Genomic DNA, 115,343 nt, shown 5'->3' on the forward strand with positions numbered 1-115,343 from the left:
TAAGACCTCACAGGAGCAAGTCAAATACATCAACAAACCCATTCTTATTCGCCGCGAAGCGGATATCACAAAACACTTCGGCCCCGCACGCGATGGCTATACCTTGCCGCAAAAACTGCGGGCGATGTTTAAGCAGGCCAAAACACGCGGCCTTGGGACCATTTGCGTGGTCAATGTGTTTGATCCGGCAACGCACAAAGATGACGCTGACAAACCGGATCCAAGCAAAGTCACCGGGCTTGATATCATCGGAGCGTTTGACGCTATGGGCCGCCCAGTGGCTTGAAGCTGGCTTATTCCTGTTATCAGCGCTTTGGCTGGTTCCAAAGAACATTCTGGCTCCAGGCTATGATGGGTTGGCCGGGGTTCGCTCAGAAATGGAAGCCATTTGTGGCCGCATTCGCGCTCGCTGCTATTGGGATGCCCCGTTTGGTGTCACCCTGCAGCAGCTTCAGGAGGCACGCGGGCCGGAAGGATCGTTTGATTTCCAGACCAATGACACACGGGTTAATCTGTGCTGGCCTATGATGGAAACGGTTAATCTGGATGAGATGTCGGATACTGCTGGTGAGGTAGTTGCAGATCACTATTCAGCTTATCTGGTGGGTGTCGTGCTTATGAGCGTGATGGAATACGGCTATCATCACAGCCCCTCCAATCGGCCTATCAAGGGCATTGAGGGTGCAGCTCAAGATGTGCTTTATGTGCCGGGCGATGGGTCCAGTGATACGCAAGTGACCCGATCCAACGGGATTATCTCGTGCGAGGAACGCTTTGGGAAAGGCCCGCACACATCGGGCAACCGCAATGCCGGGTATCCACTAAGACCACCATGCTGACGTTCTTCCACGCCCAGTACACGCAAGATGTGCTGGATGAAGCAATCTTGCACTTTCTCGATGAGAAGAAGGACCGAAATGGATCTTTGGCTCGCATTGAGCAGGTGGAGGATGCCATCAATGCTTGGGGGATTGGCAAGACCAAGGGCAATGACCCGGAACTCTCCGGGTTCCGCTTTGCTTTTGACCGGGAGAAAATGAGCCCGGCCTTTGCTGCGGACGGCTGGTACCACTACGCGCTGGAGTTTGCTCCTGTTGGTATAATGGAGACCATTAGCGTGCGCCGGTCCCTTAACATCAACCTTCTGGCCGATGCTCTGGGTCTTTCCCAGTCCGAGGCGGCTTAAGTAAATAATGGAGGGATAATCTATGGCTGATTTCCGCCGCTTTGGTCAGATCACCAATTCAGATATCTATTTGGGCGACAACACCCTTGTGGGGCTCGCCAAGTCCTTCAAAATGCCCAAGATTGAATGGAAGACGGTTGATATTGAAACACTGGGTCAGGTCGCTGTTTACAAAGCGCCCACCCGGACACTGGAAGCTCTCACTGGCGAAATTACAATGAGCAGCGTGGATCCGGATATTCAGGAGGATTTCCTCAATCCGACCAAGACCCACACACTCCAGTTGCACAAGTACGTGGATGTGAATGGTCCTGAAGGTTTGGATCTGGAGCGTTCTTATACCCTGATCACAGTATTGCAGGCCCGTTTCTTTGGTCATGATTTTGGCGAAAGCAAAAATGGCGATCCCGAAGAGATGACCCACGAAATGACAATCTCCCGCCTGGTGCAACGGGTTCATGACAGCAACAAGCCACTGTTTGAGGTGGATGTGTTTGCAAGCTCGGTGCGGAACTCTTCCGGCGAGATGTGGCGCGGTTAAGCGCATAACGGTCCAATCAGACCGCGATCAGGCTCCCATGCTTTTCGGCGTGGGGGCCTTTTTTATTGCGCAGATCAAAATGATAAGTTTCCAACCCAAGTTGAAAGGGATGCCATGACCCGCCCGGATGAGAATAAGAGCGAGAGTGAACGTGATCAGAGCGCACCGGTTGAGTCCGGTGTGGTTGCCAAACTGAAGGCACACCGCGACGCAAATCAAGGCACTGCGAGATTTACCCTGCCAGAGACTGGCGTTGTGGTGGTCTACCCAAAATTCCGCCGCCATGGTGACTGGACGCGGTCCCTGCGTCTGGCCAAAAACAAGATCGGCAAAGCCCAGATCCTTTACCTTTGTAAGATCGCAACATTCGATGGTGAGAAGCTCACCGAGGCAGACTTTAACACTTATATCCCGATGAATGATGCCAATGAGCTGCTTGGTGAGGTCTTTGGCGGTGATGATGATCTTGATGAGGACGATGAGGGAAACGGGAAGAAGACGACGGCGTAACGCTGTCGTCGCTTGAGTGCCACACCTATCTGGTCAACCGGGGTTGGGGCCCCGGTTATCTGGATGATTTGTCTGAGCCTGAATTCCTGACCACGCTTGACCAGCAAATCGCCTTTGATGAAGCCAAGGCCGAGGCGGAACGCAAGGCTGCGACGCGTGGCAATGCACAGTCTTAACGGAGCTTTCCATGCGTCTTGGTATTACCGCAGAATTTAAGGACCGCGCCTCAAAGGGACTTAAGAAGCTTCTTAAGTTCAACGAGCGCATGGAAAAGCAGCTCAAAACACAAGAAAAGCTCTCCAAAGGCCAGAGCAAAGCCACGCTCAAACAGGTTAAAGCAACAGAGAAGACCGCCAAGGCCACGGGAAAGGTGGCAAAGGCTGCTGAGAGCGTGGCAAAGGCCAACAAGAACGCGGCGAGCGGTGCCGCAAGCCTTGCAGGCCACACCGGGGAAGTTGCCAGTCAGATCGATAGGGCTAGCGGTTCCATGGGGCGACTTGTTGGTAAAACCGATGCGGCAGTGCGCAAGGCCGGTCTATTAAAACGTGCCTTTAACAAAGTCAAAGGGGCGACAAAGAGCCTTCAAAAAGGTGGCGCACTGATCAAAAGCGGGGGTGGAAAGATTGCGCGTGGGGCAGCGGTTGGTGCCGGGCTGATAGCCGGAGCATCGGTTGTAGCTGGTGTCGCCGCCAATACGGTGATTGGTCCTGCCGCTCAAATGGAAAACTACAAGGTTCAGCTTGCGGGGCTTGAAGGCTCTGAAGAAAAAGCTGAACAAGCCATGAGCTGGATCAGAGGCTTTGCAGATAAAACGCCCCTTCTTCTTAACGAAGTTGTTGAATCCTACAAGCTGCTTAAAAGCATGGGCATTGATCCCACCAACGGCAGCCTGCAAGCACTTACGGACACGATGTCCTTGAATGGCGGGAAGGCCGACTACCTGCACGGTATCATTCTCGCAGTGGGTCAAGCCTGGAACAAAGGTAAGCTTCAGGCTGAAGAAGCCATGCAGCTACAAGAGCGCGGCATCCCTGTCTGGGATATGCTTTCCAAAGCAACGGGTAAGACGTCTGCCGCCCTCATGGAAATGGCGTCCAAGGGCGAGTTGGGCCGTGAGGTGATCTCCAAACTCGTTGAGTTAATGGGAAACCGAGCCGCTGGTTCTTCAGAAGAACTCTCCAAAACATGGGACGGGATGGTCTCCAATATCATGGGGCGCTGGCTGGATTTTCAGTTGATGATTGCTGATGCTGGAGTGTTTGATTGGGCCAAGGAAAAACTGCAAGGGTTTCTGGACAAGCTCAATACCATGAAAGCTGACGGCTCGTTGCAGCAGTGGGCCGAAGACATCAGCAAAAACATCATCACCGGTTTGGAAGATTTTTGGGTCTTCGCTAAAGAGGTGATTGTTGCGCTGCGAGCTACTGGTGGGGCGTTGTCCGAAATTGCCGATATGATGGGCGGCTGGACTAATCTCGTCCGCTTGATGATCAAGCTGCCGTTTATAGCGGCCCTGATCAGTATTGTCACCGGATTGGTGCAGATTGGCGTGGGCCTTGCCGCTCTTGGCCCGGTCCTTGCCTCGCTTGGCGCAGGTCTTGCCGCACTTACAGCACCCTTTTTGATCGCCATTGCAATAGTTGCAGCCCTCGCTGTCGCGGCATGGCTTATTTATGATAACTGGGATGTGGTCAGCGTCTGGCTTGCAGCTGCCTGGGCATGGATTGCGGATATGGCTGTCGTTGCCTGGGACATATTAAAAGCTCTGTTTGGCTGGACGCCGCTTGGCATGATTGTGAACAACTGGGGCGAGATCACCACCTGGTTGGCGACCTTCTGGGAAGATATTAAAACCACAGCAAGTACGGCATGGACGGGTCTTAAAACTCTGTTTGGCTGGACGCCACTTGGCATGATTGTTAACAACTGGGGTGAGATTACAACCTGGCTGGATACGTTCTGGACAAACCTGAAAAGCAAGGTCTCAGTGAAGTGGGCCGACCTTCAAGCCGTGTTCACTGACTGGAACTGGCCGGGACTGCCTGAGTTCAAGCTGCCTAGCTTTACGGCGGTCAAACAAGCTTTCACTAATTTCTTCAGTGGTTCGTGGTTGCCTAAGGTGGATACGTTCTCCACTTTCTGGGAAGGGCTAACCAGCATGGCTGATGGTGTCTGGCAGAAACTGTCGGGCATCTTTGAGGCTATCGGGACTGCCGGTAAAACCCTTACCACCACCATTGGCGAAACTCTTTTTGGCTGGACGCCGCTTGATAAAATTACTGCCAACTGGGGTGAGATTACAACCTGGCTGGATACGTTCTGGACAGACCTGAAAAGCAAGGCCTTAGTGAAGTGGGCCGACCTTCAAGCCGTGTTCACCGACTGGAACTGGCCGGGTCTGCCTGAGTTCAAGTTGCCAAGCTTTACGGCAGTCAAACAAGCTTTCACTGATTTCTTCAGTGGTTCGTGGTTGCCTAAGGTGGATACGTTCTCCACTTTCTGGGAAAGGCTAACGAGCCTGGCTGATGGTGCATGGCAGAAACTATCGGGTATCTTTGAGGCTATCGGGACTGCCGGTAAAACCCTTGCCACAACTGTTGGCGAAACTTTAAAATCCCTTGCTGATATGGCAGGCAAGGTCTGGTCCTCGGTGACCGGCCCGGAAGGTGCTGACCGATTTATTGACCAGCTTACTGAAGTTGCAGAAAACGGCTGGTCCTCTGATTTCATGGAAGGGCTGGCGCTTACAGAGGCTTTGCAAGCTGGTCAGGTGAACCTTGATACCTACCAGCAAAAGCTTGCCGCCATTGCTTTAGGTGGAGGCGAGTTCGCCTCGCACGCTCAAAAGATGATGGACCTGTCCCGCCAGCTTGAAGGCCATTCTGGTTTCAGCCAGCAAGAGCAAGCGCCAACCAGCCTTGCAGAGGTTGAAAAAGCGAGTGCTGCGCTGGAAGCCCTTCAGGTAACAAGCCGAGCAGCTATTGCAGAAGTAGACAACCTGCTGGGCGGTGTGGACTTTGCCTATCACGGCCAGCGCATGATGGAGACCATTGCCGTTGGTATGCGTACCCGTGCGCATTTGTTGGTGGAAGAAATGCGTCAGGTAACAAAGGTCCTACGTGATCACTTGCCATCCTCACCAGCAAAGCTTGGCCCGCTTTCCGATATCCACCGTCTTAAGTTTAGCGAGACTATCGCCCAGTCAATCAAACCCGCCCCAATGGTCAGGGCCATGCGCAAAGCAGCAGCAGCGACTATGGCGGCGGCAACCCTGAGTACAGCCACGGTTTCTCCATCACTGGCCGCCTCCGCGCCGCAGGCAATCACACCGCCCGCTCATGCAATTCAGGCGGCAGGTGGATCGGGTGGCACAGGTCAGGGCGGAACTATATCCGTCACCTTCAGCCCAAAAATCACAGTAGGCTCAGGGGCATCAATTACCAAAGATGAGCTTGCCGAACTGCTTGAGGATCAGGCGGAGGATTTGGTCGCTCTGCTGCTTCGAAAAATAGATGAGAAAAAGAGGTTGGAGTTTTAGATGATTTTTGCCAGCCTTGGAGACTTTCAACTGGGCACGTCAAACGTGATGACTGGTCCTACAGCAGCTGATGAAACTCTTGTCAACGACTTCCACGAGCACAAGGTGGTGCGCGGTAAACCCGTACCCCAGCGCGGTGGTGAAGCGTTAGACCGGCGTTCATTCTCATTTTTCTTTGAGGAAAGCTTCTGCAATCCAGAGGCTGAGTATGCCCGCCTTGTTGCCTCCAAAATCTCCGGGGCGGTAATGCCATTTATTCCCGGCAGCGGTGGGTTTCTTGGCAAACACTATTTTATCAAACAGCTCAAAAGCACCACCCAAAAGACCACAGAGAGTGGCCGCATTGTGCGTATTGAGGCCAGCATGGAGCTGGTGGAAGTGCCCGGAAGTGCTTTGAGCGTTGGCGGGCTTAGCATCGCCGGAGCTGCAGTTGCATTGCTCAACCCGCTCTTAAAGAGACTTAAATGATGGGCGTTAAAACCGGCGATTATCTGGAACATTTCACTGAACCGGGTGAGCGCTGGGATACCATTGCGTGGGCCTATTACCGTGATGCCCAGATGATGGACTTGCTGATTGTTGAAAACCGGCATTTATTCCCGCAAGAAATCGCCCGCATTCCCGCTATTCTTCCTCCGCGTCTGACCCTTCGTATCCCGGTTGTTGAGCAATATCCCCTGGATACAGATCTGTTGCCGCCATGGAAGCGCGGCACGGCGGAGGGTTAGGTGATGGATCTGCGCGAGCCTTTTCTCTCCCTCAAGATCAACGGCGTTGAAGTGGCAGATAACCTTGCCCCGCATCTGATTGATTTTTCCTGGACAGATAATCTGCATGGCAAGGCCGATGAGGTCTCCGTCACCCTGCGCGATGATGCCGGGTTGTGGCGCGGTCCGTGGCGACCGGAAAAAGCCGATAAGGTTATCGCGACCATTGGCTATCGCGGCTATCCGCCCATGCCATGCGGTGAGTTTGAGGTGGATATTCCTGAGGCGCAAGGTTCACGGCTGAACGACCGGCTCAGCTTCAAGGCGGTGTCAGCGGCTAATTCCACCGAGCAACGCACCAAGAAATCCAAATCCTTTGAAGAAACGAACCTGAAAAAGGTCATTGAGGAGGTCGCCAAGGCTCTGAATTATACCGTCTCTGGCAAGATTGAAGAGATCCCGTTTAAGTTCAAGCGTCAGCGCCGTGAACGCGACCTTCAGTTCCTCACGCGGCTGGCAGAAGACTACGGTTATTTCTTTGCCATCAAAGACAAACAACTGGTGTTTTACAAACGTGAGGATCTGGATAAACGCGATCCTGCTACCACCTTTGATCTGGTGGATGGCACGACCATTATCAGCTGGAAGGCAACCGATAAAACCCACCAGACCTATAGTAAAGCCAAGGTTGCTTATGCCCACGGCCAAAAAAAGAAGTTGATCACAGGCGAAGTGCAGGACCTTTCCATTAAGTCCGGCGATACACTCACCATTGATGAGCGGGTAGAAGATGAGGCGGAAGCTAAAACTGTCGCCAAGTCCCGCCTTGCCAAAGCCAATGAAGACGGACTGGTTGCCACGCTAACGCTGGTTGGTGATCCGCTCCTGATTGCCGGGCAGGTGGTGGCTCTGGGGGCGACCTTCGGCAAATACTCAGCAAGCTATCTGGTGCACAAAGCCCAGCACAAGATCGCACGCGGCACCTACACCACGCAACTGGAGCTGAAAGCTATCCGTAAGGATGGTAAAGTTCGAAAAGCATCTACCAAAGGCAGCAAAGCTGGTGGTTCATCCGGCCTGTTTGACGGGCCAGTGCAGGATCTATCTAAGCCCAAAGGGCAATCGTTTTAAAGGGGTGTAGCACTCTCGCCAAGCCTAATTTAGAGGAGTTCGTAGGTTCAAAGTTTCAGCTACGAAAGATGTCTAAGTGCAAACTATAGCCTGAGGACGTTCCTGAACATGAAGTATCTTAAAATAGTAAAAGGCTTTTTCGCCCGACCGCATAAATCTCGAGTTCTACGGTACAAAGAGCGAATAGCAAGTGCGTCTCTAGGGGGCGGATTCGGTGCGTGGATTGGTAGCAGTATCGGAATAGCAATGCTTGGAACCGCCTTCGTTGGCACGATATTATTTACCACAATTTGTGCAGTCATCGGCGTACTTTTAGTGCCGGACTTAAGGCGGTTATTTCGAAGAAAAGATAAAGGTGAGAATACTGATGCCACGGATAACTGATGGTGAAAGCTCCAGCCCGTTTAAACGCGGCACTATAACGAAGCACAGTAAAGGCGGACGGGCGCAGGTTGAATTCCTTGACGAAGACGGCAATGCCTCTGCGTGGCTGTCAGTCAGCCAGCGCAACACCAAGGGGCAGAAGAGCTACGACATGCCTGCGATTGGAACCCAAGTTTGGTGTTTGCTGGATGCTTATGGTGAGGATGGGGTGATCGGCGGGGCGGTCTGGTCTGACGAGGATGCGCCGCCCTCCAACGATCCGAACATCGTCCATGATGTTTTCGGGCCACTAGAGATTTTTTACAATAAAACCACGGGGGAGATGAAGGTCAAAGGCGCACCAAAGATTACCTTTGAAGCCGATCTGATTGAGCTAAAAGGCACGATAAAGATGGAGGGTGATAGCGTCACCCACAACCGTAAAGAAGTGGGTGAGACTCATAAGCATAAGGACGTTACACCGGGACCAGCTCAGACGGGTGTGGTGGTTTAGTATGAGTTTCCTAAACCGTGTCGAGTTTCTCAAGATTGAGCGCTTGCGCAAAATCAATCGTTAATGGATGCCACCCACGCCCACTGGAAATTTCTGTAGTTTTCAACTTCTCTCTGAGCGCATCACCAGATTTAACTTCAGTGATAATAGCCAGTTTTTTGAAATTTTTCCGTTGTGCCGCTCTGACAAAGAATTCGAAATTAGGGTAGAAATCAACGTAATATAGGGTTTGTGGATACCACCGGATATCTCGCAACTGCGAAACCAGTAGTACCAGCAGGTCTGCTTGCATAATGTCCTTAAATGGTAAATCCGTTCGATCTGAATGCCGTTTAATTAGTTTTGCCGCAGGTGAGTGGCAATTCGGCTCGCCATTACTCAGCGAGTTGTTGAGATCGTCTCCGGCAGAAGCGTGAAACTTCGCAAAAGAGCCGTAATCGGTACCCGTATGTCGCTCAGATGGTGGCAAAATATATTTCGTCTCGAAGATTACGTTTAGTGTGCTAAATGATTTTGTTTTAATCAAAACCGCCACAAAATATAAGAACACTTCATAAACAAAGAGCGAGTGAGCAGTCCACCATTTGTCGTTAAAGCGAGTTACTTCCTCAGTCCTAAACCTCAGCGCAAGTACCCTTTCAAGGAGATCAATCAACGTCTCTGAAAAGTCTTCCTCATTACCTCTCAGTGTACTTTCCAACAAAAGCCAATCGACAAGGAAATTTCTAATCGGCTTTAGCTTTTCGTAATCAGAAATTATCCTTTGTCCCCAATCATCTACGTTCGGTTCTTCACGAATTCTCAGTTCATCAACATAGGATACGCAAGCGTCAAAAAAATCTTCACGCAACAACGGTACTGTAGTCTTTCCTTGTTTTAATCCGTTCTCAAGAGATCTAATTTTTGCTGTGACACCGGACGTGGGGAGAGTAGTATTCTGAGTTAGATAAGCTGGTTTCTTACCTAGGGCGGGTTTGGTGAAACGTGGTTGCCCATTTAGGAACCGGACTAAATCTTCCCACGTTTCATTTACTTTTTCTGGAGACGTAAAATTGAACCCAATCCGAGAAGCAATAAAGGTTGGAAGATAAGGTTCTCCGTCGTCATTAAACTCACAGAAAATCGAAACGAATTTTGATTGAGCGGTTTTCTTATAGACCTCTTGAGAAACGATTAGTGCCTCTATGCCAACCCCCGCTTGTCGAGCGTCAGCCTTTTCTACATAAGACTGATCGCACACTAGTAAAACATGCGTAATGGTTGGATCTTGAACCATTTTTTCCATAAAAACAATTTTATCATCCCCCGGTCTAAGGTCATAGATATCAATGATCACATTGACACCATCACCAAATAGACGGTCTGCCCATTCTCTAACGCGTTCCTTATGCGCTACGTCTGTCCAGTTATATGAAATAAAAACCTTTGGTACCAACGGTTCTGCTTTTACATTCATTCCTAAATCGCCCTATCTGCGGAACACTTCCGTAACCTAGCTACCCTCTCGCGCGATACCTTGCCTACAACGAGAAGTTTTAGCAAGGATGTTTGCGGGCGATGGTTTTAGATCCCCTCCATTGGCAGATTAAGCTGGCACAGGACCCTGATGCGCTCTGGAATGAGGCGGTCATTGGACTGGATGATCTGGCCCAGTGCATCCGCATTATCTGCCTGACGGCCAAGCTGTCTGTTCCCACCCAGCCAGAGCAGTTCTGCAGTGCGCTTGATTATATCGACCGCGTTCCTACCGAGGCAATCCCCGGCATTTCCAAGGAGATCTGGGAGGGCATAGATCGCTGGGAGCCGCGCATTCTGCTGGATAGCGTAGATGTGGTGCAGGCAGGCTTTGCCTATTTCACCGCAGCTATTTACTGGCGGCCACGCTCTGACGTTCTTTCCGACATTAATCGCACCGATGTTGATTTTATGAGGGCTGAGTGATGGTAAACCTGATCAAAGCCCTGACTACAGATGAGCTGATCCGTCGCGGTCCGCCGCAACACTTCACCGTGTCCTCCAAGGTCTGGCGAGAAAAGCTGGTGACGTGGTGGCAAACCCACCCGGACGGCCCTCAGCGCAAGCTTTACCCGGCCCACTATGAAATGCTGTTCATCAACCTGCTGGCCTATGCCTTATCGCTACTTGGCAAAGAAGGACAAGACGCCGCCGACAAACGCTGGCTCCTGTTTGCCACTGGGGCATCGCTGGATGTGGCCGCCGCCAACAATGGCACTTTTCGCCTGAAGGCCAAGGCGGCCACAGTGCAGCTCACCTTCACACTGGATGAACCACGCAGTACCGATCTTGTTTTGCCACGCGGCCTTGAGGTCAGCGCCGGGGCGTTCTCATTTGCACTGGATGAACAGCAGATTTTGAAGGCTGGTGCGCTTTCTTTGAATGCTCGTGCCACAGCTACCCAACCGGGGTTAGAAGCCAACGGACTGCTGCCCGGCCAGATCACGCAAATGTCTGCGGGCTATCCTGATGTGAGTGTGACCAACTCAATCACTAGCGAAGGCGGCACGACTGCAGAAGACGATGGCTCTCTGCTTTACCGCGCCGCCAAAGCCCATGATCGCATCTCCAAGGCCGGACCAAAAGAAAGTTACCGCCAGCAGGCCCGTGCGTTTTCACCTGACATTGCAGATGTGGAAGTGATCCGGCCTGCACCGGGGCGCATTGCGCTTTATGTGTTGCTTAAGTCAGGAGTGCCGAGTGCTCAGTTCTGTGAGGATCTGAAAGCCTATCTGGATCCTGACAGCAAGCGACCGCAAGGAGATGATCTAAGCGTTCATCCCGGTGAATTGGTGAGCGTCACTATTACCGGACCGCTGAAGGTCAATGGAGATTTTGAAGTGGCACGCGCTGCCTCTGAACAGGCCATTCGCGAAGCCGGGATCATATGGTCGCAGCGTTTGGGTGAGTACCTGGCGCTCTCGGCCTTAACGCCTGCAGTACGCCATGTGGAAGGCGTAGTGGATGTCGATCTACATGTGACAAATCTTGCCTCGCGACAACTTGGTAAAATCCAATTTGCTGTGATTGGTGATGTGGTTCTGGAGGCGGAGAATGACTGACCGGCGCTTTCCCTACACGCTTATTCCGCCCAGCATCAGTGAGCCACGCACACGAGCCTTGCTGGATGCCTTTGAAGCTATGATCGGTGCCTTTGATTTTTCAGTGCTGTTGCAACGAAACGCAGATGAGACATCCACGGAAGCTCTGCCACTGGCAATGCATGACCGCTCGCTGGAGGAGTTCATCGGGGAAGATGGGCTACCGGAGGAAGCCGTCCGCCGTCTTATTGATGAAGCATGGCCGTTGCATGAGGACAAAGGCACTGATGATGGTGTTGCGTTGGGTCTGTCATTGATTGGCGTACGGCCTCATTTTGAGCACTGGTGGCAGCAAGAGCCAGAGGGGCCGCACGATACTCATAATCTCACCGTCTATGTAAATGAGCACCTGTTTGATGATGAGGCTGTTCTGCTCAATTCCAAAGTGCAGATCGCTGCCCTCACCATGGTGGACGCTACCAAACGCTGGTCACAGGATACCAACTTTGAACTCGGTGCTGAATTTGAAACAACACTCAGCCTTGGTCTGGGCGGGGCTTGTGTTGCTCTGGCTGAGCCTATGGGCGCGATGGCTATTCCAGAGTCTGGGGCAACACTCTGTGCAGGTGCTGTGGGCCGTGGTGTCGCTCATATGGCGCGGGTGTTTGAACCTGTCTTACCAGAGGCGGGCACACACCTTGCCAGCGCTGCCATCGCACGCGGTCATTCCTTTCTTTCACTTCACGGAGAGCTTTTGCCATGAGTTTAAAAGCGATCAATCCAACACTGACACGCGCTGGTATGCGGGCGATCTTTAACGCATCCGATGCGGGCCTTCACGCGAAGATTACCCATCTGGCCTTCGGCTCCAGCCGTTACACGCCAACTGGAACCGAGAACGGTCTCAAGTCTGAAAAGGCACGCATTGAGATTGTCGGCAGCCGCTATCTGGATGATTTCCAAATGGAGATTACCGCAAAGATAGATGGACCAACCGGCTTCACGCTGGCTGAGCTTGGCGTGATGCTTGAGGACGGAACACTGCTGGCCGTTTGGTCTGATCCTGACACGCCGCTGGCCCAATATACGCCTGGTGTTCCGATTGCCTTTTCCTTTGTGTTGGCACTTTCAAGCTTGCCGCAGGATGTCATCGAGGTGACGGGCGATGTGGATCTGCAACTCTTCTTTGGCGAGGAGTTTGCGCAGGTTGGAACAGCTTTGATTGGCATGCAGCTGCGTGCAAAACATTTGCAGGAACGCGTTGCTGAACTGGAGAAAGGTAAAGCCCAGTTTGCAGCTGTTTCAACATTTATCACACAGCAACAGCAGACGATTGCCACTCAGCAATTGCAGATAAACGAGCTACTTGGCCTCATCACTAATACTGGGGCACTCGCACTCATTAATTCCCGAAACATCTTTGAAACACAGGAGGCACTGCAATGAGCCTGACGCAAAATATCACAACCCTTATTGGCCGGGCTGATAGTCTGGTCAGCGCCTATGAGACCAAGGCAGATGAGATCAATCAGAAAATTCAGGAAGCAGTAGCTGCCTTTCCTGATACTCATAAAGTCTTTTATGTGGACCCGACACGTGGTCATAGCAGCAATTCCGGTTCACGCGACAACCCCCTGCTTACCATTCAAGATGCAATCAGCCGCACTCCAATCAATGGCAGTGCTAACATCAATTTATTAGCAGACACAATGTTGCCGCCAGCACGCTACAGCCTTCAGAACAAAAGCATTCAGATCTACGGTCATGAAGCACCAAACGGCAAAGCGAAACTAACGGCTTCTGTGTTTGAACATAATGGATATGCCTACCTATCTGGCTGGAACACATTTGGGCTGAACGCTGGCTTCATGTTCCGCTTCATCGATGTTGATTTTCCGCAGTATACCGGTGATCTGCACGGTTATATTCGCTATAGGTCCATTTTGGGGAACTTTGCCGGTTATGTGCAAACTCTTTCTCATTTTGCTTTCTCTGATGCCAGTTTGATCTTCCCGAACGAAAACGGCTTTGGTTGGCTAGCCTGTGCAACGCATACCGGTTTGGTTTTTCTTGGCAATGGAATTACCGACGTGAACGGGAATATGTCGGGGCAGTACGTAGATGGAGCTGACGCCGCAAACCCTTCCAATACCCCTCAGTTACTCACCAACATGAAAACTCTTTAAAGGAGGCGGCTCTATGACCTTGCTTGATTTTAGTTATAACGGCAGAACTTATCGGAATTTTTCAGAGGAGGCCGCTGTTGCTGCTGGCGTTCCCCAAGCCGCAATTGACGAGGCATTGGCCTCTGAGCGCTTGAGTACCGTTAAAGCGGAATGCCGCAGACGCATCTATGCGCAGGCAAGCTCTGAGACCCAGATAAACATGGCGACCGCGACTGCCGCTGTTGCAGGCAAGGCGGTTGAGGATCGCAGTGCAGAAGACTTGGCGCTTCTAAACAGCACCAAGGCTGCATTCGATTGGGTCAACGCTATGCGGGCCAAGGTGATTGATCTTGCCGCAGATCCAGACACGGGCTTTACGCTGGATGCAAGTTGGCCGGATTGCCCGGCTGATGTGGTTGCTATTGTGGAGCAGTTTTAACAAGCCGGAACACATCCGGCGCACGCCCAAACTGCCCGCACTAATATGAAGCGGAAGGCCCGGAGAAATCTCCGGGCACCGGGCATCAAGTGCAAACCAGAGCCCAGCCAGTGAAGACAATAATATCACTGCTCACGCCGCATCAACTCACCAAACAATGAGCTGCGGGACCATCATATGCGAGATAGGGAATGGAGTCTATCAAGTGCTGCAAATGCGCAGCTCTCCTCCTCAAAAAAGAAGAAAATGCCCTTCAGGGGCGCATCGAAATCAAATGCCGCCGCTGTTGCACATATAATGACCTGAGGCCAGATGAGCCCTTAGAAAATAACAATAAGAAATGACAGTAACTCCCGTCAGACCTACCAAACCTGTGGCCGCTTATATCGGAGGAAAAATGCAACTTGCAAAGCACGTTTCAGCCCGGATTAGCGCGGTCGCTCATCAAACCTATGTTGAACCATTTGTCGGTATGGGTGGGATCTTTTTCCGCCGGGCTGAACAGCCGAAATGTGAAGTCATCAATGACATCTCCGGCGATGTGGTAACTCTGTTCCGCATCCTACAACGCCACTATCCGCAGTTTTTGGAAGTGCTCAAGTTCCAGCTGACAAGCCGCTCTGAGTTTGAGCGTTTGGTGAAAATTGATCCTGACACGCTGACAGATCTGGAGCGGGCTGCCCGTTTCATTTACCTGCAACGCACGGCTTTTGGGGGTAAGGTAGAGGGACGTAATTTCGGTGTAGACTTACGAGGGGCAAGGTTTGATCTGAGCAAGGTGGTGCCGCTTCTGGAGGACGTTCATGAACGCTTATCCGGCGTCATCATTGAGCGCCTGCCTTACGCTGATTGCATCAAGCGATATGACCGGGCTGAAACACTATTCTATCTGGATCCGCCGTACTGGGCCTGCGAGGACTATTACGGCAAAGACGTGTTTACCGCTGAAGACTTCCAAAAGCTGGCCGATCAACTCAGAGCCATTAAAGGCCGGTTCCTTCTTTCCATCAACGACACACCGCAGATCAGAGAGATCTTCGCTGGCTTTGATCTGGAAGAGGTGAGCCTCAACTACACGATGAATGCTACCCGTCAGAAGGCAGCTAAAGAGCTGATTATCAGTAACTAAAACTGGGGAACAAAAGGGGCGTTAGAAAGCGTTGTAAAGCAGCTCTTCTAACGCTCAAAAACTGGAGGTAAAAGAGAGGATGCGCCGTGCATTCTAAAACGCCCACCTATGCAAAAACTCGCGCCGCGCCACATTGGAAAGAAGGGGTGTGGAGGAGTGGTCAATCTAGGGAAGATCGTAATGATCCATAATTTGAAGCAGCAGGGACTGTCTGTAAGTGCCATAGCGCGCAAAGCCGGGCTGGATAGAAAGACGGTCAGCAAATACTTACACCAAGGCCTTGAAGCTCCTGTCTACGGCCCCCGCCAGCGTGACGGGCGTGTACTGGAGGAATACAAAGGCTATTTACTTGAGCGACTGGAGCGGTTTCCCGGTCTATCTGCCCGGCGCTTGCTTCGTGAGCTGAAGACACTGGGGTTTAAGGGCGGTTACTCCACTGTAACGGAATATCTTCGCCTGATCCGTCCAGCTCCTCCGCATGCATTTGAACGGCGCTTTGAGACAGCACCAGGCCAGCAGGCACAGGTAGATTTTGCTGAGTTTCAGGTGGAGTTCACCAGTGAACCAGATGTGGTGCGAAAAGTCTTTTTGTTTTCAATGGTGCTGAGTAATTCACGGTTTTTGTGGGGGCGCTATTGTGCCAATCAAAAACTAGAGACAGTCCTGCGTTGTCATATCGCGGCCTTTGAGGTCTTCGGCGGAGCGACACTGGAAGTCCTGTATGATCGCATGAAGACAGCCGTTCTGGGAGAGGAGCCAGATGGCACTGTTCTTTTTAATCCTGCTCTTGTCGCTCTTCTGGACCATTATGGCGCTCAGCCGGATGCCTGCCAGCCCTACCGGGCCAAAACCAAGGGCAAGGTGGAGCGGCCATTTCGTTACATCCGGCAGGATTTCTTCCTTGGTCGTACGTTCCGCGATCTGGACGATCTTAATGCCCAGTTCACACGCTGGTGCAAGGAAATTGCCAATGCCCGTGTTCATGCCACCACCAACCGTGTGGTGGGCGAGGTCTTTGGAGAGGAACAGCCCGCTCTGATCCCTTTGCCAGCGCACCCTTATGATGCTGTTTTACTGGTGGAGCGGCGGGTCACGCGTGATGGCATGGTCTCCGTTGGAGGTAATCTTTATTCAGTGCCGGACACCGTTAAGAAACGGATGGTCGAAGTCCAGCATCACCCGCAAGAGGTGCGCATCTATGAAAACGGTCAGCTCATCGCCACCCATCCGGTCATGGAGGGAAAGAACCAGCGCCGGGTTGATCCATGCCATCGCAAGGCTCCTCCACGGGCAACACAGCGCCGTCGTCTGGCTGCGGAGCCAACCAAACACAGCGGTGTAAACCAACGCCCACTGGAGTTCTATGAAGCGGTAGGCCAACGACTTGCCAGTACTGGAGGTAAGCCATGAGTTCGCTCAGTAAACGCATTCAGTCTTCACTGGTAGGCTTAAAAATGCCGCGGGCTTTAGAGGTGCTCGACCACACGCTGAGCCAATTGGAACAAGGGGAACTCACGGCACTGGAGGCCCTGGATTCTCTGCTCAATGAAGAATATTCAACACGCGAGGGCCGCCGTATCGGCGTCGCCCTGACGACAGCGCGGCTTACTCCGATAAAAACACTGGAAAGCTTCGACTTTACCTTCCAGCCCTCGCTGGACAGGGATCGCATCATGGCTCTAGCCGAACTGGAGTTCATCACTCGCAATGAAGTGGTACACTTTCTCGGTCCACCTGGTACAGGAAAGAGCCATCTGGCAACTGCTCTTGGGGTTGCAGCCGTTAAAGCGGGTAAACGGGTGTATCGCATTGCTTTAGCTGACCTCATCGAAGCCTTGGCAAAAGCTGAAAAAGAAGGGCGGTTGACTGAGAAACTACGCTTCTTTGCACGAACTTCACTGCTAATCGTCGATGAAATCGGTTATCTGCCAATTACCAATGGGGGAGCAAACTTGTTCTTCCAGCTCGTCAATGCCAAATATGAAAAGGGATCCATGATCCTCACCTCAAACCGTGGCTTTGCGGAATGGGGTGAGATCTTTGGTGATCGCGTTATTGCCACAGCCCTTCTCGATCGGCTTTTGCATCATGCCGTCGTCATCCAGATCGAAGGTGCTAGTTATCGGTTGCGCAGCCATGCGGACCTCATGCCAGAGCACGTACGGGCTAACGCTTCAATAGCTCCACCTCCACCACCAAAACGACGCGGCAGGCCACCCAAAAAGGAGAGTTAGACCCACAGACAAGGCTGGTCACCAAATACTCAAACTGAGGACTTTCCGTCCAGCACATGTGGGGAAATTTGACTCAGCATTGACATGACTGGCATGGAGCTTCTCAGCTCGGAAAGAAACTGTTTGGCGGTTGCTTCATCAGTATTTGGCAAAGCAACGCAAAACTCATCTCCACCAATCCGGATGGCTACACCATCATGAGGCAGTAGATCAGAAATGCGGTGTGCAACGGAGATGATCAGGTTATCTCCGGTTTCATGGCCAAACTTGTCATTGATTTGCTTGAACCGATCAATGTCAATCATAGCGTACCGCATCTCTTTACCTGCTTTCATATGGTCTTGATGAAGCTGGTCAACAACGTTGTAAAGATGCCTTCGATTGAACAATCCCGTCATTGGATCACGATGGGCCATTTCGGTTAGTTCAAAGATCCGGTCAATCTGGTTTAAGTTCTGTGAGACGCGCAGCATCAACTCCTCAGGCGTACAGGACTTATTGAGAAAGTCATTGGCGCCGGATTTTAAAAACTTTGCGGTGAGCTGTGGGTCTACCGTCGCGGAGACGCCGATGACCGCAAGGGTATTGAAGCTGAAATTACGCCTGATTTGTGTAAGGGTCTGGAATCCGCTTATTCCCGGGAGTTGGTGATCGAGGATCATCAGTTTCACGTCCGGATGCGCATCCAGTAAGGCAAGTGCTTGCTCACCAGAGGTAGCCGGAATGACTTTCAAGCAATACAGCTGCAGTCGTTTCGTCAAAAGCGCGCGTGCACTGGGTGAATCATCAACGATCATCACCTTAGTGCTGAGATTTTTATTGACGCGGTTGACCAGTTCTCCCAAATATCCAAGACTCGCAGGGGAATCCTTGAGAACGTAGTCGACGATGCCCTTTTTCAAAATTGAACGGCGAGTGGCTTGATCAAATCGACCAGAAAATACAATCGTAGGTAGACCGGCCTCAATAGTGAGATCGACTACTTCTCCGTCGGGTGCATCAGGCAATGTTAGATCTACGAGTGCAAGGAAAGGTTTGACTTTCCCTTCCTCAATAATCGCCTTCGCCTGAGCATAATTTTTGGCTGTGGTGACGTTATAGTGTCCCGCACGCTCAATTTCGCTTTCAGTTACGCGAGCAAAAAAGTTAGCGTCTTCAACGAGAAGAATGCTCTTTTTCTTATCCGGCATGTGATGCCCCTAAAACCCAGCTGTTGCGCCCAAAATTGCGCCAATGACGTTCTTGCCGCCATCAATAGCCTCGAATATGCCTCAACATAAACAATATTTAGAATATAATTAAAATTAAACATAAAGTTGCGGTAAATTTAAATTAAATCAATTCTTATCCGTGTTACCAAGTCAAATGAGATTGATTTTCCAGTAATTTTTAAAATATGTAAGTTGTGCTTCATATCAGATCCAACATATGTGAAATCTTGATTAAATCATGGCTCTATATGCAAGTGTAATCAATAAAAAAGAGTCAATATAATCGATTAAAATATAAGTCTATTGATCGAATAATTCAGAAACAAGGATTCCCTTGGGGCAGTATGTTCTTATTATGCAACTATGTGGTGTGAAAGTTGCTACAAAACATGAATAGTCAAGGAGCCAAAAGGGGCTGATGCCACAACCCCTGATTTAAATTAGATGTGAGTCGTTGAAAACACTACACATTTAGCAGTAAGTATTCGCGTTCCCATGCACTGATGACGGACATAAACGTCTCGTACTCCTCCAGTTTGATAGCGCGATAGGTTGCCACAAACTGCTCGCCAAATATCCCAAGCAGATCTTCATCCTCTTCAAATTCGTCTACGGCATGCAACAGTGTCCGAGGTAGTTTGTTCATAACCTCACTGTTGTCTGTGTCCTTGGGTTTGTCGGGAGTGATCCCCTTTTTTATTCCCAAATAGCCCGCTGCAAGGCTGGCAGCGATGACGAGGTATGGATTTGCGTCAGATCCGGGAACCCTGTTTTCCAATCGGCGTGCATCTGGTGAGGAGCTTGGAACCCGAAGACCCACCGTGCGGTTATCGTATCCCCAAAACAAGTTGGTTGGAGATCCGCTATCACGGGAGAAACGGCGGTAGGAATTCACATAGGGCGCCATAATAGGCATGAGAGCAGGCAGATAGCGTTGGTGTCCACCGATGAAATGGAAGAAAGCAGGCGTTGCTTCATTCTGTGCATCGTTGAAGATGTTGCGCCCGGTCTCTTTATCAAGGACCGATTGGTGGATGTGCATGGATGATCCGGGCTGTGACGACATCGCCTTTGCCATAAACGTGGCATAGATATCATGCCTGAGTGCGGCTTCACGAATTGTGCGTTTAAACATAAACGCCTGATCTGCAAGAACCAGAGGATCGCCATGCCGGAGATTAATCTCCATCTGCGCAGCGCCTTCCTCGTGGATCAGAGTATCGATCTCCAAGCCCTGAGCTTCAGACAGATCGTAGATATCGTCAATAAGCTCATCAAATTCGTTCAATGCAGAAATTGAGTAGGATTGCCGTCCGACTTCCGGGCGTCCAGAACGACCCACAGGGGGTTCCAGAGGGTAATCTGGATCGGTGTTTGGTTTGACGAGATAAAACTCTACCTCTGGTGCAATAATTGGTTTCCAACCTTCGGCATCATACAGCTTCAGAACATTCTTCAAGACATTGCGGGGCGCAATCGGAAAAGGTTCCCCGTCCTTGGTGAAAGCATCATGGATAAGCTGTGCAGTGGGGTCGGTCTCCCAGGGCACGATTGTAAGTGTGGAATAATCTGGTTTGAAGTAAAGATCACCGTCTGTTGGATTATAAGTGAAGCGATCATCATTCTCGGGGTAGTCACCAGAAATAGTCTGCGCGAAAATAGAGGATGGCATTGTGAGCGTGCTGCTGCTGAAGAATTTGTTTGTTGGCATCATCTTGCCGCGTGGTACGCCGGCAATGTCTGGCACCACGCACTCAATGTCACCAATGTTGCGGGCTTGTAACCAAGTGCGCGCCTCTTCAAGGTTACTCACACCGCGCATATTTAGCGCTGCTTCATCATCCGAATTAATCTCAGAACTCATAATATTCCCAATTGGGTTTGGTTGTTTGCCAGTGCTGGTATGAGCACCGAAAACAGAAAATAAAGACAAAATTACAACCCGGCAAAAGTTGGAATAATACTAACCAGGTTTCACCAGTTCAAAATTAGTCTAGCAGAGTTATTGGTTCAGCGGAAAGGTTATGAAGAAACAAAAATTGGCCAGATTATCCAAGTTTTGTTTTTACTGCTTGAAGTCCGATAACATAGACCGGATTTTGAGAAGCAACATAAGGAGCGCGGCTCCGAATTTACACCAAACTCTGAAGATGAGCTGTCTATGAGTATTCGACTACCGTTAGGTGGCCTAGGTCTCTTTAGGGGAGGTTTCGACTAAGAGCTGACAAGTGGGGGCAAAAGCAGTCAGTTATGTCTTCCACTCAATCTGCAATAAAAGCGCACTTGTTTCTGAGATAGGGAATTGGTCTTAGCTCGAGCTCTTTGCTCACCTGCTTCACCCCTTAATATCTGTATACAACTAACGCATTTCTGCCAAAAGCGCAGCGTTTGCTCAACCTCCTCTAGATACAAACAAAGTCGTGTCAGTAAAGATGCTATCGGTCTGGAAATTGGTTCTCAGGCCGAACACCTTCGAAAAACGTTTCAGGCCACAACTGAATGCCATTCCAGTAAAATGTTCGAATGGAAGGTAGCCCGAAATTAATCCGTGACGAGAAGGATGTATCATGGCGGCAGTGTGCTGAGGTCGGTTATAGAAAACAAGAGTGTCTGCAACCTCGGCATTTTAGATTGGAGTACTTGAGAATGAAAACTAAAACTCTGCTGGCAGGGGCTGCTGTGTTAGCGCTGTCGATCTCGTCAGCCTTTGCGGTCGATCGGGTTGTGAACGTTTACAACTGGTCAGATTATGTCGATGCGGATGTTCTCAAGGATTTCGAGAAAGAAACTGGTATCAAGGTCAATTACGACACGTTTGATTCAAACGAAATCTTGGAAACAAAACTGCTCACCGGCAAAACCGGTTATGATGTGGTGGTTCCAAGCGCAACATTTTTGCAACGTCAGATTCAGGCGGGTGTTTACCAGAAACTCGACAAATCCAAACTGCCAAATCTCAAGCACATGGACCCACTTCTGCAAGAGCGCACCGAGGTGTTTGATCCGGGCAACTTATATTCCGTAAACTACATGTGGGGCACCTCTGGCTATGGCGTGAATGCGGAAAAGATCCGCAGCCTGAACCCGGATGCTCCAATTGGCAGCTGGGATCTTTTGTTTGATGCTCAGGAGCTTGCAAAAATCGCAGATTGCGGTGTTTACGTGATGGATGAGCCGGATGAAATGTTCCCAGCGGCAATGCATTATCTTGGTTTGAACCCAGACTCCAACACTCCAAAAGACATTCGTCAGGCAGGCGAGCTTTTAGAGACGATCCGTCCTTACATTCGCAAGTTCCACAATTCTGAACTCGTAAATGCACTCGCAAACGGAGATATTTGTCTGGCCTACGGTTGGTCTGGAGATGTTCTGCAGGCGGCAGACCGCGCAGCTGAAGCTGATAAAGGCGTTGAAGTCACTTACATTCTACCAAATGAAGGGGCGCAGATGTGGTTTGACCAAATTGCAATCCCAGCAGATGCGACCAATGTCGACGAAGCATATGAATTCATAAACTACCTGATGCGTCCGGAAGTCATCGCGAAAATGTCAGACTATGTCTACTACGCAAATGGCAATAAGGATGCGACCCCATTGATAGATGCGGAAGTGACAGGCAATCCAAACATCTATCCAACGGATGAAGTGAAGCAGCGCCTATACACCATCGGTGCGAAACCGCTCAAAGCGCAGCGCCTCATGAACCGGACTTTTACTCAGGTAAAAACTGGATATTAATCAACCAACTCGGTCCTTCAGTTTTTTAGATATTGAAGAGCCGCTGATAAGGATTGGAATTTTGGCGAAAAAACCGCTTGGTCCAGTGCGTCGCGCATTTTCTCCTTGGGAAGACCCAAGTGCGACGCCCTTTATTGAATTTCGGAATATAACCAAGCGTTTTGGTGATTTTGTTGCCGTCGAAAATCTGTCTCTGAAAATCTATGAACGGGAATTCCACGCGCTTCTCGGTGGTTCTGGCTGCGGTAAAACCACGTTGATGCGTATTCTGGCGGGCTTTGAAGCACCAACAGAGGGTCAAGTATTTTTGGAGGGGCGCGATCTTGCCGGGATCCCAGCCTACAAGCGTCCTGTCAATATGATGTTCCAGTCCTATGCTTTGTTTCCGCATATGAACGTAGAAAAGAACATAGCTTTCGGACTGGAAATGGACGGTTTGCCGTCCAGCGAGATCAAAACACGGGTCTCCGAGATGCTGGGATTGGTCAAGTTGGAAGGGTTTGCAAAACGAAAACCCCATCAGCTGTCAGGTGGTCAGCGTCAGCGTGTCGCCTTGGCCCGGTCACTTGCCAAGCGACCAAAGGTTTTATTGCTGGATGAACCTCTTGCCGCGCTTGATAAAAAGCTGCGCGAGGAAACCCAGCTTGAGCTTATAAACCTGCAAGAAGAGCTACGCATGACGTTCCTGATTGTGACCCACGATCAGGAAGAGGCGATGACGGTGGCAGATCGAATTTCGGTCATGGACAAAGGCCACATCCTGCAAAATGCCACACCGGGTGAGATCTATGAGCAACCCAACTCCCGTTTCGTGGCAGAATTCATTGGTGACGTAAATATTCTTGATGGTCAGATCTCCAGCAAACAGGGAGAGGATGTTCAGATGTTCTCCTCCGTTCTAGGCAACCATCTTCATATCAAATATCCAACAACTGCCAAGCAGGGGGATCATGCCGCGTTTGCGGTGCGACCAGAAAAGCTCCGCATCTCATTGGATAAACCAGAGCAACCCGATACCAATGCCATTCAGGGGGAGGTCTGGGATATCGCCTACATGGGGGATGTCTCCATCTATCACATCAAAGTGGCGGAGACCGAGACTATCCGTGCCATCGTAGCCAATACCACACGGCTCGTGGAACGTCCGATCACTTGGGAAGATCAGGTATGGCTGTCTTGGGACAGTGATGCCGGTGTGATCTTGACACGGTAAGGGATACTGATGTCCGATCCTAACTTTGCCCCTTCCAACCTGACCAGATCGGAAACCATATCGGCTCCGACACAGGAACCGGATGCACCAGAGAACGCACCGACGAACCCGACAAAACCGTGGGGCCGCCTTGCTTTGATCAGTGTGCCATATCTCTGGCTCCTGCTGTTTTTTCTGGCACCATTTGTCATTGTCGCCAAAATTTCCCTGTCCGAAGCCGCAGTTGCGATACCTCCTTATTTTCCCATTTTAGACTGGGGGCAGGGCATTGCTGGCCTATGGGAAACTGTAAAAGGCTGGTCGTTCGACAATTATGTTTGGCTGACAGAGGATGATCTTTATTGGAAAGCGTATGTCTCAAGTCTGCAAATCGCGTTCACTTCTACAGTCCTGACATTGCTGATTGGCTTTCCGCTGGCCTATGGCATGGCAAGGGCGTCGCGTACTTGGCAACCGACATTGGTGATGATGATCATTCTGCCATTCTGGACCAGTTTTCTGATCCGGGTTTATGCATGGATTGGCATTTTGAAAGCAGACGGTCTTCTCAATCAGGCTCTTTTGCTGATCGGGGTCATTGATGAGCCGCTTGTCATCTTGAACACCAACATCGCCGTTTACATTGGCATAGTGTATTCCTACCTGCCGTTTATGGTTTTGCCGCTCTATTCCTCACTGGAAAAACTGGACACAACACTGATTGAAGCCGCTGAGGATCTTGGGTGTCCACCATGGAAGACCTTTTGGCGTGTCACTGTTCCGCTTGCCATGCCGGGTATGATTGCAGGGTGTTTCCTCGTATTCATTCCTGCTGTTGGTGAGTTTGTCATTCCTGATCTGCTCGGCGGATCATCAACGCTGATGATTGGTAAGACCCTCTGGGTTGAGTTCTTCTCCAATCGAGACTGGCCCGTTGCCTCTGCAGTTGCTGTGGTCCTTCTGGGATTGCTCATTATACCCATACTGCTGTTCCAGCGACACGAAACCCGCCGAACAGAGGGGGATCAGTGATGCCAAATAAACCGAGTTGGTTCAATCTCACGTCATTGGTGCTGGGTTTCAGTTTTCTGTATCTGCCCATCGTCATCCTGATCATTTTCTCTTTCAATGAATCGCGATTGGTAACGGTCTGGGCAGGCTTTTCGACCAAATGGTATACATCTCTGCTGCAAAACGAGCAGTTGCTGGAAGCGGCATGGGTCACATTACGTGTGGGGCTCGCATCTGCAACATTGGCGACTGTTTTAGGAACGTTAGCTGCCCTTGTTTTAGCGCGGCAAGGCCGCTTCTTTGGCCGAACCTTATTCTCAGGCATGATTTACGCACCGCTGGTAATGCCGGAAATCATTCTTGGCCTGTCTTTGCTTCTGCTGTTTGTCGCCCTTGACCAGAACCGAGGTTTCTGGACGATTATGATCGCACACACTACGTTTTCCATGTGTTATGTGGCCGTTGTCGTGCAATCCCGGCTTTCAGGGTTTGATAGGTCACTGGAAGAGGCCGCCATGGATTTAGGTTGCCCTCCAGTCCGTACGTTCTTCCGCATTACATTGCCGCAAATTTTGCCGGGAGTCTTGGCAGGCTGGATGCTTGCCTTCACGCTGTCCCTTGATGATCTGGTAATCGCCAGCTTCAACTCTGGCCCGGGCTCTACAACGCTCCCGATGAAAATATATTCGCAAGTTCGTCTGGGCGTGACACCCGAGATTAATGCCATCTGCACCATATTAGTTGCCTTGGTCACGGTGTGTGTCATCGCAGCTTCTCTCCTCACCAAACGTCAGAGACTACGGCGAATGGAAGAAGAACGACTCGCCGCTGCACACCTGTAAAAACTTAGGGATTTATCTGTGTCTACCAACGGGAATGGGGGCGATTGTGCGCTGCAAACGCATATTGCCTCCGGCTTTGTGTAAATCACCTAAATAAATAGTCGTTCTCAGTACATTGGGCACTTGGCGAGGGCCATAAACCCGTCTATCAACAATGCTATCGCTATACCTATTTTCCCCAAGAGGGAAAGGCACGATGCTGGCCCGGAGACCGGATCAGATCGCATTGCCAGCATGAACAGGCGGGATTGCTTGCGTTTTGGGAACATGAGGAATGTTTGCCGGACCGCCTCATGTACTGGGAGTTTATAATGAATAAAGTTTATCCAAGTGCTGCTGCAGCGTTGGACGGCCTGACATTCGATGGCATGACAGTCATGGCGGGTGGTTTTGGTCTCTGCGGCATTCCTGAAAATCTAATTGTTGCACTGCGTGATTCAGGGGTCAAAGACGTGACTGCAATCTCAAACAACGCCGGTGTCGACGATTTCGGTCTGGGGCTGCTGTTGCAAACCCGCCAGATCAAAAAGATGGTCTCATCTTATGTCGGCGAGAACGCGACGTTTGAGCGTCAATACTTGAATGGTGAACTGGAGCTGGAGTTTAACCCGCAAGGTACACTGGCTGAACGCATCCGCGCTGGCGGGGCTGGCATTCCGGGCTTCTATACAAAAACCGGTGTAGGCACGCTCATCGCTGAAGGCAAAGAACACAAAGACTTCAACGGCGAAACCCACATCATGGAAACTGGCCTGCTTGCAGACATTGCTCTGGTGAAAGCATGGAAAGCTGACAAGGAAGGTAATCTGGTCTTCCGCAAAACAGCACGCAACTTCAACCCGATGATGGCAACGGCAGGCAAAACCACCATTGTAGAAGTTGAAGAGATTGTAGAAACTGGAGAACTTGACCCGGATAACATCCACACTCCAGGTATTTATGTTCAGCGTATCGTTTTGGGTTCATTTGAAAAGCGCATCGAAAAGCGCACAACGCGTGAAGCGTAAGGGAGGCTGGCATCATGGCATGGACACGTGACGAAATGGCCGCCTGTGCGGCAAAAGAATTGCAAGACGGTTTTTATGTAAACCTCGGCATTGGTATCCCAACGCTGGTCTCCAACTACATCCCAGAAGGTGTGGACGTTGCGCTTCAGTCTGAAAACGGCATGCTTGGCATGGGCCCGTTTCCAACTGCTGACGAAATTGATGCAGACCTGATCAATGCGGGTAAGCAGACCATCACTGAACTGGACCGCACCAGCTACTTCTCCTCTGCAGACAGCTTCGCGATGATCCGCGGCGGTCACATTGACCTGTCCATCCTTGGCGCGATGGAAGTCTCCGAAAGCGGTGACCTCGCCAACTGGATGATCCCTGGCAAAATGGTCAAGGGCATGGGCGGCGCGATGGATCTTGTTGCCGGTGTGAAGCGCGTAGTCGTGCTCATGGACCACACCAACAAAAAAGGCGACAAGAAGCTGCTGCACAACTGCTCCTTGCCGCTGACAGGCGTTGGTTGCGTGGACCGCATCATTACCAATTTGGGTGTGTTTGATGTTGTAGAGGGCGGCCTTAAAGCCATCGAACTGGCACCAGGCATCACGATGGATGAAGTCAAAGAAAAGACCGAAGCCAAACTGGTTGATTGAAACTAGCTATTATTGAATTGGAAAAAGGCTGGTCTCGTGCCAGCCTTTTTTACGGACATATCAGTTCGATCAGGATGCATTAACGTCCTCGAGGAAACGACTAATTACGTCCTGCAATTCCTTCGCTCTTTCGCTTACCTTTTGTGATGCGATCAACACAGTGGTTGCAGATTGGCTTGTCTCTGTTGCCGCAGATGAAACTCCGCTTATATTCCTTGATACATCCTGTGTGCCTATGGCAGCTTGTTGCACGTTCTCGCTGATTTCGGAGGTTGCAGCCCCTTGTTGCTCAACAGCTGCTGCAATTGTGGATGTATATTCATTCACCGCAGTCATACGCACAGAGATAGAAGCTATTGCAGTGACGGCTTCTTGAGAAGAGGCCTGAACACTAGAGATCTGTTGTGATATTTCTTCTGTTGCTTTTGAGGTTTGGTTTGCAAGTTCTTTTACTTCAGAGGCAACAACAGCAAATCCCTTACCCATTTCTCCCGCGCGAGCAGCTTCAATTGTGGCGTTGAGGGCAAGAAGGTTTGTTTGCTCCGCTATATCTCTAATAAGGTTCACAACGGTTCCGATTTTCTGAACGGCGATGTCCAGATTTTCAACCTTATCATTTGTGTTGGTAGCTTCTTCGGTGGCCTCAAAAACCACCTTTTGGGTTCTTTGAACTTGGCTGCTAATTTCGCCAATCGAAGTTGATAGTTCTTCTGCCGCAGAGGCCACCGTCTGAACGTTTGTCGAAGCTTCTTCAGAAGCAGCTGAGGCAGAAGTTGCTTGCTGGGTTGTGTTTTCGGAAATGCTCGTGAGCCGGTTAGCTGTATTTGCTAACTCTTCGGAGTTCTCGCTTACGGATTGGAGAACCCCTTCAACTGCTGCATCGAAGTTAGATATAAGTTGGTGGATCGTTTTTTGTCGTGCGAGGCGTTTTTCCTGCTCTAGTTCGCTTTGGCTTTGGAGCTCGTGTCGTTCAATCGCATTTTGTACGAAGACCTGGAGTGCCCGGGCCATACGTCCGAGCTCGTCTTTACGGCCAGCATACTCGACTTTGCTATTTACATCGCCAGTTGCAAGCCTTTGCATACGTCCTGTGATGAGGCGAATTGGCTTCGCAATAGAAGCGCCTATCAACCAGAGGACGCCACTCCCAGCTAGTATGCCAATCAGAGCAATCGCAATGGAGAAGTAGAGGATACTCATTGCTGGTTTCAACAATTCATCGGTATCAACCCCAACAACCAGATACCATTGTTGGTTGTCGTTCAAGAGATTAACTTTGTAGAATGTCCTCGTCAAACCCTCAGCAGTTTCAACGGCTATTCCATCCGCGGCGGTTTGAATAGTTTCGAGAGCTGAGCGGGTAATGTTGGAACCAAGTAAGGTGCGATTCGAATGTGACACCCAGATACCACCTTCACTTAACAATCCAATAAATCCCGTCTCGAAGGGTTTGGAACTGGATATTTTTTCCTGTAGCTTGTCCATATAAAGATCGAGCATCACGGAGCCGATTACTTTGCCATCAACATTTTTAACAGGAGACAGAGCTGTTGAGAGCAGAATTTTCTTGCCACCTACATCATAGATAGCTGGCTCAGTTAGAAGTGGTTTCCCCGATATCAGAAGATCTGCATATGCTTTTCCGGAATTAGATGCTGGTTCCAATTTCAGGAACTTAGATTGCAAACCATTTCCTCCTCTAAAAAAGAGGGAAGAAAACAGTCCTGTGTCACTCGTAAATTCGAGTGCGGTGTTGTCTTTATCCAAGGCAAGCTGATCTGGTTGAAAACGGATAATACCGGCGGCAAATTTGGTGTTGTTTTCCATTACTGTTTTCAAAACGTCAAAGTAGACACGCCTGTCACTTATTCCGGTCGCGATGAGGCCTTCATATGTGTCTGCAATGAGAGCTGCTCCGCGCTCAATATCCATAAGTGCTTGCTGTGCGACTTCGGATTGAGTTTTAGAGACTTCAATGAGATTGACTTCGCCAGTCAATTTAGCAGCCTGCATCATCATAAATGCAATTACAGTCAGTAAGCAGACAAAAGAGACGAGAAAAACAGCACTCGCTGATAGAAAAATTCGATCCTTAAGGGACATAATAAAGCAACCCTGCATACATATGAATAAAATTACCTTGAGTATAAAGATCTTTGAAATTAGGTGCGTGAGGGTTAATTATTATAAGCTTTTGTGTTTTCGGTGGTGGTGCGTATATGGAAAATAAATATTAACTAAGTATTTATAAGTGCCGGGTGTGACACCCAACGTTTGGGTTACGCCGAACGAAACATTCAGTATTTGTGAAAGCAATTATTTCCGGGGGAAATATGATGTTTGCACGAGATTGTTCCGTGAAGTCCTATAGTCGTCGCCACTTGAGAGTAAACTGTCATCATAGGACGTTCCCAGACGTGAGATGCACGTCTGGTAAAAGTTAGAACCCAATCTACTTGCCTACCTTTAAGCACTTAAGCATTTAGACGCTCGCTGTGTGGAACGCATCATTACTAACTTGGGTATGTTTGATGTCGTGGAAGGCGGCCTGAAAGTCGCCGAACTGGCACCAAGCATCACTATGGATGAAATCAAGGAAAAGGCTGGAGCCAAACTGGTTGATTGAAATAGTCAGATAATTTGTTGGCTCTGATGGAGAGGGATTAATTCCCTTTTTTCATTTGTATGTAGTATAAATAATTGGTAACTATTTCCTACTCAAAGGGAAATAATTGCTTGTGATTGTGCTCAAAGAAGAAAATCTGCTGGCTGCTGGTGGGGTACGAAAAGTTTATGTGCACTCCGAAACTCCAAATAAATGCATTAAAGTGGATAAACTCACTGACCATTTAGGGGAATGGGGGACTGCACACGAGTTGGAATACTACTCGTATCTGGAGGAAAAACGCGGGTACCTAGATTTTTACGCCGTAGCAAAATTCCACGGAACAGTCGAAACTAATCAGGGCAAAGGTGCCGTATTTGATCTTGTTAGAGACGAGGATACGCAGGAACCATCCCAAACTCTCTATCATGTAATGTGCAAGTTTCATTCTTCTAAAGAAAGGGATATGCATAAATCAGCACTTAGAGAATTTAGGCGCAAACTACTAAAAGATAGAATTTTATGCCGTGATTTGAATCCTTGGAATGTGGTTGTGCAAAAAAAGAAAGACGGAAATATTCAATACGTCCTAATTGACGGAGTTGGTCATGGAAAATACAAAAAATTTGGAAGGTTTCGTATTTTTGTCAAGATGTTCCGCCACTTAAGACGACGTAATCTCAAGTCTTATGAATTATTGAAAGCGTATTGTTTGGATACCAAATTTAGCGATACGAGATGGACTGCTGGTCCAATATTACGCAAATAATGAATTGTAGATGATTTGAGGTAAATTTTATGTATCAATTTGGAAGGTTGAGATCCAGGTGTCTTGTTGGTGTTTTACGCATGAAATTTATGCTGCGACTTGGGAGGCTTTATGCTTGACCATGGAGGAGGGAAAATAAGCCTTCTTTTTATTTATTGCTCAAAGAGAAGCAATTTCTTATGATTATACTTAATGAAAACAATCTGATTGCATGTGGCGGTGTTCGAAAAGTTTATCAGCACCCTGATAAACCTAATCTTTGTGTTAAAGTTGACATGAATGCCGTGGGCAGGGGAGCTGGGGTTACTCGCCAGGAGGCAAGTCTGTTTGAACAGCTACTCAGGAAACGAAACCAGAAAGAGTTCTCGGTTATTTCGAACTACCGTGGAAGTATTGAAACAAATCTAGGTTTTGGTGGAATTTTTGATCTAATTACTGATGAAAGTACGGGTAAGCCTTCGCAAATTTTGATGAAGATATTGCAAGAGGAACCTGAGTTTGTTGCGACCAGAAAGTTTATTGTTGCACTTCAGAAGTTTCGCCGCGATTTGGTAAGGGAAGCTGTGCTTTGTCGCGATATCCGTCCATGGAACATTTGCGTTCAGATTCTGGCTAATGATGAAATCAGATTAGTGCTTATTGATGGTGTCGGACATGTAAAGAAAAAATGGTTCGAACATGTTGATTTGTTTGTGCAAATAAAAATGACATATTATTTTTTCAGTAAGTATATTTTTCCGAATAATCGACTCCTTAGATTTTATACGAGTGACCGGAAACAGTATTCTTGGAAAGCTGGACCAATGTTTGAGGCTGGTCACGAGAAAACTCAATCTAAGTGATAAAACTCAAAAATGCTGCAAACTTGCCCTTAACAGGGAGTTGGGTTATGCCACCTTTTGATGTCTGCATAAATGGAGCGTTCCGTGATCCCTATTGAAGTACTTACTGGTTTCTTTACCGTGACCGTTCTTCTGGCGCTGGTTCCGGGACCGGACAACATCTTTGTACTCACTCAGTCAGCCGTCAGTGGTCGTATGGCAGGTCTGGCAGTTACACTGGGCCTCTGCACGGGTTTAATTTTCCATACGACGGCTGTTGCGCTAGGTGTTTCGGCAATTTTTCAAGCGTCGGAACTGGCGTTTACTTTGGTCAAAGCTCTGGGTGTTGGTTATCTGCTCTACCTCGCATGGGGAGCCTTTCGAGCGAAGCCATTACCGTTGAAGCAAGGCAATGCGGGTCAGTCGTCGCTGTTACCGCTGTATCGGCGCGGCGTTATTATGAACATCACCAATCCGAAAATCGCGATTTTCTTCCTGTCTTTCTTCCCGCAGTTTATTGACCCAGCACACGGTCCTTTGGTTCCGCAGTTCTTGCAACTGGGTGCAGTTTTTATCTGCTCAACGATTCTGGTATTCGGAAGTGTAGCATTCGCCGCCGGCTCTATAGGTGATCGTCTCAGCAAATCAATCACAGCTCAAAAGGTGATGAACCGCATCGCATCCGTCGTCTTTGTGGGAATGGCATTGAAGCTGGCAGCCGCGACGCGATAATGCGCCGCCACCATTAATCGATCTTATTCAGCTGGAACCATCACAGGCGTACCTTTGGTGCGGCTGCTTGATTTTTGGCGAAATGTATCAGCGCTGGTTTTCGCTAGTAATATCACCGGAATAATCCCAACCATCACGATGACCAAAGCAGGCAACGCTGCATCCTCAAAGGCCTCGCGAGAAGCTGCGTTATAGACTGTTGTCGCCAGCGTCTCGAAATTAAACGGGCGCAGCAGCAATGTTGCCGGCAGCTCTTTCATGCATTCAACAAACGCGAGCAGAGCGGCAGATAGGATCACCGGCTTCATCAACGGCACATGCACCTTGCCCAATGTCTGCCATGCATTGCGACCAAGCGTTCTGGATGCCATGTCGTAATGCGGAGTGATCTTTCCAAAACCACCGTCAATCTGGCCATAAGAGACTGCCAGAAAGCGCACCACATAGGCGTAAATCAGCGCGGTACCGGAGCCAAGTAAAAGCAGACCGGTTGAGAACCCAAACAGGGCTTTGCTGCTATCCGCGATGAAGTTATCGAGCGCAGCAACCGGGAAGAGGATTCCAACCGCGAGAATGGTTCCGGGAACCGCATACCCAATAGAGGCGACGCGGCCAAGGCTTGTGGTCAAGCGGGAAGGGTTGATCCGTCTGCTGTAGGCTAGGGCCAGTGAGATGCCGATAGAAATCGTAGCTGCGATGAGAGCTAGCCAAAGTGTGTTCTGTGCAGCCTTCCAAAGCGCTGGATTAAACGCATCTTCGAACCGGCGGCTTGCACGGTTTGCAAGCAACAGAGCAGGGAAGAGGAACCCCAGAAGGATTGGCAAAGAGCAGGCAATCACAGCAACCCATTTTCGTAGTCCACCAAGCTCATAGCTAGGCAACGCACGGTACGTACCAGTTGACTGATGAAAGCGCTGCTTGCGACGGCCATAATACTCAAGAGCCATCAGCACTAAGACAAACACCAGCATCGTACAGGCGATTTGCGCGGCACCGGTCAGGCTGGAGCGGTTAAGCCATGTGTCATAGACTGAGAAGGTGAGTGTTTGTACACCGAAGAAGGAAACAGCTCCGATATCATTCAAGCATTCCATCAAAGCCAGCGTAACGCCTACTACAATTGCAGGGCGGGCAAGCGGAAGGGCGACTTTGAAGAATAGACGCATTGGGCCTGCACCCAAAGTACGCGAAACATCCAACGCACAGGCTGATTGAATGAGAAAAGACGCGCGTGCACTCAGATAAACATAGGGGTAAAGCACAAAGCCCATCACGAATACGGCGCCGCCAAGAGAGCGCACCTCCGGGAACCAATAGTCACGTGAGGTCTTAAAGCCGAATATATCGCGGATGATGCTTTGGGCAATGCCGGTGTAATCAAGCAATTCCACATAGGAAAACGCGATGATGTAGGTTGGAACAGCAAGCGGTAAAAGCAATGCCAGATCAAAGAACCTGCGACCCGGAAAACGGCACATGGTTACGAGCCATGCAGTTCCAACACCTACCACAAGAACCAGTATTCCAACGCCAATAAGCAGCTGCAATGTCGTTGAAATTGCGCGCGGAAGCACCGTGGAAATAAGATGAGGCCACAAATCGCCAGAGGAGCCAAGTGCCATAATGACGATTGCAAGTATTGGCAGTAAAATCAGTCCGGTGAGAAACAGCGTGCCAAACGTGAGAAGCCGCTCCCCTCGAGAGGAGGGGGCGGCGCTCTTAAACTGCAGCAGATTGTTAGAACCGTGTCTAGAGTTCATATGCTTGCATTATTCTTTCATCAGCTGGAAGGGCCATTGTCAAATCCAACCAGATCAACCAGTTCACTTGCTTTTGCGCGTTGTGCAGCAATTTCATTCAAAGCAACTTTGTCAGGATTAAAGCTGCCCCAGGATGCGACAAGCTCAGAGGCTTTCACACCCGGCAGAACTGGGTATTCGAAGTTTACGCCAGCGTAAATTTCTTGAGCTGAAGCGGAAGATAAATATTCCATCAGCTTGATAGCGTTCTCCTGATGAGGAGCGTTCTTCGCCAGGATCATACCAGAGATGTTGACATGGGTGCCGCGGTCTTCGGTGTTTGGGAAGAGGATGCGAACAGAAGCAGCCCAGTCTTGTTGCTCTGGATCTTTCTCGTTGGTTTGCATCTTGCCCATGTAATAGGTATTGCCAAGAGCGATGTCGCACTCACCAGCGAAGATGGATTTTACCTGCGCACGGTCGTTGCCGGTTGGCTTGCGGGCAAGATTATCACGAACACCTTCAAGCCATTTTTGAGTGCCTTCTTCGCCGAGGTTTGCAACCATGGAAGCAATAAGGCCGATGGAGTAAACGTGCTGGCCTGAACGGGTGCAAAGACGACCCTTCCACTTTGGATCAGCCAGTTCTTCATAAGTGATAGCATCTTGATCAACGCGGTCTTTGGAAGCGTAGATCACACGAGCACGGGTTGTCAGACCAAACCATTCATTGTCTTTGTCACGTAGGTTTGCTGGGATGTTTGCATTGATAACATCGCTATTGAGCGGCTGAGAAACGCCCAACTCTTTAGCACCCTGAAGGCGCCCAACGTCAACGGAGAGCAAAACGTCGGCTGGGGAGTTGTTGCCCTCAGCTTTGATACGCTCGGCAAGACCCTTTTTAGCAAATACGATGTTTGTCTTGATGCCGGTCTTCTCTGTGAAGGCTTTAAGCAGTGGTTGGATCAGTTCTGGCTGGCGGTAAGAGTAAATGTTTACTTCTTCTTCTGCCTGTGCAGCAGAGCCCAAACCAAGAAGGCTTGTTGCGCTCAATGCAGCGCCAGCGACTGTCAGTCCAATCCCTTTTACCAAAGACTTCATAGGAATGCCCTCCAAGTGATCTGATGTTATACGTTGTCTAAACGCTGTTCGTTAGCCCGATGTATCGTAAAGTTGACTGTTCCTGTCAACTAATAAACGTTGTGAAAACAATGAGATAGAACTATTCTAAACTACTATATGTAGCATTTATTCGGCTATCCGTTTGCAATTGCGAATGATTTTCAATTGCGCTTTCGAAATTGGCGGTTTTAAACCTAACTAAAAAACTCAAGCTTGTTGAAAACATGTGTGCAGTTTCCCGTAAAATTGCAGTGATATCGGGGGCTTCAACACAACGAGACGAATCCAGAACACCTGAAAGGCTACGCAGTTGGCGTGTCGCCATGGAGAACGCGAGCCATCCAGGTCCGGTTTATATTCTGGCCACAGAGGATGAAGGAGGCCTTTTTGCCTTGTAACTCCCCCCGCTCTTTTGAGAGCCCTGCCAGTGCGGCTGCCCCGGCGCCCTCTGCTGCATTATGGGTGGTTCTGAATAACAGGCGGATGGCCTCTGCAATCTCATCTTCACTTACGCGGATGATACGTTCTGCCCCGGAGCGGATCAAAGCAAACGCTTCTCGTGCAGGGCCGCGAACGCCAATACCTTCGGCAAATGTATCGGCTGAGGAGGTGAGCATGTATTCGCCGGTCTCAATGGATCGGGCGCACCCATCGGCTTTTTCAGAGACAACACCGATAATACGGGTCTTAAGGCCAAAGAGGTTACGAACGGAAATCAGTCCACAAATCCCTGTTCCGAGTCCGACGGGAACATAAATGGCATCTAGGTCCTTAAGGGCACGGAAGATCTCAAGAGCGTAAGTGGCTGCCCCTAAGACGAGATCATAGTCAAAGCCGGGCGCGAGGACCTGATTTGAGTCCTCAGCCATCTGGCAAGCGAATGCATGAGCCTCTTCAAAATCCCTGCCATGCTCAATTAAAAACGCACCGTAACTCTGGATCGCTGCTGTCGTTTCTTTGGAAGTTCCTTGAGGCACCACAATAGCAGCCCGTTGGCCAATGCTACGGGCAGCCCAAGCCATACCAAGCCCAAAATTACCACGTGTGGCAGCAACAAAGCTGGCAGAGCTGACATGCCGTTCGGATTGTCGGAGAAGATAAGTCAGTGCACACCGAGCCTTAAAGGAGCCAGTCGGAGCATGGTTTTCATGTTTGATGAAGACTTCGCAGCCCAAAGCATCATTCAGCAAAGGCCAGCTGAACAGCGATGTTGGTGCCATATAGCGCCTCAACTGGTGGGATGCATCTTCAAGGGCTGCCAGTGTGAGCATGCGAATCTCCTGCGATGGTCTTTCCACCGCAGGAACGCGTTATTCCGCAAGAACTCGCTGAGGCGGGAAGATGACTTCGACCAGCGTACCCTCATCCTCTTCAGAATTTATTGAAAAGGATGCGCGATTGGCTTCCACCAAGGCTTTGGTTAATGGAAGACCAAGACCAGACCCTTCAGTCGTAGCAGAAGCATTCAGGCGGCGGAATGGTTGCAAGGCCGCTTCCAGATCATCCTTAGACATTCCATGCCCGGTATCGCGAATGCGCAAGTGCACTTCACCATTTGGCTCCAGCACCAGTGAGACAATAACTTGCCCACCGGAGCGGTTGAACTTGATCGCATTGGAAAGCAAGTTCAGCGTGATTTGTCGCAGTGTTGTGGGATCAGCAACAACCTTGGGTACGGAAAGAGGTGTACTAGCCCGAATAATCACCCGTTGGTCATTTGCTTGCGGTTGCAAAAGCGCGACGCATTCACTGATGATATCAGCGGCAGAAACAGCCTCAAACGTCAGGTCCATCTTACCAGCTTCAATCTTGGCAAGATCAAGCAAGTCGTTAATAAGCGTAAGCATGTGAGAACAAGAGCGATTAATGTCGCGGGCGTATTCTTTATAGCGAGGGTTGCCAAGCTCCCCGAAACGCTCTTCCTGCATAACTTCAGAGAAGCCGATCACTGCATTCAGCGGTGTTCGGATTTCATGGCTGATTTTTGTGAGATACTCAGACTTATGAGTATTGGCTTTTTCAGCCTTCAAACGTGAACTAACCAGTTCTTCTTCTGCCCGTTTGAACTGAGTAATGTCGCGCAAAACAGCGCAGAACAACCGCTCATCGGATGTATTGACGCGGCCCATACTGAGGAAAGTCGGGAAAATATCGCCATCAAGTGTCTGGCAAATGACCTCACGGCCATCATTCAACACGCTGGAAACACCGTTGGCAACCAAACCATCAAGGTAATCCAGAGCAGCAACGTGGCTTTCATCCGCCAAAAACCGCGTTAGTAGTGCGCCCAAAAGATCATCTTCTTCTGCATTAAAGAGAGCTTTTGCTGAATGATTTGCACTGCGGATGATGCCTTTCTGGTCAACAACAAGCACTCCATCGGTTGCCGTTGCTAATACAGATTCCAGCTCCATGATGCGTGATTGAGCATGCTGAAGCTGCAAGCTTGGTGCGCTTTCAACAACAGTTACAGGGGCAGTTGGAGCTGCAGCCTCGGGAGCGTTCTGCACTTTTTCGACGACAGAAATCATCAATGCCTGCGCACCATTCCACGGCACAGCATGCATGCGTGCATCAACGGAAAGGACGCCGCCAGCCGCCAGCCGCACGTGAACAATACGATCCACAGTCTGAGAGCTTGGAGCTGGGCATTCTTCCGGTTCAGCGAAGATCGCTTCAAGACCACCTGCCTCATTCAGCGCCTCAAAGCGTTCATAACCCATCAGTTCAAGCAGGGTATCGTTTGCATAAACCACATCACGGCCACTCACCACAGCAACGCCAATCGGCAAACGGTCCAGCAAGCGCGGATCTATAGGCGCAACGATAGGCTTATCTGGAATACGGCCTGTCTTTTCACGTGCACGTTCAGCAGCTTCTTCAATGTCCGGTGGAACACGAGGCAGCACAACATGGGTTACATTGTCCTGCTTTGGTCCCGCATCAGCCACATCAAGACGCGTTTCAAAGGTTTGGCCGCGAGACACGGGCTCTGCCGGAAGCGGGATAATGTTGTCGGCAATTGGTGCTAATGGAGTGTCATCAACCACATCAGTTTCAGCAACGGCAATTGCCGCAGTTTCATCCGCGGTGATAGGAGTAGGTTCTGCTGATGGTTCCGGATGAGGAGAAGATGTTGCAGCCTTCTCTTCTTTCTTATCGGCACTTAACGCCTGAGCAATTTTATCAAAGGCGTCTCGTTCAGGCTTGGAAAGACCAAAGTTCTCACGAGAGGCGGGATGTTTGTCTACCAAACGAACAATGCTGTTGGTCAGCTCAGCAAGACTGCGTGGTCCGGACCTGCGTTTCTTTCGTGGAGCATCGGGCAGGTTTGCGATTGCGCGCGCAAAATCATCCTTGCTGGTTGGTTCAGGCGCTTTACTTGGAGCGGCCTGTTTCTGAGGAACCTCGGGAACTTCAATCTCAGCAGCTTCTGTGAGGTCCTCTTCAAACCGTTGCAGATCCTCTTCTGCAGCCTCCGGTTCAGTTTCCATGTCTGTTGCAGGGAGGTCGTTAACCTGAACAACGTCAACAGGAACGGCAATCTCAAGCGGGTCAGCTGGGTCAGGCGTCACATCGTCATCAGTTAGCTGAAGGAAGGTTTCTTCCTGTTCTGGAGTTGCTTCGATCTCTAAGGCAGTGTCTTCTACAGGCTCTGAGTTCTCGGAGCTTTGCAGAGAAATACCGTCAGTTTCAGTGTTATCCTGTTCAACAGCTACAGGTTCAGATGCTTCTGGGTTTTCAACCTCAGCAGCAGGTTCGTCTTTATGCTGCGCTTCCGGTTCAACCTCCGGGGAGACCTCATCTTCATCTTCTTCCTCGTCGAAATCGATAAGGAGCTCAGGAATATCTGGTTCACTCTGTAAAAAGCCCGGCGCGGTGATGCGGGTCTCTTCAAAAACCTCGGTAAACTCGGCGGTCTCTTCTATAGCAAGAGCTTCTAAAGGAGCGAGTTCTTCCTGAATAAAGCGTTCTGGCTGCTCATGCTCCAATGTCAACACAGGAACGATTACAGTCTCAGCAGAGCTGGAAACAGGGAAATTGCCTTCTTCTGCTGGCTCAGACTCATCTTCCGCCTGCATTGCAGTGTGCAATTTGGCCAGAACAGCAATCGGGTCAACATCTTCCTCAGTCTTTTTCGCATCCACACTGCGAATGACACCAAACCCGCGCAAGCCATCAAACTCACCGTCATTGGTTTCAACCGGTTGGGCAGACAAATCCAGCGGAACCACTTTCGCAGTATTGCAGATGGGCCAAAGGACCGTCGCGCCAGTGAAGGCACGCTGTTTTTTGATTGCTTTTGTAATTATAGGCACTTTGCCCATTTTGAATTTCTTACGCACCACATCAAACGGCAAGCCGATCAGGCCAGCGTCCTGCGGTCCAAGAAGTTCGCCAAACTCCTTCGAGAAGCTGCGAAAGCACCCGTTACGATCCAGCTCCCATGTGAAGCGGATAGGCCTCTGACGGCGCTTAAAGACAAAGTCAGCCACGAGCTAGGTCCTTACTTTGAGGGTTTCCCAAAAAGGGTTTGGTTGAGAAACGCAATCTACTCTCTTTCACAAGCACCAAGGCGCAAAACTATCGGTGCAGCCAAATGATATACAGTTTGAAACGGCCATGTAAGCGACTTCAGCAGTTGTGCTGTAAGCTTACTAAATAAACCTGCCTCAATTTATCAGGGGTACATTATCTCAAGTATAGCCCCAACCTGCCTTCTCCGTAAGCATTGAAAAACCAGAGCCTGCTATATGAGGCAACTCACCCACCGCTATTTTCAAAACCTAAATCCCGATAAAGGCTTAGAGTTTATCAATGGCGGCTGATGCCCCCGCGTGTCAATTCCAATAGAAACATGCCACTCAATTATTCACCCCCCAATCCTTGTATACTTAAGGTATCGTAAACTGACGGGCTCATCTAAGCTCCTATTTTCTTTCCGCTTGGTTAAGTATAACATTGCCACGACAGAGTAAACGAGTTGCAAACAGCGAAGGGAATAGGCCCTTCTGACACTGCACAATGACCCTTAATCTCAAAAGGTGGAGGCAAAAGCATGGTAGATACAAAAGTTCCCTTTGAAGTCCCAGAGCAGATGCGTGAGTTTGCTGATCGCAGCATCGATCAAGCACGCAAAGCTTTCGATCACTTTATGGATGCAACTGAAACCGCTGTTTCCAGCATGGAAGGTGCCTCCAACCCGATGCAAGTCGATTCAGCAGGCATGCATCGTCAAGCATTGACCTTCGCTGAGCAGAATGTGAATTCCGCCTTTGAACTGGCACAACGTATGTTTCAGGCACAGAATATGGAAGAGTTAGTGGGTCTGCAAACCGAGTACCTCCACAAACAGATGGAACTTTCTGGGGCGCAGGTGCGCGAGATGGGAGAAAAAGCATCTCAAGCCGTCAACGAAGTGGCCAAAAAAGCCGGCGAATTCCAGTAACTCAAACTGACCGACGAACAAGACACACAAAATGAGTTTCACAGCTTGAATGAGGCGGGAAACTGCCTTGTTCTTAAAAGATCTCCTCAACCACTCGGTGCAAAAGCTGTGATTTGCATGAGGAGAATAAAAAAGTTTCCCCCTACGCTTCAGCTGTTTAATCGCAAAATGAATTATTGCACTGCAAAATAATGTTGCAATGCACAAAAATACTTCCTATGTTAAGTACAAGTTGACCTTGGGAGAGTTTTGAAGCTCCCTTTCGATCCTTTATGTTTCTCCCAAGACGATAAGGAGCAATCCCGATGACCACTACGAAAATTGATACCAAAAAAATTGAGAGCAAAGCTGAAGAGGCTGCGTCCAAACCTACAAAATCTATCGAGAATGAGGTGTTTGCAATGAACAAGATGGAAGTGCCTGCATTTATCCAGCAGATGACTGAAAAAAGCGCTGATCAGGCCCGTGAGGGTTACGCTAAAGTGAAATCCGCTTCTGAAGAAGCTTCCGTCATGATGGAAGACGCTATGGAAGTGACGCGCGATGGCTTCATGGAAATGAACCTCAAGGCCGTTGATGCTGCCAAAGACAACTCTGAAGCAGTTTTCTCACATATGCGCGAACTTTTCGGTGTGAAGAACATTTCTGAAGCAATTGAGCTTCAGTCCAGCTTCAGCCGTAAACAGTACGACACTGTGAGCCAGCAGGTGAAAGAGATACAAGAGTCAGCTTCCAAACTAGCGACCACTGTGTCCCAGCCAGCGAAAGAAGTTTTCACTAAATCAATGAAAGATATGAAGCTCGCATAACGCCAGCACTATTTTTTATAAAAAAATGCCATGTCCTCTCGATTGGTTGCAGCCGGTTTTGCAACTCAAACGAGAGGATTTTGCGTTTAACGCACTGAAAAACTGAGTTAAATTACATACTTATGATAGATAAATGGCGGTTTATGATCAGTGCTGTGGACTTTTTTCATTTAGATGTTTCTAGGCCTTGCCAACTTTCACATTTGTACTTATGTTCCGCGCCACTGGCAAGCAGACGTAGCTCAGTTGGTTAGAGCGTCGGATTGTGGCTCCGAAGGTCGGTGGTTCGAACCCACTCGTCTGTACCATCTCTTCTTAAGGCTCGTTCGTGAGATAAGAAGAGATCCTCTGCTTCGCCAGGTTTTATTTCTTCCCGAAAAACGGATCCGCTTTCAAAGCGGCCTCGTTTATCATTTCGGCATTTGATCCGGAATGAGAATGGCATTCACGTTCTTTTCAATAACTTCCCCAAGCCAAAATCCGCAATCTGATTGCTCGAAGAGATCCTCATAGGTTTTGTCTTGGTTCGCGCCTTGTAAAACATTGAAGTTGGATGGATTTCCGGTCTTCGGCCAACTCCACAGTTTCCAGTCTGTTGCAGGGCCTGCCTCTGGTGTTTTGGCAAATTGAGCCCAGAGCGCATTCATCTTTACAGCAAGATCTTTGTCTTCCTGCGTTGCGACTGGCGGCATGTTATTAAACACAAATGGCAGCTCGGATGCGTGGCAGGAATTATTCCACTCATTGTGTGGACCGCAAACATTTTTGACCGCTGGGTTACTAGGTGGCTTCATCAAATTTGCCACATCAGTCTGCGCAAAAAGATAGAACCACATGTTGGTTGTTGGCTTTTCTGCTTTTATGTTCGCCGCCATGTTTGGGCAGGTAAGCATATAATTTTCTATCAGATTAGAAAGTGCAGTTGCCGGGCTCTTGGGCCGCAGTCCATGTGCCGCTGGGGTTTGTGCGCCATATCCAAACTGATTGACAACTTGCATTGGGTTCTCAAAATCACGGGCAAGGATATTATTGTACGAGATTGCATTCAATCCCCCGCCTGCATCAACGTAATTTGCAAACAAAACACCTTCGTCTTTGGTGATGCCAAACATCAGCGGCTTATCACTGCCTGTTGCCATTTTTTTATCCGGCTGTTCAGTCAGGAATTGACCGTCAATGATTGGAGAGAAGAGGATGCTGCCGGGGAGGGCGCTGAGAAATACCCCTTTTTTGTAGTTAGATACGAGCATTAGATTCTGAGCGAGAAGCACTTGCCGGGTTGTTGCGTTGTCCAGATCATCAAGCTGTGCAGTTAACGCGCATTCATCTGCTTCGGGATTGCGGATCACAGAGCGTAAGCATTTTAGATAAAAGTAGAAAAGGTTTTTGCCTTCCTCTTTGTTTCTATAACGATAACCAGCCGCGCTGCTTTGCATAATAGCTGCTTTGAATAAATCCTTGGATTGGTCATTGCTAAACAGATGCAAGCCGATTGCCATTGCACCAGAGCTTACCCCGAAAAGAGTGACTTGCTCCGGATCTCCGCCAAATGTGGTGATGTGTTTCTTCACCCACTTAAGGGCAACTTGTTGGTCTTGAAAACCGTAATTGCCGCCATTGGCTGGTTCTTGTCCCGTTGTTCCTTCAGTCGACAATGTGCCCAGAATGCCAAGTCGAAAATTGACCGTTACCAGAATGACGTTTTGGTCCGCAGCGAAGGGTTTACCATCATATAAGTCGAGGATCTGGCCATCCGCAGTGCGATAGTTGGTGTTGGACCCACCAGCAAGAAACCCACCGCCATGGAAAAAAACCATGACAGGCAATTTGCTCAGGTTTTTGATAGCTCCGGCAGGCGCCCAGATGTTGAGGTAAAGGCAATCTTCAATCCCGCGAATTGGTTGATCAGGCTTGGCAATAGGTTGAGGGCAACGGGCTCCGTAATCCAGCGCCTCATACCCATTGGGCTCATACTCATCAAAAACCGTGGCAGTTTGCCATCGCTTTGCTTGACCGTATTGAACGCCTTTGAAAACGCTCAGCAACTGACTGCCACTGCCATCGGCTTTGCCACACAGCACTTTTTTGTTGCTCAAGGTGAGACAGGGTTGCGGTGGGGGAGCAGGTTGATTGGGGGCAAACAACAATTGTCCTGCTCGGGAGGCATCCTGCGCGAATGACCACGAACAGCTGAGCAAGCTGAAGGCAAGAACAAGCAGTATCTTCATGGAACCCCACCTTTATTATTGTTTTGGGCGTTCCTTTTAGTGTTAGCCAATTAGGAAAAGAGCGAGTTAAGCAACTTGCTTTAAATTGCATTGCCGGAATTATGGCAAATTTTGGAGAGTCAAAAAGCTTTGTTTAATTCCCTTAGAATTTGTGTGACTGCTGTCACAAACCAAGAGAAATGGCGGTTTCTTGGGGGGAATCCGGTGGAATTCATGGGCACAGTCGCATTGAGCACTTGTATTGAAGGCTCAGTGGTTTTTGATAGGGCTAACATTCAAAGCGGACCAAATGTGTTGTGTTCGCTCTGCCCTGCTTGAAATTACGATGTGAGAATTTTAAATGAAAAAACTGATGCGCGCTGCAATGGCAATTGCACTCGTCCTTTCTGTTGCTGCATGTACAACCACCAATCCGTACACTGGTCAGTCTGGCATATCTAATACTGCTGGTGGCGCTGGCCTTGGCGCAGCGACTGGTGCAATCATTGGTGCAATCGCTGGCGGCAAAAGCGCTCGCGTTGAAGGTGCTCTGGTTGGCGCAGCTGCTGGTGGCCTTCTCGGCGGTGGTATCGGTAATTACATGGACCGTCAGGAAAACCAGCTCCGTACTCAGCTTCGCTCCACCGGTGTTTCTGTTACTCGTAATGGCAACCAGATCGTTTTGAATATGCCAAACGACGTGACCTTTGGTGTTGCTCAGGCATCCCTCAGCACCCGTGCTATGCAGGTGCTCAACAGCGTGGCACTGGTTGCGAAGGAATTCAACCAGACCCGTCTGAACGTATACGGCCATACCGATAACACCGGCGCTGCTCAGTACAATCTGGAACTCTCCCAGCGTCGTGCAGATTCTGTGAGCAGCTACCTGTACAGCCAAGGCGTCAATGGCACTCGCATTGCTGCAGTTGGTTACGGCTTGACCAGCCCAATCTCATCTAACGCCACAGAAGCTGGCCGTGCGCAGAACCGCCGCGTAGAGATTGTTCTGTCTCCGTTGAACTAAGCTGACAAAATTCAAAGTTCTGGAACGCGGTCTCTTGTCGAGGCCGCGTTTTTTGTTAAACTTTTCTCAGTCAGAGGGAAGAAAAACGCATGAACCGAAACATTCTCGCCGCATCGCATTTCCAATCTGCAGGTGAGGCCTATGCAAAATTCCGCCCAACCTACCCACCCGAGCTCGCTGAATATCTCGCCGCTCAATGCTCGCAGAAAAACCTTGCTTTGGAAGTTGGCTGCGGAACAGGCCAGTTCACAGGTCTTCTGGCACATCGATTTGCAAAGATTATCGCGACGGACGTAAGTGCCTCTCAAATTGAGAGTGCCAAACCTATCGAAAATGTCAGGTTTCTGGTTGAGCCTGCCGAGCAGATCTCAGTGGAATCTGGTTCAGTAAACCTCATCGTCGCTGCACAAGCCGCACATTGGTTCAATCTGCCTGAGTTCTATCAGGAAGTCCGGCGCATCGCTCATCCAGATTGCGTTCTGGCATTGGTGAACTACGGTGTGTTGGCGATTGAGGATGATGTCTGCAACGCACGTTTCCGCCAATTCTATTATGATGAGATTGGTCCATATTGGCCGCCTGAACGTCAACATGTCGACAACGGCTATGCCAGCTTTGATTTTCCATTTGCTGAGCTGCAACAACCAGAACTCGCCATTGAACGGAATTGGAATCTGGAGCAGTTCCTTGGATATATCCGCACATGGTCATTGGTAAAAACAGCTACCAAAGCAGGTAAAAGCTCCCTCATGGAAAACTTTGCTGAGGAGCTGACAGCTCTATGGAATGAGCCAGATAAATGCCGAAAGATCACCTGGCCCATTACAATGCGTATTGGAAGAGTCCGACCTTAAAAGCCACTCGGCCATCTTGGATGAAGATCGTCAATCCGGAAAGCGTGTGCGTGACTCTTACCGACTTTCTCACCGCCGGTCTTCCAATGCGGGTCATCATCAGGAAGGCCCTCGTGGGAGTGTCGTAAAACCTCAGCATCACTGCTGGGCCACAGAACCAAAGAACTGGCAACGCTGATCCAGGCCAGAACGGCCATCACCACAAAGGCGGAGGAAATGCCGAAGCTTGACCCCACCCAGCCAGCGACAGGGTATCCAATCAACCAACACACATGGCTCAAGGCGAACTGCGACGCAAATACGGAAGGTAGGTCGCTGGAGTTTGAAGAGCGTCGTAGGACACGGCCAGAGGGCGTCTGTGCAGCGGAATAGCCAATCCCCATAAAGAACCAGAGCGGCAACAAGGTCTCAATGCTTTGCACAAAATATCCAAAGCTAAGGCAGATAGACATGACCACAGCCCCGAGGATCATTACACTCCGGTCTTTCATGCGTTCCAGCAACTTAGGCAGGGCAAGAGCAGTGATCATGGACCCGCCGCCGAAACAGGCCAGTGCAAGTGCAACATCTGCGGTCCCTAATCCAAACACACCCTGCACAATCACCACAGTGTTGACAATTACCATGGCACCGCCTGCTGCCACGGCGAGGTAAACAGCTAACATACCGCGTAGACGAGGGGTGCCTAGGTAGATGCGTGTTCCTTGGGTGATACGCTTGACTGTGCGTTGGTTCTGTACTGGTTTGAGCTTCGGAAAACTGGCAGAAACCACAAGGGCAGCAGAGGCAAGGAAACCAACCACAGTGCCGCCAAACAATCCATGGAAGTTCACAAACAATAGGAGGCCAGCTGCAATAGTTGGGCTTAAGAGATTCTCAAGATCATACGCCAGACGGGAAAGCGAGAGCGCGTTGGTGTAATCCTTTTCCTTGGGCAACACATCTGGAATGACGGCTTGAAAACTGGGTGTAAAAGCAGCGGATGCAGCTTGCAGGAGGAAAATCAGGACATAAATCTGCCAGATCTCGGTAACAAACGGCAGGAGGAGTGCGATACCGGCCCGCACAAGATCCAACCCAACCAGTACGGCTCGGCGAGGTAATTTCTCGATAAGCGCCGCAGCTATTGGGGCAAGTCCCACATAAGCGATCATCTTGATGGCAAAGGCAGTTCCTAAAACGGACCCTGCATTCTCGCCGGCAATATCAAAGGCAAGCAGGCTCAGGGCGACGGTTGCAAGGCCAGTCCCAAAAAGTGCAATGACCTGCGCCAAAAACAGATGTCTGTAGGTTCGGTTTGCAAGTACGTACAACAAAAGAAGATCTCCTTGGCAAATTTAAACCCGTGTCTCCGGGTTTTGTATCCCCCTAGAGGTATCGGGAGATCGCTTTAATTTCATCAACGGTCTGCGCTGAGTCCGTATCTGGATCATCCAATGCACTCTTCAGGCAATGATCAAGATGGTCATAAATCAGGGTCTTTTTCGCCTGCAAGACAGCTCGTTCAACTGCATGAAGTTGTTGTGCTATTTCCTGACAAGGGCGTTCTTCATCAATCATGGCGATGATCGATTTTAGATGCCCGTTCGCTCGCTTTAAGCGATTAACAATATCTGGATGCGAAGTGTGCTTATGGCTTTTTGTCATACATTGAATATATCCCCCTAGGGAGGATATAGCAATCACCTGCAAGTTGAGGCAAATTCAAGGAGCGCAGCTCGTATTCTCATGAGAATTGCCCCAGAGGGAATGACTAGACCCCAAGGATTTTACGAGGCTTGCCCTTGACACAAAGACGGGTCAAACTCCTCCAATGAATTTATAAAACTGTTGCGCAGCCAAGAAGTTGCGCTGGGAGAATGGCGTGCCTGGGAAATTTGTCTTTGTCGTCGATACAGACGGTGGCGTTGATGATGCGATAGCTCTGATGATGCTCATCGGTGCTGGAAAGCAAATAGACTTCATCACCACTTGTTTCGGTAACGTCAATCTGGATCAGGCAACGCAAAATATCCTCGATGTTCTTGCTGTTTGTAATGCAGATATCCCCGTCCACAAAGGCGCCGCAGGTCCGTTTGTGGGTGAGACACTTGATGCAACCTACGTACACGGTAAAGACGGTTTAGGCGACGTTGAGCGGCCAGAGCATGAGCTGCGTATTCGGAGCGAAAGTGCACACTACGTTATTCGGGACGTATTGCGCAAAGCTGCCTTGGGTGGCCCAAAACTACAGATCCTGACCATCGGACCTCTCACCAATTTGGCAGAGGTTCTTAGAGAAGAGCCCGACCTTGCTGAAGGCATTGACCGAGTTTGGGCTATGGGCGGTACATGTAACGGTCGTGGCAATGTGACAGCAGCAGCGGAATTCAACATTCTCTGTGATCCTGAGGGAGCCAAGATCGTTCTCTCACAAAGTATCAATGCAACATTGGTGCCTTGGGAGCCTTGTCTGAATCAAGCCCTCCCAGGGGATGTCGTTGATGGTATTTTCGAGAGACTCGGAGATACTGCACCTGCTAAATTTGCAGAGCATTTGTGCACCTTTATGCGTGAGCGTGGCAAAAGATGGTATGAACGAGATCTGCTGATCCTGCCTGATCCACTAGCTGCTGCCGCTATTTTGGACCCTGAAGTAGCCGCAAAAACAATCGTCTGTGGTGTTCTTGTCGAGACGGGTGGTGAGTACAGCCGCGGCGCAACGATCCTCGACTACGAAGGCAAAACCCCAGCGCCTATCATCAGTATCATAGAGCAAGCTGATCGATCCAAGCTGGAGCGGCTCTTTGAAGCAACGCAGGCAGCTCTGTCCTAAACTTACTCTCAAAAAGTGCTCTGGCTTTTCAGATAAGAATACGTGTGAAATAAATTGAAGCAGCTGCACTAAACTTAATTCAACGCAGCTGCTTAATCTGTCAGCACCATGGTTACAGAAGCAAAGACCATGCTGTCGCGGCTAGCATAGCAACTGCCATGCCAATGGTGATCCACCGCATCACAGCTCCCTCGCCAATGGCTTTGAGAATGGAAACACCCACCAGCGCCCAGAGGCTGTGGAAGATCATGCCGCCAATCAGGAAACCGGTGGTAAGGATTATGGCATTTTCATAGATCCCCATGCCGTTTGCAGCAAAAAAACTGGTAAAGGCAACGAGGCTCATCGCCCATGTTTTGGGGCTCAGCGGGTGGATCAATAATCCTTCCCGGAAGGTTGGCAAACTCACTTCGCCTTTCGGTTTCACATTCAGCTGCACAATCCGCCACGCCAGGTAGGTCATGTATCCCATGGAGGCAAACTTGAAGCCGACAACAAGAAGCCCACCACGTGCCATCAACTGCCCAAGACCAAAAGCAACGGCAAGGTTCAACGCCGTGCTGCCCAGTTGTGCGGCAATGATAACGGGAACGGCAGTGCGATAGCCCGCGCTGGCGCCGATTGCCATGAATGTGAGATTACCCGGCCCGGGGGTTCCGGTCATGATTGCCACGAAGATCGCAAAGGCACTTAGAGTTGCCCAGTCCATTTTCTTAATCCATACAATTGATACAATTATTGTTCTGTGCTAAGATATTGTACGTATTCTATGGGTCAATTGTTTTATTGTTATGGGTACAATGTGGAAGCCTGATCTTAAAAACCTCAAAGGGCCCAAGTACCTAGGTGTTGCCAAGGTTCTTGAGCAGGACATTCTTTCAGGTCGCCTTGTGGAAGGAGACAAGCTGCCGCCGCAACGCGAGCTGGCTTATCAACTTGGGGTAACGCTTGGAACGATCACACGCGCCTATGCGGAGGCAGAACGCAAAAAGCTCGTTCGCGGCGAAACCGGACGCGGGACCTTCGTTGCAAAAACGGCAAGTGCTCACTCGCCACTGATGCTTATGCCCAAAGCTTCCGGTATCCAAAGCCTTGATCTAGCGCGCAATCTGGGATTGGCTCATCTTAATCCAGACCTTAGCCAAATGCTGGTGGAATTGAGCGCAGACCCTCTGGTCAACACGTTAAATGAATACGGCCCCTCAGAGGGCACTGGGTATCATCGCGAGATTGGGGCACAGTTTCTGCAGGAGTTCTATGGGGCTCCGGCGCGGGCGGACCAGACGCTTGTCACGTGCGGCGCTCAGCACGGCATTCAGGTCGCGTTTCAGGCTCTGTTCAATCGCGGTGATGCAATCGCAGTTGATGCGATGATCTATCCGCCAATCCTGTCTCTATTACCAACGCTTGGTCTGCAAATTGTACCCATTGAACCAGAACGAGATGCCTTGGGAAATATGAGGGCTATGTCTGCGGAGGCTCTGGAAGGCGCTTGCTCCAAGCACACTATTCGCGGGGTCTTCTTCATCCCCAATGCCCAAAACCCAACCACACACACAATGACAAGCACAGAGCGGCGAAAATTGGCTCAGGTGGCGGAAAAATACAATCTCATGGTGATTGAGGATGATCCCTATACTCCGTTCCTCTCAAGCCATGCCGAGAGTTTTCTGGAGCTTGTGCCGGATAGAACTGTGCTCATTGGCTCCTCCTCCAAGGCCATGTCTCCTGGCTTGCGGGTAGGTTATGTCCACGTCCCGCATCCGGTCAAAACTGCCTTCGCTAATGCTATAGGCGAAAGCACATGGATGGCATCTCCGCTCAACGTGGAGATCGTCTCCAGATGGATTACGACAGGAGAGCTTCAAGCAACACTGATGAGAAAGCGGGAAGTCCTGAAGGAGCGCTTTCATTTGCTGAAAGCCATGTTCCCTGATGCAGCTATGCAGGGCGGAGAAGAAAAGCTGTTTGTATGGCTTCAGCTGCCCGAACATCAAAATGCGGAGTTGGTGGAGCAAAATGCACTTCTACGCGGGGTCGAAGTCTTGTCTCATCGCCATTTTCAAGCCGGAATGCGAACGGATGTAAATGCGCTGCGCGTCAGCCTGTCGACCATTGATCGACCTGAGAATTTCAAGGAGGCATTGATGCATTTGAAGGCTTCAATCAGTCAGACCGGAAATCAGCAGGCCCCTCGGCCCATGGTTGGTTAGGTTGCGATAGGGTTTCATGAAAAAGCCCCCGCTCATAAAAAGCAGGGGCTCTTAATATCTGGCAATTTGGCCAGCCGACTAAGCGAGGCTTAGTATGGGCAGGACATGTCGCTCATGTAGTCATAAACTTTGATTTTGCCGGAAATGATGTCCTGACGTGCAGCTTCTACAGCAGCAGCCATTTCAGCGCTTACGAGTGGAGCGTTGTTGTCGTCCATTGCGTAGCCAACACCGTCTTCAGCAAGGCCAAGAGCCTGAATACCAGAAGTGAAGGTACCTTCTTTGGCATCCATGAAGGCTTTTGCGACAGCAACGTCAACACGCTTAACCATGGAGGTCAGAACTTTGCCAGGAGCAAGGTGGTTCTGGTTGGAGTCAACGCCGATGAACATTTTATCTTCATCAACAGCTGCCTGAAGTACGCCAAGACCAGTGCCGCCAGCAGCAGCAAAGATCACATCCGCACCGCGTGCGAAGTGAGACTTAGCAAGTTCGCCGCCTTTAACTGGGTCATTCCATGCAGCTGGAGTGGTGCCAGTCATGTTAACGAATACTTCGCCGTCTTTGTTGGTTGTCAGCGCACCCTGCTTGTAACCACAGGAGAATTTGGAGATCAATGGAATGTCCATGCCGCCAACAAAACCGACTTTGCCGGATTGGGACGCGAGCATTGCCATCATACCAACAAGGTAAGAACCTTCCTGCTCTTTAAAGACAACAGAACGTACGTTTGGCAAGTCGACAACAGAATCAATGATCGTAAAGCTGACTTCTGGGAATTCCTTAGCAACTTTTTCAACCGGAGCAGCCTGAGCAAAGCCCATTGCTACGATTGGGTTCATGCCGCGACGGGCAAAGTTGCGAAGAGCCTGCTCACGCTGTGAGGCGTTAGAGATCTCAAATTCGCGGTATTCGATACCAGTTTCAGCTTTGAAAGCCTCAGCACCATTGTAGGCAGCTTCGTTGAATGACTTATCGAACTTACCGCCCATGTCATAGATAACTGCAGGCTTAAAGTCCGCTGCCATAGCAGTCGTGCTCATTGCCACTGCCAGTACTGCAGATGCAGCGATGGTTTTGATGGATTTCATACCCATTCCTCCGTTATATCCCAATGGAAAACTGTAAGTTGCCCGGCCCCAGGTTCGGCTTCACCACAAATCCGAAACCTGGAGAATCACTTCAGTTAAAGTAAAAGTCTAAGTGCATACGTTCCCTCACGTAAGTCCAGCCAAGTGTTAGCTAGTCTTTAATTATGCGCTTATAGGTTGTCCAAAACGATCAGGCATGTTGAAAACAGTTATGTGTACAGCCTTTAGTTGGACACATGCTGGTGCTAGTATCAAGGTTAAAATGCGAATAAATATATCAGCAATGCAAAATTTTTCAGTTATCCGCCAAAATGGCTAGTATTAATCATTAGAACCAACAAAATTGCTTAGAGAAACTGTAGGAGGTTGGGGTGTTCGAATCATATATCGGGAAGATTAAGTCCGGAACGAGAAAAGCAGGATTAATACTTGGCGCAGGTGCCATGTTGTTAAGCGCATCAGCTGCACAGGCCGCCACATGTGGCGATACTGGCGCTGGTTTTGACCGTTGGCTTTCTTCCTACAAAAAGACGCTAATGTCTCAGGGCATCAGCAAAGCGACTTTGAACAAGTCGCTCTCCGGTATCACCTATAATCGTAAGGTGATTGGGTATGACCGGAACCAGAAATCATTCAAACTGAGCTTTGATGAATTCTACAAACTTCGCGTCAACAATGCGCTCATCAACAAAGGCCGCAAGTTGATGAAGAAGCACGATGCATTGTTTAATCGCATTGAAGGGGATTTCGGCGTTCCGCGTGAGATCATTACCGCTATCTGGGGGCTGGAAACAGGGTTCGGGCGTGGCATCGGTGGCATGAACACCATTCGCGCACTGGCAACCCTGTCTTACGACTGTCGCCGCGCGGACTTCTTCCGCAATGAGCTGTACCACGCGTTGCTCATCGTGCAGAAGGGCGACCTGAAGCCGAGCGAGATGAAGGGCGCATGGGCAGGAGAGTTGGGCCAAACCCAGTTCCTGGCATCCTCCTACATCAAGTTCGCGATCGATTACAGCGGCGATGGCAAACGCGACCTGCTTTACAACATAGCCGATACATTGGCGTCCACAGCACACTTCCTGCAGTCCTATGGATGGGAGCAAGGTCAACCATGGGGACCGGGCACAGCAAACTACGAAGTGATGCGCTCATGGAACCGGGCCGGGGTCTACGTAAAGACCATCCAGATCATGGCTGAAAAACTGAGTAACTAAGGAATAACATGGAATTATCAGCAGAAATTCGAGGCCTGTATATCGGCGGTGCAAAGCATCGCTGGGAAGGAAAAAGCCCATCCGCAATTAGCAAAAGCTTGGTGGAAGGGCCGTTACAACTGACCCAAACAGGCTTCGAGGGCGATGAGCAAGCCGATCTGAGCGTACATGGTGGCCCGGAGAAGGCACTGCATCACTATTCTGCTGATCACATGTCAGTTTGGCAGGAGGAGTTTCCGGAAAAAGCGGAGTTCTTCAAGCCGGGCTGCTTTGGTGAAAATATCTCGACCTATGGTCTTGATGAAAGCAATCTGTGCCTCGGGGATATACTCTCCATCGGCACAGCCAAAGTGCAAATCTGTCAGGGAAGACAACCCTGCTGGAAGCTCGCCCTGCATACTGACCTTCCTCAAATGGCAGCGCGGTTTCAGAAAACGGGGCGCACTGGCTGGTATTATCGCGTCTTAGAAACCGGGCAAGTGCAGATAGGCGACACAATGTCGGTCATTGACCGCCCCCATGAAGAGTGGATGCTGGCCAAGCTGATAAAAGCAAGGTTCAACCCAAAGCTAGAGGGCGCTGTGGCTGAGCAACTCTCTGAGATCCCGGCTTTATCCCAAAACTGGCGGGCATCCTTCGCAAAGAAAATGAAAGCTGGTTTGAAGGAAGATACCTCAAAGCGCTTGCTGGGAGACACCGCTTAGAGCACTAAGCCCAGTCGCTTTGGTGTGCGTTTTGTTGCAAGGCAGTGTTGAAAAGAAAAGGCCTCCGATGAAATTCAGAGGCCTTTAGGTCATTCAATTTTTCCGAAAATATTACTTATTCAGACTATCAAATAAGGGTGGCTCTTCAGCAAGGTCCAGCAGGCGGCGGGCGGCTGTCACTGTGTTGTTCATCAGCATAGCAATGGTCATTGGTCCTACACCGCGTGGCACAGGCGTGATCGCGGCTGCATGACCGAGCGCTTCGTCAAACGCCACATCCCCCACCAGACGGGTTTTGCCTTCGCCTTTTTCGGGCGCAGGAATGCGGTTGATGCCTACATCAATCACAGTTGCACCCGGTTTGATCCAGTCACCACGGACCATCTGCGGACGGCCAACGGCTGCAATCACGATGTCTGCCCCACGAACCACATCAGGAAGATCCTTGGTGCGGGAGTGCGCAATCGTAACCGTGCAGTTTTCCTGAAGCAGCAGTTGGGCAATGGGCTTGCCAACAATGTTGGAGCGGCCAATAATCACAGCCGTTTTGCCGGAAAGGTCAGCCCCAAGCGCGCGCTTGGCAAGCAAGACGCTACCAGCAGGGGTGCAGGGCACCAATGCACGGTCGGTGTTGCCGCTGCCCAGAAGGCCAACATTGATCGGGTGGAACCCGTCAACATCCTTCGCAGGCTTGATGAGATTGAGGACTTTATTCTCGTTGATGTGCTTTGGCAGCGGAAGTTGAACAAGAATGCCATGAATGGCCTCGTCCTCATTCATCTCAGCCACAAGGGCGAGTAGCTCATCCTCGCTGACATCAACTGAAAGGGTGTGCGTGATGGAGTTAAAGCCACATGCGTTTGCGGTGCGCCCTTTGTTGCGCACATAAACCTGACTGGCAGGATCTTCACCCACAATCACAACAGCCAAACCCGGCTTTACGCCTGTTTCAGCTTTAAGGCGTGCAGTGCGCGCTGTGATTTCGTCTGTCACAGATGCCGCAATGGCTCTGCCGTCTAGAATAAGAGCCTCAGTCATGACAAATCCTACTTAAAAATCACGGTGCGATCGCCGTTCAGGAGAATACGGTGTTCCAGATGATAGCGGACAGCACGCGCAAGAACCTGACTTTCCGTATCACGGCCCTGGGCAATGAGTTCGTTCACCGAATGGGAGTGTTCAACCCTGCTCACGTCTTGCTCGATGATTGGGCCTTCGTCAAGGTCAGCCGTCACGTAGTGAGCTGTCGCACCAACCATCTTGACGCCGCGTGTATGGGCCCGGTGGTACGGTTTTGCACCTATAAAACTTGGTAGGAAAGAATGGTGGATATTGATCATCTTGCCAGTCAGCTTCTCACAAAGGTCGTTGGAGAGAATCTGCATGTACCGCGCAAGGATCACGAGATCGATGTTTTCGCGCTCAACCAGATCAATAATCTGCGCTTCTTGCTCTGCTTTCGTATCCTTAGTCACCGGCAGATAGTGGAACGGCACCTTCTCGTGTTCAACACGGGTTTGATACTTGGCATGGTTGGACGCCACAGCCACCAGATCCATCGGAAGTTGACCGGTGGAGTTGCGGTAAAGCAGATCGTTCAGGCAATGCCCCATTTGAGAAACCAGCACCAGAACGCGTGGCTTTTTGGAAAGGTCATGTACCTTCCACTCAAATCCATAACCAGTTGCGACAGGGCTAAAGCCTTCCTCAAACTGTTCCTTGCTCATCCCGTCTGGAGAACGGAATGAAATGCGCATAAAGAAACGCCCCATCTCCTGATCGCCATATTGGGCGCTCTCGCAGATGTTACAGTTTTGAGAGGCGATTGAATTTGCAACCGCTGCAACAATGCCCTTTCTGTCTCCGCAGGAAAGGGTCAGCACATAATTTGCCTGGGTGTTCATAGGAGGTTTAATCTTCAAGTTTGAATTGAATTTATTGCCGCGCACCATAGGGCGCAGTACTGGTTTTTTAAAGGGTAAATCATCACTGGATTGCAGAAAATAACGTTGCGCTGCGGCAACGCTAATCTTTTAGCAACCTAGAGATCGCTCGCAGTGTCTCTGAGTTTTAGCGGTGGATCTTTTGCTCTGCGAATAACAAGTGCAGGGCACGACCGTCCCCTAACATTTATCTCATGGAATAATTGGGTACTAAATCAACCAGATTGAGAACAACACCGTGGATTTCTAGAGTACCTGGGGTTTGGGAGTAAGCATCAAGGTGCTCCTCGTGGATTGCGGAACGTGCAGTACACGGAAAGGAGTACTTTTGATGGATCAGTGGGCCAAGGGCACGTCATGAAACTGTTTATTGTTCAGGAAAGCTTCTTGGATGAAGACATCACTGAGATCACAGATGTGATCGCAAATGGCCTTGCTGCGCGCCAGCATAACATCACCTTGATCACCCTGACGGGCAAGCCTGTTGACCTCACTCATTACTCTCCGCGCATAACACCTGTTTTTCTGGAAAAAACCAGAGCCTCAGCCGCTGCTGCGGGTGTTGCGCGTTTGGTGGATAAAGAAAAGCCGGACATTATTCTGTCTCACGGCACCGGCAGCAACATCGCCTGCCTGTCCGCCATCAAAACCCGCTCGCGATTGAAAACACCAATTGCGATCACCCAGCACACCTCAGTGACCATCTCTGACAAGCTGAACATAGAAACCCAAAAGAGCGCCGCAACAATCGCGGTGCCTTTAATCTATCGGGATGCCGATAAGGTGATCTGCACACTGCACTCCATTGAGCATGTCATTGACCTGTGCGAGCAAGTTCCAAAAAACAAAGTATCCGTCATCTACAACCCTCTTGTCGAAATGAACGTGTTTGAAACCGCGGCTGAACCCATTGAGGAGGAGTGGTTTGACGCACGGGGTGCGAGCAAGATTGTCAGTGTCGGGGCAGTTTCCAGCCGCAATGCACATCACCAGCTTCTAAGGGCTATGGCCGTCGGGCGTTATAAAGAGAACCTGCATGCCTATGTGTTGGGGGAGGGGGAAGATCAGGAGGAGCTGAAACTGCTGACCTCCAATCTCGCGCTGGATGATATCGTCACCATACCCGGCGCTATAGAAAAACCAGAACGGTTCCTGCGCGCCGCAAATGTCTACGTCTCAACGGCCCAGCAAGACAGCGTGCCCGGAGAAATGGTCCGCGCGATGGCTTTGGGAACACCGGTTATCGCGCTGGACAGCGGAGCAGGCGCGCGTGAAGTCCTGCGCGATGTCCGCAACGGCTGGCTTGTGCCAGCAGGGGACGCAGATAAGCTTTCAGAGGCAATTCTGGCAGCCGTCAAATGCGACCGGTCCGATGATACGCTGGCCACCCGCGCAAGGGACTTCTCTCAGGAACGCGCAATCGATGCCTACGAGCAAACGCTCCTTTCCATGATTGCAGAGCGTGTTGACTGATTTCTAATGAGCTTGTTCAACATATAACCATCTATAAATACTAGGTAAATTGTGAAGTTTGCCGCTTTACCGTGGGATAACGTGGCCGTGCAGGGAAGGAGGTTTGACCTGTGAATCCGGCATGCCGTACCTTTAGGGAAGCCGTGTTCTTTTGGCTGGTGTTTGTCGTGTGCGTACGTGTTCGTTCTCCACCAATAAAACAAGCAGGTCATTGGAGCACCACTGTTGAGTTTCAGGTCTGGGTTTCGCAGCAAGACGAGGAGTGGTCCTACGCCTAAGGTTTGGCGCAGCTCTATACTCATGCTGTTTGCTACTCTATCCGCTTGTATGGTCGGGCCTGACTTCAAGCGCCCTGAGCTTTCACCTGCTGCCAAGTTCACGAGAAATAATCCCGGAGCAACGGCCTCCGCCAGCACACAAGGCGGCGCGTCGCAAACCTTCTACACCAATCGAGACGTACCCGGCGAATGGTGGGAGTTGTTCCGGTCCAAACCGCTTAACAGGATTGTTAGTCTGGCTGTGGTCAACAGCCCAACACTGGCACAATCAGAAGCAGCCCTTATTCAAGCACAGGAAACGGCCTATGCAGCCGGGGCTGCTCTCTATCCCACGGTTACAGGGTCTGCTGGCTTCAATCGTCAAAAATTTGCCTCTGGCGGCGGTGCTCAAGGGCAGATCATTTCCGTCATCAGCCCAATTTTCAGCGTGCACAGTGCGTCATTGGCCCTGTCCTACACATTGGACATCTGGGGTGGGGTGCGCCGGAATATTGAATCTCAGGTCGCCAATGTCCAATACGCCCAGTTTCAGGTGGAAGCGGCGCATTTGGCGCTGACTTCCAACCTGCTCAACGCCGTCATTATGGAAGCCTCCATCAAGGGGCAGATCCGGGCGACCAACGAGATCATCAAAGTACAGCAACAGCAGTTGAATATCGTCAGAGCACAGTTTCGCTTGGGCGGCACAGACGAAGCGCAGGTTTTACAGGCACTGGCATCATTGGAACAGACCAAAGCCACTTTGCCAGCTCTGGAGCAAAGTCTGATCGTGCAGAAAAACCTGATCAACACGCTGGCTGGCTTTTTCCCGACAGAGAAGATCGTGAAGGAGTTTGAGCTTTCTGATTTGGTGCTCCCCAGGAGCCTGCCGCTGAGCGTTCCATCAGAGCTTGTGGCACAACGCCCGGATATACGCTCCGCAGAGGCGCAGATGTGGGCAGCAAGCGCAAATATTGGCGTGGCACTGGCAAACCAGCTTCCAAGTTTTACAATCACAGGCAACGCTGGCAATCAGGCTGAGCAGCTGTTCCGAATATTCTCAACCGGGACGGGCGTTTGGGATATAAGCACGACGCTTTCCCAAAAGATCTTTGATGCCGGAGCGCTCAACAGCCAGCGCAAAGCAGCAATAGCAGCTTTTGAAGGCGCTGCCGCCAATTACCGTGAAGTGGTTGTCACCGCGTTTGGAGATGTCGCCAACGCCATCAGCGCTGTCCAAAAGGATGCTGATGCATTGAAAGCAAGTTTGGCAGCAGAACGCTCCGCCATGCGCAGCCTTAAACTCACTCAGCAGCAATACAAACTTGGGGCCGTTGACCTCACAACATTGCTGATTTCTGTCCAAACTTACCAGCAAGCCAAGATCAATCTCGTTCAGGCACAAGCAGCCCGCTTTACCGACACGGTCGCTCTGTTCTTTGCGATGGGCGGTGGGTGGTGGAATAGGCCTCTGTCTGCGCCAAACCGGGTAAAGGAGCCTCTGACAATCATATCCGCGGTGCCGCCTTTCAATCGAAAACAAATTCAGCCGGTGAACCAGCCATGAACAATGAGAAAAAACCACGGCAGAAGCGGAATATGGTGATCATGCTGGTGTGCGTCGGCACCGTCTTTGGCGGCCTCTATGCCTTCCAACAATACAAGTCACTGGTCGCTGGTAAGATCATTGCGCAAATGCAGGACAAGACCGAAGTCATTTCAACGTACACAGCCAGTAAGCAGCTATGGACGGATAGAATCACGGCCATAGGAACCCTTGTTGCCATCAAAGGCGCGGATCTGGAGCCGCAAGTTGCAGGCAATGTCATGCTCATTAATTTTTCATCTGGTGAGGACGTCAAACAAGGCACATTACTGATAAAGCAAGACACCACGCAGCAAGTCGCTCAGCTCATATCCCTGCAAGCGCAAGAAGTATTTGCGCGCCAGACATTGGACCGGGATCTGAAGCAGTACAAAGTCAACGCGGTCAGCAAACAGCAGATTGATTCAGATTGGTCTAACTTGAATAACCTGCAAGGGCAGGTACAGGACCAACTGGCGTTGATTGCCAAAATGAACATAAGAGCGCCCTTTAAGGGGCGGCTGGGCATCCGCCTTGTCAGCGTCGGGCAATATCTCGATGTGGGTACATCCTACGTTTCGCTCCAGCAGTTGGATGACCTCTTCGTTGATTTTTATGTCCCCCAGCGCTTTCTCGGTACAGTTCGGCCAGAGCAGGCTGTAGAGATCAGCGTTGATACCTTTCCCGGTGAAGTGGTCAAAGGCAAAGTTATCGCCATCAACTCGCAAGTGGATATCAACAACGGTAACGCCCTTGTCCGTGGCAGGTTCCTAAACCCCGACAAGAAGCTACTCCCCGGCATGTTTGCAGATGTCAGCATTGTTGTCTCTGCACCCAAGGAGCAAGTCACGCTCCCTCAAACTGCGATCTCCTACAACTCCTACGGCGTAACCGTTTATGTGCTGACGAAAACCGGCAAAAAGGACAAGGGCAAAGATGTTTATCTGACGGAAGAACGCTTTGTTGAAACAGGCACAAAGCGAGGGGACCAGATTGTGGTCATCAAAGGAGTTAAAGACAAAGAGCTGGTTGTTAGCGCAGGGCAAATCAAACTGCGCAATGGATCAGCTGTGACCATCGACAACTCCGTTCTGCCAACAAACGATCCTGATCCAAAACCGGTAGAAAAATAAGGGAGGCGCGAGATGCACAGTTTCACAGAGATCTTCGTTCGCCGTCCCGTTCTGGCCTCAACCATCAGCTTGATGATTTTAGCGCTGGGCTTGCGCGCAATTTTCCTGCTCCCGGTCCTCGAATACCCCAAAACCGAAAACGCAGTCATCACCGTCTCCACCACCTATTACGGGGCGAGTGCCGAAACCATTGCGGGCTTCATCACCACGCCGTTGGAGGAGGCAATCGCGCAGGCTGAGGGCATTGATTATATGACCTCCACCAGCGCCAGCACGGTCAGTACCATCATCGTCAACTTGGTGCTCAACTATGATGCCGACAAAGCCCTCACGGAGATTTCCTCTCAGATCAGCTCGGTCATAGATCAGCTTCCGCAACAAACGCAAAACCCGGTTTTGACGATTGAAATCGGGGAAACCATTGACGCCATGTACATCGGCTTTACGGCAGATGTTATCGATCCCAACCAGCTCACCGATTATATCATTCGTGTTGTCCAGCCTCAGGTGCAGGCCATTGCTGGGGTTCAAACAGCAGAGCTTATCGGAGAGAAGCGCTATGCCATCCGGGCGTGGTTAGACCCGGGCAAACTTGCTGCCTATGGCCTGACAGGTACTGATGTTGCAAATGCACTGTCGGCCAATGATTTCATCTCCGGTGTTGGTAACTCAAAAGGCCAGATGGTGCAGGTGGAACTGACCGCCAACACCAACCTGACGGATGTTGAGCAGTTCCGTCAGCTTGTGGTGAAACAGACAGACGGTGCCATTGTACGCATGCGTGATATCGGTTCTGTTGTGCTTGGATCAGAAGATTATGACAACGCCGTTCTCTTCAGTGGAAAGCAAGCCATATATATTGGCGTAAAAGCATCTCCCGCGGCCAACATCCTAGCCATGTTGGATGAGGTGCGCGCGCTTATTCCGGTCATACAAGAGGCAATGCCACCGGGCTTAAAAGCCACAATCGTGTATGATTCAGGGCTCTTCATTAATGCAGCTATTGATGAGGTTATCAGTGCATTATTGGAGGCGTTGGTTATCGTGACGCTGGTGGTGTTCCTGTTTATCGGGTCACCGCGCACCGTGGCTATTCCCATCATCGCTATTCCGCTTTCACTCATCGGCACGTTCTTCATCATGCTGGTGTTGGGGTACTCCATCAATCTGCTCACGCTGCTGGCCTTGGTGCTGGCAATCGGGCTTGTGGTGGATGACGCGATTATTGTGGTGGAGGATGTGGAGCGCCACATCAGTGAAGGCAGCACGCCGAAGCAAGCCGCCATTCAGGCAGGGCAGGACCTTGGCCGCCCGATTATTGCGATGACCATAGTTCTTGTGGCCGTGTATGCGCCCATCGGCTTTCAGGGTGGGCTGACGGGAGCTTTGTTTACAGAGTTCGCATTCACGGTTGTTGGAGCTGTCACCGTGTCCGCAATTGTCGCGCTCACACTCACACCTATGATGAGTTCCAAAATTTTAAAAGCCAGAACGCAGGAAACATCCGGTTGGGATGATGCACTCACCAAAACCATTGATGATGTGTATAACCGTTTCCGGCAGCGCTATTTGAGACTACTGGAAAAATCGCTCGATAACCGCCCGGTTGTGCTCCTCTTCGCTTTCATCATCCTCAGCAGTATTCCCTTCCTTTACGACACCTCGCAAAAGGAACTGGCCCCGCAGGAAGATCAAGGCCTTGTCTTGGCACAGTCCACACCGTCTCCCTCCGCCACGCTGGAGCAAAAGCTTCTCTATACGCAACAGATCTATGGCATCGCCGCCAAATACCCAGAGACAGAAGGCGTGTTCCAGCTCATTTTGGCAAGCAGTGCGATCACAGGTATTTTGCTAACCCCGTGGGATCAACGCGATCAAACTGCGACAGAGCTGCAATATGCCATGCAGGGACCTATGGAATCGGTCGCGGGCTTCAAAACGGTGATGTTCCAAAACCCACCTTTGCCGGGAAGTAGCGGTCTTCCCGTTCAGTTTGTTCTCAAAACGACCCAACCCATAGATAAGCTTAATCTGGTTGGGTCTGATCTGCTTGATAAGGCCAAGGCAACGGGCAAGTTCGTTTACATCGACAAAGACCTGAAGATAGATAAGCCACAGGGTCAGATCACCATCGACCGGGACCTTACAGCGGAACTCGGCCTTACCATGGCTGATGTCGGCTCATCGCTCACCAACCTGATGAGCGGTGGCTACATCAATTACTTCGACCTGGATGGCCGCTCTTACCAAGTCATCCCCCAGATCATTCAGTATGATCGCCTGAACCCGGATCAGTTGCTCAACACCTACCTCCGCACCGGCAACGGCTCAATTGTCCCGCTTTCCACCATTGCCACTATGGAAACTCAAGTCACCCCGCAGTTCATTCCGCATTTTCAGCAGCAAAACTCACTTACACTGTCCGGTGTACCAAATTTTGGGGTGCAGCTGGAAGAGGCGTTGGCCACCCTTAAACAGCTTGCAGAAGCAGAATTGCCTGAAGGATATACGATTGATTACGCCCAGCAATCGCGCCAGTATGAGCAGGAATCCAGCAGCTTTGCAGTGACGTTCGCGTTTGCGCTGTTGATCATCTTCCTCACGCTGGCGGCACAGTTTGAAAGTTTCCGGGATCCGATCATCATTTTGATTTCCGTTCCTATGTCCATCGCTGGAGCGTTGTTCTTCATCAATATCGGAGTGGGTGGCGCCAGCATCAATATCTACACGCAGGTGGGTATCATCACGTTGATGGGGTTGATCTCCAAACACGGTATTCTCATCGTGGAGGTTGCAAGAGAGCTGCAGGAAAACGAGGGCGCAAGCAAACGCAAGGCCATCATTGGTGCCTTAGAAATCCGCCTGCGCGCTATTTTGATGACAACGGCGGCAATGGTTCTGGGTGTTATTCCGTTGGTTCTGGCAACAGGGGCAGGTGCTGCTTCACGCTTCAACATGGGGCTGGTTATTGCAACTGGTCTTTCCATTGGCACCATGTTCACATTGTTTGTGGTGCCCAACGTTTACATGCTCATCGCCGTAGATCGCTCGAAAATGTTCCAACCTGATGATATTGCAAACCAAACCGATAAGGGAGATGGAGAATAAACTCCAACCTCCTGACCTTTATCCTCGTTATTCTCAGAAAATATGAGGACGCAAAATCCCCGATTTCTCCCAAAAATCAAAGCAATTGTGAATCACATGGAAGTTTCTCACAGGGAAAAGAAATTGCACGGTTGCCTATTGGAAAACAGAAGGTTATAAACCGCCCCACACAGCGCACTGGGGTGTAGCCAAGTGGTAAGGCAACGGTTTTTGGTATCGTGTACCGTAGGTTCGACTCCTACCACCCCAGCCATTTTCTCCTGAAAATCATTATGCTTTAAAAGAATGCCAAGCGATTATCTTGCGAGAGGCAATCTGCTGCACATGGTCGCTCTACAATAACGAACCAATTCCCATAAAATATGACTGATCAGCTCTCAATACGAGAGGTTAGATCTATGCCGCTAATTCAGCATGAATACCGTTAGGGTCCGAAGGCTGTGCCTTAGCTAATGATGATCTTAATCGGAGAATGCGTTTTGTTTGGCGCTGAGAATGTGTTCTTCCATCGCGGCAATTGCGGCTTCAGCATCCCTGCGTTTTAGGGCGCCTAATATTTTGAGGTGTTCAGAAAAAATACGCTCAAGATTACCGGGCCATATTCGTGATTTATCTGCAATTATCAATCTAATTTTGATCGCGTTTACTTTGTATATATTTGAGATAATCTCGTTATCAAGTTTGGTGATAATTGCATCATGTAGATGCCAATCAGCATGTTGAGCTTGCTCTATCAGTGAAGTCGTCACCTCTTGTTTGGCCTGCTCTAGGATAGCCAGATGCTCATCCAGTAGTTCGTCTATTTGTGTGTCGTCTGCGTGCTTTGCAAAATGTTCAATAGCTCGCTTCTCAAGAATGAGTCGCAGCTCAAATGCGTTTTTTATCAAGTTCATATCGATATGGGTAACTTGCAGACCGCGTTGAGGAATTGCCTTTATCAGGCCATCAGCCTCCAGACGTGGAATGAGCTCACGCACTGTTGCCAGAGACATATCGGTCATGGAGACAAGTTCTTTTTGCGTCAGAAATTGTCCAGGCTTGATGCGCATAGTCAACAAGAGGTCTGAAAAGTTGGCGTATGCCTGTTCGCGCATACTCGTCCTTCCTGAATTATTCATTTCCAGACCTCAATCCCTATTTCTTGCACTCGTCTATCCGAATATCGCTTTGTACTGCCCTATTAGTATTTGCTCATTCTCTTTATCTAGCGGAAGAAGAGGTGCGCGGACACTTTTCCAGTGATTATCTTGATAGTGATGGGCACAAAGTGCTTTTACCGCAGGTGTCACAGGCATGGAGACGATGGTGTCGACAATATCCGAGATTTTTTTATTGTCTTTGCCTGTATTGACCAAGTCTGCCAACTCTTGGCTTTTGACATTAGCCAAGCCGCTGATGCAGCCTTCCGAGCCGAGACGAACAGCTTTTGCAAGAAAACGCTCATCCCCAATAAGGATAGCCAGCCTGTCTTTCAAATTTAGGAAGGCTTCAGCCTGTTCCCAATCTCCGCAGGAGTCCTTGATCCCATAAACAAGTTCCGGAAATTCGTTGTGCAGTTGCTCTGCAAGCGCAGGTGTAATCATCGCTCCGGTCAACTGCGGAATATGGTAGAGAATGATGCGAAGGTTTTGGCCTGCGAGCGGAGAAAGAACAGCCCTGAACCAAAGATGAAATCCTTCATCAGGTATTCCGCCAAAATAATGAGGTGGGGCGAGTAAGAACGTGCTGCAACCAAGATCGATGGCGGCCCGAATCTGTTCCAGTGCTACTGCTGCACTGTTCTGAACCACTCCGATTGTGAGTTGCTTCGCATCGACACCACCGTCAATGAGTGTGGAAATAGATTTAGCACGATCATCTTGCGACAGGCTTGGGCCTTCTCCTGTGGTACCGAATAGACAAAGGCCAGAGCACCCATTGGACAGAAGCATTTTTGCGTGCTGTAACATCAATTTAACGTCAACTTCGCCGCCTAAGTCAAATGGAGTTACCAGTGCGGCCGATACTCCATATATACCGATGCTCATTTCGCGTTTCTCTTCTTTTTCATACAGGATTGTTCGTAACATGTTAGTTGTCGCATAACTGTGTTGTCAATTCAATGTGTTTATGTATTATGTGATTTGGAGAGCTTTTGTTGCGAATATCAAATAACAAATTAGGTTGTTTGAGTTTTTCAAAGTTAATACGAATTTACTTGGGAGGGTAATTCAAATGTTTGTTCTCACGAAACGTCAAGTTATTGGCGCTCTTATGAGCGCTACTGTGTTGATGTCTATGCCAGCAATGGCGAATGATGCCATTAAACTTCGCATTTCTTCACCAGCTGTTGAAAGCGATTGGCACGCCAAAATGCTAACAGTGTTCAAGGAAGAACTTGAAAAGACGGCTCCGGGTGAATTTAACGTTGAGATTCATCTCAATGCTTCCTTGTTTAAGCAAGGCACAGAGCCAATAGCTATGCAACGTGGTAACCTTGATATGGCGATGATGTCAGCTCAGGATATTGCAAAGCAGATTCCAGAATGGTCTGCGTTCACAGCTGGTTATCTCATTCGCGATCCTGATCATCAGCAGAAAGTTTTCCGCTCTGATCTTGGCAAGAAGTTTTACGACATGGTTGCTGCCAAGATGAAGATCCAGATTCTGGATGTTGCCTATCTTGGTACCCGCCAACTTAACTTGCGCAGCGATATGAAGGTAAGCACTCCTGAAGATCTTAACGGCGTGAAGTTACGTATGCCGGGCTCAGATGCATGGCAGTTCCTTGGTAAGGCCCTTGGCGCAAACCCAACCCCTATGGCTTTTGGTGAAGTCTACACTGGGTTGCAGACAGGGGCTGTCGATGGACAAGACAATCCGCTGCCAACTGTTAAGGCTGCAAAATTCTACGAAGTCACAAAACAGATTGTAAAAACCGGGCATCTTGTCGATGGTATTTTCCTGTCTATGGCGAAGAAGAAGTTTGACAGCTTGAGCGCTGAACAACAGGAAAAAGTGATTTCAGCGGTGAAAGCAGCATCGGCTTACAATAACGAAAACCGTATTGCTGATGAAGCAAATCTTGAAGCGTTTTTCGAAGGTAAAGGCCTGACTGTATCTACACCAGACGTTGCTGCCTTCCGCGCACGAGTTCAGAAAATGTATCTGGAAAGCGATTTTGCGAAGAGCTGGCCAGAAGGCATTGTCGAGCAGGTTAACGCAATTAAGTGAGGGCTGTCGTGCTGAAGCTTAAAGCTTGGGTGCAACATCTAGTGGAATTCATGGCGGTCGTTCTTATGATCGCCATGTTCACCTTCTTCCTGTTGCAGATCTTTTTCCGTTACATCCTCAATGATCCACTTTCCTGGACTTCAGAGGCCTGCACGCTGACGTATGTCTGGGTTGTCTTCTGGGGTGGGGCGTTTTTGCTCAAACCTCAAGATCACGTTGCATTTACAATGGTGCACGATGCTGCGCCGCCACATGTAAAACGGATTCTAACAGTGCTGTTTTGCTTGGGCATTGGTGGCATGTTTGTGGTGGGGCTACCGCAGATCTGGGATTATATTACTTTCATGCAGATCGACAGAACACCAATCTTGCGTATTCGGTTTGATTTTGCCTATGCAATCTTTATCCCCTTTGCGCTTGCTGTCGTTATTCGTTGCGTTGGAGATATCGTTTCTGCCATGCGCATTGAGAAAACGACAGACTAATATTTTATGGTGGGCGCAACGTATGCGCTAGGGAGCATTCATGAGTTTCGCGTTTATCGCTTCAATCACGAGTCTGTTTGGAGCCGCTTTGATTGGTGCTCCTATTGCTTTGGGCATCTTCGCGGCATCCATCACCTACTTGCTATTGAGCGGTCAGGATATGGGACTCGTGGCGGAACAAAGCCTGAATGGCTTGTTCAATTCCTTCGTGTTGCTCGCTGTCCCGCTCTTTATAATTGCCGCGAACATCATGAACGCGAGTGCCGTCACTGACCGTCTTTTGGAATTTTGCATCGCTCTTGTTGGCCGATTCCGTGGGGGGTTGGCGCAGGTGAACGTTATTGCCAGTCTGATTTTTTCTGGTATGTCCGGCTCTGCAATCGCAGATGCTGCCGGAATTGGACACATCATCATTCGCATGATGACTAAGGAGGGGCGTTATCCTCGCGGCTTTGCAGCTGCTGTCACTGCTGCCTCAAGCGTCATTGGGCCAATCATCCCGCCGTCTATCCCTATGATTATGTACGCTTTGGTTTCAGATACATCCATCGGATATCTGTTCCTTGGCGGTATTATACCCGGGCTTACAATGGCTGTTTTCCTGATGGCCTATAATTTTTACGCGGCTCGCAAGCGGAACTTCCCGCGTGATGAGGTTGTTCCTCTCAACAAGATCCCCGGCGTTACAGTTCGTGCGTTTCCAGCCCTGATGCTTCCGGTCATTCTACTTTCAGGGATTTATGGAGGAGCGACGACACCAACTGAAGCTGCCGCAGTTGCAGCCGCCTATGCGCTTATTCTGGCGGTATTTTTCTACCGCTCATTGGGTTTGAAAGCGCTTTACATCTCAATCCTGGAAGCAGCGCGGTCTACGTCTATCATCGGGCTTATAATTGCTGCTGCACTGATCCTGAATTATCTGGTGGCCAGTGAGAATATCCCGAATCTTGTCGCCGATAAGTTGTCAGGTTGGGACACATCTCCCCTGGTGTTTATGCTAGCGATTATGGCCTTGTTCATGCTGCTGGGGTGTTTGTTTGATGCAACAACACTGCTTCTAATTGTTGTTCCGTTGTTCTTGCCCACTGCACGGTCTTTAGGGATTGATCTAGTGTACTTCGGTGTCGTTATTACACTCAATATTATGATTGGGTTGATTACACCGCCTTACGGGGTTCTGTTATTTGTCATCAACGGCATCACGGGTATACCCCTGCGGGAAATCATTCGTGAGATTTGGGCGTTCCTATTTGTGCTCATATGCGCCTTGATGGTTCTGGTTCTTATGCCTGATCTCATTTTGTTTCTGCCCAAAATGTTTGGTTATCTGCCTCAGTAAGCTGACTCCTAACAATTGAGCAATGCATGGATTATTTCTATCTAAAAGGTCTGTCCTCAAACAAATAGACAACAAATTCTCAGGATGGGTCTCCCGCCTGATTTGGTATTTTGATGGAAATCTCGAGATCCCTAGCGTAAACTGTAAGTACGTCTTAATAGATAGACGTATACCCAGAGATGCAAAAAAATATATCATGCGCATTCTGAGAATAACGGAAGTCTGCGATCGTCTATTACGCCAATAAAAACAATAATATGCGAGGATGTCAGCAGCTGCTTTGAGGGGGAACTCTATGAATCCGGCTGAGTGGTTGGCAAGAGCTGCAAAAATAACACCGCAGGCACCTGCATTACTTCATGGCACACATGTCATTGCCAATTATGCTGAATTTGGGCAGCGGTCCGCGTCCATTGCAGCTGGTTTGCAACGCAGTTTTGGCATCACGAAAGGGGATCGTGTTGCACTCTTCATGAAGAACCGGACGGAATATCTGGAGGCCAGTTATGGCATCTGGTGGTCTGGTGCTGCTGCTGTGCCAATCAACGCCAAGCTCCACGCCAAGGAAGCGGCGTGGATCATCGAGAACTCAGGCGCATCTGTTGTGTTTGTCTCAGATGATGTGGGCGATGACCTGCGCGCTGAAATAAACTCCTCAAAAACCAAAGTGATTTCCGTCGATCAGCCTGAATACGCGAAGATGTACGAGGTTGATCCTCTGGCAAATCCTGTTCCGATTGAGGCGCAGGATATGGTCTGGCTGTTCTATACGTCCGGCACAACAGGTCGCCCCAAAGGGGTGATGATGTCCTCGCAAAATATCCAAAGCATGATGCTGGGCTATTACGCTGGAGTTGGCACGCCCACAAACAAAGATGCATCGCTCTACGCAGCCCCCATGTCACATGGGGCGGGCATCTACAGCTTCATGCATGTGGTGGCTGGTGGTCGTCATGTCTGCCCGATCTCTGGTGGGTTTGATGCCGCAGAGATTTTGGAGATCGCCCCGAAAATCGGCAATATCGCCATGTTTGCAGCACCTACCATGGTGCGCAGACTGGTGGATGTGGCAAAGGAAACCGGTGCTACGGGTGAGGGGCTGGACACAATCATCTACGCAGGCGGACCGATGTACTTTGCCGATATCGTCGAGGCCGTTGATGTCATGGGGCCGCGGTTTGCGCAGATTTACGGGCAGGGTGAATGCCCAATGGCGATCACGGTGCTGAGCCGGGAACAAGTCTGCGATAGAAAACATGCCCGTTGGGAAGAAAGATTGAAATCAGTTGGGGTAGCTCAAGTCGCGTCCTGCGTGCGCGTGGTAGATGAGGGCATGAAAGATCTGCCAACCGGAGAGATCGGAGAGATTGTCGTATTTGGGTCTGCTGTCATGCGGGGCTACTGGAACAACGCGGAAGCAACCGCGTCCACAGTCCTTGATGGGTGGCTCAAGACAGGCGACATGGGCGCGTTGGATGCCGATGGTTTCCTCACAATGCACGACCGCTCCAAGGATATGATCATCTCGGGTGGCTCCAATATTTACCCGCGTGAAGTGGAAGAAATTCTGCTGATGCATCCAGCTGTTTCCGAAGCCGCCGTTGTTGGTCGGTTTCATGAAGAATGGGGAGAAGAGGTTATTGCAATCATCTCTCCAGAAAAAGGAAAGACCGTTGATGTTGCAGAGCTGGACAAGCTTTGCATAGACAATATCGCCCGTTTCAAGCGCCCGAAAGATTACCTGATCATGGAACAATTGCCCAAGAATAACTACGGCAAGATCATGAAGCGAGATCTGCGGGACATGCTGAAAAATTCAGGTAAGGTGAAATAGACAGATGATAACCTATGAAATTCGGAGTGCGCGTTCAAAAGATATCTCTCAAATCGGGGCTGTCGGTCTGGCCTCTTGGAAACGGGGGATCGGGCCACACGTGCCCTCGGTTGCCCACGACACCATGAGTGAAGCGTCCTATACGGATTTCGCAAGTGAAAGTCTGGATCAGATCATCGTTGCAGTAGAAGGAGATCACCTTCTCGGCTTTGCCGCGACAGAGCACGCAGACAATTTCATCACTGACCTTTGGATTGACCCAACCAGCGAAAGCAAAGGGTTGGGCTCAGCTCTTTGCGGGGAAGCAGAACGACGCATCGCAGCGCGGGGCTACAACACAGCTGAAATTTCTGTGCTCATTCAAAACGAGCGAGCCGCCGGGCTTTACCAGCATATGGGCTACGAAGAACTGCGCCGCGAAACTAAGTTCGACGAAGATTTGCAATGCGAAATCAGCTACATCCGCCTGCGCAAACATCTACCGTTCCACGTAGAGGAAATTGCCTGAGGAGAGGTCTCCTCAGGCACAAAGCATAGGTCCAATAACTAGGAAGCGGTTTCCGGATAAGAATACGCGGAAAAACGGGAGCTTAAGGCCGATTGTTTTAAGCTCTTAGCGCAGGCGCTCTCCATCTGGCTTGAACAACAATACACGAGACGCTGGCAATGTAAGCGTTAGCACCTCGGTGCGTTGATCCAACCGGTCGCCGCGACTTTCCGCAATCACTTGCGTGCCATCTGGCAGGTCGCAATAGGCGTAACTGGTTTCCCCAAGGTTCTCGACAAGAGTAACACGCGCCTCCGCACGGATCCCCGCGCCAGCCTGACCCACGACAAAGTGCTCTGGGCGAATACCGACTGTGACCAACGCCCCTTCAACAACAGGCTCGGAAATACCCGGCACAACGAGTGTCCCGTCATCAAATCCGGCAACGGAAATCTCTAGACCGGCTGGGGAGGAACCAACCGCCTTGCCACTCAGGAAGTTCATCTTGGGAGAGCCGATGAAGCCCGCCACAAACTGGTTTGCAGGATCATCGTAAAGGTCCAGCGGCCTTCCGTATTGGCGAATGTATCCGTCTTCCAGCACCACAATCTTGTCCGCCAGTGTCATGGCTTCCACCTGATCATGGGTCACGTAGATCATGGTTGCTTTGACTTCCTTGTGCAGCTTGGCAAGCTCAATACGCATCTGCACGCGCAGCTCTGCATCAAGGTTGGAGAGCGGCTCATCAAACAGGAAGACTTTGGGGTTGCGAACAATCGCGCGGCCAATGGCAACACGTTGGCGTTGACCACCCGATAGTGCCTTCGGATGACGCTCCATAAACGGCCCAAGCTGAAGAATACGCGCAGCTTCCCCCACACGCTCCGCGACTTGTGCTTTGGAATGACCCGTCATCTTCAAGCCAAAGCCCATATTCTCGGCGACCGTCATATGCGGGTAAAGTGCATAGCTTTGAAACACCATGGCAATGCCGCGCTGAGACGGGTCAACCTTGGTCACATCCTCATTGTCAATGTGAATGGTTCCAGCATTGGTGGTCTCCAAACCGGCAATACTGCGCAAAAGAGTAGACTTGCCACAGCCGGATGGGCCCACGAAAACAACAAACTCGCCCTCTTCAATTTCAAGGTCCACGCCATGGATCACCTGCGTGTCGCCATAACTCTTTTTTAGATCACGCAACACAACTGCGGTCATTGGTTTCCCCTCCCAGTAAAACCTGATGCACGGACCCCGTGCAAACTAAAAATATGTTGGGCTCAAAGCCCTTAAAAACTAATGCCCCATAGCAACCTGAGCGGTCTCGGCAATATCACGCACCGCAATGCGCATGTCCGGCAAAAACTGGTCCACCATCTTATCCAGCGATGTCACATAGGTGGTGCTGGTCACAGAAAGCGCACCAATCGGCTCGCCGCGCTTGTTCAGGATCGCCAGCGAAATGCAGATGATGGTGTCTTCGTGCTCCTCATCATCAAACGCACAACCGCGCTCACGAATGCGCACAAGCTCCTCACGCAGCATTTGCTCGTTGACCAGCGTCTTGGTCGTGTGCCGCTGGAACGACTGTGCCTTGATCGCTTCAACCAGCCGTGCCTCTGGCAAAGCTGAGAGCATGGCCTTGCCAACACCCGTGCAATACGCAGGGCCAATCTTGCCCGGACTGGAGAACATGGCAATGCTGCGCGGTGGTAAGCGCTTATCGACGTAAAGCACCTGATTATTGTCCAGGATCGCAAGATGGATCGTCTCCGGGATCTTTGCGCTCAACTGGTCCAATGCATCACAGGCGACGCTGGCAAGGCTTGCTTTGCTCCACGCAGAATGCGCAAGCCGCAACACCCGCATGCCGATGCTGTAGGTCTGGTGAGCCTCGTCATGCACCAGCATACCCTCCTTCACCAGCTGCTTTAGTTGCCGGTGCAGTGTGGCACGAGAAAGCGGAAGCGTGTTCAGCAGCTCCACAAATCTTGGTGGCGATTCGGCAAGGGCAACTGCATCCAGGACTGCAAGGGCTTTAGAAATTGGGCTGGTGAGGTCGATCTCTGTTTCCTCAGCAACTCCTTGGGGTTTCTCTCCCATTTACGTTTATTCCCTTACTTATTCCGGAAACCTATTTTTTCGAGACAGATTTCTTCTTGCATCCTTCGGTTGACAATTATGCATTACCACGCGACCATTTCAATGGTCAAAACAAAGTTTCATTGAATGGAACTTTTTTGATCACTTTTACTGGGAGGTTTAGGGTGTTTAATTTTAGCAAAAAAGCTGCGGGCGGATTCGCAGCGGCATTTATGATTACAAGTTCAGCGTATGCAGCAGGAGATCTGGTTATCAATCTTGACCAGACTGATCCGGCTCCAAAAAAAGCATTTGAAGACATCGTCGCAGGCTTCTCCAAGGAGAACCCGGATGTGAACGTCATCGTCAACACGATGCACAAAGAAGGCTACAAAACGTCCATTCGTAACTTCCTCACAGCAGATGCTCCAGATCTGGCAACATGGTACGCGGGCAACCGCATGGCACCATTCGTCAACGCTGGCCTGTTTGAGGATGTCTCCGATGTGTGGGAAGAAAATGGCCTCAACGAACAGTTGAAGTCAGCAGCTGCGTCGATGACCATTGATGGCAAAAAATGGGGTGTTCCCTACACGTACTACCAGTGGGGCATCTATTACCGCAAAGACATCTTCGCGGAAAAGGGCATCGAAGTTCCAACAAGCTGGGATGAGCTGGTTGCAGCATCTGCGAAGCTGAAAGCTGCTGGTATTGACCCGTTCACAATCGGCACAAAAGCTCTTTGGCCAACAGGTGGCTGGTTCGATTACATGAACCTGCGCGTCAATGGCTACGAGTTCCACATGGACCTCACATCCGGCAAAGTGCCTTACACTGACCCGCGTGTGAAAGCGACCTTCGACAAATGGGCCGAAATCGTTAAGCCGGGCTACTACAACGCAAACCATGCAGCTCTGGACTGGCAAGAAGCTGTGCCAGCACTCGTGCAGGGCAAAGCGGCCATGTATCTCATGGGTAACTTCGCCGTGGACGTGTTCAAAAACGGCGGCCTGAAGGAAGAGCAGATCGGCTTCATGCAGTTCCCGGAAATTACACCGGGCATTCCAATGGCTGAAGATGCACCGACGGATACTATTCACATTCCTGCAAAAGCCAAAAACAAAGAGGACGCGAAGAAGTTCCTTGCGTACATGGCGCGCGCAGATGTGCAAACAGCAATCAACGTAACACTTGGTCAGCTGCCAGTGAACTCAGGGGCCGAACGTCCTGAAAAACGCATCTTGCAGCAGGGCTTTGACATGTTGTCCGGTGCTTACGCTCTGGCGCAGTTCTATGACCGTGATGCTCCCGCTGCAATGGCGAAAGCAGGCATGGAAGGCTTCCAGGAATTCATGGTGAAGCCAGAACGTGTTGACGCAATTTTGCAGCGTCTCGAAAAAATCCGAACCCGCGTTTACAAGTAGTAGGTTTTCGGAATTCATACGTAGGGTGGTGGAAGATTTCACCACCCTACGCTCTAGAATTGGATAATGCAGAAGCACCAAATCTTCTGCGGGGGACATAGATGAGCGAGCAGACCTTGGCTCCTGTATCTTCCGGAAACTCACAAAAGTTTTCTGGAGGACCTGCGACTACAGGCGCCAGCAAAACCAGATCATCGACGTGGATTGCCAATCAGCGCAAATTTGCACCCTGGCTGTTTTTAGCGCCGGGAGTTTTGATGTTTACGATCTATGTGATTGCGCCAATTGGCCAGTCACTCTGGATCAGCCTGTATGAATGGGATGGCATGGGTGCCAAAACCTTCATCGGCATTCAAAACTATATCGAGCTTGTAGACGATGAGGCGTTTTACACCGCGCTGTATAACAATGTTCTTTGGCTGGTGCTTTACATGCTGGCAGTGCCCGCTGGCTTGATGATTGCGATTTTCCTCAATCAAACAGTCACCGGCATTCGCATTTATAAATCACTTTTCTTTTTCCCATTTGTCATCAGCCAGATCGTTGTTGGTCTGATTTTCTCATGGTTTTATGCCCCAAACTTCGGCCTGTTTACCAAACTGCTGGAGTTCATTGGCATTGAAGGCGTTGCTATTCTGGCGGATGAAAGGTTTGTCACCTATGGCATCATCGTTGCTGGCTTATGGCCGCAAATCGCCTATTGCATGATCCTGTATCTCACAGGCCTCAATAACGTCTCTCCCGACCAGATCGAAGCGGCACGACTTGACGGTGCCAAAGGCTGGAAGATGCTGTGGTACGTCATCATTCCGCAGTTGCGCCCGGCCACATTCATTGCTGTTGTCGTCACCATTATCGGCGCGCTCCGCTCGTTCGATCTGGTGTCGATCATGACCAGTGGCGGCCCTTACGGGTCCAGCCGCGTGCTTTCCTATTACATGTACGAGCAAGCGTTGTCTGAGTACGGCTTCCGCATGGGCTACGGTGCGTCCATTGCTGTTGTCCTCTTTGCCATCATGATGGTGTTCATCACACTGTTCATTGTGCGTATGCTCAAAGACGAGAAGGGGGGCTACTAAGATGTTCCCAACTCCGATTGCACATGCATCCACGTCAGCTCGTGTCGCCTACAAAGTTGCACTGCCTGTCTCGCTCGTGGTTTGGTTGCTGCCGCTCATCGGTGTCATGATCACCTCCATTCGTCCAGGGTCAGATCTGGCAATGGGCAACTACTTCGGCATTCCATCCTCGTTTGAGTTTAGCAACTACCTAACGGTGTTTCAAAACACCCCCATGGGCTTGTTCATCCTGAACTCGTTCAGGGTCACAATCCCAACGGTGATCGGCGCCGTGGCTCTGTCTTGCCTGACGGGGTATGCGCTGTCGACCTACAAGTTCAAAGCCAATCTGTGGCTGTTTTTCATGTTCGTTGCAGGTAACTTTGTGCCCTTCCAGATCCTCATGGTTCCGGTTCGTGATCTCACTCTCAAAATGGGCCTGTATGATACCGCAACGGGTTTGGTATTATTCCACGTTGCCTTCCAAACTGGGTTCTGCACGCTCTTCATGCGCAACTTCATCAAGGCGCTGCCAAGCGAACTGATTGAGGCCGCCCGCGTTGAAGGTGTCTCGGAACTACGGATCTTTTGGTACGTGGTGCTTCCGCTCATGCGTCCAGCCATTGCAGCTTTGTCAGTGCTCATCTTCACCTTCATCTGGAACGATTTCTTCTGGGCGACTGTGCTGGTTCAAGGCACTCACGCAATGCCAGTCACCGGCGGCATCATCTCTCTCAACGGGCAATGGGTTGCCCAATGGCATCTGGTCTCCGCAGGCTCCGTTGTGGCGGCCATGCCACCTGTCATCATGTTCTTCCTCATGCAAAAGCACTTCATTGCCGGGCTAACGCTGGGAGCAACGAAGGGGTGAGGCAAATACACAAACCTTAAGCAGCCTGTTCCAATTCATAGGGACACTCTGCTTAGGGTTTTCACCAGTGTTGGAGGCATTGCGAAAAATGCCAAGGTGCCTCCAGCTAATAATAACCATAAAAGGAAACAGGGGGCATAAATGAACCAAGTGGTATCGACAAATAACGACCTCCGTCAGATCACATCTGCAAGCAGCTGGATTGCCGTTGACTGGGGAACATCCAGTCTGCGGGCATGGCTGATAGACGAAAACGGAACAACGCAAAACCACGCAAAAACCACGCAAGGGGCTGGTACGCTTCAACCCTCTGAGTTTGAAGGGGTTTTGCTGGATTTGGTCGGAGACTGGCTCCCGAGCAACGCAAACCCAACGCAAGTGTACATTTGCGGCATGGCTGGCAGCCGTCAGGGCTGGACCGAAGCTGAATATGTGCCTGTCCCAACCAAACTGACAGAACTGCACACGCAGCTTGTTGCGCCAAAAACAACCAATGCCCGTATCCAGCCGTTCATAGTGCCGGGACTCTGCCAAAAATCAGCGGAACACCCGGATGTTATGCGCGGTGAGGAAACACTCCTGCTCGGTATTCTGGACGAGTTATCAAACAAATCCGGCGTGTTTTGTCTGCCCGGTACTCACAGCAAGTGGGTGGAGATGGAAGAGGGGACAATTACCCGAACCTCCACTTTCCTCAGCGGCGAGTTATTCGCGTTGATCGCAAAGCAGTCCATCCTGCGTCACTCTCTGGATACAGAGGCAGAATTGGACAAGGATGTATTCCTGTCCACGCTGGATCAACTGAAAAATCAGGAAGCTACATTGCTCGGAAACCTGTTTGGATTGCGGGCCGGGCAATTGCTGAACGGCACCAGCACCCAAGCTGGAGCCTCACGCCTCTCTGGACTTATTATCGGAACAGAGCTGCTTGGTATGTTGGCTAAATGCGGGAACAACCCTCCCAAAGAGGTGCATCTGGTCGGAGGAAGTGTTCTGGCCGAAACTTACGCCCTCGCTCTCCAGCATCTGGGTATCAAACCAACTTTGCATGATGCAGATAAAGCTGCACTCAAAGGACTTTCCGTTGTTAGAAAAGGCGCACAAAATGACAACAATTAAAAAACCCGCCCCACGCAACCTTATGGCTATCCTCCGTGGCGTGAAACCAACTGAAATTCTGGATATCGTAGAAGCGCTTATAGATGCAGGCTTTTCCAAGATCGAAGTGCCTCTCAATTCACCGGATGCGCTCACATCTATCTCCATGGCGCAGGAAAAATTCGGCAACCTATCCGCCATCGGAGCGGGCACAGTTTTAACCGCAGAGGCGGTAAAGCAGGTTCGCGCTGCTGGCGGAACGTTCATCGTCTCTCCCAACTACGATGAAGATGTTATCCGCACCACAAAAGCAGAAGGCATGGCCTCCTACCCCGGAGTTCTTACCCCTTCTGAATGTTTTGCAGCGCTCAAAGCAGGTGCTGATGCACTCAAGATTTTCCCGGCGTTTCAGGTCGGCGTAAAAGGAATACAGGCACTGCGTGCAGTGCTGCCCAAAGAGATGCTCGTCTATGCAGTTGGCGGAGTTGGCCCGGCTGAGTTTGCCGAATATGTATCAGCTGGCTGTCAGGGTTTTGGAATGGCCAGCAACCTTTACAAACCGGGTTACACAGCCGCGCAAGTAGCTGAACGGGCAAAAGAAATGGTAGCTGCCTATGATGCTTTGCAGCTCGGAGCCAATGCATGAGTGAGCCCTATGTATTTGCGGATACACAGTGCAGTTTAGGGGAGGGGCCTCTCTGGGCCCCCTCCCACAACGCTTTGTTCTGGGTCGATATCAACAACAATATGGTGTTGAGAAAAGGGATAAACGGCGCACTCAAAACATGGCAGTTCGACGAACCTATTTCCGCGTTTGCCCAAATTCCTGAAACCGGCGATCTGATGTTATCCTCTGCAACGGGACTGTACCGCTGGTCTCCAGAAAAGCACACCAGAGAACTTATCCACCTTGTTGAGGACCAAAATCCGGTCACCCGCTCCAATGATGGCCGCACAGATCGCAGCGGTGGATTCTGGATTTCCTCCATGGGTCACAAAGCTGAAAAGGGCGCCGGTAGCCTTTACCGCTTCTTCAAAGGGGAATTAGCCAAGGTATCTGGGGATATCACAATCCCGAATTCCCTTTGTTTCTCGCCAGATGGCTCGGTTGCGTACTTTTCCGACACGGTGACATCCCAGATCATCAAATGGTCACTAAATGCACAAACTGGCTTGCCAGAAGGACCAGCAGAGATATTTGCCGATATCTCCGGGACAGGATTTGGCCCCGACGGTTCCGTAGTTGATGCTGAGGGATATCTCTGGAACGCTCAATGGGGCGGCTACAGAGTCGTACGCTATAAACCAGATGGTTCTATTGATCGAATTGTTGAGGTAGACGCAAGTCAACCATCTTGTCCTGCGTTTGGTGGGCCAGACTACAAGACGCTGTATATTACCACGGCTCGTGAAAACCTGAGTGAGGAACAATTGACAAAAGAACCTCTCTCTGGCGCTGTTTTCGCAGTCTCCATTGACACTCCCGGTCTCCCGGACCCCGAACTGCAAATGTGATCATATGAGCGAAAAGAAACACTTAGGTATCTGCTACTATCCAGAACACTGGCCACAGGAGATGTGGGCGCAAGATGCCAAAGAAATGGCTGAGCTGGGCATTACCTATGTGCGGATCGCTGAATTTGCATGGTCACGGATAGAGCCGGAACCCGGGTCGTTCAAGTGGGAGTGGCTGGACAAGGCAATTGAGACCCTCGCAAGTGTGGGCCTCAGGCTCATCCTGTGTACACCCACAGCAACCCCGCCGCGTTGGATGGTGGATAAACACCCGGACATGCTCGCCCTTGATGAGAATGGCAACCAACGCAAGTTCGGTTCTCGTCGTCATTATTGCTTCTCGCATGAAGGATACAGATGGGAATCTCGCCGGATTACAGAAATCCTCGCAGAGCGGTACGGTAATCACCCTGCTGTTGCAGGTTGGCAGACGGATAATGAGTACGGGTGTCATGATACCGTGCGTTCATGGTCCCAGTCGGCCCACAAAGGCTTTCAACTCTGGTTGGCGCAAAAGTACGGCACGATCAATGCGTTAAACGAAGCTTGGGGCAATGTGTTCTGGTCTATGGAATATAACAGCTTCGAACAGGTCGACCTGCCATATCTGACGGTGACCGAAAGTAATCCATCACATAGACTTGATTTCAAAAGATATTCCTCCGATCAGGTTGCCGAATTCAACAGTGAACAGGTCGATATTCTGCGCAAGCTGTCGCCCGGTCGTTCGATCATCCATAACTTCATGGGCAACACGTTTTCCTTTGACCATTACAAAGTTGGCGACCAACTCGATATTTCCAGCTGGGACTGTTATCCCCTTGGATTCCATAGCCAATACCAAATGGAAAACCCGCTCGGTACGCCTGAAGGATACTGGGAAGACTACTTCCAGCAAGGCGATCCAGATTATCAGGGCTTCCACCATGATCTCTACCGCCAAGCCGGTCATGGCCGCCTCTGGATCATGGAGCTGCAACCCGGCCCCGTGAATTGGGCACCGTATAACCCGATCCCGCTCAACGGTATGGTGCGCCTGTGGAGTTGGGAAGCTTTCGCCCATGGTGCTGAAACAACAAGCTATTTCCGCTGGAGACAGGCTCCATTCGCACAAGAGCAGATGCATGCAGGTCTCAAGCAGACCGATAATAAACCAGCTCAGGCCTTCGTTGAGGCAGCTCAAGTTGCTAAGGAAATCGAAGCACTTGGCCCGTTCACACCCTGCGAAGCACCGGTTGCTCTGGTTGTTGACTATGAAAGTCACTGGGCACACGAAACCCAGCAGCAAGGTCAGGACTTTAGCTATTTTCGATTGGTACTGGGATACTACCGCGCGCTGCGCCAGAAAGGCGTGGATGTAGAAATCATACGTCCAGCCTCTCAGGATCTATCCCCCTACAAGCTTGTCATTGTCCCCGCGCTCTACGCTTTGAGTGAAGACCTTTCCGAGAATCTCACTGCTTATGTTGAGTTCGGAGGTGTCGTCCTCGGTGGTCCACGATTGGGACAAAAAGACAAAAACTACCAGATCTCTCAGAAAACTCTACGCCTTCCTAGCCCGTTTGAAACACTGGAAGTTCTGCGTGTTGGCACCGGTCCTAAAGAGTTTGTCACCGTGGTTTGCGATATGGCAGATCAGGAGCGTGGCAAGGCTCATGTCTGGCAGGAAGAGATTATCACGAGCTTGCCGGTGTTGTTTGAAGATACAAATAAGCAGCCCGTCTTTATGGGCGAAAACAACATCTACTACGTTTCTGCCTGGGCTGATCCTGCATTGATGAATTCTATTCTGGATGAAGTGTTTAAGGCAGCAAAAATAGAGAAGGTAGAACTGCCCAATGGATTGCGGAGAAGCAAGACATCCATAGGCACATTCTATTATAACTACTCGAAAAATAAGTGGAATTTGAAAGCGCTTCGCTTAGCTGAAGCTGCTGAATTGGATGGATTGGAGCTGCCTCCAGCAGGGGTTGCTCTGGTTCGGGAAGGAATAGACGAGCTATGACTGAAGCTCCAAAGAAAAGACTACGCTCACAAGAGTGGTTTGACTCACCAGAAAACCCGGATATGACCGCGCTGTATTTGGAGCGCTATCTAAACTACGGCATCACGAAGGAAGAGCTTCAATCGGGTCGTCCAATCATCGGCATTGCACAGACTGGCTCTGACTTATCACCCTGCAACCGTCACCACCTTGTTTTGGCAGAGCGCGTCCGCGAAGGTATTCGCGAGATGGGTGGTATTTGCTTTGAATTTCCGGTGCATCCTATTCAGGAAACCGGCAAGCGCCCAACAGCTGCTCTGGACCGGAATCTGGCCTACTTGGGTCTGGTCGAGACGCTCTACGGTTATCCCCTCGATGGTGTTGTGCTTACCATCGGGTGTGACAAGACCACGCCAGCGCTGCTGATGGCCGCATCTACAGTCAACCTTCCAGCAATTTGCTTAACGGTCGGCCCAATGCTCAACGGCTACCACAAAGGCGAACGCGCCGGATCCGGTACCGTGATCTGGAAAGCGCGTAAGCTGCTGGCCGCTGGTGAAATTGACTACGATGAATTCATGGATATGGCTGCCGCCTCTGCTCCCTCAGTAGGCTACTGCAACACCATGGGCACCGCATCCACCATGAACTCCCTTGCCGAAGCTCTCGGCATGAGTCTTCCGGGCTGTGCATCTATTCCCGCTCCATACCGCGAGCGCGGCCAGATATCCTACGAGACGGGCAAGCGTATTGTGCAGATGGTGCATGAAGATCAGAAGCCATCTGACATTCTGACCCGTGAAGCCTTTGAAAATGCGATTGCAGTAAATTCAGCAATTGGTGGCTCAACCAACGCGCCCATTCACCTCAACGCAATTGCACGCCACATCGGTGTTGAGCTCAACAACGCTGATTGGCAAAGCCACGGTCACAAAATACCTTTGCTCGCAAATGTGCAGCCAGCTGGACTTTATTTGTCAGAGGAGTTCCACCGCGCAGGCGGTATTCCGGCCATTTTCTCAGAGCTTATGAAGCACGGTCATATCCATAAAGATATGATGACTGTCTCTGGAAAAACCATAGGCGAGAACTACGGCGACAGTCGTGTTGAAGATTACGATGTCATCTTCTCCTACGATAAGCCGATGATGAAAGATGCAGGTTTCCTCAACCTCACGGGCAATCTGTTCCGCTCCGCCATCATGAAAACCTCTGTAATCTCAAAGGAATTCAGAGCGCGTTACCTCTCCAATCCAGATGATCTAGAGGCATTCGAGGGCAAAGTCGTAGTGTTCGATGGCCCGGAAGAGTACCATAACAACATCAATAATGAAGAGTTGGGCATTGACGTAAACACGATCCTCGTCATCCGCGGAACTGGCCCTGTCGGCTATCCAGGTGGTGCTGAAGTTGTGAACATGCAGCCACCGGATGCTCTGGTGAAAGCTGGTATCGATGCCCTGCCTTGCATTGGTGATGGCCGTCAATCCGGGACTTCCGGCTCGCCGTCGATCCTCAACGCTTCTCCTGAAGCTGCTGTGATGGGTAGTTTGGCTCTACTGAGGAACGGTGATCGCGTTCGCCTCGACCTGAACAAAGGTGAAGCGAATTTGCTGATCTCCGATGAGGAGCTTGCTGTTCGTAAGGAAGAGCTTGCCGCAAAAGGCGGTTATGAGTTCCCCGGCCATCAGACACCATGGCAGGAAATTCAGCGCGGTCTCGTAGACCAGTTTGATGAAGGCATGGTGCTTAAACCAGCCGTTAAATACCAACGGATCGCCCAAAAGGGCTTGCCGCGTCACAGCCACTAACTGGCCCAAGCCTATGAATTAAAAAAGCCGCCTCAAATCCATGAGGCGGCTTTTTTCGTTTTTAAACGGAAGACTTAATCCTCGACAGCTGCCAACAGGCTTGCGTTGCCGCCAGCAGCCGTCGTGTCAATGCACAGGTGCCGCTCAAGCTGGTAGCGCTCTGGCTGGTTACGCTCAGTGATCAACTGCATCAGCGCACCGTTGCGGTCTGCCAATTCAGCTTTCATAAGCTTCAGATCGTGTTCTGTGTGGTTCGCTGCAACTGCATCAATGCCTTGCAGGTCGGTCAGTTCCCCCGCATTGAGCTGTCCCTCAATCGCAACAATCGGTGCGGAAAGAGGGCGCAGCTTAAGTGCCAGCTTCTCAGCATCTTCACCAATTGCGATCACACCATTGCCAGCAGCAAGCGCCAGAACCGCCTGATGTTGTAGGCTTTCCGCATCGGGGCCAAGGCAAAGCACTGTCCCGCGAGGGGCACCGTAAAGGCGATTGGATTCACCCGTTGGCCCGGGCATATCGTGCGCATGTTCAACCGCGAGCCTGTTGAGCAGACCCGTCTCGTTTACAAAAAGGGTCGCCAGCTCGGTAAACCGGCCAAAGTTTTCCGTCCATGTGCCAGTGCGTAATGCCCCATGCGCTTTGGAGATATCCTCGGCAGAAACAGACTTATCCAGCTTGACGCTCTCGGCAGAAGATGTGTCTGCAAGGCGGAAACGAGAAACGTAGTGAGGGCCACCCGCTTTTGGACCAGTGCCAGAAAGACCTTCACCACCAAATGGTTGAGAGCCAACAATCGCGCCAATCTGGTTGCGGTTTACATAAAGGTTGCCCACTTTCACGCGCTCAACAATATGCTGCACACGGCTATCAACGCGGGTGTGTAAGCCAAAGGTCAGGCCATATCCTTGCGCATTGATGGCATCGATGGTCTTGTCGATCTCATCTGCTTTGAAAGTCGCAATATGAAGCACTGGACCGAAGATCTCTTCCTCTAGTTCCTCGATCCCTTCCAGATGAATGAGGGTCGGACCAACAAAGTGCCCCTTTTGCGGAGCTTTCATCTGCTTAAGCACGCGGCCTTTTGCTGCCCATTTCTCACAATGCGCGGAAATCTTCGCTTGTGCCGCTGCATCAATAACCGGACCGACATCCGTGGAAAGGATCGCAGGGTTGCCAAGTTCCAACTCGTCCATCGCACCAAAAAGCATCTCTTTGAGATCTTCAAAGATGTCCTCCTGTACAAACAACATACGCAAGGCAGAACAACGCTGACCTGCGCTCTGGAAACTGGAGACGATCACATCCCGAACAGCCTGCTCTGGCAGAGCCGTAGAATCTACGATCATGGCATTGAGGCCACCGGTTTCAGCAATCAAAGGCGCAGATGGAGCAAGTGATTTCGCCATAGCACGGTTGATGTGCTGGGCCGTTGCGGTTGAACCGGTAAAGCAAACACCTGCAACCCGTGGATCAGAAGTCAGGGCCGCGCCAACGTCACCTCCACCTGGAAGCAGCTGAAGCGCTTCAACAGGGATGCCAGCTTTGTGCATCAAATGAGCTGCGAAAGTTGCGATCAACGGGGTTTGCGGAGCAGGCTTTGCGAGAACGGGATTGCCAGCCGCAAGAGCTGCAAAAATTTGTCCGGAGAAAATCGCAAGTGGGAAGTTCCAAGGCGAGATACAGGTGATAGGCCCGCGTGCTTCTGCCTTACCATCACGTTCTTCAAGGCGGATTGCCTCATTGGCGTAGTAGCGCGCAAAATCAACGGCTTCCCGTAGCTCGCCAATGGCATCCATATAGGTTTTGCCAGCTTCGCGGGTCAACAATGCGAAGATCTCAGCAGAGTTTTCTTCATAAAGATCAGCTGCTTTACGTAAGATGACAGCTCGGTCTTCCGGTGATTTGTCAGACCATTCCGCGCAGCCCTGATGTGCCGTTGTCAATGCAGCTTCAATCTGCTCAGGCGTTGCACTGGCAACATCGCCGACAACATCACGAAGATCAGCTGGGTTTTTTACTGGTTTTGCTTCACCGTTTTTCACCGATGCCGCAATGACAGGATGACCTTGCCATTTAGTTGCAGAATATTTTTCCAGATCAGCAACATAGTCTGCTTCTTGACGTGGATCACTCAGATCCCAACCCTTAGCATTCTTACGACCAGATCCATAAAGCGCAGGAGGAAGAGCAATCTTGCTATTGGCGATATCTTCGCCAAACTTTCCAAGGTGCGCCAGCGGATCCTGCGCGATAGCTGTCGGGCTAACGTTTGTATCGCGGATCTGGTGAACGAAGGAACTGTTCGCACCATTTTCCAGCAGGCGGCGGACCAGATAAGCCAGCAGATCTTTATGCGCCCCAACAGGAGCATAGATACGGCAGTTGGTGGCGTGCTTCTTCATGGCGCGTTCATGCAAGGCTTCGCCCATGCCGTGCAAACGTTGGAACTCGTAGGAATCCAGCGGCAGGTTCTTGGCAAGCTCAAGAACGCTGGCAACACTGTGTGCGTTATGGGTGGCAAACTGCGGGTAGATCCGGTCAGTCATGCCCAGCAGTTTTTCTGCGCAGGCAGTGTAGGAAATATCCGTAGAGACTTTACGTGTAAAGACAGGGTAGCCATCAATGCCAAGTGTCTGAGCGCGTTTGATTTCGCTGTCCCAATACGCGCCCTTTACAAGGCGAATCATGATCTTGCGATCATACTTCTCAGCAGTTGCATAAAGCCAGTCAATGACATGGATAGCACGTGGGCCAAAGGCCTGCACCACAACGCCAAATCCATCCCAACCTTCCGTGGAAGGATCGGCCAGCAGAGCTTCAATCACATCGAGAGACAGGTCCAGACGATCCGCTTCTTCCGCATCAATATTGAAACCCATATTGGAGGATTTCGCCAGCATGATCAGCGAGAGCGTGCGTGGAACCAACTCTTTCATCACCCGTTCGCGCTTGGCAAATTCATAGCGCGGATGCAAGGCGGAGAGCTTGACAGAAATACCGGGGTTCTGGCGAATGCTTGCGTGATTACAATTGCTGGAAAGCGCTGAAATAGCCTTAGAATAAGACAGGTGGTAGCGCTTTGCATCGGCATCCGTGCGAGCAGCCTCACCCAGCATGTCATAGGAATACGTAAAGCCGTTGCCTTCTTCGACACGAGCGTTGCGCATCGCTTCACGAATGGTGCGGCCAAGAACGAATTGGCGGCCCAGCTCTTTCATGGCTTGTGCAACAGCGGTCCGCACAACAGGCTCACCCATGCGCTTTACAACACCGCGAATGGTGCCAACAAGTCCGCGGTCATCTGGTGCGAGTACCTTACCAGTGAGCAGAAGAGCCCATGTTGACGCGTTGATGAGCGTTGAGGACGACTGACCCAAATGCTCGCCCCAGGCGCTCGGCGTAATCTTATCAGCAATCAGGGCATCAATGGTCTGGGCATCAGGCACACGCAGCAGAGCTTCAGCAAGACACATCAATGCGATGCCTTCCTGGGTTGAGAGACCATACTCGCCAAGGAAACTTTCCATGATGGTAGGGGAGGTGTTCGCGCGCAGATCTTCAATCAACTTAGCTGCGTTTTTCGAAGCACGGTCCCGTGCCGCCTCATCCATTTGCAACGAGCTGATCAGGTCCCGAACAACCTGATTTTCATCAGGAAAGTAATGATCTGTGATCGTCTTGCGGATTGTTTCCGGTGTAGCCTCTGATCCCATACCGTGCTCCCTACTAATAAATACCTATTTAGTTGAGTTGACCTTAGCAAAATGCCTATAGGGATGTTTCCTGTATTTTTTGATGGTGAAGACTATTCGACTTTGATACTGCATGAATGAAGAGAAAAACCGTAGAAAAGTAGGCTGCTATGGAGAAACTGGATGAGTTCGATCGCAAAATTCTGGAGAAACTGCAGAAAAACGGTCGCATAACAGTTACGGACCTTGCGAAAGAAGTTGGCCTATCCAAAACCCCCTGCCAAATCCGCATGAAAAAGCTTGAGGAAGCAGGGTACGTGCTGGGGTATCGGGCTGTGGTCGATCATGCCAAAATCGGGGCTGGACATATTGCGTTTGTGCAGGTGAAACTCAATGACACCCGGTCCAGATCACTTGAGGCATTCAACGCCGCTGCGCGTGCAATTTCGGAAATAGAAGAGTGCCACATGATCGCCAGCGGGTTTGATTATTTGCTTAAAGTACGAACCAAAGACATCGGCAGTTACCGAAAAGTGCTGGGTGAGAAGCTCTCGGAAATGCCGCATGTTGCTCAAACATCCACATTCGTATGCATGGAACCGGTTAAGGATCGTCCGCTTTAGTCAACCGCTCGCTGCATGTATTGAGCGCCGGGGCCATAGGTCCGCAACTTTTCTTTGAACGCGTCCTCATGGATCTCGCGAAAGCCTTGTGTCGTCCAAAACGCCAATGCGGAGGCCAGTGCAACAAGTGCAAAACGATTGATGTGAAGATTTCGCGCAATCTGACTCATATCCGCGAGAATAGCACGTGCCGCACCGATGCCTTGGGCGTCCGGCATCAAAGCAATGTCGTGAATGTAATAGACCTCAGCTTTTGTCGGCAATTCACCTAGCAAACTGGAAAGCGGCGGAATGCTGTGAGCTGCCCATGGGTGTGAGATGAAATAACCGACGATAACGTCATCGACTGACCTGCGCAGAATGCGGCTGCCCTCAGGAAACAGACGGATACGTTCACGAATGCTGGAAATGTCCTCGAGCAAATGCGGGTAGGTCGCCAGCATGATCTGCTCGACTACCGGTAAATCCGTTTCATTCATTAAGCTCCAGCGATGGTTTTTCATAATGTCTCTTGAGCGGTTATTCGTCAGTCTTCTTGTTCGTCATCAGGCAACACAATCCGGTCCGGTTTCTGATCCGGCATTGTCAACATACGCCACCCCATCACCGCAAACACCACGGTGAGGATTGGGCTTACAAGATTGAAGAAGGCAAACCCGGCAAAGGCAAGTGTTGGCACCCCCAACGTTGCGGCCATGTAAGCACCGCAGCTGTTCCATGGAATAAGAGCAGACGTAACCGTAGCACTATCCCCAACAGCACGGGAAAGCACCTCAGGCTGTAACTTGCGTTGGCGGAATGGTTTGCGGTACATCCGCCCCGGAATAACAATTGCGATGTACTGATCAGCGGCCAGTATGTTGGTCGCAATAGCTGTTGCAACAAGCGACAGAATGAGTGCGCCGGTGGATTTTGCCGCCTTTAGAATTGGGCCAATAATCCGGTCCAGAATGCCAGCCTTTTCAATCACCCCACCAAAGGCTAGGGCGGTCATAATCAACCAGATGGTTGTCAGCATGTTGCCCATACCACCACGGCTCAGCAAAGCATCGATGGATGGATCCCCTGTAACACTGACATAACCGTTGGACATGGCAATCCAAACGCCTTTGAGCATTTCCAGACCTGCAGGAAGAGCGGGAGAGGCTGCAAGGCCGATCACCTTGTCAGGTTCCATCACAACGGCATAAAGCCCACCTGCAAGCGCACCAAGAAAGATGGTTGTGAAGGGCGGATAGCGGACAATCGCCAAGAACAACACCAGTACCAATGGCAAGAAATTAAGTAAAGTGATGTCGTAGTGAACTTCAATAGCGCTCAACGTGCCTTGCGCCACAAAATCACCCGGTTCACCCAGCCACCAGAATATGATGAGCGCGATGCCCAGAGCCGGGATAGATGTCCATAGGTTTTCTTTGATGTGGGTGTAAAGGTTTGAACCAGCCGCCGCTGTTGCCAGATTGGTTGCGTCAGAAAGAGGGGAGGATTTGTCTCCAAAATACGCGCCAGAAAGAATGGCTCCCGCAGTTATTGCCGGGTCCAGTCCCATCTTCGCTGCGACGCCCATTAAACCGATACCGATAGTGCCTGCAACTGTCCAGGAACTGCCAATACTGAGGGAAACAAGAGCACAGATAATCGTAGCGGTGAAATAGAAATAGTTTGGGCTGAGCAGCTGAAGTCCATAGTAAACCATCGCCATGATGGTGCCGGACATAGCCCATGTCCCGATCAACGATCCCACAGCAAGTAATATGAAGATGGCATGTAAACCCGTGCTGACACTTTCCACCACTGCATGCTTCAATTCGTCGACATAAAACCCATGAAACTTGGCGACAAAGGCAGCGGTGAGAGCGCAAACCAGCAGCGCAATTTGGTTAGGGCCAGAAGATGCCTCATCCCCAAACAGGTAGTAGGAGGTTGCGAGCAGAAGAATGAGGGCAGCGACCGGAATAACCGCGCCAACCATAGTCATTTTTGCTGAATGAGGACTTGGCTCATTGGCCATATGTTTCCGTCCTTATGTCGGTTTTTAAGATCTCCAAGGGCGAAACTGGAGTGGAAACGTAGGTGCTAATCCTAAATCCGGGGAGTAGCGAATTAAGACCTCAGCCGATAAAAGCCGACTGAGGTTTGTGGCCTAATAAAAACGTGTCTCACCAGCATCCAGAGAAACTGAGGTTCCTCTTTGTCCACGAATGGCCTGTGGAACTTCGGAGAGTGTGCAGATGAGCGCTTTTTTTCCAGTTTGTCGGGCAAAAGTCTGTGCGGCTTCCACCTTGGGGCCCATAGATCCTGCGGCAAAGCCATAGGCATCGAGAGCATCTGGACTAGCAGATTTGATTGCACGTTGGTTGGGCGTGCCCCAGTCAAGGTAGACAGCGTCAGCATCTGTTGCCATCACGTAGGCTTCTGCCTCAATCTCCTTGGCCAAAAGCGCGGAGCACCGATCCTTGTCGATCACACATTCCACCCCAACGAGTTTTTTCTCCTCGTTGTACATGGTCGGGATGCCACCACCGCCTGCTGCAATGACCAACACATCATGATCCAGTAACCACTTGATGGGCCGGATCTCAAAGATGTGCTTAGGTTGCGGGCTAGGGACGACGCGGCGCCATTTATCACCATCTTCGCGGACGGACCAACCTTTGTCTTTGGCAAGTTTCTCCGCGTCTTCTTTGCTGTAAAGCGGGCCAATTGGTTTGGTGGGATCCTTAAAAGCAGGGTCGTTGGGATCAACCTCCACCTGTGTGAGGATGGTCGCAAATGATTTCTCATAGGGCAGGAGGTTACCGAGCTCTTGCTCAATCATATAACCAATCATGCCAACCGTCTCGGCGCCCAGCACGTCCAGCGGATAGGTTTCTACCTGATCATAGGCCGCGCCTTGCAAGGCCAACAGTCCAATCTGGGGGCCATTGCCGTGTGTGATAACCACCTCGTGGCCATCATCATAGAGGGGAGCCAGCGCTTCTGCCGCGATGCGTGCATTGTTGCGCTGGTTTTCGGCGGTCATTGCCTCGCCGCGACGAAGCAAAGCGTTTCCGCCTAGAGCGACGACAACGCGCATCACCGGCCTCCAATCGTTGCAACCATAATGGCCTTAATGGTGTGAAGGCGGTTTTCAGCCTGTTCGAAGGAAAGGTTACGGTCAGATTCAAACACGTCATCAGTCACTTCCATTTCGGAAATCCCGAATTTCTGGAAGACGTCTTCACCTACCTTGGTATCGCGGTTATGGAATGCAGGCAGACAGTGCATGAAATAGGTGTTGGCGTTACCAGTCCCTTCCATCAGCGTTTTGTTGACCTGATAATCCTTCAAAAGCTTGATGCGGGTTTCCCAGATATTTGCTGGTTCACCCATTGAGACCCAAACATCAGTATGAATAAAGTCAACGTCTTGCGTACCATGTGCAGGATCGTCGGTGATGGTGATACGGGCGCCGTAGCGTTTTGCGTTTGCTTCGGCAACTTTGACGATCAGGGGGTCTGGTTGCAATTCTTTTGGAGCAATGATCCGCACATCACAACCACACAAGGCGCCGAGCATCAACAAAGAGCTCCCCATGTTGTTGCGTGCATCCCCTATGTAAGCAAATGAGATGTCATGCAGGGGCTTTGCACAGTACTCAGTCATGGTCAGCAGGTCAGCAAGCATTTGGGTTGGGTGCCAGTCATCTGTGAGCCCGTTATAAACAGGAACGCCAGAATACTCGGCAAGCGTCTCAACGGCATTTTGGCCAGAGCCACGAAACTCGATAGCATCAAACATGCGCCCGAGAACCCGTGCCGTATCCTTCATGGATTCCTTGTGACCGACCTGAGAGCCTGACGGATCAAGATAGGTTACATGAGCACCCTGATCATGTGCAGCAACCTCAAAAGCACAGCGTGTCCGGGTGGATGTCTTCTCAAAAATCAGGCAGATGTTTTTGCCGGCAAGCGTTTGAGCTTCGGTACCGGAGTATTTGGCCCGTTTTAGATCACGCGCCAGATCCAGCATATAAAGCACTTCGCGCTGGCTGAAGTCTTTGAGCTTTAGGTAACTGCGACCTTTCAGATTAAAAGCCATTTTCTTAACTCTCTATCATTTGGATGTTATTGTTATTCAACGGAGTTTTGAAAGACTAAAAGTCCACTGCATCACGAACGATCGGACAGGTCATGCAATGACCTCCACCGCGACCGCGGCCAAGTTCCGAACCGTCAATGGCGATGACTTCCACGCCAGCACGTTGAAGCTTGGAGTTGGTATAAGTGTTACGGCGATAACCAACGACCACACCGGGTTCGATGCAAACAACGTTGTTGCCATCGTCCCATTGCTCGCGTTCCTGATCGTAGGCATTTCCGCCAGTTGTCACCACATTGAGCTTTTGTATGCCGAGCGCCTCTGCAACGACCTCGTAAAGATGGCCTTCATCCTGACGATAATCGACCGTATCCGGCTTCTCTCCGGGGCGAATGGAGAAGCAGATGATCTCATCACAAACACCAGTAAAGGCAGTTGCTTTATCGCGATCCAGTAGGGTGAAGACAGTATCGAGGTGCATGGCAGCGCGGCTCTTAGGCATCTGACAGGCGATGACGCGGCTTGCGGCATTATGCCGGAACAAGGCACGTGCAACTTGTCCAACGGCTTGCGGTGTTGTCCGTTCGCCCATCCCGATCAAAACAACACCATTGCCAATTGGCATTACATCGCCGCCTTCAACCGTCGACTCATGGTAGTTTTCATCTGGGTTGCCCCACCAGATGTTCACTCTGTTTTTGAAATGGGGATGGAATTTATAGATGGCAGTTGTGAGCAGTGTTTCATTCTGGCGTGCTGCCCAATACATCGGGTTTACTGTGACCCCGTTATAAATCCAGCAAGAGGTATCTCGCGTAAAAATCGTATTGGGTAAGGGGGGGAGGACAAAATCATTGGCGTCTAAATAACTGCCAAAGACACCGGTTGGTTTGAAGCCAAGCTCACATCTGGCAATTCCACCAATAAGGTGGTCAGAAAGAAATTTTTCGGGCTGTTCCATGAGCCACGCCCTGAGGTCTTCGGCCATACCATACCCCACACGGTGGTGCGTGATACGACGATCCAGAAGCCACTTTCTTGCTTCAAGATCCTCTAGCGTTTCTTTCAGGAGGTTGTGCATTTCAAGAACGTTTACACCGCGTTCTTCCATCCGCAGACAAAAGTCATAGTGGTGCTTTTGTGCTTCTCGAACCCATACGACATCATCAAATAATAGTTCCTGACAGTTGCCGGGTGTTAAACGCATATGCGCAAGCCCTGGCCGACAAACCATCACCTCCCTTAGCTTGCCAACCTCTGAATGAACACCAAAGTCAGTCATGTTTCAGACTCCATATTGCGAAGCTTGTTTTTGTTCAAAGGCGCGTTGAGTAGCCTCTGTTTTCTTCAGCCCTGTAGGGGCAATTCTGTCTGATCTCCATTGCTCTTTCTAAACACTGAGGGAAAGAGCAATGGAGATCAGGACAAAGAGAATGATCACCAAAGGAATGCAGAACCGGAGCCACTTATCGTAGGAAACACGCCCAATCGCCAAGCCACCCATCACAACCGCAAAGGTTGGGTTGAACAGGTTCAAAAGCCCGCTCGCAGATTGGAAGGCTGTGACCACGTACTCTGCACCAACATTGGAGAACCCAGCCAACGGCGCCATGATCGGCATGGAAAGCACGGCAAGACCGGAGGAGGATGGAACAAAGAAGGAAAGGACCAGTTCCAGCCAGAACATCACGTTGATGAAAGCAACCTTACCCAGCCCGCTGACAACTTGCTCGGACCAATAAAGCACGGTGTCGGTAATGGAACCGGCGTCCATCACAACCACGATACCGCGAGCTACCCCGATAATCAGCGCTACGCCTAAGAGGTCTCTGGCGCCATCCAGAAAATTATCGACGAACTCGTGTTCACCCGTTCGGGCGACGATACCAACAAGGATGGAAGCAGCAAGGAACAACGCCGCCATCTCACCCATCCACCATCCAAGGGCGGCCACACCGTAAATCAGCAAGCCAAAGGTGGTGACGAAGATCGCCATGATCCACCCGTGGTTGGCGGTGAAGTCGGGAATTACATCGGTTGAGACACCTTGGAGGAAATGTTTTTCATTCTTCTCCTTCATGTCAAAAACTAGAGAGGTGCTGTGATCTGCCTTCACTTTGGCTGCATAGCGCATCACCCAGAGAACGCAAAGGATCCAGCCAACAATGAGTATAAGGAAGCGTAAGCCAATACCGTCAGTAAACGGCACACCGGCAGCGTTAGAGGCAATAACTGTTGCGAACGGGTTGATGGTGGAGCCGAGCGTTCCTATGCCCGCTCCAAGCATGATCACCGCCACACCGGTGAGAGAGTCATACCCCGCTCGGATCATGACCGGGATGATGAGAGCGTAGAAGGCCAGGCTTTCCTCTGCCATCCCATAGATCGTCCCACCAGCGGCAAAGAAAGCCATGAGTATGGGGATCATGAGGTTCTCTCGCCCTTTCAGGCCGGACATAATCCGCGCAATACCGGCATCGATTGCACCGGTACGGGTAACGACCATCAAAAAACCACCAATGACAAGAACAAAGACGGCAACGTCAATCGCATTTGCTTCATAGGAGACTGGATCATAAAGGCCGGAGATCGGAGCCATAAAGATTTCAACCGGGCCTTGCGGATTTGGTTCTACCAGGTGGTAGGTGCCGGGCACGGGAACTTCTTTGTCGAGAGCCGGATTGATAACACGATCATATTTGCCTGCTGGCACAAACCAGGTCGCAATGGCTACAAGGATAATTAGACCAAAAAGAATAGTGAACGCAGTAGGAAATTTGAACTTCGACATTGGTGTTTTCCAACTAGTTGTTCTTGTCGAATTATTTCACAGTGGTTCTACCTATTGGTGAATTATTTCCCCCCGTCAACGTGAATTAAAATTTCTCAACCAAGTTCGTTTCCAAATGTTTACTTGGTTGAACTCTTCTATAATTTTGATATTATTTTAAATATTGAAATTTATCTGTAAGTGTATTGCAATTGGTCATGTTGTATTCTTGAGTAATTTCAGAATTACTTATATTTTGAAGAATAAGTGGAGCATGTAAGATAATATTAGTTATTGTCTCACCACCAAATACTTCTCAATGTGGGAGGAAATGTAAAACTAAACGAAGCTAAGAAGCGTGGTAACCAACTTCTCAGGATCATAGTACGGGACACTTTCCGGTGTTGTCAGATCACAACCGATCAACGAAATGCCCTGTGCTTCAAGCGCCGCCCAATCAAATTCCATAGCCTGCTGTTCATCTGCGATGACAAAGTTCAATAGTTTTTCCGTTGGAGTGTCTTGCCCTGCATCCACCCGCAAATGCTTCAGCAAAGCATCAATGCGCTCATTGTGGCTGAGACCAAACTGTTCTGGATCAGTGCCAAGGTTGGGAACATACACTTTAGGGTTGGGACTTTGCGCGATTGATCTGCCGACCCCTTTTGGCAGAAGGTTCGCAATCAGACTGCTATGAAAGCTGCCCGGCGGGTAACAAATCAAATCCGCGCTCTCAATAAGATGCCGCCTTTTGGGCGATATTTCGATCTCGACCGGATCCCCACCTGCAAGTGAACGTGTGAGATAGGTCCGCGCAATGGGGCTGCGAATTGGAGCGGTTTCCTTGCCGGTCATATTGTGTTGACCGACAATCACCTCGCCAGACTCCAGCTCAACGGCCAAATGCAAACGCGCATCAACCGTGGCAACCACTGTCCCAAGCGTGTTCACCAGTTTGGAAAATAGGAAGATGATCGGGTCGAGCTTTTGATTGTTGTTCAGGTATCCGCCAGCCAGAATAAGATTGCCAATGCTAGCGCCGCGAAGATCAAAATTCGAGGGCATCGCATCATGAAAAAACGCAAGCTGATTGCGGATCAAACCGCGCATAGGGTTGGACACCCGGGACATCAACTCACCATGCCCCTCCAGCATATCCACCAAGTCGCCTTGCAGGTCGTCCAGAGTGGCTGTGTTTGGAAAGCGATGCGTGAACAACCGATAGATCTCTGACTGGCCAAGCACGCTTTCATCCGCCAATGCAATCAGACGAGACCGTAAATCCCCAATCGCGGGCATACCAAACGCATGACGTAAAACGGCTGAGCTACCGCCACTGTCAAATGGCGTCATAAAGTGGATGGAGTTGTGTGTGTACTGCTTCAACGCCCGAGCGGTTGGGTTAAGCGCACTGCCACCACTAAAGAACAGCAAGGTCGGGCCAAGTTCAGGTAAACGTTTATAGCGGCTGACCCTGACGGGATCTGGCAAATTTAGTCCGCGAGAAACGTTGAGCTGCTGCATGATGAATATTGGCCCGTTTGAAATGAACTGAATCCCAACTGAAGGTTGGTGAGGTGTATTAAACGGATTTATCTGCGGAATGTCCAACAAGGTGTGTTCTCAAGCGCGCATCCACAAAGATCTCTTGATTTTACCCTAGGTATAGCGGGCTCTGGAATGTCTCTAAGAAATATCAAATGAATACTTCAGGTAGATATATCAGGATTCAGTAAAAATCATGTCAAATTCAATCTGAATATTGCGTCACCGTGAACCAGGTCTCCACAAAACAACACAACTACATTGAGTTCTTGTGGGTTTGATGGGTATTCCTGTTATCTGTGTTTGACTCAGAATAGTTCAGAGGATGTAAAACTCTGGAAAAACAACAATAGAGAGAAAAGCATGATTTCGCATGCCCAGCCCGTTTCACAGGGAAGAACGCCCGAAGCTTTTACATCCATCCCAAAAGCGTTTACGGAAACGGTCGCACGTCTGGCGGACAAACCTGCCTATTTGGTGCGTGGTGAAACAGGGTGGGAAGCAACCAGCTGGCGCGATTATAACCAACAGGTGCGCAGCGCTGCAAAGGCGCTTCTGGCTCTTGGAGTTAATCCAGGCGACGCTGTTTGTATCTTAAGCTACAACAGACCAGAATGGACCATCATGGACATTGCCGCCATGATGATCGGAGCTGTGCCAACCGGGATCTACTGGACTGCAGCTCCGCCGGAAATTAATTACATCCTGCGTCATTCACAGGGTCGCATATTGCTGGCTGAAACCAAAGCTCAGCTGCAGGGCATAGGCGAGCATGAAGAAAACATGCGCCACCTGCGTAAGATCATTCGTCTTGATGGCCGCGTGGAAAATCCGGATCAATACACGTGGTCGAGCTTTATGTCGCTGGGCGAGAACAGTCCGGGCCTTGATGCTGAGCTTGATCGTCGACTGAGCGAAATCACCGCCGCCGATATAGCGCTTCAGATTTATACGTCTGGCACAACGGGTCTGCCAAAGGCTGTTCAGATCAGCCATCGTGCCATTCGCGCAGAGTCTGATGCATTGAATTTGGCGTTCGATCCAACCCCAGCAGACCGTTACATCTCCTATTTGCCATTGGCACATATTGCAGAGCAGTGCGGCACCATCATTCAGGCCTGTGATACGGGGTATCCGGTTTACTACGCGACCTCCGTGACCAGTCTTGGAGAGCACCTGCCAGAGGTTCGCCCCACTGTCACCTTTGGTGTACCGCGGATTTTCGAGAAGATCTGGGAGAAGGTAGAGAAGCAACTCAGCAAAGAGAAGGGCTTCAAAGGCAAGCTGATCCAATGGTCATTATCTGTTAGCAAAGAATGGTACACCAACCACTTGGCGGGCAAGCGGGCCGGATTTGTTCTTGAGGCCAAGAAGACACTGGCCAACAAACTGGTGCTGAACAAGATCAAGCACAAGATCGGCCTCGACAAGATGCGCATGTTTGTCAGTGGCGGTGCACCTGTCTCCAGACGAGTTCTGGAAGCTTTCACCGGACTGGATATTGTTATTCGCGAGGTCTACGGACAATCGGAGAACTGCGGCGGGGCAACCATCAATATCATAGGAGCTACCCGTCTTGGTTCCGTAGGACGCCCTATGGATGGTGTGACCATCAAAATTGCAGCCGATGGCGAAATCCTGTGTAAGGCAGACACCAACTTCTCCGGATATGCGCATGATCCAGCCTCAACTGATGAGACGCTACAAGATGGGTGGCTCTACAGTGGTGATATTGGGTATTTGGATAAAGATGGGTACTTGTTCATTACAGGACGTAAAAAAGAGCTGATCATCACATCCGGTGGCAAAAACATCTCTCCTGCATTGCTGGAGCACGATTTGATGGAACTGCCACTGGTGGAATATGCTGTTGTAGCTGGCAACAACCAGACCTTCTTGAGTGCACTGCTTACCATTGATAGCGGGATGGCAAATCGGTTTGCTATTGAGAATGATCTTAAACCGGAAGATGTTCCGGCATCAGACCAGCTGCGCAAAGTACTTCAGGCAGGCATTAATAAAGTGAATGCGCGCCATTCCAGAGTTGAGCGTATTCGTAAGTTTGAAGTCTTACCAAATGGCTTTTCTATTCAAACGGGTGAACTTACACCGACATTGAAAATCAGAAGAGCCAAAGTGCTGAATAATCACGCAGATGCATTGGATTCTATCTACAAGCCTGACGATTAGGTCCTGCTATAAAAGCAAAACCCTCGGTCCAGAGGCATGGACCGAGGGTTCTGTGGTCGGGATATAGAAGACTGAGGAAGGCCTCAGTTACTTCTCATCAAGAAACCATTTTGCTGCATTTCTGTAGCAAATGTCCTTGATCATAGAACCAGTCAAATCATAGTCGGCTGGAATATGGCCGTTAGCCATCCATTCACCCACCATCTTGCAAAGTAAGCGGCGGAAGTATTCGTGACGTGGGAAGGATAGGAACGATCTGCTGTCAGTCAACATGCCGAGGAACTGAGACAGCAATCCCATCTGCGCCAACTGGGTCATCTGGCGCTCCATACCGTCCAGCTGATCGTTGTGCCACCAGCCTGTGCCAGCTTGAACTTTGCCCGCAATAGTACCGTCCTGGAAGTTCCCAGCTGTCGTCACAACCACTTCATTTTTAGTTGGATCGAGAGAGTACAGAACTGTTCTTGGGAGTTTTTTGTCCCTGTCCAACGTATCAAGGAATTGGTTAAGCGGAATGGCGAGCTCTCTGTCGTCAATGCCATCAACACCCACATCTGGGCCAAGAGCTTTAAACAGGCGTGTCCTGTTGTTGCGGGTCGCGCCAATATGCAGCTGCATCACCCAATTGCGTTTCGCATATTCCTGACCAAGGAACACCTGAACAGCAGATTGGAAGGCTGTAACATCATCAATTGAGAGCTCAGCGCCATCACGGCCACTGTTAAAAATGCGGTTCAATTCAGCTGAAGAAGGCACAGCGCAGAACAACATGCTGTCGAGGCCATGGTCAGCCGCATTACAGCCGTGAGCGTCAAAATGGTTTAGTCGAAGTGCAAGCGCTTCCAACAGTTTTTCGTAGCTGTTGATTGCGAAACCAGCCGCCTTGCTAAGCTTCTGCATGTAAGCGGGGAAAGTAGGTTTGTTGATCTTGAAGGCTGGGTCTGGACGGAAAGTTGGACGAACTACCATGTCGCAGGTGGCATCTTGAGCGATCATCTTGTGCCAACGCAGATCGTCACATGGATCATCCGTAGTGCCCAGCATTTTCACGTTCTGCATGCTAAGCAAACCGCGTGCAGAGAACTGTTTTTTTGCAAGTTTAGCGTTGCAGACATCCCAGACCGTATCAGCAGTTTTCGCGGAAAGTGTAACGCCTTCCAGCCCGAAGTACCGGTACATCTCAAGATGCGTCCAATGGTACAGCGGATTTCCAAGGAACTTAGGCATCACCTCCGCAAAGGCGTGGAATTTATCTTTAAAGCTGGTTTTTGTTCCTGTGATCAGGCTCTCGTCAACTCCAGCCCAACGCATTGCGCGCCACTTGTAGTGATCGCCGGCAAGCCATGTACTGCCGATGTCATCAAACTGATGGTTTTCGGCAATGACCTGCGGACACAGGTGGTTGTGGTAATCCACGATTGGCATGTCTGCTGCGTGCTCGTGATAGAGTTTTTGTGCGGCTTCTGTCTCTAACAGGAAGTTGGGTCCAAGAAATGGCTGCATCATTATTCTGCCCTACGTGTCGGGAGGGGCCATTAACGACCCTCTCCAATCTTTTTGCGTTTATCCGGCCAGGTGGGTCGAATAAGGTAATCTGCGTGCGGAACCTAACTTGCCAAGTCTGCAACGGCTTGGGCCGCACCTTTATCTGCCACTGCTGCATAGGCTTTGTGAACCGCCTGATTAAACTCATCATTACCAACAAGTTCAGATGGGAATACAGACTCCAGAGCGAGGAGTGTGTTCACATAGACTGTTCTGTCAGTTTTGTGGGATGCAACAATCTCCGCAAGCTGGTCTTTCATCGGGTCTGTTACCTCATAGCTTTCGCCATTACGGTTGGCCTGAATGTAATTCATCCAGCCACCAATGCCGAGCACCAGATGTCTGTAATCAGAACCATGCGCAATGTGGTACTTGACAGAATTCAACCAGCGCTGAGGCATCTTTTGCGTTCCATCAGAAGCAATCTGCCATGTGCGATGTTTCAGTTTGGAATTGGAGTACCGCTTAAGCAAAGAGTCCGCATAAGCCTCCAGATCCACATCATCTGGAACATCCAGTGTAGGCAGCTGTTCATCCACCATCAATTTGCGGGCTTCAGCAAAAAATACTGGATCAGCCGCGCAGTCAGCAATCGTTTCTTTACCAGCAAGGAAGCCTAGGTAGGCAAGGAAGGAGTGAGACCCATTGAGGGTTCTCAGCTTCATTTCCTCAAATGGTTCTACATCAGGAACGATCTGTGCGCCTGCGAGCTCCCATTTTGGGCGACCGGCTTTGAAGTTGTCTTCAATAACCCACTGGCGGAATGGCTCGCACACGATGCCATTGAGATCAATCTGCCCTCCAAGGCTCTCACGAATAAGGTCACGGGATTCATCGGTCAGGGCTGGAACAATGCGGTCTACCATCGTGGACGGGAAAGAGACGTTTTCTTCAATCCATGCGGCAAGCTCAGCATCAACCTTGGCGGCGAACTCACGCACCGCGATACCACACAAAACACCGTTGTTTGGCAGATTATCACAGGACATTACAGTGACTGGGCCATTGCCAAGCGCACGGCGTTTGGCAAGCCCAGCAACGATCAAGCCAATAGCTGTCTTTGGAGTGCTCGGCGATGCAAGGTCTTCCTTGATCCACCCGTTGTCTATATCCAACTGACCGTTTTTAACGCAGTAGCCCTTCTCGGTCACAGTCAGAGAGATGATCTTCAGCTGTTCCTCAGCCAATCCGTTGATGAGTACTTCTACACCATCGCGCGCGATATGCTGTGTTTCGCAAACAGCACCCAACAGACGTGTGTTGGTGCCTTCATCAGCCGTCTCAACCAGTGTGTAGAGATAATCGTTCTCAGCTAACTTATCGAACAGGTCAGAGGTGCCGAACAGCTCAACAACGCGCATACCCCAGTCACCGCCAGCCGCTGCCAGTGTTTCATGCAGGTGCATAGCCACATGAGCGCGGGCAAAAGCCCCAAACCCAATGTGGGCTATGCGTGGTTTAAGAGCCTTACGGTCATAAGGGGGCATTCCCACGTCACTTGGCAGGGTGTCCAGATCAAGTTTTTTGAATTCAAACGTCATAGGAGGAAGACCTTATTAAAGCTCGGTGAGTGCAAGAGTGAGGGTGCCATCAGACAGGCACTGGCCATTCACAGTCACATTGGAAGAAAGACCGTTCGGAGACTGTCCTTTGATGAAGATAGAGATATTGCGAGCCCCTGCGTCCAGCTCACCACAGCGAGAGAGGGAGAGGGTCTGCTCAACAGCATTGGCGGATAGCAGGAGATTCAACGTGCTGTGCTGCCCCTCTGACCATTTATGACTGATGCCGTCATCTTCAAAAACGATAAGGATACGGCTGCCGGGTCCTTGGAAAGGGAATACTGCCAGAGCGTTGAGATCACACTCACTCGTGTTCTTAGCAGTGGGATTGGCAAGTGGGATCACAGTGCCCGCACGTACGAACAGCGGCAGCCTCTCAAGAGGAGCATCAACAATGATGGTCTGGCCGCCCTTGTGATACACGCCTGTATCGAACTCATACCAGCCATCACCATTATCCGGCAGGTAAACTGTACGGGTCGTTGCGCCTTGCTCTACGACAGAAGCGACAAGTAAGTCTTTGCCGAGCAGATAGTCGTCTGTCTCAACATAGGTTCGCTCATCCCCTTCGTGATCAAGGAAGGTCGGACGTAGCAAAGGCTCGTCCTTCACATGCATATCGTGTAGCAGTGTGTAAAAGTAGGGCATCAGATATTGGCGCAGCTGCATGGCATTGCGAATAAGCGGCGTAACGTCTGGGTGCATCCAGGGCTCATTGACCGTAGCATCATCATTCCATGAGTGAATGGTGAAGCGGGGATGCATGACACCGTTCTGGACCCAACGCACAAACAGTTCTGGATCAGGTCGAGGCCCGGAGAACCCGCCAACATCATGCCCGACATTGTAGATACCGGACATGGAAAGTCCGAGGCCCATCCGGATGTTATATTTCAGGTTGTTCCAGTTGGTCCGATTGTCACCTGTCCATGTCTGCACATAACGCTGAAGACCCGGAGACCCGCTGCGGGAGATCAGATAGGGCCGCTCATCTGGTGCATGCTCAATCTGTGCTTCATAGGAGGTACGCATCATCAAAAGAGAGTGCAATGGGCGGATAAGACCAACTTCAATTTCTTCGCCAAAGCCTTTACAGCGTGCAGAAAAATCCCAGATCTCGTATTCGTTATTGTCATTCCATGTGGAACCAATACCGCGTTCAAGCAACTGCTCGGTGACGTTGGCTTTCCACCAGTTGACCGTGTCCATATTGGTGAAGTCGAGGTGCGATCCTTCATCATCCCAGTACAGTGAGCGCTCAGGCTGATCTGCTTCGCTGTCACGAATGAAGAGACCTTTTGCTTCCACATCCTTGTACATCGGATGGTCTTGCAACAGGCACGGTTTGATGTTGGCTGCCAAATGCACACCGGCATTCAAGAACTTTGAGGTCATCGCCTTAGGATCAGGACACTTGTCGTCGTTCCAGTTGAACACGTAGCGTTTGGACCCAATAGATGTATAGCCGGAGGAGAGCTGAAAGCTGTCGCAGGGAATAGCGTGCTCGTCAATCAGATCGATAAAGCCTTCCAGCTGCTCCTGCGCATTATCAGCGTCGGTGTAATACATGGTAGAACCGGAATATCCGAGGCTCCACTTTGGCGGGAAGATGTGTTTACCCGTCAGCCAAACCTGCGTTTTGGTAACATCCAGTAGGGAAGGGCCGAGAGTGAAGTAGTAGTCCAGATCACCATCTTCAGCGCGGTAAGAACGATGAGGGCGGTGATAGTTGTCGATCTCGTTACCCAGATCAAACCAGCAGTTTACAAGATTGTCATAGAACACGCCGTAAGAAATACCGGAGGCGGTGCGGGTCAATGTGAAGGGTAAGTGCTTGTAAAGTGGGTCGGTGGTCTCCGCATCATAACCCATGGCATCCAGGTTACGCATTTCGTAGCGGCGACCGTTACGCAGTAAATTGCCAGCCTTTTCACCAAGGCCGTAAATCCGGTCATCTGCTGGTTGGCTCAGAAAATGCGAGTTCTTATTGTCCTTCAAGCCAAGCATGTACGCACCTGTTGGGCGTTCGCTTGCTATCAGCTCATAAGAGCCGTCGTCCTTTTTCGCTTCCCAGATAATCTGAAGAGGCGTTTTGACGGAGACACGCAAAGCACGCGTCTCCAACACAAGTGTATCCTCCGTAAGCTCCTGTCTAAATTCTGGAAGCGAAAACCCTTCAACGGACAGACGAGGCCGTCCTTCAAAAGGCATAGCTGTTTCGCCAGGAGTGATGGACCATGTCCGCCCCTGACGAAACTCGCCATTCTTTCGCAACAAAACGCGGACAACTTTGTCCTCAAGGATGAACAGGGAGAGCAGATGCTTCTCATCGATCAGCAGGTCTACTTGGTTCTGTTCGGTCCTTATATGGGACCACTTACGGAGCGTTTTCATCGAACTTCAACCAGTTATTTGAGTGCTTTTATGGTTGTAAACGTGGAGATCCCTATCCGCCGTACCCAAGGATAAGACGTGGCAGGAACAAGCTGATTTCAGGAATGAACGTCACCAGCATCAGGATGGTGATCACCGCTGCATAGAATGGCAGCATTGGCTTAATCAGATCCTGAATTGCAACCTTACCAACAGAGCAACTGATGAACAGCGCACTTCCAACAGGTGGAGTGATGATGCCGATGCACAGGTTGTAGGTCATCATGATACCGAAGTGGACCGGATCCATACCTAACTCAGTTGCCACCGGCAAGAAGATCGGTGTGAAGATCAGCAGAGCTGGGGTCATGTCCATGAAGGTACCAATCACCAGCAAGCAGAGGTTGATCACCAGCATGATAATGAATGGGTTATCAGAGACGTTCGCTAACGCTTCGCCAATGGCATACGGAATGTCGGAAAAGGTCATCGCCCAGGACATGCCGATGGAACAGCCGATCAGCAACAGTACGATTGAGCTTGTGATGGCAGATTCCAGAATGACGGTCGGAAGCTCGGTGATTTTAACTTCGCGGTAAACGCCGATGGCAAGGATCAGTGTGTAAACCACAGCAACGGCAGAAGCTTCAGTCGCCGTAAACACACCACCAATAATGCCGCCCATGATGATGAAGACCAGCAGCAACGGCAAAAACGCGTCAGCAATCTTGAAAAGGATCTCTTTAAAACTTGGCAGTGGGATGAGTGGGTAGCCGCGTTTCGCTGCAATAATGCCCGCAACAAGCATCACGCTCAGACCCATCAAAATGCCTGGCAGATACCCAGCAACAAACAGGGTCGCAACAGAGGTGCCACCTGAGATCAGAGAGTAAACGATCAGCGTTGAAGAAGGGGGGATCAACATGCCGGTTGGACAAGAAGCTGCGTTCACCGCCGCTGAGAAAGCAGGGTCATAGCCCTCTTTGCGTTGCAACGGAGACATGATGCCACCAATCGCAGCGGCAGACGCCACAGCAGAGCCGGAGATTGAGCCAAACAACATGTTTGCGAGCACGTTCACGTGTGCCAGAGCGCCCGGTAAGCGTCCGCCCACGATTTTGGCAAGCTCAATGAGGCGCCTTGCAATGCCTCCCGAGTTCATAATGTTGCCAGCAAGAATGAAGAACGGGATAGCCAGCAGAGTAAAGCTGTCCAATCCACTTGCCATCTTCTGAGAGACAACAAAAATTGCCTGATCGAAAGAAATCAGGAAGGTGATGCTCGCAGTCGCAGCCAGTCCGATCGCGAACGAAATTGGCACACCAAAAGTTACCAATGCGCCGAAAACGCCGAAAAGAATGAGGCCGCTTTGAAGTTCACTGCTTAAAAAATCCATGTGACTATCTCTTATTTCGCAGCTGCATCGGCGTCTTCAGGCATTTGGTCATTAGGACCAGTGCCAGTGCCGTTGACGAGACCAAGGAAGAACTCCACGCAGTAAAACAGCATGATGGCCCCGGAGAATGGAATGGCAGCGTAGACGTATCCCATCGGGATACGCAGGGCCGGTGAGACTTGACCGTTTGCGAGGGTTTTGAGAACCAGCTGACCACCACCATAGAACATGACCAAGCCTGAGAAGAAGGCGATTGCCAGAACGATAAAGTAATCGGAGATCAGCTTGCGCTTGCCAACCAAAGAGCCGGTGAGAAGGTCAATTGCCAGATGGCGGCGCATTCCCAGCGTATAGGCTGCGCCAATAAGGCCAATCCACATGAACATGAAACGAGCAAGCTCGTCCGTAATTGTGCTTGGGGTGCCAAGGATATACCTTGAGAACACTTGCCAAACCACACACATCACGAGCACCACAAAAACCGACACGGTGACGGTCTTCAGGATCGTGTTAACAACTTTGGTCAGCGCTTGCATTTTATTTCCCTGTGTAAGTGAAGGGCGCGGGCACAGTATGGCGAGTGAATCGCTACTGGGCGACCAATTTATCCAAGGTAAGCCTCGGTATATATTGTATTTCTAGCGTAAATTCAGTTCGATATCCGTAGAATTACCAGTATCGCGTGAATCTATTCAAATATTCCATTTGATAAATAATTGCTGATTTTTGATTATTGGTCAACCAATATAATAAAATGGTTTGACAATGTCGCAGTTTTGTAGAAATGTGGGTGACGTGGAGAGAGGGTTTGGTTGATCTGCGCTCTTTCTGTCTCTGATTAATAGATGACTGCAATGGCTCACAGAGTTGCCTCGACACCCTTGGTGAACCTGCTTCCATCGGCCACTTAATTTGGAGAAGTATTTTAAAATAACAGGATTTTGAGGTAGCAAAAACGCATTCAACTATACATTTTATCCATATAAAGCAAATAGTTGATTTGGAAATAAATTTTGGAGTGAACCAACCTCGAACGAGGAAGGCCTCGCAATGCTAAGGTCTGTGGCTCGATTGATCTGAATGCGAATTTCAAATGCACAAGATAGACTTCAAAACCCTGTAAGCTCAAAGAGGTCAACCAACTTGGACGGAAGTCCTAACAAACATGAATTGGCGTTGGTCAAAGAGGTTCAGTGATGCTGGAGCGTATGGAAGGTGCTGACAACGGGTTGGCCTGTTTGCATGATGAGGACTACGATGTCCCCTTCAACAAGCAGAATCTGAACAGTGATACGTTGATATTCACCAGTGGTCGCACTGCTGAATCGCTGAATGGTGACTGGAATTTCTGCGTTGATTTGTTGGACACAGGCCTACGGCAAAAGTGGTTCAGCCTCAAACCGGAAACACCGGAAGGCAGAACAGAACCTTACGATTACGATCCCTACCTTGGCGAAACTGTGCCAGTTCCTTCGTGCTGGTCCATGCTCAAAGAAAAATGGTATTTCTTTGAAGGCAGCGCTTGGTACACCCGTCCAGTCGACTTGGATGAACTTCCAGCAGATGAGCGCTTATTCCTGCGTGTTGGTGCAGCACAATATGATTGTAAGGTGTTCCTCAACGGCGAGTTCCTCGGTAACCACTACGGCGGCTCTACACCTTTCAATGTGGAACTGACAGGACATGCGAAAACAGGCCGCAACTGGCTCATGTTATGCGTGAACAACACACGCACGCTTGACCGCGTTCCAATGCGTAATACGGATTGGTTCAATTACGGCGGTGTATATCGCAGTGTTGAACTGTATCGTACACCCAAAACATTCATCTCAGATTTCTTTGCTTATTTGGTGCCAGACGGCTCCTACGAAAAAATTGCGGTTGAGCTGCAAGTTGATGGTCCGATCACAACATCTGTATGTGTTGAGATCGAAGAGTTGGAGATCAAGGCTCAGGTCATTGTTGACGATGAGGGCAAGGGCAAGGTCATCATCTCAGCAAAGCCTGAGCTTTGGTCTCCTGAAAACCCGAAGCTTTATAATGCACGCGCTTCGTTAGGCGATGACCAGATCTCAGATAGGATTGGCTTCCGCCAGATCGAGCAAATCGGCACCGATGTTCTTCTCAATGGCAAACCGATCTTCATGCGTGGAATTTCGGTTCATGAGGACGATGAATTCACCGGCAAAGTGTTGCTCGATGAAGATCTCGCCCAACGGTTCAAACATGCCAAAGAGCTGAACTGCAACTTTATGCGCTTTGCTCATTACCCGCACGATGAACGCGCAGCAAAAATGGCTGATGAGCAAGGCGTCCTGTTGTGGGAAGAAATACCCGTCTACTGGGCAATTGATTTCAAGAACCCTGCGACCTTGAAGGATGCAAGCAATCAGCTGCGGGAGTTGATCAAGCGCGACAGAAACCGTGCCTCCGTGATCATCTGGTCTGTTGGAAATGAGAACCCGGATACTGATGAGCGCCTGTCGTTTATGAAGAGCCTCATTGATACAGCACATGAGATGGACCCGACCCGTCTCACCTCTGCTGCATGTCTCGTCAACCACGCCAAAAACCGCATTGAAGACCGCCTGATTCAGTACATCAATATCGTCGGTATCAATGAATACTATGGGTGGTATGAGGAAAATTTTGAGGATCTGATCGACTTCCTCGACAACTCGGATCCCGGCAAACCTGTGGTGATTTCAGAAACCGGCGCTGATGGCTACATCGGAGACGGCAAAATCGAAAAAGGCTTCTTCAGCGAAGATTATATGGCAGAGGTCTATCAAAAACAGATCGCTACATTACGTCAGCGCGAATTCGTAAAAGGGATCTCCCCATGGATCCTTTACGATTTCCGGGTGGAACGCCGCCAAAACATTTTCCAGCAAGGCTGGAACCGCAAAGGCTTAATCGCCTCAGATAAAAAAACAAAAAAAACCGCCTTCAAACTGCTCTCAGATTTTTATGCTGAGCTGAAAGCCAATAACTGAATCTGGATTGCGCTATGACCGTGGACACCAACAGAAGACGCTATCAGGATGTTGCAGAAGAGCTCGTCTGCGACCTTGCCAACGGAGCCTATGCAATAGGTGACCGCCTGCCAACGGAACGCAAGATCTCCGAGGATCTGGGTGTGAGCAGGTCATTGGTGCGCGATGCTATGATCATGCTGGAAGTGCAGGGCCTTGTCGATGTCCGAAAAGGTTCTGGAACTTATGTGGTGCGCCTTCCTGCTGGTGACGCACCTGAAGTTGCTCTGGAACAGGACATCGGGCCATTTGAGCTGCTGCAAGCGCGTCAGCTTTTGGAGAGCAATATTGCTGCATTCGCTGCAACCATGGCCACCAAAGCGGATATCGTACAAATGCGCGAAACGCTGAAACGGGAGCGGGAAGAGCTGGAGTCCGACACCAGCAATTATGTGGCTGATGAGGAATTTCACCGGCTTGTGGCTCAGGCCAGTCAGAACACTGTTCTGACTGAATCAGTCGAACACCTTTGGAACCTGCGCAAACGCTCACGCATGTGGGAGCAGTTGCATCATCGCATCTTCGACAGAGGCTACCAAGTCAAGTGGTTGGATGATCACCAGGCAATCCTGACAGCGCTGCAATGCCGGGATCCGCAAATGGCACGACAAGCCATGTGGCAGCACTTGGAAAATGTGCGCCAGACATTGTTGGAGTTGTCGGATGTCGATGATCCCTCATTTGATGCGTACCTGTTTGACACGGACCCACTGGCTGCTGTGGCCCATTCAAAGAAATAGTATTTGAATTTTTAAACAAGGGCTTCTGCCCCAAGAGTTAGAAAAGTAAAGAGCTAAACATGGAACAGACTTGGCGCTGGTATGGCCCTCACGACCCGGTTACCCTCAAAGATGTTCGTCAGGCAGGGGCAACGGGCATTGTTTCTGCACTGCATCACATCCCCAATGGAGACGTGTGGCCAGTTGACGAAATACAAAAGCGCAAAGCTGAAATTGAAGCAGCGGGCTTGGTATGGTCCGTTGTAGAAAGTATTCCGGTCCACGAACATATCAAAACCCGCTCTGGTGATTTTGAAAAGCACATTGAGACTTACAAGCAATCGATCCGTAATCTGGTTGCCTGTGGCATCACAAAAATCTGCTACAACTTCATGCCGATCCTGGATTGGACCCGCACAGATCTGGCGTATGAGCTGGAAACGGGTGCAACGTGCCTGCGTTTTGATGCAGATGTCTTCACAGCCTTTGACATCTTCATTCTGGAACGTCCAAACGCAAAAGCAGAATATTCTGCTGATGAACTTGCACGCGCAACTGCTGTGTTTGAAGGGATGAGTCAGGAAGATAAAGACGGTCTGGTCAAGACCATTCTTGCCGGCTTGCCGGGGTCAGAAGAATCCTACACTCCTGCAGACATTCGGGCGCACTTGGAGTGTTACGACGGTATTGATGCAGACAAACTGAGATCTCACCTTGCATTGTTCCTGCAGGAAGTCATCCCGGTTTGTGTGGAGGAAGGCGCTGTGATGGCAATCCATCCGGATGATCCACCGCGCCCACTGCTGGGTCTCCCACGCATTTGTTCTACGGAAGCTGATTACGAGTATATCTCAAAGGCAGTGGATGTACCGGAGAACGGTTTCACATTCTGCACTGGCTCTCTCGGTGTTCGTGCTGATAATGATCTTGTAGGTATCGTCAAACGCTACGCCGATCGCATCCATTTTGTACACCTTCGCGCAACCAAACGGGAAGAAAACCCGTCTTCTTTCCATGAAGCAGATCACTTGGTTGGTGACGTGGATATGGTCGGCGTAATTTCTGCGCTAGTGGATGAAGAAGAGCGCCGCAAAGCGGAAGGCTGGACAGATCTCATTCCGTTCCGTCCAGACCACGGCCATGCCATGTTGTCGGACTTGCAGATGAAATCCGCTCCCGGATACCCGGCAGTTGGTCGCCTGCGTGGCTTGGCAGAATTACGCGGTGTTGAAACCGCAGTACGCGCCCTCCGCAAAGCATCCTGACGTTCGTTTTTTCTTCACAAAACGTCTGCAGGGCCGAGATCTTTTCTCGGCCCTTTTTTGTGTCTGTTGAAATCACGTCGGATTTATTTGTGTAATATTATTACATAACATATACATTGCAGCTCTTTCTTGAATACACCTGCGGTCAGCAGAGGATTTCGGCGTGCAGCTAATTGAAATGGACGGAGTTGGGATTAAACGGCAAGGGCGCTGGTTAATTCAAAACATCTCGCTTAGCGTTAAATCTGGCGAGATTGTTACGCTTATCGGGCCAAATGGCGCTGGCAAAAGCACCACCGCAAAAACAGCTCTGGGTGTTTTGAAAGCCGATGCAGGCTCCATCAAACGCAAACCCAACCTCAAAGTTGGCTACGTTCCGCAAAAGCTCACCATTGACTGGACGATGCCGCTGACGGTCCGCCGGTTGATGAGCCTGACCGCCAAACCAACACAAGATGAAATTGCGCTTGTATTGGAGAAAACCGGTATCTCCGGGTTAGCCGGTTCCTATGTTCAGCAACTCTCTGGCGGTGAATATCAACGAGCTTTGCTCGCACGGGCGATCCTCCGCAAACCGGATTTGCTTGTGCTGGATGAACCGGTTCAGGGCGTGGATTATGCAGGTGAAATTGCACTCTACAATCTGATTCTAAAAATCCGGGATGAGCTTAATTGCGGCATTCTTCTCATCTCCCATGATCTTCATGTGGTGATGACGCAAACCGATACAGTGGTCTGCCTCAACGGCCACGTCTGTTGCAGCGGTGCGCCTGAACACGTGGCTGCTTCAACAGCCTACAAACAGCTATTCGGGGATACCGCAGCCGAGTCCCTTGCGATTTATCACCACCATCACGATCACAAACACCTTGCTGACGGAACAGTCATGCACACACACGACGATGATGGAGATTGCAGCACTCATGGATGATTTTATTGTACGCGCCATGCTTGCAGGGATCGGTCTGGCTCTGGTGAGTGGCCCGCTCGGGTGTTTTGTAGTCTGGCGGCGCATGGCTTACTTCGGCGACACTATGTCTCATTCAGCACTGCTCGGTGTAGCGCTGGCATTCCTGCTCAATATCAACCTGATGGTCGGCGTGATTGGTGTAACCGTAACCGTTTCCCTGTGTCTTCTCTTTCTGCAAAAACGCGGGTCACTCTCAACAGATGCCCTCTTGGGCTTGCTTTCACATTCTGCACTTGCGCTTGGAATGGTACTGATTGCCTTTATGGGGTCTGTGCGGTTTGATCTGCTGTCGCTTTTGTTTGGCGACATCCTCGCTGTTGGCACAGTCGACGTGATTGCCATTTATGTGTGCGCAGCGGTAATCCTTGTTCTGCTCTACCTGCTATGGCGCCCATTATTGGCATCCACCGTGAATAGAGAGCTGGCTGAAGCCGAAGGGCTCAACCCTGAACGAACTCAACTGATCTTCATGATCATGATGGCTGCAATCATCGCCATCGCAATGAAGATTGTCGGCGTTCTGTTGATTACAGCTCTCCTGATCATTCCGGCAGCCACAGCGCGCTGGTTTGCAAAGTCACCGGAGCAAATGGCGATTGCGTCCTCGCTGATTGGCGTTGCCAGTGTCGTGCTGGGCTTAGAGGGCTCATTGCAGTTTGACAGTGCCTCAGGTCCATCCATCGTGGTGGCTGGCATGTGTTTATTTCTGCTTTCACTGTTTGCATCCAGCCTCATAAGCAGGATATTGGGAACAGAGCGAAAGCAGTGAGGTGAAAGAATAAAACAATGGCAACCGCAGAATTGAAGCTAACGAAAAATCAGCGCCTTGTTCTGGATCTGCTGTGCGCCTCTGAAGCTCCTATGAGCGCATACTCTATTTTAGACCAGCTCCGCACAGAAGGACTGCGCGCGCCGTTGCAGGTCTACCGTGCGCTGGATAAACTCATTGGTTTGGGTGCTGTCCACCGGTTGGAGAGCATGAATGCCTTTGTGGCCTGCGCACATCCTGCCTGTCACTCGGTCGAGATGGTTGGCTTTGCCATCTGCGAATCCTGCGGCAAAGCGCTGGAATTTGCGGATACTGATGTCGCTGAATTTTTAAGCAGATGGGCCACCGCCAACGGATTTGTAGCTAAAAGCACATCCATCGAGATTAAGGGAACCTGCTCATCCTGCCAAAGCAACCCTGAATGCTGCTCAGGAGCTGAGGGAAAAACGACGGCGTAGATCAAATAGGCTCGGCACTTCACTCTCTGTGTGGCGCAGCTCCGCAGGCTCTATCAATTCTCGCGATATCCAGTTGGTCGTATAGAGCAGAGGCTTTTTCTCAGATTTTTTTGAGGCTTTCCCACCAAATCCGCTACCATCAACGAGCACCATATCGCTGGGTAGTTTTCGTCTCAGCTCCGAGAGGCTTGAGAACAACAAAGAGCGATCTTTGCTACACACCTGCAACCCTGTAGCGTGTTGAGCCAGCTTCACAAACATATCCGGGAAGGATTGTGTTCGCTCACTCACCACATAGCGCAGGAAGATGCAGGGGGAGTAATCCCCGAATAAGCTCTCAATGTCTCCGTCTGGGTCAATCTCGCTGATATTGCGAAACGGCACATACAGCGCGTTCTCATCATTATAAAAAGTTTCATGGCTGATGATGTTGAAGTGACCTTTATGCTTTGACGTGAAAGCCAGAGAGGAAGGCACATCAGAAGTCTCAAGCCCGTCTTCAATAACCCGCAAACCACCATTGTAAAGTGGGTCGCCATAAGCAAGAACCAACGCTCCGGATACACGCTGAAAAGCCAGATCAAACTCCCTGTCGGGGCAAGGGCCAATGCTCAGCAATAGATCGGAAGCAACAAGGATGCGCGTGGGGATCGGGCAAGTTCCGCCGTGATCGCTCCAAATGACCTCAAGGTCGCTTAAACTGGCAAAATCGCTTGGCTGCACAGTCTTCTAGTCCTCATGATGTTGAAAATCCGTCTTGGGTGCGGACAAATCAATAATGCGGATATAATGACGTAGCGGCAAGTGAGGGGAGCATGCAAATAGCTTATTTAAGAAAACAATGTGGTGCCTGTGGCACGTGCGCTACAACAAACTCAGTTGCTGGGTCTGAGTTTGCTGGAGCGCACTACACTAAAAAGGAGGATGCTCTGCGATAAGGGAACATCTTTCTCACCGCAGAGGAACAGCCGCTAAGGTTTAAGGGACTGTGATAAATGTTGGCTGTAACGATGTTGCAGGCGTTGTCGCTGCACCAGGGCCAGCAATCTTGTAGCCTGCAACACGGCGAGCGCTGGCTTTGCCGCGGTTCGCTTTGCGGTTGCCACCGCGATAATCCACGTTGATACCAAGATCATTGATCATGGCAACCAGCTGAGAGCGCGAATAGAAACCCAGTGTGCTCAGGAGTGCAGAAACGTGGTGTTTCACAGTTGCCTCTGAAATGCCAAGCTCATGCGCGATCTGCTTATTGAGCTTACCTTCTTTCAGATAAGTCAAAATGGTTGCCTGACGGCGTGTCAGATTGGCGAGGCCCTCGTAGAAGTCGACGCTAAATGCAGTCTGCGCTTCTTCAGGTTCGGCGCTTACCACAGCCGAGCCACCGGTCAGGATCGCTTTGAAGACTGAAAAATCCGTTGTTTTCGGAATGGCAGCACTGGCACCGCGTGTGATGAAGTACTCGGAAAGACCAGGATTATCCTGTTCCAATAGCATAACGAGACTGGAAATTTCATAGGTTTCCAGCAAGGCGGACGCGGTGCCAAGACCTGGCGCGCCTTTCATGCGTGGGTTCACGAGTACAATTGCGGAAGGGTGAAGTTCTACCCAAGTCTGCAGCTCAGAGTAACTTTTGGTCACAAGTACATTCACGCCATGGCACTCATTGGAGTAGATGCTCGCAAGTGCTCTGGAAAATGCCGGATGTGGATCACCAATAATAACGGTGTGCATGGAAACCTTCTCCCCTAGGGTTCCAACAGTTGTCTGACGCTCCCGATACATAATTTTTCCTCCTTAAACTATGCACTACGTGTTTCGTCGTATCTCTTGAAAAAAATACATGCATATGGTTTTTTTACAAGTGTTGTTGTGAGGGGCCATGGAAAATAATTTTCAAGATATCAGCGAAACGCGAAAAATAACTCAAGCAGAGAAGAGTGATCGCATGCGTAAGGAGATCCTTCTTGCCGCCATAAGCTGTTTGCATGAAATTGGCTATCACCGTGCATCTATTAAGAAAATCGCTGAAAGGACACGATTTTCTCAGGGTGCGCTGCAGCATCATTTTCCCACAAAAGAGGACTTGATGGTCTTTGTGCTGGAGAGATTGCTCGCCAAGTCCGTTCGTCTAACACTCGAATGGTTGAGCGAAATCCGTGAGGATAAAAGGAGAATTGCTGAGCTGACTATCAAATGGTGGACGAATCAAGCGAACTCTCCTGAGTATCTCACCATGATCGAAATTCTTGTTGCAGCGCGAACAGAAGAAGCGTTGCGCCGCCGCATCAAGCCAACCTTCGACAATTTCGCGAAAGTGACAGATGATAGAATTCTCGCTGTATTTGAGAGTGTCTTCATCAGTCAGGCAACGGCAAGAATGCTGATTACTGCGTCTCGTTGTTTGATGACGGGATTGGTCAGTGCGGATGGTTTGTTCATGAGTGAGCATGAAAAGCAGGCCTATATTGAGCAGTGGGCCGGCTTTATTCAGCAGCTGGTCGAGCAAAGTCCCCAAAAATAGATTAGACTTTAGTACGTTAAAACACCCGAGCTGGCGGCTCGGATGCTTGGGTTTATCTAGATCTGTCGATCCTGTTACATCAGCTGGCTGAGCTTCATTGCAATGCTCATGTCACCATCAATGGTGAACTTGCCCTGCATGAATGCAGCTGTTGGATCCAGATCGCCTGCAACCAGAGACTGAAGATCCTCGAAGGAAACACCAATGGTGCAGTCAACGTCTTTGTTGTCTGTGGAGATGGAGTTCCCATCAATCACCAGAACGCCATCTTCGCCACAGTCAAACTTAATTGAGTTTTCAAAATCGCTGGATTCCACGCGACCTTTCAGGTCATTTGCGACTGCTTCAATTCCCATATTTGTTCCCTCCATCTATGATATTACGGTGTTTGATAAATTCGGGCAGATGCCTAGAGTGTCCTACAAAGCTCACTAAGTATTACGCATCAGGCACCCGGTTAACGTAAGCGTAATCGAGCCATCACCAATTGTAAAGTCATCAGATTGCGCTTATTCGGGATACCACCTACTGCATAGGTTGGATCGTGAAAGCGGCTTCCCGAATTTGCTTCGAGATTTTCGGATAAGAATACACGTAAATTCAAGCTAACTGGTCAGTGATGGACTTTGTTTTCTCTATGATGACATCACCCGTGTGTTTTGTTGCAACAGGTTCGACCAAGACAATCCAGCATTCTTCCTGCGCGACCGGATTATGCATCCTACCTTTTGGTACCACGTGAAAGTCGCCAGTGTTGAGCGTGACAGCATCACCTTCATATTCAATAGTGACACTCCCTTTTACAACATAAAAGAGCTCATCTTCCTCATCGTGTTTATGCCAGGCCAGATCACCTTTGATTTTTGCAACTTTAACATACTGGTCATTCACTTGAGCCACGATTTTTGGCGACCAATAATCCGTAACTTGCTCAAACTCTGAATTAAAATTTCCAACCATACAAAACCTCATAATCTGAACAGGCCTCATATATGGGATGGAACAGCCGCACCGCAACACCATGCTGGCGTGTATCCGTTGACCTTTGAAAATGACCCGTTATAAGCGCCCCATGATTAGTCTATGCCCTCCTTTTATATACAGCCCTCCAATGGAACCTTTCCTTGAGGTCGTTCATCACGATGATGATCTGTTGGTTCTCAATAAGCCCAGTGGTCTGTTGAGTGTTCCGGGCCGTGTGGAGGCGCATAAGGACTGTCTGGAGACGCGTGCTCAATCCATTTATCCAACCGCAACCACCGTGCATCGGTTGGATATGGACACGTCCGGCCTTCTTGTTATGGCTATGAATAAAAATGCCCACCGTCACATGGGGCTTCAGTTTGAAAAACGTATGACTCGCAAAACCTATATCGCACGTATATGGGGCCATCCTGCAAACGATGCAGGTGAGGTTGATTTACCGTTGCGCTGCGATTGGCCAAATCGTCCAAAACAGATCGTAGATCACGAACTGGGTCGCTCCTCGCAAACCCATTGGGACGTGTTGGAGCGAGAAGAGAATACAACTCTGGTCAAACTGACACCGATCACAGGCCGGTCGCACCAATTACGCGTGCATATGCTGGAGCTGGGCTATCCCATCGTCGGCGACCGGTTCTATGCGGAAGGGGAGGCGCTGAATTTCGCGCCACGGCTGCACCTTCACGCGCAAGCCTTGGAAATACGTCATCCCAATGGGGGCGAGTACAACACATTCACGGCGGTCTGTCCGTTTATGAAACTCAGATAAGTACGACTCAGCATTGCAGGAATGAAATTTGTAAAAATGAGTCATGTTA

At 50.3% G+C, this 115,343-nt stretch carries 98 protein-coding genes, 2 tRNA genes and 2 pseudogenes; 66 read left to right on the forward strand and 36 right to left on the reverse strand.

Features of this window, described 5'->3' with window-relative positions; genetic code table 11:
- The 10 genes and pseudogenes from BLS62_RS31315 to BLS62_RS05115 form a co-directional block, all read left to right on the forward strand.
- Positions 1 to 286 (forward strand): annotated as a pseudogene (locus tag BLS62_RS31315) (phage tail protein); the annotation flags it as partial.
- The gene (locus BLS62_RS31320; protein WP_200798472.1) at positions 258 to 839 is read left to right on the forward strand and encodes a phage tail sheath protein; all 582 of its coding nucleotides are present in this window, start codon (positions 258 to 260) and stop codon (positions 837 to 839) included. The pseudogene BLS62_RS31315 and the gene BLS62_RS31320, both read left to right, overlap by 29 nt.
- On the forward strand, positions 833 to 1,186 hold the full coding sequence (locus tag BLS62_RS31325) for a hypothetical protein (protein ID WP_200798473.1): 354 nt from the start codon (positions 833 to 835) through the stop codon (positions 1,184 to 1,186). The genes BLS62_RS31320 and BLS62_RS31325 overlap by 7 nt, the downstream gene beginning before the upstream one ends.
- A 22-nt stretch (positions 1,187 to 1,208) precedes the next feature.
- The gene (locus BLS62_RS05080; RefSeq protein WP_093177790.1) at positions 1,209 to 1,727 is read left to right on the forward strand and encodes a phage major tail tube protein; all 519 of its coding nucleotides are present in this window, start codon (positions 1,209 to 1,211) and stop codon (positions 1,725 to 1,727) included.
- Between the two features lie 114 nt (positions 1,728 to 1,841).
- A complete protein-coding gene (locus tag BLS62_RS05085; RefSeq protein ID WP_093177793.1) occupies positions 1,842 to 2,237 on the forward strand; it encodes a hypothetical protein in 396 nt (131 codons plus the stop codon).
- A 187-nt stretch (positions 2,238 to 2,424) separates the two neighbouring features.
- Positions 2,425 to 5,775: a tape measure protein gene (locus BLS62_RS05090; protein WP_093177796.1), complete on the forward strand. Its 3,351-nt coding sequence runs from the start codon at positions 2,425 to 2,427 to the stop codon at positions 5,773 to 5,775.
- Positions 5,776 to 6,243 carry a phage tail protein gene (locus BLS62_RS05095; RefSeq protein WP_093177799.1) on the forward strand — a complete coding sequence of 156 codons (468 nt, stop codon included), beginning with the start codon at positions 5,776 to 5,778 and terminating at the stop codon, positions 6,241 to 6,243. It abuts the gene before it with no gap.
- Positions 6,240 to 6,503 (forward strand): tail protein X, encoded by a 264-nt coding sequence (locus BLS62_RS05100; protein WP_208990688.1) that lies wholly within the window; start codon positions 6,240 to 6,242, stop codon positions 6,501 to 6,503. The genes BLS62_RS05095 and BLS62_RS05100 overlap by 4 nt, the downstream gene beginning before the upstream one ends.
- Before the next feature lie 3 nt (positions 6,504 to 6,506).
- Positions 6,507 to 7,613: a phage late control D family protein gene (locus BLS62_RS05105; RefSeq protein WP_093177802.1), complete on the forward strand. Its 1,107-nt coding sequence runs from the start codon at positions 6,507 to 6,509 to the stop codon at positions 7,611 to 7,613.
- A 367-nt stretch (positions 7,614 to 7,980) separates the two neighbouring features.
- The gene (locus BLS62_RS05115) at positions 7,981 to 8,490 is read left to right on the forward strand and encodes a hypothetical protein (protein WP_093177808.1); all 510 of its coding nucleotides are present in this window, start codon (positions 7,981 to 7,983) and stop codon (positions 8,488 to 8,490) included.
- 10 nt (positions 8,491 to 8,500) lie between these two features.
- Here the strand turns inward: BLS62_RS05115 and BLS62_RS05120 are convergent, their stop codons facing one another.
- A complete protein-coding gene (locus BLS62_RS05120; protein WP_093177811.1) occupies positions 8,501 to 9,946 on the reverse strand; it encodes a toll/interleukin-1 receptor domain-containing protein in 1,446 nt (481 codons plus the stop codon).
- 101 nt (positions 9,947 to 10,047) lie between these two features.
- Here BLS62_RS05120 and BLS62_RS05125 point away from each other — a divergent pair, with 101 nt between their 5' ends.
- From BLS62_RS05125 to istB, 9 genes are all read left to right on the forward strand, one after another.
- Positions 10,048 to 10,431: a hypothetical protein gene (locus BLS62_RS05125; RefSeq protein WP_208990690.1), complete on the forward strand. Its 384-nt coding sequence runs from the start codon at positions 10,048 to 10,050 to the stop codon at positions 10,429 to 10,431.
- Entirely contained in the window at positions 10,431 to 11,567 is a 1,137-nt protein-coding gene (locus BLS62_RS05130; protein WP_093177814.1) for a baseplate J/gp47 family protein, read from the forward strand. The genes BLS62_RS05125 and BLS62_RS05130 overlap by 1 nt, the downstream gene beginning before the upstream one ends.
- On the forward strand, positions 11,560 to 12,309 hold the full coding sequence (locus BLS62_RS05135) for a phage tail protein (RefSeq protein WP_093177817.1): 750 nt from the start codon (positions 11,560 to 11,562) through the stop codon (positions 12,307 to 12,309). The genes BLS62_RS05130 and BLS62_RS05135 overlap by 8 nt, the downstream gene beginning before the upstream one ends.
- Positions 12,306 to 12,992, forward strand: a complete 687-nt coding sequence (locus BLS62_RS05140) for a phage tail-collar fiber domain-containing protein (protein ID WP_208990691.1) — start codon at positions 12,306 to 12,308, stop codon at positions 12,990 to 12,992. Before BLS62_RS05135 ends, BLS62_RS05140 begins: the two co-directional genes overlap by 4 nt.
- The gene (locus BLS62_RS05145; RefSeq protein WP_093177820.1) at positions 12,989 to 13,732 is read left to right on the forward strand and encodes a hypothetical protein; all 744 of its coding nucleotides are present in this window, start codon (positions 12,989 to 12,991) and stop codon (positions 13,730 to 13,732) included. The genes BLS62_RS05140 and BLS62_RS05145 overlap by 4 nt, the downstream gene beginning before the upstream one ends.
- A gap of 13 nt (positions 13,733 to 13,745) precedes the next feature.
- Entirely contained in the window at positions 13,746 to 14,150 is a 405-nt protein-coding gene (locus tag BLS62_RS05150) for a hypothetical protein (RefSeq protein ID WP_093177822.1), read from the forward strand.
- 340 nt (positions 14,151 to 14,490) lie between these two features.
- Positions 14,491 to 15,279: a DNA adenine methylase gene (locus tag BLS62_RS05155; protein WP_093177825.1), complete on the forward strand. Its 789-nt coding sequence runs from the start codon at positions 14,491 to 14,493 to the stop codon at positions 15,277 to 15,279.
- 156 nt (positions 15,280 to 15,435) lie between these two features.
- The gene (istA, locus tag BLS62_RS05160; RefSeq protein ID WP_093176930.1) at positions 15,436 to 16,689 is read left to right on the forward strand and encodes an IS21 family transposase; all 1,254 of its coding nucleotides are present in this window, start codon (positions 15,436 to 15,438) and stop codon (positions 16,687 to 16,689) included.
- The gene (gene istB, locus BLS62_RS05165) at positions 16,686 to 17,513 is read left to right on the forward strand and encodes an IS21-like element helper ATPase IstB (protein WP_093177827.1); all 828 of its coding nucleotides are present in this window, start codon (positions 16,686 to 16,688) and stop codon (positions 17,511 to 17,513) included. The genes istA and istB overlap by 4 nt, the downstream gene beginning before the upstream one ends.
- A gap of 29 nt (positions 17,514 to 17,542) precedes the next feature.
- On the opposite strand, the gene BLS62_RS05170 is transcribed toward istB, so the two are convergent.
- Both BLS62_RS05170 and BLS62_RS05175 read right to left on the reverse strand, forming a co-directional pair.
- Positions 17,543 to 18,703: a response regulator gene (locus BLS62_RS05170; RefSeq protein ID WP_093177830.1), complete on the reverse strand. Its 1,161-nt coding sequence runs from the start codon at positions 18,701 to 18,703 to the stop codon at positions 17,543 to 17,545.
- 484 nt (positions 18,704 to 19,187) lie between these two features.
- Positions 19,188 to 20,588: a glutamine synthetase family protein gene (locus tag BLS62_RS05175; RefSeq protein ID WP_093177833.1), complete on the reverse strand. Its 1,401-nt coding sequence runs from the start codon at positions 20,586 to 20,588 to the stop codon at positions 19,188 to 19,190.
- A gap of 782 nt (positions 20,589 to 21,370) precedes the next feature.
- Between BLS62_RS05175 and BLS62_RS05180 the strand changes: the two genes are divergently transcribed.
- From BLS62_RS05180 to BLS62_RS05205, 6 genes are all read left to right on the forward strand, one after another.
- The gene (locus BLS62_RS05180; protein WP_093177835.1) at positions 21,371 to 22,462 is read left to right on the forward strand and encodes a polyamine ABC transporter substrate-binding protein; all 1,092 of its coding nucleotides are present in this window, start codon (positions 21,371 to 21,373) and stop codon (positions 22,460 to 22,462) included.
- A 61-nt stretch (positions 22,463 to 22,523) separates the two neighbouring features.
- Positions 22,524 to 23,675, forward strand: coding sequence for an ABC transporter ATP-binding protein (locus BLS62_RS05185; RefSeq protein WP_208990692.1), 1,152 nt, complete (start codon positions 22,524 to 22,526; stop codon positions 23,673 to 23,675).
- Between the two features lie 9 nt (positions 23,676 to 23,684).
- The gene (locus BLS62_RS05190) at positions 23,685 to 24,686 is read left to right on the forward strand and encodes an ABC transporter permease subunit (protein WP_093177839.1); all 1,002 of its coding nucleotides are present in this window, start codon (positions 23,685 to 23,687) and stop codon (positions 24,684 to 24,686) included.
- Positions 24,686 to 25,507 carry an ABC transporter permease gene (locus tag BLS62_RS05195; RefSeq protein WP_093177842.1) on the forward strand — a complete coding sequence of 274 codons (822 nt, stop codon included), beginning with the start codon at positions 24,686 to 24,688 and terminating at the stop codon, positions 25,505 to 25,507. Before BLS62_RS05190 ends, BLS62_RS05195 begins: the two co-directional genes overlap by 1 nt.
- Positions 25,508 to 25,818: 311 nt before the next feature.
- Positions 25,819 to 26,514 carry a CoA transferase subunit A gene (locus BLS62_RS05200; RefSeq protein WP_093177844.1) on the forward strand — a complete coding sequence of 232 codons (696 nt, stop codon included), beginning with the start codon at positions 25,819 to 25,821 and terminating at the stop codon, positions 26,512 to 26,514.
- Positions 26,515 to 26,528: 14 nt separating this feature from the next.
- Positions 26,529 to 27,158 carry a CoA transferase subunit B gene (locus BLS62_RS05205; protein WP_093177847.1) on the forward strand — a complete coding sequence of 210 codons (630 nt, stop codon included), beginning with the start codon at positions 26,529 to 26,531 and terminating at the stop codon, positions 27,156 to 27,158.
- Positions 27,159 to 27,227: 69 nt separating this feature from the next.
- Here the strand turns inward: BLS62_RS05205 and BLS62_RS05210 are convergent, their stop codons facing one another.
- Positions 27,228 to 29,261, reverse strand: coding sequence for a methyl-accepting chemotaxis protein (locus BLS62_RS05210; protein WP_093177850.1), 2,034 nt, complete (start codon positions 29,259 to 29,261; stop codon positions 27,228 to 27,230).
- 394 nt (positions 29,262 to 29,655) lie between these two features.
- Here BLS62_RS05210 and BLS62_RS32120 point away from each other — a divergent pair.
- The 4 genes and pseudogenes from BLS62_RS32120 to BLS62_RS05230 form a co-directional block, all read left to right on the forward strand.
- Positions 29,656 to 29,784: pseudogene (locus BLS62_RS32120) on the forward strand (succinyl-CoA--3-ketoacid-CoA transferase); the annotation flags it as partial.
- A 112-nt stretch (positions 29,785 to 29,896) separates the two neighbouring features.
- Positions 29,897 to 30,532 (forward strand): YrbL family protein, encoded by a 636-nt coding sequence (locus BLS62_RS05220; protein WP_159436503.1) that lies wholly within the window; start codon positions 29,897 to 29,899, stop codon positions 30,530 to 30,532.
- A 179-nt stretch (positions 30,533 to 30,711) separates the two neighbouring features.
- Entirely contained in the window at positions 30,712 to 31,374 is a 663-nt protein-coding gene (locus BLS62_RS05225; protein ID WP_093188448.1) for a YrbL family protein, read from the forward strand.
- A gap of 84 nt (positions 31,375 to 31,458) precedes the next feature.
- Positions 31,459 to 32,085 carry a LysE family translocator gene (locus BLS62_RS05230; RefSeq protein WP_093188451.1) on the forward strand — a complete coding sequence of 209 codons (627 nt, stop codon included), beginning with the start codon at positions 31,459 to 31,461 and terminating at the stop codon, positions 32,083 to 32,085.
- A gap of 23 nt (positions 32,086 to 32,108) precedes the next feature.
- Here BLS62_RS05230 and BLS62_RS05235 read toward each other — a convergent pair whose 3' ends face one another.
- The 4 genes from BLS62_RS05235 to BLS62_RS05250 form a co-directional block, all read right to left on the reverse strand.
- Entirely contained in the window at positions 32,109 to 33,845 is a 1,737-nt protein-coding gene (locus tag BLS62_RS05235) for an ABC transporter permease (protein WP_200798475.1), read from the reverse strand.
- Positions 33,846 to 33,865: 20 nt separating this feature from the next.
- A complete protein-coding gene (locus BLS62_RS05240) occupies positions 33,866 to 34,924 on the reverse strand; it encodes a Fe(3+) ABC transporter substrate-binding protein (RefSeq protein WP_093177856.1) in 1,059 nt (352 codons plus the stop codon).
- 323 nt (positions 34,925 to 35,247) lie between these two features.
- Positions 35,248 to 36,216: a threonine dehydratase gene (locus tag BLS62_RS05245; protein WP_093177859.1), complete on the reverse strand. Its 969-nt coding sequence runs from the start codon at positions 36,214 to 36,216 to the stop codon at positions 35,248 to 35,250.
- 39 nt (positions 36,217 to 36,255) lie between these two features.
- On the reverse strand, positions 36,256 to 39,441 hold the full coding sequence (locus BLS62_RS05250) for a PAS domain-containing sensor histidine kinase (RefSeq protein ID WP_093177861.1): 3,186 nt from the start codon (positions 39,439 to 39,441) through the stop codon (positions 36,256 to 36,258).
- A gap of 563 nt (positions 39,442 to 40,004) precedes the next feature.
- Between BLS62_RS05250 and BLS62_RS05255 the strand changes: the two genes are divergently transcribed.
- The 3 genes from BLS62_RS05255 (at position 40,005) to BLS62_RS05265 (ending at position 41,511) form a co-directional block, all read left to right on the forward strand.
- Positions 40,005 to 40,394 carry a phasin family protein gene (locus tag BLS62_RS05255; RefSeq protein ID WP_093177864.1) on the forward strand — a complete coding sequence of 130 codons (390 nt, stop codon included), beginning with the start codon at positions 40,005 to 40,007 and terminating at the stop codon, positions 40,392 to 40,394.
- A 305-nt stretch (positions 40,395 to 40,699) separates the two neighbouring features.
- Positions 40,700 to 41,203 carry a phasin family protein gene (locus BLS62_RS05260; protein ID WP_093177867.1) on the forward strand — a complete coding sequence of 168 codons (504 nt, stop codon included), beginning with the start codon at positions 40,700 to 40,702 and terminating at the stop codon, positions 41,201 to 41,203.
- A 231-nt stretch (positions 41,204 to 41,434) separates the two neighbouring features.
- A tRNA-His gene (locus tag BLS62_RS05265) sits at positions 41,435 to 41,511 on the forward strand.
- Positions 41,512 to 41,613: 102 nt separating this feature from the next.
- Here the strand turns inward: BLS62_RS05265 and BLS62_RS05270 are convergent.
- Positions 41,614 to 43,431 (reverse strand): carboxylesterase family protein, encoded by a 1,818-nt coding sequence (locus tag BLS62_RS05270; RefSeq protein WP_093177870.1) that lies wholly within the window; start codon positions 43,429 to 43,431, stop codon positions 41,614 to 41,616.
- A 340-nt stretch (positions 43,432 to 43,771) separates the two neighbouring features.
- On the opposite strand from BLS62_RS05270, the gene BLS62_RS05275 reads away from it, so the two are divergent.
- Positions 43,772 to 44,434, forward strand: a complete 663-nt coding sequence (locus BLS62_RS05275; protein WP_093177873.1) for a YiaD family glycine zipper/OmpA-like lipoprotein — start codon at positions 43,772 to 43,774, stop codon at positions 44,432 to 44,434.
- Between the two features lie 89 nt (positions 44,435 to 44,523).
- Complete coding sequence (locus BLS62_RS05280) at positions 44,524 to 45,288, forward strand: class I SAM-dependent methyltransferase (RefSeq protein WP_093177876.1); 765 nt, start codon at positions 44,524 to 44,526, stop codon at positions 45,286 to 45,288.
- On the opposite strand, the gene BLS62_RS05285 is transcribed toward BLS62_RS05280, so the two are convergent.
- Both BLS62_RS05285 and BLS62_RS05290 read right to left on the reverse strand, forming a co-directional pair.
- Positions 45,285 to 46,604, reverse strand: a complete 1,320-nt coding sequence (locus tag BLS62_RS05285) for an MFS transporter (RefSeq protein WP_093177878.1) — start codon at positions 46,602 to 46,604, stop codon at positions 45,285 to 45,287. The two genes, BLS62_RS05280 and BLS62_RS05285, sit on opposite strands and share 4 nt — an antisense overlap.
- Positions 46,605 to 46,656: 52 nt before the next feature.
- Positions 46,657 to 46,935 (reverse strand): metal-sensing transcriptional repressor, encoded by a 279-nt coding sequence (locus BLS62_RS05290; RefSeq protein ID WP_093177880.1) that lies wholly within the window; start codon positions 46,933 to 46,935, stop codon positions 46,657 to 46,659.
- Between the two features lie 217 nt (positions 46,936 to 47,152).
- On the opposite strand from BLS62_RS05290, the gene BLS62_RS05295 reads away from it, so the two are divergent.
- On the forward strand, positions 47,153 to 48,103 hold the full coding sequence (locus BLS62_RS05295; protein ID WP_093177882.1) for a nucleoside hydrolase: 951 nt from the start codon (positions 47,153 to 47,155) through the stop codon (positions 48,101 to 48,103).
- 112 nt (positions 48,104 to 48,215) lie between these two features.
- Here BLS62_RS05295 and BLS62_RS05300 read toward each other — a convergent pair whose 3' ends face one another.
- A complete protein-coding gene (locus BLS62_RS05300; RefSeq protein ID WP_093177884.1) occupies positions 48,216 to 48,812 on the reverse strand; it encodes a LysE family translocator in 597 nt (198 codons plus the stop codon).
- A 91-nt stretch (positions 48,813 to 48,903) separates the two neighbouring features.
- Here BLS62_RS05300 and BLS62_RS05305 point away from each other — a divergent pair, with 91 nt between their 5' ends.
- Positions 48,904 to 50,316: an aminotransferase-like domain-containing protein gene (locus BLS62_RS05305; protein ID WP_093177886.1), complete on the forward strand. Its 1,413-nt coding sequence runs from the start codon at positions 48,904 to 48,906 to the stop codon at positions 50,314 to 50,316.
- 89 nt (positions 50,317 to 50,405) lie between these two features.
- On the opposite strand, the gene BLS62_RS05310 is transcribed toward BLS62_RS05305, so the two are convergent.
- The gene (locus BLS62_RS05310; protein WP_093177890.1) at positions 50,406 to 51,407 is read right to left on the reverse strand and encodes a BMP family lipoprotein; all 1,002 of its coding nucleotides are present in this window, start codon (positions 51,405 to 51,407) and stop codon (positions 50,406 to 50,408) included.
- Between the two features lie 371 nt (positions 51,408 to 51,778).
- Between BLS62_RS05310 and BLS62_RS05315 the strand changes: the two genes are divergently transcribed.
- Both BLS62_RS05315 and BLS62_RS05320 read left to right on the forward strand, forming a co-directional pair.
- A complete protein-coding gene (locus BLS62_RS05315) occupies positions 51,779 to 52,624 on the forward strand; it encodes a lytic murein transglycosylase (protein ID WP_093177892.1) in 846 nt (281 codons plus the stop codon).
- 8 nt (positions 52,625 to 52,632) lie between these two features.
- Positions 52,633 to 53,328, forward strand: a complete 696-nt coding sequence (locus BLS62_RS05320) for an MOSC domain-containing protein (RefSeq protein ID WP_093177895.1) — start codon at positions 52,633 to 52,635, stop codon at positions 53,326 to 53,328.
- Between the two features lie 111 nt (positions 53,329 to 53,439).
- Here the strand turns inward: BLS62_RS05320 and BLS62_RS05325 are convergent, their stop codons facing one another.
- On the reverse strand, positions 53,440 to 54,366 hold the full coding sequence (locus BLS62_RS05325) for a bifunctional methylenetetrahydrofolate dehydrogenase/methenyltetrahydrofolate cyclohydrolase (protein WP_093177898.1): 927 nt from the start codon (positions 54,364 to 54,366) through the stop codon (positions 53,440 to 53,442).
- A gap of 8 nt (positions 54,367 to 54,374) precedes the next feature.
- Positions 54,375 to 55,232: a formyltetrahydrofolate deformylase gene (gene purU, locus BLS62_RS05330; RefSeq protein WP_093177900.1), complete on the reverse strand. Its 858-nt coding sequence runs from the start codon at positions 55,230 to 55,232 to the stop codon at positions 54,375 to 54,377.
- A gap of 396 nt (positions 55,233 to 55,628) precedes the next feature.
- On the opposite strand from purU, the gene BLS62_RS05335 reads away from it, so the two are divergent.
- From BLS62_RS05335 to BLS62_RS05355, 5 genes are all read left to right on the forward strand, one after another.
- A complete protein-coding gene (locus BLS62_RS05335) occupies positions 55,629 to 56,744 on the forward strand; it encodes a glycosyltransferase (protein WP_093177902.1) in 1,116 nt (371 codons plus the stop codon).
- Between the two features lie 300 nt (positions 56,745 to 57,044).
- Positions 57,045 to 58,568, forward strand: coding sequence for an efflux transporter outer membrane subunit (locus tag BLS62_RS05340; protein WP_093177904.1), 1,524 nt, complete (start codon positions 57,045 to 57,047; stop codon positions 58,566 to 58,568).
- Positions 58,565 to 59,719 (forward strand): efflux RND transporter periplasmic adaptor subunit, encoded by a 1,155-nt coding sequence (locus tag BLS62_RS05345; protein WP_093177906.1) that lies wholly within the window; start codon positions 58,565 to 58,567, stop codon positions 59,717 to 59,719. Before BLS62_RS05340 ends, BLS62_RS05345 begins: the two co-directional genes overlap by 4 nt.
- Before the next feature lie 12 nt (positions 59,720 to 59,731).
- Positions 59,732 to 62,827 carry an efflux RND transporter permease subunit gene (locus tag BLS62_RS05350; RefSeq protein WP_093177908.1) on the forward strand — a complete coding sequence of 1,032 codons (3,096 nt, stop codon included), beginning with the start codon at positions 59,732 to 59,734 and terminating at the stop codon, positions 62,825 to 62,827.
- 178 nt (positions 62,828 to 63,005) lie between these two features.
- A tRNA-Gln gene (locus BLS62_RS05355) sits at positions 63,006 to 63,080 on the forward strand.
- A gap of 208 nt (positions 63,081 to 63,288) precedes the next feature.
- On the opposite strand, the gene BLS62_RS05360 is transcribed toward BLS62_RS05355, so the two are convergent.
- Both BLS62_RS05360 and BLS62_RS05365 read right to left on the reverse strand, forming a co-directional pair.
- Positions 63,289 to 63,921, reverse strand: coding sequence for a GntR family transcriptional regulator (locus BLS62_RS05360; protein ID WP_200798476.1), 633 nt, complete (start codon positions 63,919 to 63,921; stop codon positions 63,289 to 63,291).
- A 57-nt stretch (positions 63,922 to 63,978) separates the two neighbouring features.
- The gene (locus tag BLS62_RS05365; protein ID WP_093177912.1) at positions 63,979 to 64,896 is read right to left on the reverse strand and encodes a dihydrodipicolinate synthase family protein; all 918 of its coding nucleotides are present in this window, start codon (positions 64,894 to 64,896) and stop codon (positions 63,979 to 63,981) included.
- A gap of 145 nt (positions 64,897 to 65,041) precedes the next feature.
- Here BLS62_RS05365 and BLS62_RS05370 point away from each other — a divergent pair, with 145 nt between their 5' ends.
- The 5 genes from BLS62_RS05370 to BLS62_RS05390 all read left to right on the forward strand — a co-directional run bounded on the left by BLS62_RS05370 (position 65,042) and on the right by BLS62_RS05390 (position 70,206).
- Entirely contained in the window at positions 65,042 to 66,040 is a 999-nt protein-coding gene (locus BLS62_RS05370) for a sialic acid TRAP transporter substrate-binding protein SiaP (RefSeq protein WP_093177914.1), read from the forward strand.
- Between the two features lie 50 nt (positions 66,041 to 66,090).
- A complete protein-coding gene (locus BLS62_RS05375; protein ID WP_143521524.1) occupies positions 66,091 to 66,525 on the forward strand; it encodes a TRAP transporter small permease in 435 nt (144 codons plus the stop codon).
- 40 nt (positions 66,526 to 66,565) lie between these two features.
- A complete protein-coding gene (locus BLS62_RS05380; protein WP_093177918.1) occupies positions 66,566 to 67,864 on the forward strand; it encodes a TRAP transporter large permease in 1,299 nt (432 codons plus the stop codon).
- A 295-nt stretch (positions 67,865 to 68,159) separates the two neighbouring features.
- Positions 68,160 to 69,698 (forward strand): class I adenylate-forming enzyme family protein, encoded by a 1,539-nt coding sequence (locus BLS62_RS05385; protein ID WP_093177921.1) that lies wholly within the window; start codon positions 68,160 to 68,162, stop codon positions 69,696 to 69,698.
- A gap of 4 nt (positions 69,699 to 69,702) precedes the next feature.
- Positions 69,703 to 70,206 (forward strand): GNAT family N-acetyltransferase, encoded by a 504-nt coding sequence (locus BLS62_RS05390; protein WP_093177923.1) that lies wholly within the window; start codon positions 69,703 to 69,705, stop codon positions 70,204 to 70,206.
- A gap of 105 nt (positions 70,207 to 70,311) precedes the next feature.
- Here BLS62_RS05390 and ugpC read toward each other — a convergent pair whose 3' ends face one another.
- Together ugpC and BLS62_RS05400 are read right to left on the reverse strand one after the other, a co-directional pair.
- Positions 70,312 to 71,403: an ABC transporter ATP-binding protein gene (gene ugpC, locus BLS62_RS05395; protein WP_093177926.1), complete on the reverse strand. Its 1,092-nt coding sequence runs from the start codon at positions 71,401 to 71,403 to the stop codon at positions 70,312 to 70,314.
- A gap of 78 nt (positions 71,404 to 71,481) precedes the next feature.
- Positions 71,482 to 72,288 (reverse strand): IclR family transcriptional regulator, encoded by an 807-nt coding sequence (locus tag BLS62_RS05400; protein WP_093177928.1) that lies wholly within the window; start codon positions 72,286 to 72,288, stop codon positions 71,482 to 71,484.
- A 212-nt stretch (positions 72,289 to 72,500) separates the two neighbouring features.
- Here BLS62_RS05400 and BLS62_RS05405 point away from each other — a divergent pair, with 212 nt between their 5' ends.
- The 8 genes from BLS62_RS05405 (at position 72,501) to BLS62_RS05440 (ending at position 82,028) form a co-directional block, all read left to right on the forward strand.
- Positions 72,501 to 73,691, forward strand: coding sequence for an ABC transporter substrate-binding protein (locus BLS62_RS05405; protein ID WP_093188457.1), 1,191 nt, complete (start codon positions 72,501 to 72,503; stop codon positions 73,689 to 73,691).
- Positions 73,692 to 73,792: 101 nt separating this feature from the next.
- Positions 73,793 to 74,770 carry a carbohydrate ABC transporter permease gene (locus BLS62_RS05410; protein WP_244283530.1) on the forward strand — a complete coding sequence of 326 codons (978 nt, stop codon included), beginning with the start codon at positions 73,793 to 73,795 and terminating at the stop codon, positions 74,768 to 74,770.
- A 1-nt stretch (position 74,771) separates the two neighbouring features.
- Positions 74,772 to 75,620: a carbohydrate ABC transporter permease gene (locus BLS62_RS05415; protein WP_093177930.1), complete on the forward strand. Its 849-nt coding sequence runs from the start codon at positions 74,772 to 74,774 to the stop codon at positions 75,618 to 75,620.
- A gap of 141 nt (positions 75,621 to 75,761) precedes the next feature.
- Positions 75,762 to 76,739, forward strand: coding sequence for a 2-dehydro-3-deoxygalactonokinase (locus BLS62_RS05420; RefSeq protein ID WP_208990693.1), 978 nt, complete (start codon positions 75,762 to 75,764; stop codon positions 76,737 to 76,739).
- A complete protein-coding gene (locus tag BLS62_RS05425) occupies positions 76,726 to 77,364 on the forward strand; it encodes a 2-dehydro-3-deoxy-6-phosphogalactonate aldolase (protein ID WP_093177933.1) in 639 nt (212 codons plus the stop codon). Before BLS62_RS05420 ends, BLS62_RS05425 begins: the two co-directional genes overlap by 14 nt.
- Positions 77,361 to 78,233, forward strand: coding sequence for an SMP-30/gluconolactonase/LRE family protein (locus tag BLS62_RS05430; RefSeq protein WP_093177935.1), 873 nt, complete (start codon positions 77,361 to 77,363; stop codon positions 78,231 to 78,233). Before BLS62_RS05425 ends, BLS62_RS05430 begins: the two co-directional genes overlap by 4 nt.
- Positions 78,234 to 78,237: 4 nt before the next feature.
- Entirely contained in the window at positions 78,238 to 80,238 is a 2,001-nt protein-coding gene (locus BLS62_RS05435; RefSeq protein WP_093177938.1) for a beta-galactosidase, read from the forward strand.
- Positions 80,235 to 82,028 carry an IlvD/Edd family dehydratase gene (locus BLS62_RS05440; protein WP_093177940.1) on the forward strand — a complete coding sequence of 598 codons (1,794 nt, stop codon included), beginning with the start codon at positions 80,235 to 80,237 and terminating at the stop codon, positions 82,026 to 82,028. Before BLS62_RS05435 ends, BLS62_RS05440 begins: the two co-directional genes overlap by 4 nt.
- Before the next feature lie 74 nt (positions 82,029 to 82,102).
- On the opposite strand, the gene putA is transcribed toward BLS62_RS05440, so the two are convergent.
- A complete protein-coding gene (gene putA / locus BLS62_RS05445; RefSeq protein WP_093177943.1) occupies positions 82,103 to 85,741 on the reverse strand; it encodes a bifunctional proline dehydrogenase/L-glutamate gamma-semialdehyde dehydrogenase PutA in 3,639 nt (1,212 codons plus the stop codon).
- A 149-nt stretch (positions 85,742 to 85,890) separates the two neighbouring features.
- Between putA and BLS62_RS05450 the strand changes: the two genes are divergently transcribed.
- Entirely contained in the window at positions 85,891 to 86,343 is a 453-nt protein-coding gene (locus BLS62_RS05450) for an Lrp/AsnC family transcriptional regulator (RefSeq protein ID WP_093177946.1), read from the forward strand.
- On the opposite strand, the gene BLS62_RS05455 is transcribed toward BLS62_RS05450, so the two are convergent.
- The 7 genes from BLS62_RS05455 to BLS62_RS05485 all read right to left on the reverse strand — a co-directional run bounded on the left by BLS62_RS05455 (position 86,340) and on the right by BLS62_RS05485 (position 94,807).
- A complete protein-coding gene (locus BLS62_RS05455) occupies positions 86,340 to 86,846 on the reverse strand; it encodes a GNAT family N-acetyltransferase (protein ID WP_093177949.1) in 507 nt (168 codons plus the stop codon). The two genes, BLS62_RS05450 and BLS62_RS05455, sit on opposite strands and share 4 nt — an antisense overlap.
- Positions 86,847 to 86,869: 23 nt before the next feature.
- The gene (nhaC, locus tag BLS62_RS05460) at positions 86,870 to 88,354 is read right to left on the reverse strand and encodes a Na+/H+ antiporter NhaC (protein WP_093177952.1); all 1,485 of its coding nucleotides are present in this window, start codon (positions 88,352 to 88,354) and stop codon (positions 86,870 to 86,872) included.
- Between the two features lie 132 nt (positions 88,355 to 88,486).
- The gene (gene arcC / locus BLS62_RS05465; RefSeq protein ID WP_093177955.1) at positions 88,487 to 89,419 is read right to left on the reverse strand and encodes a carbamate kinase; all 933 of its coding nucleotides are present in this window, start codon (positions 89,417 to 89,419) and stop codon (positions 88,487 to 88,489) included.
- The gene (gene argF / locus BLS62_RS05470) at positions 89,419 to 90,423 is read right to left on the reverse strand and encodes an ornithine carbamoyltransferase (RefSeq protein WP_093177957.1); all 1,005 of its coding nucleotides are present in this window, start codon (positions 90,421 to 90,423) and stop codon (positions 89,419 to 89,421) included. Before argF ends, arcC begins: the two co-directional genes overlap by 1 nt.
- A 55-nt stretch (positions 90,424 to 90,478) precedes the next feature.
- Positions 90,479 to 91,705, reverse strand: coding sequence for an arginine deiminase (gene arcA, locus BLS62_RS05475; protein WP_093177960.1), 1,227 nt, complete (start codon positions 91,703 to 91,705; stop codon positions 90,479 to 90,481).
- Positions 91,706 to 91,813: 108 nt separating this feature from the next.
- Positions 91,814 to 93,214, reverse strand: coding sequence for a YfcC family protein (locus BLS62_RS05480; RefSeq protein ID WP_093177962.1), 1,401 nt, complete (start codon positions 93,212 to 93,214; stop codon positions 91,814 to 91,816).
- 318 nt (positions 93,215 to 93,532) lie between these two features.
- Positions 93,533 to 94,807: a GAK system CofD-like protein gene (locus BLS62_RS05485; protein ID WP_208990694.1), complete on the reverse strand. Its 1,275-nt coding sequence runs from the start codon at positions 94,805 to 94,807 to the stop codon at positions 93,533 to 93,535.
- A 294-nt stretch (positions 94,808 to 95,101) separates the two neighbouring features.
- On the opposite strand from BLS62_RS05485, the gene BLS62_RS05490 reads away from it, so the two are divergent.
- The gene (locus BLS62_RS05490) at positions 95,102 to 96,928 is read left to right on the forward strand and encodes an AMP-dependent synthetase/ligase (protein WP_093177964.1); all 1,827 of its coding nucleotides are present in this window, start codon (positions 95,102 to 95,104) and stop codon (positions 96,926 to 96,928) included.
- Positions 96,929 to 97,015: 87 nt separating this feature from the next.
- Here the strand turns inward: BLS62_RS05490 and uxaC are convergent, their stop codons facing one another.
- From uxaC to BLS62_RS05515, 5 genes are all read right to left on the reverse strand, one after another.
- Complete coding sequence (gene uxaC, locus BLS62_RS05495; protein WP_208990695.1) at positions 97,016 to 98,434, reverse strand: glucuronate isomerase; 1,419 nt, start codon at positions 98,432 to 98,434, stop codon at positions 97,016 to 97,018.
- A gap of 101 nt (positions 98,435 to 98,535) precedes the next feature.
- Positions 98,536 to 100,014, reverse strand: coding sequence for a mannitol dehydrogenase family protein (locus BLS62_RS05500; protein ID WP_093177969.1), 1,479 nt, complete (start codon positions 100,012 to 100,014; stop codon positions 98,536 to 98,538).
- A gap of 15 nt (positions 100,015 to 100,029) precedes the next feature.
- A complete protein-coding gene (locus BLS62_RS05505) occupies positions 100,030 to 102,429 on the reverse strand; it encodes a glycoside hydrolase family 31 protein (protein ID WP_093177971.1) in 2,400 nt (799 codons plus the stop codon).
- A gap of 52 nt (positions 102,430 to 102,481) precedes the next feature.
- Complete coding sequence (locus BLS62_RS05510) at positions 102,482 to 103,804, reverse strand: TRAP transporter large permease (protein WP_093177973.1); 1,323 nt, start codon at positions 103,802 to 103,804, stop codon at positions 102,482 to 102,484.
- An 11-nt stretch (positions 103,805 to 103,815) separates the two neighbouring features.
- Positions 103,816 to 104,340 (reverse strand): TRAP transporter small permease, encoded by a 525-nt coding sequence (locus tag BLS62_RS05515; RefSeq protein WP_093177976.1) that lies wholly within the window; start codon positions 104,338 to 104,340, stop codon positions 103,816 to 103,818.
- Positions 104,341 to 105,000: 660 nt separating this feature from the next.
- Here BLS62_RS05515 and BLS62_RS05520 point away from each other — a divergent pair.
- The 6 genes from BLS62_RS05520 to BLS62_RS05545 all read left to right on the forward strand — a co-directional run bounded on the left by BLS62_RS05520 (position 105,001) and on the right by BLS62_RS05545 (position 111,020).
- Positions 105,001 to 106,800: a glycoside hydrolase family 2 protein gene (locus BLS62_RS05520; RefSeq protein WP_093177979.1), complete on the forward strand. Its 1,800-nt coding sequence runs from the start codon at positions 105,001 to 105,003 to the stop codon at positions 106,798 to 106,800.
- 14 nt (positions 106,801 to 106,814) lie between these two features.
- Positions 106,815 to 107,579 carry an FCD domain-containing protein gene (locus tag BLS62_RS05525; RefSeq protein WP_093177981.1) on the forward strand — a complete coding sequence of 255 codons (765 nt, stop codon included), beginning with the start codon at positions 106,815 to 106,817 and terminating at the stop codon, positions 107,577 to 107,579.
- 59 nt (positions 107,580 to 107,638) lie between these two features.
- Positions 107,639 to 108,823, forward strand: a complete 1,185-nt coding sequence (gene uxuA, locus BLS62_RS05530) for a mannonate dehydratase (protein ID WP_093177984.1) — start codon at positions 107,639 to 107,641, stop codon at positions 108,821 to 108,823.
- A gap of 178 nt (positions 108,824 to 109,001) precedes the next feature.
- Positions 109,002 to 109,754: an ATP-binding cassette domain-containing protein gene (locus BLS62_RS05535; RefSeq protein WP_200798579.1), complete on the forward strand. Its 753-nt coding sequence runs from the start codon at positions 109,002 to 109,004 to the stop codon at positions 109,752 to 109,754.
- A complete protein-coding gene (locus tag BLS62_RS05540; protein ID WP_093177989.1) occupies positions 109,747 to 110,562 on the forward strand; it encodes an iron chelate uptake ABC transporter family permease subunit in 816 nt (271 codons plus the stop codon). The genes BLS62_RS05535 and BLS62_RS05540 overlap by 8 nt, the downstream gene beginning before the upstream one ends.
- Positions 110,563 to 110,579: 17 nt before the next feature.
- Positions 110,580 to 111,020 (forward strand): Fur family transcriptional regulator, encoded by a 441-nt coding sequence (locus BLS62_RS05545; RefSeq protein ID WP_093177991.1) that lies wholly within the window; start codon positions 110,580 to 110,582, stop codon positions 111,018 to 111,020.
- Here the strand turns inward: BLS62_RS05545 and BLS62_RS05550 are convergent.
- Complete coding sequence (locus BLS62_RS05550; protein WP_093177994.1) at positions 110,991 to 111,743, reverse strand: hypothetical protein; 753 nt, start codon at positions 111,741 to 111,743, stop codon at positions 110,991 to 110,993. The genes BLS62_RS05545 and BLS62_RS05550 overlap by 30 nt on opposite strands.
- 255 nt (positions 111,744 to 111,998) lie before the next feature.
- Positions 111,999 to 112,802: a response regulator transcription factor gene (locus BLS62_RS05555; RefSeq protein ID WP_093177997.1), complete on the reverse strand. Its 804-nt coding sequence runs from the start codon at positions 112,800 to 112,802 to the stop codon at positions 111,999 to 112,001.
- A gap of 97 nt (positions 112,803 to 112,899) precedes the next feature.
- On the opposite strand from BLS62_RS05555, the gene BLS62_RS05560 reads away from it, so the two are divergent.
- Entirely contained in the window at positions 112,900 to 113,541 is a 642-nt protein-coding gene (locus tag BLS62_RS05560; protein WP_093177999.1) for a TetR/AcrR family transcriptional regulator, read from the forward strand.
- Positions 113,542 to 113,615: 74 nt separating this feature from the next.
- Here BLS62_RS05560 and BLS62_RS05565 read toward each other — a convergent pair whose 3' ends face one another.
- Together BLS62_RS05565 and BLS62_RS05570 are read right to left on the reverse strand one after the other, a co-directional pair.
- Positions 113,616 to 113,897 (reverse strand): SCP2 sterol-binding domain-containing protein, encoded by a 282-nt coding sequence (locus BLS62_RS05565; protein WP_093178001.1) that lies wholly within the window; start codon positions 113,895 to 113,897, stop codon positions 113,616 to 113,618.
- A 244-nt stretch (positions 113,898 to 114,141) separates the two neighbouring features.
- On the reverse strand, positions 114,142 to 114,501 hold the full coding sequence (locus BLS62_RS05570; protein ID WP_093178003.1) for a cupin domain-containing protein: 360 nt from the start codon (positions 114,499 to 114,501) through the stop codon (positions 114,142 to 114,144).
- 151 nt (positions 114,502 to 114,652) lie between these two features.
- On the opposite strand from BLS62_RS05570, the gene BLS62_RS05575 reads away from it, so the two are divergent.
- Entirely contained in the window at positions 114,653 to 115,294 is a 642-nt protein-coding gene (locus BLS62_RS05575) for a pseudouridine synthase (protein ID WP_093178005.1), read from the forward strand.
- Positions 115,295 to 115,343 lie beyond the last annotated feature (49 nt).

Origin of the sequence: Pseudovibrio sp. Tun.PSC04-5.I4 (genome assembly GCF_900104145.1) — a bacterium.
Taxonomy (GTDB): domain Bacteria; phylum Pseudomonadota; class Alphaproteobacteria; order Rhizobiales; family Stappiaceae; genus Pseudovibrio.

Coding starts and splice junctions, on each gene's coding strand:
- BLS62_RS31325 (WP_200798473.1), top strand. CDS start 833: ATGCTGACGTTCTTCCACGCCCAGTACACGCAAGATGTGCTGGATGAA.
- BLS62_RS05080 (WP_093177790.1), top strand. CDS start 1,209: ATGGCTGATTTCCGCCGCTTTGGTCAGATCACCAATTCAGATATCTAT.
- BLS62_RS05085 (WP_093177793.1), top strand. CDS start 1,842: ATGACCCGCCCGGATGAGAATAAGAGCGAGAGTGAACGTGATCAGAGC.
- BLS62_RS05090 (WP_093177796.1), top strand. CDS start 2,425: ATGCGTCTTGGTATTACCGCAGAATTTAAGGACCGCGCCTCAAAGGGA.
- BLS62_RS05095 (WP_093177799.1), top strand. CDS start 5,776: ATGATTTTTGCCAGCCTTGGAGACTTTCAACTGGGCACGTCAAACGTG.
- BLS62_RS05100 (WP_208990688.1), top strand. CDS start 6,240: ATGATGGGCGTTAAAACCGGCGATTATCTGGAACATTTCACTGAACCG.
- BLS62_RS05105 (WP_093177802.1), top strand. CDS start 6,507: ATGGATCTGCGCGAGCCTTTTCTCTCCCTCAAGATCAACGGCGTTGAA.
- BLS62_RS05115 (WP_093177808.1), top strand. CDS start 7,981: ATGCCACGGATAACTGATGGTGAAAGCTCCAGCCCGTTTAAACGCGGC.
- BLS62_RS05120 (WP_093177811.1), bottom strand. CDS start 9,946: ATGAATGTAAAAGCAGAACCGTTGGTACCAAAGGTTTTTATTTCATAT.
- BLS62_RS05125 (WP_208990690.1), top strand. CDS start 10,048: ATGGTTTTAGATCCCCTCCATTGGCAGATTAAGCTGGCACAGGACCCT.
- BLS62_RS05130 (WP_093177814.1), top strand. CDS start 10,431: ATGGTAAACCTGATCAAAGCCCTGACTACAGATGAGCTGATCCGTCGC.
- BLS62_RS05135 (WP_093177817.1), top strand. CDS start 11,560: ATGACTGACCGGCGCTTTCCCTACACGCTTATTCCGCCCAGCATCAGT.
- BLS62_RS05140 (WP_208990691.1), top strand. CDS start 12,306: ATGAGTTTAAAAGCGATCAATCCAACACTGACACGCGCTGGTATGCGG.
- BLS62_RS05145 (WP_093177820.1), top strand. CDS start 12,989: ATGAGCCTGACGCAAAATATCACAACCCTTATTGGCCGGGCTGATAGT.
- BLS62_RS05150 (WP_093177822.1), top strand. CDS start 13,746: ATGACCTTGCTTGATTTTAGTTATAACGGCAGAACTTATCGGAATTTT.
- BLS62_RS05155 (WP_093177825.1), top strand. CDS start 14,491: ATGACAGTAACTCCCGTCAGACCTACCAAACCTGTGGCCGCTTATATC.
- istB (WP_093177827.1), top strand. CDS start 16,686: ATGAGTTCGCTCAGTAAACGCATTCAGTCTTCACTGGTAGGCTTAAAA.
- BLS62_RS05170 (WP_093177830.1), bottom strand. CDS start 18,703: ATGCCGGATAAGAAAAAGAGCATTCTTCTCGTTGAAGACGCTAACTTT.
- BLS62_RS05175 (WP_093177833.1), bottom strand. CDS start 20,588: ATGAGTTCTGAGATTAATTCGGATGATGAAGCAGCGCTAAATATGCGC.
- BLS62_RS05180 (WP_093177835.1), top strand. CDS start 21,371: ATGAAAACTAAAACTCTGCTGGCAGGGGCTGCTGTGTTAGCGCTGTCG.
- BLS62_RS05190 (WP_093177839.1), top strand. CDS start 23,685: ATGTCCGATCCTAACTTTGCCCCTTCCAACCTGACCAGATCGGAAACC.
- BLS62_RS05195 (WP_093177842.1), top strand. CDS start 24,686: ATGCCAAATAAACCGAGTTGGTTCAATCTCACGTCATTGGTGCTGGGT.
- BLS62_RS05200 (WP_093177844.1), top strand. CDS start 25,819: ATGAATAAAGTTTATCCAAGTGCTGCTGCAGCGTTGGACGGCCTGACA.
- BLS62_RS05205 (WP_093177847.1), top strand. CDS start 26,529: ATGGCATGGACACGTGACGAAATGGCCGCCTGTGCGGCAAAAGAATTG.
- BLS62_RS05210 (WP_093177850.1), bottom strand. CDS start 29,261: ATGTCCCTTAAGGATCGAATTTTTCTATCAGCGAGTGCTGTTTTTCTC.
- BLS62_RS05225 (WP_093188448.1), top strand. CDS start 30,712: ATGATTATACTTAATGAAAACAATCTGATTGCATGTGGCGGTGTTCGA.
- BLS62_RS05235 (WP_200798475.1), bottom strand. CDS start 33,845: ATGAACTCTAGACACGGTTCTAACAATCTGCTGCAGTTTAAGAGCGCC.
- BLS62_RS05240 (WP_093177856.1), bottom strand. CDS start 34,924: ATGAAGTCTTTGGTAAAAGGGATTGGACTGACAGTCGCTGGCGCTGCA.
- BLS62_RS05245 (WP_093177859.1), bottom strand. CDS start 36,216: ATGCTCACACTGGCAGCCCTTGAAGATGCATCCCACCAGTTGAGGCGC.
- BLS62_RS05255 (WP_093177864.1), top strand. CDS start 40,005: ATGGTAGATACAAAAGTTCCCTTTGAAGTCCCAGAGCAGATGCGTGAG.
- BLS62_RS05260 (WP_093177867.1), top strand. CDS start 40,700: ATGACCACTACGAAAATTGATACCAAAAAAATTGAGAGCAAAGCTGAA.
- BLS62_RS05270 (WP_093177870.1), bottom strand. CDS start 43,431: ATGAAGATACTGCTTGTTCTTGCCTTCAGCTTGCTCAGCTGTTCGTGG.
- BLS62_RS05275 (WP_093177873.1), top strand. CDS start 43,772: ATGAAAAAACTGATGCGCGCTGCAATGGCAATTGCACTCGTCCTTTCT.
- BLS62_RS05280 (WP_093177876.1), top strand. CDS start 44,524: ATGAACCGAAACATTCTCGCCGCATCGCATTTCCAATCTGCAGGTGAG.
- BLS62_RS05290 (WP_093177880.1), bottom strand. CDS start 46,935: ATGACAAAAAGCCATAAGCACACTTCGCATCCAGATATTGTTAATCGC.
- BLS62_RS05300 (WP_093177884.1), bottom strand. CDS start 48,812: ATGGACTGGGCAACTCTAAGTGCCTTTGCGATCTTCGTGGCAATCATG.
- BLS62_RS05305 (WP_093177886.1), top strand. CDS start 48,904: ATGTGGAAGCCTGATCTTAAAAACCTCAAAGGGCCCAAGTACCTAGGT.
- BLS62_RS05310 (WP_093177890.1), bottom strand. CDS start 51,407: ATGAAATCCATCAAAACCATCGCTGCATCTGCAGTACTGGCAGTGGCA.
- BLS62_RS05320 (WP_093177895.1), top strand. CDS start 52,633: ATGGAATTATCAGCAGAAATTCGAGGCCTGTATATCGGCGGTGCAAAG.
- BLS62_RS05325 (WP_093177898.1), bottom strand. CDS start 54,366: ATGACTGAGGCTCTTATTCTAGACGGCAGAGCCATTGCGGCATCTGTG.
- purU (WP_093177900.1), bottom strand. CDS start 55,232: ATGAACACCCAGGCAAATTATGTGCTGACCCTTTCCTGCGGAGACAGA.
- BLS62_RS05335 (WP_093177902.1), top strand. CDS start 55,629: ATGAAACTGTTTATTGTTCAGGAAAGCTTCTTGGATGAAGACATCACT.
- BLS62_RS05340 (WP_093177904.1), top strand. CDS start 57,045: ATGCTGTTTGCTACTCTATCCGCTTGTATGGTCGGGCCTGACTTCAAG.
- BLS62_RS05345 (WP_093177906.1), top strand. CDS start 58,565: ATGAACAATGAGAAAAAACCACGGCAGAAGCGGAATATGGTGATCATG.
- BLS62_RS05350 (WP_093177908.1), top strand. CDS start 59,732: ATGCACAGTTTCACAGAGATCTTCGTTCGCCGTCCCGTTCTGGCCTCA.
- BLS62_RS05360 (WP_200798476.1), bottom strand. CDS start 63,921: ATGCGCGAACAGGCATACGCCAACTTTTCAGACCTCTTGTTGACTATG.
- BLS62_RS05365 (WP_093177912.1), bottom strand. CDS start 64,896: ATGTTACGAACAATCCTGTATGAAAAAGAAGAGAAACGCGAAATGAGC.
- BLS62_RS05370 (WP_093177914.1), top strand. CDS start 65,042: ATGTTTGTTCTCACGAAACGTCAAGTTATTGGCGCTCTTATGAGCGCT.
- BLS62_RS05375 (WP_143521524.1), top strand. CDS start 66,091: ATGGCGGTCGTTCTTATGATCGCCATGTTCACCTTCTTCCTGTTGCAG.
- BLS62_RS05380 (WP_093177918.1), top strand. CDS start 66,566: ATGAGTTTCGCGTTTATCGCTTCAATCACGAGTCTGTTTGGAGCCGCT.
- BLS62_RS05385 (WP_093177921.1), top strand. CDS start 68,160: ATGAATCCGGCTGAGTGGTTGGCAAGAGCTGCAAAAATAACACCGCAG.
- BLS62_RS05390 (WP_093177923.1), top strand. CDS start 69,703: ATGATAACCTATGAAATTCGGAGTGCGCGTTCAAAAGATATCTCTCAA.
- ugpC (WP_093177926.1), bottom strand. CDS start 71,403: ATGACCGCAGTTGTGTTGCGTGATCTAAAAAAGAGTTATGGCGACACG.
- BLS62_RS05400 (WP_093177928.1), bottom strand. CDS start 72,288: ATGGGAGAGAAACCCCAAGGAGTTGCTGAGGAAACAGAGATCGACCTC.
- BLS62_RS05405 (WP_093188457.1), top strand. CDS start 72,501: ATGATTACAAGTTCAGCGTATGCAGCAGGAGATCTGGTTATCAATCTT.
- BLS62_RS05410 (WP_244283530.1), top strand. CDS start 73,793: ATGAGCGAGCAGACCTTGGCTCCTGTATCTTCCGGAAACTCACAAAAG.
- BLS62_RS05415 (WP_093177930.1), top strand. CDS start 74,772: ATGTTCCCAACTCCGATTGCACATGCATCCACGTCAGCTCGTGTCGCC.
- BLS62_RS05420 (WP_208990693.1), top strand. CDS start 75,762: ATGAACCAAGTGGTATCGACAAATAACGACCTCCGTCAGATCACATCT.
- BLS62_RS05425 (WP_093177933.1), top strand. CDS start 76,726: ATGACAACAATTAAAAAACCCGCCCCACGCAACCTTATGGCTATCCTC.
- BLS62_RS05430 (WP_093177935.1), top strand. CDS start 77,361: ATGAGTGAGCCCTATGTATTTGCGGATACACAGTGCAGTTTAGGGGAG.
- BLS62_RS05435 (WP_093177938.1), top strand. CDS start 78,238: ATGAGCGAAAAGAAACACTTAGGTATCTGCTACTATCCAGAACACTGG.
- BLS62_RS05440 (WP_093177940.1), top strand. CDS start 80,235: ATGACTGAAGCTCCAAAGAAAAGACTACGCTCACAAGAGTGGTTTGAC.
- putA (WP_093177943.1), bottom strand. CDS start 85,741: ATGGGATCAGAGGCTACACCGGAAACAATCCGCAAGACGATCACAGAT.
- BLS62_RS05450 (WP_093177946.1), top strand. CDS start 85,891: ATGGAGAAACTGGATGAGTTCGATCGCAAAATTCTGGAGAAACTGCAG.
- BLS62_RS05455 (WP_093177949.1), bottom strand. CDS start 86,846: ATGAAAAACCATCGCTGGAGCTTAATGAATGAAACGGATTTACCGGTA.
- nhaC (WP_093177952.1), bottom strand. CDS start 88,354: ATGGCCAATGAGCCAAGTCCTCATTCAGCAAAAATGACTATGGTTGGC.
- arcC (WP_093177955.1), bottom strand. CDS start 89,419: ATGCGCGTTGTCGTCGCTCTAGGCGGAAACGCTTTGCTTCGTCGCGGC.
- argF (WP_093177957.1), bottom strand. CDS start 90,423: ATGGCTTTTAATCTGAAAGGTCGCAGTTACCTAAAGCTCAAAGACTTC.
- arcA (WP_093177960.1), bottom strand. CDS start 91,705: ATGACTGACTTTGGTGTTCATTCAGAGGTTGGCAAGCTAAGGGAGGTG.
- BLS62_RS05480 (WP_093177962.1), bottom strand. CDS start 93,214: ATGTCGAAGTTCAAATTTCCTACTGCGTTCACTATTCTTTTTGGTCTA.
- BLS62_RS05490 (WP_093177964.1), top strand. CDS start 95,102: ATGATTTCGCATGCCCAGCCCGTTTCACAGGGAAGAACGCCCGAAGCT.
- uxaC (WP_208990695.1), bottom strand. CDS start 98,434: ATGATGCAGCCATTTCTTGGACCCAACTTCCTGTTAGAGACAGAAGCC.
- BLS62_RS05500 (WP_093177969.1), bottom strand. CDS start 100,014: ATGACGTTTGAATTCAAAAAACTTGATCTGGACACCCTGCCAAGTGAC.
- BLS62_RS05505 (WP_093177971.1), bottom strand. CDS start 102,429: ATGAAAACGCTCCGTAAGTGGTCCCATATAAGGACCGAACAGAACCAA.
- BLS62_RS05510 (WP_093177973.1), bottom strand. CDS start 103,804: ATGGATTTTTTAAGCAGTGAACTTCAAAGCGGCCTCATTCTTTTCGGC.
- BLS62_RS05515 (WP_093177976.1), bottom strand. CDS start 104,340: ATGCAAGCGCTGACCAAAGTTGTTAACACGATCCTGAAGACCGTCACC.
- BLS62_RS05520 (WP_093177979.1), top strand. CDS start 105,001: ATGCTGGAGCGTATGGAAGGTGCTGACAACGGGTTGGCCTGTTTGCAT.
- BLS62_RS05525 (WP_093177981.1), top strand. CDS start 106,815: ATGACCGTGGACACCAACAGAAGACGCTATCAGGATGTTGCAGAAGAG.
- uxuA (WP_093177984.1), top strand. CDS start 107,639: ATGGAACAGACTTGGCGCTGGTATGGCCCTCACGACCCGGTTACCCTC.
- BLS62_RS05535 (WP_200798579.1), top strand. CDS start 109,002: ATGGACGGAGTTGGGATTAAACGGCAAGGGCGCTGGTTAATTCAAAAC.
- BLS62_RS05540 (WP_093177989.1), top strand. CDS start 109,747: ATGGATGATTTTATTGTACGCGCCATGCTTGCAGGGATCGGTCTGGCT.
- BLS62_RS05545 (WP_093177991.1), top strand. CDS start 110,580: ATGGCAACCGCAGAATTGAAGCTAACGAAAAATCAGCGCCTTGTTCTG.
- BLS62_RS05555 (WP_093177997.1), bottom strand. CDS start 112,802: ATGTATCGGGAGCGTCAGACAACTGTTGGAACCCTAGGGGAGAAGGTT.
- BLS62_RS05560 (WP_093177999.1), top strand. CDS start 112,900: ATGGAAAATAATTTTCAAGATATCAGCGAAACGCGAAAAATAACTCAA.
- BLS62_RS05565 (WP_093178001.1), bottom strand. CDS start 113,897: ATGGGAATTGAAGCAGTCGCAAATGACCTGAAAGGTCGCGTGGAATCC.
- BLS62_RS05570 (WP_093178003.1), bottom strand. CDS start 114,501: ATGGTTGGAAATTTTAATTCAGAGTTTGAGCAAGTTACGGATTATTGG.
- BLS62_RS05575 (WP_093178005.1), top strand. CDS start 114,653: ATGGAACCTTTCCTTGAGGTCGTTCATCACGATGATGATCTGTTGGTT.